Source organism: Fundidesulfovibrio magnetotacticus, from assembly GCF_013019105.1.
Classification (GTDB): domain Bacteria; phylum Desulfobacterota; class Desulfovibrionia; order Desulfovibrionales; family Desulfovibrionaceae; genus Fundidesulfovibrio; species Fundidesulfovibrio magnetotacticus.
In genome coordinates this window covers 114,732-201,291 of the sequence record NZ_BLTE01000007.1, presented here as the reverse complement: position 1 = coordinate 201,291, position 86,560 = coordinate 114,732, and the positions used below count along the sequence as shown (strand labels likewise).

The 86,560-nt window shown below is 69.6% G+C and carries 85 protein-coding genes and 1 tRNA gene (1 of these 86 running past the window's edge); 34 read left to right on the top strand and 52 right to left on the bottom strand.

Annotated elements, in window-relative coordinates:
• The first annotated feature begins 141 nt into the window (after positions 1–141).
• Complete coding sequence (locus NNJEOMEG_RS09480) at positions 142–2,502, top strand: transglycosylase SLT domain-containing protein (RefSeq protein WP_173083732.1); 2,361 nt, start codon at positions 142–144, stop codon at positions 2,500–2,502.
• Between the two features lie 45 nt (positions 2,503–2,547).
• Here the strand turns inward: NNJEOMEG_RS09480 and NNJEOMEG_RS09475 are convergent, their stop codons facing one another.
• Positions 2,548–3,069, bottom strand: coding sequence for a hypothetical protein (locus NNJEOMEG_RS09475; protein WP_173083730.1), 522 nt, complete (start codon positions 3,067–3,069; stop codon positions 2,548–2,550).
• Positions 3,070–3,180: 111 nt separating this feature from the next.
• Positions 3,181–4,329 (bottom strand): DNA polymerase IV, encoded by a 1,149-nt coding sequence (locus NNJEOMEG_RS09470; RefSeq protein ID WP_173083764.1) that lies wholly within the window; start codon positions 4,327–4,329, stop codon positions 3,181–3,183.
• 94 nt (positions 4,330–4,423) lie between these two features.
• On the opposite strand from NNJEOMEG_RS09470, the gene NNJEOMEG_RS09465 reads away from it, so the two are divergent.
• The 3 genes from NNJEOMEG_RS09465 to NNJEOMEG_RS09455 all read left to right on the top strand — a co-directional run bounded on the left by NNJEOMEG_RS09465 (position 4,424) and on the right by NNJEOMEG_RS09455 (position 6,588).
• Complete coding sequence (locus NNJEOMEG_RS09465; protein WP_173083728.1) at positions 4,424–5,290, top strand: NAD(P)-dependent oxidoreductase; 867 nt, start codon at positions 4,424–4,426, stop codon at positions 5,288–5,290.
• A gap of 191 nt (positions 5,291–5,481) precedes the next feature.
• Positions 5,482–5,991, top strand: a complete 510-nt coding sequence (locus NNJEOMEG_RS09460; protein WP_173083726.1) for a nitroreductase family protein — start codon at positions 5,482–5,484, stop codon at positions 5,989–5,991.
• A 24-nt stretch (positions 5,992–6,015) separates the two neighbouring features.
• Positions 6,016–6,588: a flavin reductase family protein gene (locus NNJEOMEG_RS09455; RefSeq protein WP_173083724.1), complete on the top strand. Its 573-nt coding sequence runs from the start codon at positions 6,016–6,018 to the stop codon at positions 6,586–6,588.
• A 130-nt stretch (positions 6,589–6,718) separates the two neighbouring features.
• Here the strand turns inward: NNJEOMEG_RS09455 and hgcB are convergent, their stop codons facing one another.
• Both hgcB and hgcA read right to left on the bottom strand, forming a co-directional pair.
• Complete coding sequence (gene hgcB / locus NNJEOMEG_RS09450) at positions 6,719–7,021, bottom strand: mercury methylation ferredoxin HgcB (RefSeq protein ID WP_173083722.1); 303 nt, start codon at positions 7,019–7,021, stop codon at positions 6,719–6,721.
• A gap of 165 nt (positions 7,022–7,186) precedes the next feature.
• On the bottom strand, positions 7,187–8,548 hold the full coding sequence (gene hgcA, locus NNJEOMEG_RS09445; RefSeq protein ID WP_173083720.1) for a mercury methylation corrinoid protein HgcA: 1,362 nt from the start codon (positions 8,546–8,548) through the stop codon (positions 7,187–7,189).
• A gap of 43 nt (positions 8,549–8,591) precedes the next feature.
• On the opposite strand from hgcA, the gene NNJEOMEG_RS09440 reads away from it, so the two are divergent.
• Positions 8,592–9,356, top strand: coding sequence for a hypothetical protein (locus NNJEOMEG_RS09440; RefSeq protein WP_173083718.1), 765 nt, complete (start codon positions 8,592–8,594; stop codon positions 9,354–9,356).
• Positions 9,357–9,411: 55 nt separating this feature from the next.
• Here NNJEOMEG_RS09440 and NNJEOMEG_RS09435 read toward each other — a convergent pair whose 3' ends face one another.
• A complete protein-coding gene (locus NNJEOMEG_RS09435; protein WP_173083716.1) occupies positions 9,412–10,659 on the bottom strand; it encodes a diguanylate cyclase in 1,248 nt (415 codons plus the stop codon).
• A gap of 325 nt (positions 10,660–10,984) precedes the next feature.
• A tRNA-His gene (locus NNJEOMEG_RS09430) sits at positions 10,985–11,060 on the bottom strand.
• Positions 11,061–11,211: 151 nt separating this feature from the next.
• Between NNJEOMEG_RS09430 and murA the strand changes: the two genes are divergently transcribed.
• The 3 genes from murA to NNJEOMEG_RS09415 all read left to right on the top strand — a co-directional run bounded on the left by murA (position 11,212) and on the right by NNJEOMEG_RS09415 (position 16,282).
• On the top strand, positions 11,212–12,471 hold the full coding sequence (gene murA / locus NNJEOMEG_RS09425) for a UDP-N-acetylglucosamine 1-carboxyvinyltransferase (protein WP_173083708.1): 1,260 nt from the start codon (positions 11,212–11,214) through the stop codon (positions 12,469–12,471).
• A 164-nt stretch (positions 12,472–12,635) separates the two neighbouring features.
• Positions 12,636–15,122 carry a ComEC/Rec2 family competence protein gene (locus NNJEOMEG_RS20975; protein ID WP_173083706.1) on the top strand — a complete coding sequence of 829 codons (2,487 nt, stop codon included), beginning with the start codon at positions 12,636–12,638 and terminating at the stop codon, positions 15,120–15,122.
• 143 nt (positions 15,123–15,265) lie between these two features.
• Positions 15,266–16,282, top strand: a complete 1,017-nt coding sequence (locus NNJEOMEG_RS09415; RefSeq protein ID WP_173083704.1) for an HD domain-containing phosphohydrolase — start codon at positions 15,266–15,268, stop codon at positions 16,280–16,282.
• A gap of 13 nt (positions 16,283–16,295) precedes the next feature.
• On the opposite strand, the gene NNJEOMEG_RS09410 is transcribed toward NNJEOMEG_RS09415, so the two are convergent.
• Entirely contained in the window at positions 16,296–17,750 is a 1,455-nt protein-coding gene (locus NNJEOMEG_RS09410; RefSeq protein ID WP_173083702.1) for a cation-efflux pump, read from the bottom strand.
• 132 nt (positions 17,751–17,882) lie between these two features.
• Here NNJEOMEG_RS09410 and NNJEOMEG_RS09405 point away from each other — a divergent pair, with 132 nt between their 5' ends.
• Positions 17,883–18,773 (top strand): AraC family transcriptional regulator, encoded by an 891-nt coding sequence (locus NNJEOMEG_RS09405; protein WP_173083700.1) that lies wholly within the window; start codon positions 17,883–17,885, stop codon positions 18,771–18,773.
• 215 nt (positions 18,774–18,988) lie between these two features.
• On the opposite strand, the gene NNJEOMEG_RS09400 is transcribed toward NNJEOMEG_RS09405, so the two are convergent.
• From NNJEOMEG_RS09400 to NNJEOMEG_RS09380, 5 genes are all read right to left on the bottom strand, one after another.
• Positions 18,989–19,711, bottom strand: coding sequence for an acyltransferase (locus NNJEOMEG_RS09400; RefSeq protein WP_173083698.1), 723 nt, complete (start codon positions 19,709–19,711; stop codon positions 18,989–18,991).
• Positions 19,712–19,925: 214 nt separating this feature from the next.
• Positions 19,926–20,321: a hypothetical protein gene (locus NNJEOMEG_RS09395; protein ID WP_173083696.1), complete on the bottom strand. Its 396-nt coding sequence runs from the start codon at positions 20,319–20,321 to the stop codon at positions 19,926–19,928.
• A 430-nt stretch (positions 20,322–20,751) separates the two neighbouring features.
• Positions 20,752–21,747, bottom strand: coding sequence for a tryptophan--tRNA ligase (gene trpS, locus NNJEOMEG_RS09390; RefSeq protein WP_173083694.1), 996 nt, complete (start codon positions 21,745–21,747; stop codon positions 20,752–20,754).
• Between the two features lie 9 nt (positions 21,748–21,756).
• On the bottom strand, positions 21,757–22,404 hold the full coding sequence (locus tag NNJEOMEG_RS09385; protein WP_173083692.1) for a site-2 protease family protein: 648 nt from the start codon (positions 22,402–22,404) through the stop codon (positions 21,757–21,759).
• A gap of 181 nt (positions 22,405–22,585) precedes the next feature.
• A complete protein-coding gene (locus NNJEOMEG_RS09380) occupies positions 22,586–22,963 on the bottom strand; it encodes a response regulator (protein WP_173083690.1) in 378 nt (125 codons plus the stop codon).
• 128 nt (positions 22,964–23,091) lie between these two features.
• On the opposite strand from NNJEOMEG_RS09380, the gene NNJEOMEG_RS09375 reads away from it, so the two are divergent.
• The 3 genes from NNJEOMEG_RS09375 to NNJEOMEG_RS09365 are packed head-to-tail and all read left to right on the top strand — an operon-like array spanning position 23,092 to position 24,846.
• A complete protein-coding gene (locus tag NNJEOMEG_RS09375) occupies positions 23,092–23,289 on the top strand; it encodes a hypothetical protein (protein ID WP_173083688.1) in 198 nt (65 codons plus the stop codon).
• A 4-nt stretch (positions 23,290–23,293) separates the two neighbouring features.
• Entirely contained in the window at positions 23,294–24,190 is an 897-nt protein-coding gene (locus NNJEOMEG_RS09370; RefSeq protein WP_173083686.1) for a PP-loop family protein, read from the top strand.
• A 2-nt stretch (positions 24,191–24,192) separates the two neighbouring features.
• A complete protein-coding gene (locus tag NNJEOMEG_RS09365) occupies positions 24,193–24,846 on the top strand; it encodes a hypothetical protein (protein WP_173083684.1) in 654 nt (217 codons plus the stop codon).
• 150 nt (positions 24,847–24,996) lie between these two features.
• Here NNJEOMEG_RS09365 and pgl read toward each other — a convergent pair whose 3' ends face one another.
• From pgl to NNJEOMEG_RS09330, 7 genes are all read right to left on the bottom strand, one after another.
• Positions 24,997–25,740, bottom strand: a complete 744-nt coding sequence (gene pgl, locus NNJEOMEG_RS09360; protein WP_173083682.1) for a 6-phosphogluconolactonase — start codon at positions 25,738–25,740, stop codon at positions 24,997–24,999.
• Positions 25,727–27,274, bottom strand: coding sequence for a glucose-6-phosphate dehydrogenase (zwf, locus tag NNJEOMEG_RS09355; RefSeq protein ID WP_235956910.1), 1,548 nt, complete (start codon positions 27,272–27,274; stop codon positions 25,727–25,729). The genes pgl and zwf overlap by 14 nt, the downstream gene beginning before the upstream one ends.
• A gap of 424 nt (positions 27,275–27,698) precedes the next feature.
• Positions 27,699–28,712, bottom strand: coding sequence for an endolytic transglycosylase MltG (mltG, locus tag NNJEOMEG_RS09350; RefSeq protein WP_173083680.1), 1,014 nt, complete (start codon positions 28,710–28,712; stop codon positions 27,699–27,701).
• Positions 28,709–29,167, bottom strand: coding sequence for a Holliday junction resolvase RuvX (gene ruvX / locus NNJEOMEG_RS09345; RefSeq protein WP_173083678.1), 459 nt, complete (start codon positions 29,165–29,167; stop codon positions 28,709–28,711). Before ruvX ends, mltG begins: the two co-directional genes overlap by 4 nt.
• 14 nt (positions 29,168–29,181) lie before the next feature.
• On the bottom strand, positions 29,182–32,757 hold the full coding sequence (locus tag NNJEOMEG_RS09340) for an FAD-binding and (Fe-S)-binding domain-containing protein (protein ID WP_173083676.1): 3,576 nt from the start codon (positions 32,755–32,757) through the stop codon (positions 29,182–29,184).
• 178 nt (positions 32,758–32,935) lie between these two features.
• Positions 32,936–33,247 (bottom strand): putative quinol monooxygenase, encoded by a 312-nt coding sequence (locus NNJEOMEG_RS09335; protein WP_173083674.1) that lies wholly within the window; start codon positions 33,245–33,247, stop codon positions 32,936–32,938.
• Entirely contained in the window at positions 33,244–34,149 is a 906-nt protein-coding gene (locus tag NNJEOMEG_RS09330) for a helix-turn-helix domain-containing protein (protein ID WP_173083672.1), read from the bottom strand. The genes NNJEOMEG_RS09335 and NNJEOMEG_RS09330 overlap by 4 nt, the downstream gene beginning before the upstream one ends.
• A gap of 319 nt (positions 34,150–34,468) precedes the next feature.
• Here NNJEOMEG_RS09330 and NNJEOMEG_RS09325 point away from each other — a divergent pair, with 319 nt between their 5' ends.
• Both NNJEOMEG_RS09325 and NNJEOMEG_RS09320 read left to right on the top strand, forming a co-directional pair.
• Complete coding sequence (locus NNJEOMEG_RS09325; protein WP_173083670.1) at positions 34,469–36,301, top strand: glycosyltransferase family 39 protein; 1,833 nt, start codon at positions 34,469–34,471, stop codon at positions 36,299–36,301.
• Between the two features lie 112 nt (positions 36,302–36,413).
• On the top strand, positions 36,414–36,596 hold the full coding sequence (locus NNJEOMEG_RS09320) for a hypothetical protein (protein ID WP_173083668.1): 183 nt from the start codon (positions 36,414–36,416) through the stop codon (positions 36,594–36,596).
• 337 nt (positions 36,597–36,933) lie between these two features.
• Here NNJEOMEG_RS09320 and NNJEOMEG_RS09315 read toward each other — a convergent pair whose 3' ends face one another.
• From NNJEOMEG_RS09315 to NNJEOMEG_RS09300, 4 genes are all read right to left on the bottom strand, one after another.
• The gene (locus NNJEOMEG_RS09315) at positions 36,934–37,563 is read right to left on the bottom strand and encodes a tetratricopeptide repeat protein (protein ID WP_173083666.1); all 630 of its coding nucleotides are present in this window, start codon (positions 37,561–37,563) and stop codon (positions 36,934–36,936) included.
• A gap of 5 nt (positions 37,564–37,568) precedes the next feature.
• Positions 37,569–37,952 carry a hypothetical protein gene (locus tag NNJEOMEG_RS09310; protein ID WP_173083664.1) on the bottom strand — a complete coding sequence of 128 codons (384 nt, stop codon included), beginning with the start codon at positions 37,950–37,952 and terminating at the stop codon, positions 37,569–37,571.
• A gap of 2 nt (positions 37,953–37,954) precedes the next feature.
• Positions 37,955–38,626, bottom strand: coding sequence for a YkgJ family cysteine cluster protein (locus NNJEOMEG_RS09305; RefSeq protein ID WP_235956909.1), 672 nt, complete (start codon positions 38,624–38,626; stop codon positions 37,955–37,957).
• A gap of 132 nt (positions 38,627–38,758) precedes the next feature.
• Entirely contained in the window at positions 38,759–38,947 is a 189-nt protein-coding gene (locus tag NNJEOMEG_RS09300; protein WP_173083662.1) for a ferredoxin, read from the bottom strand.
• A 314-nt stretch (positions 38,948–39,261) separates the two neighbouring features.
• Here NNJEOMEG_RS09300 and NNJEOMEG_RS09295 point away from each other — a divergent pair, with 314 nt between their 5' ends.
• Together NNJEOMEG_RS09295 and NNJEOMEG_RS09290 are read left to right on the top strand one after the other, a co-directional pair.
• Positions 39,262–40,212 (top strand): glycosyltransferase, encoded by a 951-nt coding sequence (locus tag NNJEOMEG_RS09295; protein ID WP_173083660.1) that lies wholly within the window; start codon positions 39,262–39,264, stop codon positions 40,210–40,212.
• Positions 40,213–40,423: 211 nt separating this feature from the next.
• Positions 40,424–40,621: a hypothetical protein gene (locus tag NNJEOMEG_RS09290; protein WP_173083658.1), complete on the top strand. Its 198-nt coding sequence runs from the start codon at positions 40,424–40,426 to the stop codon at positions 40,619–40,621.
• Positions 40,622–40,819: 198 nt separating this feature from the next.
• On the opposite strand, the gene NNJEOMEG_RS09285 is transcribed toward NNJEOMEG_RS09290, so the two are convergent.
• A complete protein-coding gene (locus tag NNJEOMEG_RS09285) occupies positions 40,820–41,761 on the bottom strand; it encodes a lytic murein transglycosylase (RefSeq protein ID WP_173083657.1) in 942 nt (313 codons plus the stop codon).
• Positions 41,762–41,862: 101 nt separating this feature from the next.
• Between NNJEOMEG_RS09285 and NNJEOMEG_RS09280 the strand changes: the two genes are divergently transcribed.
• Positions 41,863–42,372, top strand: coding sequence for a C40 family peptidase (locus NNJEOMEG_RS09280; RefSeq protein WP_235956908.1), 510 nt, complete (start codon positions 41,863–41,865; stop codon positions 42,370–42,372).
• Positions 42,373–42,422: 50 nt separating this feature from the next.
• On the opposite strand, the gene NNJEOMEG_RS09275 is transcribed toward NNJEOMEG_RS09280, so the two are convergent.
• The 6 genes from NNJEOMEG_RS09275 to NNJEOMEG_RS09250 form a co-directional block, all read right to left on the bottom strand.
• Positions 42,423–43,412, bottom strand: coding sequence for an SPOR domain-containing protein (locus NNJEOMEG_RS09275; RefSeq protein ID WP_173083655.1), 990 nt, complete (start codon positions 43,410–43,412; stop codon positions 42,423–42,425).
• Entirely contained in the window at positions 43,405–44,739 is a 1,335-nt protein-coding gene (locus NNJEOMEG_RS09270; protein ID WP_235956915.1) for an MFS transporter, read from the bottom strand. The genes NNJEOMEG_RS09275 and NNJEOMEG_RS09270 overlap by 8 nt, the downstream gene beginning before the upstream one ends.
• A gap of 47 nt (positions 44,740–44,786) precedes the next feature.
• Positions 44,787–45,506 (bottom strand): LexA family transcriptional regulator, encoded by a 720-nt coding sequence (locus NNJEOMEG_RS09265; RefSeq protein ID WP_173083651.1) that lies wholly within the window; start codon positions 45,504–45,506, stop codon positions 44,787–44,789.
• A 267-nt stretch (positions 45,507–45,773) separates the two neighbouring features.
• Positions 45,774–46,868, bottom strand: a complete 1,095-nt coding sequence (locus NNJEOMEG_RS09260) for an agmatine deiminase family protein (RefSeq protein WP_173083649.1) — start codon at positions 46,866–46,868, stop codon at positions 45,774–45,776.
• A gap of 188 nt (positions 46,869–47,056) precedes the next feature.
• Positions 47,057–47,953 carry a carbon-nitrogen hydrolase gene (locus tag NNJEOMEG_RS09255; protein WP_173083647.1) on the bottom strand — a complete coding sequence of 299 codons (897 nt, stop codon included), beginning with the start codon at positions 47,951–47,953 and terminating at the stop codon, positions 47,057–47,059.
• Between the two features lie 53 nt (positions 47,954–48,006).
• A complete protein-coding gene (locus NNJEOMEG_RS09250) occupies positions 48,007–48,633 on the bottom strand; it encodes a LysE family translocator (protein ID WP_173083645.1) in 627 nt (208 codons plus the stop codon).
• An 86-nt stretch (positions 48,634–48,719) separates the two neighbouring features.
• On the opposite strand from NNJEOMEG_RS09250, the gene NNJEOMEG_RS09245 reads away from it, so the two are divergent.
• Entirely contained in the window at positions 48,720–50,039 is a 1,320-nt protein-coding gene (locus NNJEOMEG_RS09245) for a mechanosensitive ion channel family protein (protein WP_173083643.1), read from the top strand.
• 159 nt (positions 50,040–50,198) lie between these two features.
• Here NNJEOMEG_RS09245 and NNJEOMEG_RS09240 read toward each other — a convergent pair whose 3' ends face one another.
• Together NNJEOMEG_RS09240 and NNJEOMEG_RS09235 are read right to left on the bottom strand one after the other, a co-directional pair.
• Positions 50,199–50,666, bottom strand: a complete 468-nt coding sequence (locus tag NNJEOMEG_RS09240) for a protein tyrosine phosphatase family protein (protein WP_173083640.1) — start codon at positions 50,664–50,666, stop codon at positions 50,199–50,201.
• A 97-nt stretch (positions 50,667–50,763) separates the two neighbouring features.
• The gene (locus NNJEOMEG_RS09235; RefSeq protein ID WP_173083638.1) at positions 50,764–51,255 is read right to left on the bottom strand and encodes a hypothetical protein; all 492 of its coding nucleotides are present in this window, start codon (positions 51,253–51,255) and stop codon (positions 50,764–50,766) included.
• Positions 51,256–51,275: 20 nt separating this feature from the next.
• Between NNJEOMEG_RS09235 and NNJEOMEG_RS09230 the strand changes: the two genes are divergently transcribed.
• Positions 51,276–52,310 carry a glucokinase gene (locus tag NNJEOMEG_RS09230; RefSeq protein WP_235956907.1) on the top strand — a complete coding sequence of 345 codons (1,035 nt, stop codon included), beginning with the start codon at positions 51,276–51,278 and terminating at the stop codon, positions 52,308–52,310.
• A 6-nt stretch (positions 52,311–52,316) separates the two neighbouring features.
• Here the strand turns inward: NNJEOMEG_RS09230 and NNJEOMEG_RS09225 are convergent, their stop codons facing one another.
• Positions 52,317–53,465, bottom strand: a complete 1,149-nt coding sequence (locus tag NNJEOMEG_RS09225; RefSeq protein ID WP_173083636.1) for a pyridoxal phosphate-dependent aminotransferase — start codon at positions 53,463–53,465, stop codon at positions 52,317–52,319.
• Between the two features lie 200 nt (positions 53,466–53,665).
• Between NNJEOMEG_RS09225 and NNJEOMEG_RS09220 the strand changes: the two genes are divergently transcribed.
• The 3 genes from NNJEOMEG_RS09220 to NNJEOMEG_RS09210 all read left to right on the top strand — a co-directional run bounded on the left by NNJEOMEG_RS09220 (position 53,666) and on the right by NNJEOMEG_RS09210 (position 57,681).
• Positions 53,666–55,084 carry a hypothetical protein gene (locus NNJEOMEG_RS09220; RefSeq protein ID WP_173083634.1) on the top strand — a complete coding sequence of 473 codons (1,419 nt, stop codon included), beginning with the start codon at positions 53,666–53,668 and terminating at the stop codon, positions 55,082–55,084.
• Between the two features lie 169 nt (positions 55,085–55,253).
• Positions 55,254–57,062, top strand: a complete 1,809-nt coding sequence (locus tag NNJEOMEG_RS09215) for a hypothetical protein (protein ID WP_173083632.1) — start codon at positions 55,254–55,256, stop codon at positions 57,060–57,062.
• A gap of 46 nt (positions 57,063–57,108) precedes the next feature.
• Entirely contained in the window at positions 57,109–57,681 is a 573-nt protein-coding gene (locus NNJEOMEG_RS09210) for a type I restriction endonuclease subunit R (protein WP_173083630.1), read from the top strand.
• 109 nt (positions 57,682–57,790) lie between these two features.
• Here the strand turns inward: NNJEOMEG_RS09210 and NNJEOMEG_RS09205 are convergent, their stop codons facing one another.
• On the bottom strand, positions 57,791–58,129 hold the full coding sequence (locus NNJEOMEG_RS09205; protein WP_173083628.1) for a P-II family nitrogen regulator: 339 nt from the start codon (positions 58,127–58,129) through the stop codon (positions 57,791–57,793).
• A gap of 15 nt (positions 58,130–58,144) precedes the next feature.
• Entirely contained in the window at positions 58,145–59,365 is a 1,221-nt protein-coding gene (locus NNJEOMEG_RS09200) for an ammonium transporter (protein WP_173083626.1), read from the bottom strand.
• 867 nt (positions 59,366–60,232) lie between these two features.
• On the opposite strand from NNJEOMEG_RS09200, the gene NNJEOMEG_RS09195 reads away from it, so the two are divergent.
• Complete coding sequence (locus tag NNJEOMEG_RS09195; protein ID WP_173083624.1) at positions 60,233–61,012, top strand: hypothetical protein; 780 nt, start codon at positions 60,233–60,235, stop codon at positions 61,010–61,012.
• Positions 61,013–61,132: 120 nt separating this feature from the next.
• Positions 61,133–61,633 (top strand): hypothetical protein, encoded by a 501-nt coding sequence (locus NNJEOMEG_RS09190; RefSeq protein ID WP_173083622.1) that lies wholly within the window; start codon positions 61,133–61,135, stop codon positions 61,631–61,633.
• Between the two features lie 247 nt (positions 61,634–61,880).
• Here NNJEOMEG_RS09190 and NNJEOMEG_RS09185 read toward each other — a convergent pair whose 3' ends face one another.
• Positions 61,881–62,180 carry a hypothetical protein gene (locus tag NNJEOMEG_RS09185; RefSeq protein WP_173083620.1) on the bottom strand — a complete coding sequence of 100 codons (300 nt, stop codon included), beginning with the start codon at positions 62,178–62,180 and terminating at the stop codon, positions 61,881–61,883.
• A gap of 310 nt (positions 62,181–62,490) precedes the next feature.
• On the opposite strand from NNJEOMEG_RS09185, the gene NNJEOMEG_RS09180 reads away from it, so the two are divergent.
• The gene (locus NNJEOMEG_RS09180; RefSeq protein ID WP_173083618.1) at positions 62,491–63,180 is read left to right on the top strand and encodes a nitroreductase family protein; all 690 of its coding nucleotides are present in this window, start codon (positions 62,491–62,493) and stop codon (positions 63,178–63,180) included.
• 210 nt (positions 63,181–63,390) lie between these two features.
• On the opposite strand, the gene NNJEOMEG_RS09175 is transcribed toward NNJEOMEG_RS09180, so the two are convergent.
• Positions 63,391–63,597, bottom strand: a complete 207-nt coding sequence (locus NNJEOMEG_RS09175; RefSeq protein ID WP_173083616.1) for a ferredoxin — start codon at positions 63,595–63,597, stop codon at positions 63,391–63,393.
• Between the two features lie 102 nt (positions 63,598–63,699).
• Between NNJEOMEG_RS09175 and NNJEOMEG_RS20335 the strand changes: the two genes are divergently transcribed.
• Together NNJEOMEG_RS20335 and NNJEOMEG_RS09165 are read left to right on the top strand one after the other, a co-directional pair.
• Positions 63,700–64,014 (top strand): zinc-ribbon domain-containing protein, encoded by a 315-nt coding sequence (locus NNJEOMEG_RS20335; RefSeq protein ID WP_217270497.1) that lies wholly within the window; start codon positions 63,700–63,702, stop codon positions 64,012–64,014.
• Positions 64,015–64,031: 17 nt separating this feature from the next.
• Positions 64,032–64,307, top strand: a complete 276-nt coding sequence (locus NNJEOMEG_RS09165) for a helix-turn-helix domain-containing protein (protein WP_217270499.1) — start codon at positions 64,032–64,034, stop codon at positions 64,305–64,307.
• A gap of 3 nt (positions 64,308–64,310) precedes the next feature.
• Here the strand turns inward: NNJEOMEG_RS09165 and NNJEOMEG_RS09160 are convergent, their stop codons facing one another.
• The 3 genes from NNJEOMEG_RS09160 to NNJEOMEG_RS09150 all read right to left on the bottom strand — a co-directional run bounded on the left by NNJEOMEG_RS09160 (position 64,311) and on the right by NNJEOMEG_RS09150 (position 66,936).
• On the bottom strand, positions 64,311–64,955 hold the full coding sequence (locus NNJEOMEG_RS09160) for an HAD family hydrolase (protein WP_173083614.1): 645 nt from the start codon (positions 64,953–64,955) through the stop codon (positions 64,311–64,313).
• A gap of 9 nt (positions 64,956–64,964) precedes the next feature.
• Positions 64,965–66,386 (bottom strand): pyruvate kinase, encoded by a 1,422-nt coding sequence (pyk, locus tag NNJEOMEG_RS09155; protein ID WP_173083611.1) that lies wholly within the window; start codon positions 66,384–66,386, stop codon positions 64,965–64,967.
• Positions 66,387–66,480: 94 nt separating this feature from the next.
• The gene (locus NNJEOMEG_RS09150) at positions 66,481–66,936 is read right to left on the bottom strand and encodes a hypothetical protein (protein ID WP_173083609.1); all 456 of its coding nucleotides are present in this window, start codon (positions 66,934–66,936) and stop codon (positions 66,481–66,483) included.
• A gap of 163 nt (positions 66,937–67,099) precedes the next feature.
• Here NNJEOMEG_RS09150 and NNJEOMEG_RS09145 point away from each other — a divergent pair, with 163 nt between their 5' ends.
• The 7 genes from NNJEOMEG_RS09145 to NNJEOMEG_RS09115 all read left to right on the top strand — a co-directional run bounded on the left by NNJEOMEG_RS09145 (position 67,100) and on the right by NNJEOMEG_RS09115 (position 74,788).
• The gene (locus NNJEOMEG_RS09145) at positions 67,100–67,792 is read left to right on the top strand and encodes a GntR family transcriptional regulator (protein WP_173083607.1); all 693 of its coding nucleotides are present in this window, start codon (positions 67,100–67,102) and stop codon (positions 67,790–67,792) included.
• Between the two features lie 65 nt (positions 67,793–67,857).
• The gene (locus NNJEOMEG_RS09140; protein ID WP_173083605.1) at positions 67,858–69,024 is read left to right on the top strand and encodes a pyridoxal-phosphate-dependent aminotransferase family protein; all 1,167 of its coding nucleotides are present in this window, start codon (positions 67,858–67,860) and stop codon (positions 69,022–69,024) included.
• A gap of 17 nt (positions 69,025–69,041) precedes the next feature.
• Complete coding sequence (locus tag NNJEOMEG_RS09135) at positions 69,042–69,350, top strand: DUF1844 domain-containing protein (protein WP_173083603.1); 309 nt, start codon at positions 69,042–69,044, stop codon at positions 69,348–69,350.
• Positions 69,351–69,460: 110 nt separating this feature from the next.
• On the top strand, positions 69,461–70,513 hold the full coding sequence (gene argC, locus NNJEOMEG_RS09130; RefSeq protein WP_173083601.1) for an N-acetyl-gamma-glutamyl-phosphate reductase: 1,053 nt from the start codon (positions 69,461–69,463) through the stop codon (positions 70,511–70,513).
• Between the two features lie 44 nt (positions 70,514–70,557).
• A complete protein-coding gene (locus NNJEOMEG_RS09125) occupies positions 70,558–71,865 on the top strand; it encodes an EAL and HDOD domain-containing protein (protein ID WP_173083599.1) in 1,308 nt (435 codons plus the stop codon).
• A 24-nt stretch (positions 71,866–71,889) separates the two neighbouring features.
• Positions 71,890–72,915, top strand: coding sequence for an SGNH/GDSL hydrolase family protein (locus NNJEOMEG_RS09120; protein ID WP_173083597.1), 1,026 nt, complete (start codon positions 71,890–71,892; stop codon positions 72,913–72,915).
• Positions 72,902–74,788, top strand: coding sequence for a hypothetical protein (locus tag NNJEOMEG_RS09115; RefSeq protein WP_173083595.1), 1,887 nt, complete (start codon positions 72,902–72,904; stop codon positions 74,786–74,788). The genes NNJEOMEG_RS09120 and NNJEOMEG_RS09115 overlap by 14 nt, the downstream gene beginning before the upstream one ends.
• A 94-nt stretch (positions 74,789–74,882) precedes the next feature.
• Here the strand turns inward: NNJEOMEG_RS09115 and NNJEOMEG_RS09110 are convergent, their stop codons facing one another.
• The 12 genes from NNJEOMEG_RS09110 to aroA all read right to left on the bottom strand — a co-directional run.
• Positions 74,883–76,187 carry a phenylacetate--CoA ligase family protein gene (locus NNJEOMEG_RS09110; RefSeq protein WP_173083593.1) on the bottom strand — a complete coding sequence of 435 codons (1,305 nt, stop codon included), beginning with the start codon at positions 76,185–76,187 and terminating at the stop codon, positions 74,883–74,885.
• A gap of 8 nt (positions 76,188–76,195) precedes the next feature.
• Entirely contained in the window at positions 76,196–77,062 is an 867-nt protein-coding gene (locus NNJEOMEG_RS09105) for an EamA family transporter (RefSeq protein ID WP_173083591.1), read from the bottom strand.
• A gap of 12 nt (positions 77,063–77,074) precedes the next feature.
• A complete protein-coding gene (gene trpA / locus NNJEOMEG_RS09100) occupies positions 77,075–77,854 on the bottom strand; it encodes a tryptophan synthase subunit alpha (RefSeq protein ID WP_173083589.1) in 780 nt (259 codons plus the stop codon).
• Between the two features lie 260 nt (positions 77,855–78,114).
• Positions 78,115–79,293 carry a tryptophan synthase subunit beta gene (gene trpB / locus NNJEOMEG_RS09095; RefSeq protein WP_173083587.1) on the bottom strand — a complete coding sequence of 393 codons (1,179 nt, stop codon included), beginning with the start codon at positions 79,291–79,293 and terminating at the stop codon, positions 78,115–78,117.
• 64 nt (positions 79,294–79,357) lie between these two features.
• The gene (locus NNJEOMEG_RS09090; protein ID WP_371865488.1) at positions 79,358–80,011 is read right to left on the bottom strand and encodes a phosphoribosylanthranilate isomerase; all 654 of its coding nucleotides are present in this window, start codon (positions 80,009–80,011) and stop codon (positions 79,358–79,360) included.
• 427 nt (positions 80,012–80,438) lie between these two features.
• Complete coding sequence (locus NNJEOMEG_RS09085) at positions 80,439–81,209, bottom strand: indole-3-glycerol-phosphate synthase (RefSeq protein WP_173083585.1); 771 nt, start codon at positions 81,207–81,209, stop codon at positions 80,439–80,441.
• Positions 81,202–82,200 (bottom strand): anthranilate phosphoribosyltransferase, encoded by a 999-nt coding sequence (gene trpD / locus NNJEOMEG_RS09080; protein WP_173083583.1) that lies wholly within the window; start codon positions 82,198–82,200, stop codon positions 81,202–81,204. The genes NNJEOMEG_RS09085 and trpD overlap by 8 nt, the downstream gene beginning before the upstream one ends.
• A gap of 32 nt (positions 82,201–82,232) precedes the next feature.
• Entirely contained in the window at positions 82,233–82,967 is a 735-nt protein-coding gene (locus NNJEOMEG_RS09075; RefSeq protein ID WP_173083581.1) for a hypothetical protein, read from the bottom strand.
• A 7-nt stretch (positions 82,968–82,974) separates the two neighbouring features.
• Positions 82,975–83,547 carry an anthranilate synthase component II gene (locus NNJEOMEG_RS09070; protein ID WP_173083579.1) on the bottom strand — a complete coding sequence of 191 codons (573 nt, stop codon included), beginning with the start codon at positions 83,545–83,547 and terminating at the stop codon, positions 82,975–82,977.
• A complete protein-coding gene (locus NNJEOMEG_RS09065; protein WP_173083577.1) occupies positions 83,528–84,940 on the bottom strand; it encodes an anthranilate synthase component I family protein in 1,413 nt (470 codons plus the stop codon). Before NNJEOMEG_RS09065 ends, NNJEOMEG_RS09070 begins: the two co-directional genes overlap by 20 nt.
• A complete protein-coding gene (locus NNJEOMEG_RS09060; RefSeq protein WP_235956906.1) occupies positions 84,937–85,872 on the bottom strand; it encodes a prephenate dehydrogenase/arogenate dehydrogenase family protein in 936 nt (311 codons plus the stop codon). The genes NNJEOMEG_RS09065 and NNJEOMEG_RS09060 overlap by 4 nt, the downstream gene beginning before the upstream one ends.
• Positions 85,869–86,560 carry the 3' portion of a 3-phosphoshikimate 1-carboxyvinyltransferase gene (gene aroA, locus NNJEOMEG_RS09055; protein ID WP_173083575.1) on the bottom strand. It continues 622 nt past the right edge of the window, so only the last 692 of its 1,314 coding nucleotides appear in the window; the start codon falls outside the window, past its right edge; its stop codon occupies positions 85,869–85,871. Before aroA ends, NNJEOMEG_RS09060 begins: the two co-directional genes overlap by 4 nt.

Sequence of the window (86,560 nt, the reverse complement as noted above, 5' to 3'; positions counted from 1 at the left end):
GAGCAGGGCGGCTCTGCCGCCCGTAAGCGGCTCCCGGAAACCCCGTCTTCGGGGTTTCCTCTGGGGAAGTAGCCCGGACGGTTCTCCGTCCGGGCCTTTTTCAGACTTTTCGCCGGGCGCGATACGGCCTAGGATCGGGCCATGAAACGATCGCTTTTCGCCCTGGCCCTGATGCTCCTGGTCTCGCTTCCGGCCTTGGCCCAGGACGTTCCCGGCGACGCCCCCCGGGACCTCCCGCTGCCCCGGCCCCTCGCGCCCAATGTGCCGGGCCTCAGGGACCGCCTTGCCGCGCTGGAGGCCAGGCCGCGCACCACGGAAAACGCGCTGGCCATGGGCGTGCTGCGCTTCCAGAACCGCCAGCACCAGGAGGCGCTCGCGCTGCTGGAGCCCCTGGCGTCCGGGCGCTCGCCACTGTCCTCCTGGGCCGCGCTCTTCGCGGGGGCCGCGCGCCTGCGTCTGAACGATCCCGCCGGGGCGCTCGCGCTTCTGGCCTCGGTGGACCCGGCCGACCCGGTCCTCGGGGACGAGGCTCTGCTGCTCTCCGCCTACTGCCAGGAGGCCCAGGGCTCGCCAGAGGCCCTGTCGCGCTACCGCCGCTTCCTGGACCTGGCGGAGCAGCCCCTGCGCGCCGTGGCCCTCTGGCGCGCAGGGGCGCTGGCCGGGGGCGCGGGAGACGCCCGCGCCGCAGGGGAGTTCTACCGCGAACTGTTCACCAGCCTGCCCTGGACCGTCTCGGCCGAGAAGGCCCTGCCCCAGGCCCAGGCCCTGTTCCGCGCCGGGCGAAGCCTCTTCGACCCCGATTCCGCTGAAGCCCTGCGCCAGCGCATCGAGACGCTCCTGGACCGTTCCCAGGCCGCCAAGGCCCAGCCGGTCATCGACCGCTACGCCGCCGCGCCCGGAGCCGATCCCTTCCGAGCCGCCTACCTGAAGGGCAAGGCCGCCTACGCAAGACGCGACACCGAGAAGGCCGTCCAGTACTTCGAGGACGCGGCCCGCTCGCCGGACGCCACCCTGGCCGCATGGGCGCTCTACCACCAGGGCCGGGCCCTCTGGCGCTTCTCCGGGCCAGAGGACGCCAGGGCCATGGAGGCGCTGCTGACCCGAGCCCTGGAGGCCTCGCGTTCCCTGCGGGACGGCGCCGATCTGGCCGAGGCCTCCCGCAGGCTGCTCCTGCTGCTGGCCGTGGAGCGCGGCCGCCTGGCCGAGGCCCTGCCCTTGGCCCGCGCCCTGGCCGACTCCGGCCCCGAGCCCACCGAGTCGCGCGAGCAGGCCGCGTGGCTCACGGGGCTTTTGCGCCACGCCCAGGGCGATCAGGCCGGGGCCCTGGGAGACTTCGCCGCCTTCCTGGAGCGCTTCCCCAATTCCGACTACGCGCCGGGGGCATGGTACTGGACGGGCCGCGCCCGCCTGGAGGCGCGCGACCCCGAGGGCGCGCGCCAGGCCCTGCGCCGGGTGCTCGCGCGCTGGCCCAACGGCTACTACGGCATGCTGGCCGCCCGGCGTCTGGCGGCCCTGGAGGCGGCCACGGGCGTGGGCGCTCCAGCCGGAGCCCCCGTAGCGGCCCCCCTGGGGGCAGGCCCTGCGTCAGGACCGATGTCCGACCCGGCGTCCGGCCCGGCGTCCGGCCCGGATTTTGTCGCGGCGACGTCTCCGGGCGTCGCCCCGGGCTCACTCCAGGCTGCCGCCCCGGCCCGGTCGTCCGAAGCGCCCGGCGCGCGGCCCGCGCCGCTCCAGGACGCCGGGGACCCTCCCGCCTGCCCGGACCCGGCCGCATCGGCCCCGCCTGGGGCTGCCCCTTTCCTGGAGCGGGCCGCCCTGCTGGAAGCGGCGCTCCTGCCGGAGTTGGCCGAGCGCGAGCTTGGGGCGCTGGTGCAGCTCCATCCCCAGGATCCGGTCTGCGTGCTGCGCTACGCGCGCCTGGCCGAGAGCCTGGGCAATCACGCCGCCGCCGTGCGCGTTGTGGGGCGCGCCTTCCGGTCCTGCCTGGCCCGGGGCTCGCGGGAGGCGCTGGCCCCGCTGCGGGAGCTGGTCTACCCCAGCCGCCACGGCGAGCAGATCGAACGCAACCTGACGGGCAGCGGCGTGGACCCGGACATCATCCGGGGGCTCATCCGCCAGGAGAGCTTCTTCGACCCCGACGCCGTGAGCGGAGCGGGCGCGGTGGGCCTTATGCAGCTTCTGCCCTCCACGGCCAAAAGCCAGGCCGAGAAGTACGGGGAGAAGGGCTTCAAGACCGAGAGCCTCAAGGACCCGGCCGTGAACATCCGTTTCGGGGTGCGCTACTTCCTGGAGCGCTACCGCGAGTACGGCGGCAGCCTGCCCCTGACCCTGGCGGGCTACAACGCCGGGCGCGTGAAGGTGGGCGTGTGGCGCGAATTCCTGGGCGGCCTGGACCAGGAGCTGTTCGTGGAGTTCATTCCCTACACCGAGACCCGCGACTACGTGAAAAGGATTCTGGGGAACCAGGCGATGTACGGGCTGTTGTATCCAGTAGCCCGTTGAGGCCCTTCCGTTCCAGTCCGGCCGGGAGGGGCGCGGAGGCCCGGTTCAGCCCAGGCCATGCCCCTCGGGCGCGTCGAACCGCCCCGGCCGCAGCAGGACCGCGCAGTGCCGGAGCATGAGCCATGCGCTCCAGGCCAGCAGCACGGCGCCGATGCCGAAGAGGAGCAGCTCCTCCTGGCTGGTGTCCACGATGGAGTTCGGCAGCTTCACCAAGGCCACGCACACTTCCATGAAGAGCCCCAGCAGCAGATAGCACAGTCCGTATTCGTGGCAGTGATGATCCACGGCGGCCTGGGTCTTGTCCTCGTGTTCGGGGTAGAGCCTGAAGATGTTCATGAAGGCGTGGCGCTCCTCGATGGCCACGCCGTAGCCGATGAGGATCACGCCCAGGTTCTCCACGATGTCTTCCATCTCCTTCGTGTTGTCCTGGGCGTTGAACAGGAGCGGGGCGAGTTCCTTGAGCGAGAGCACGCCGATGGCCACGAGCAGCACGTTGATGAGCACGATGCTGTAGCGGCTGGTCAGGGCCAGCAGCAGCCTCACGAGCAGGGGAGGGGACTGTTTCACGGCGGGAACTCCTGGGCGGCCGGGCGCGTGAGGCCCGGAATGACAGAAAGAATCCTCGCCGCAACGCTATACGATGCGCCCGGGCTTGTCACCACGCCTGCAGGGGTGCCCTCACTCCTCGAAGAGCCTTCCCCGCTTCACGGCGGCCTTGCCGTGCTTGTCGCGGATGGCGTCCACGGCGCGGTCGAGCCTGGAGGCCCGGACTTTCGCGCGGTCCTCCACCAGGGCAAGCTGTCTTGGCCCCCTGGCGAAGTTGGAGACGCCCACGCCGATCAGGCGCACGGCCTTGGCCAGGCGCTCCTGGTCCAGCAGGCGGCAGGCCGTGGCGAATATCTCCTCGTCGGTGTCGGTGGGCTCGGCCAGGGTGTGGCTGCGGGTGATCTGCTTGAAGTCGCTGAACTTTATCTTGAGCGTCACGGTGCGGCCTGCCAGCCCGTGTTTGCGCAGGTCGCGCCCCACGCGCTCGGACTGGCGCAGCAGCCAGCGTTTGAGGGCCTCGGGATCCGAGAGGTCCTTCTCGAAGGTGTTCTCCGCGCTGGAGGACTTGGGCTCGCTGTCGGTGACGATGTGCGTCGAGCCCCTCCCGCCGGCCCGGGCGTGCAGGGCCAGGCCCCACTCGCCCAGGCGCGCCTCCCAGAACTCGGCCGAATAGCGCAGCACGTCCCCGCAGGTCTTGACGCCCAGAGAGGCCAGGCGCGGCAGGGTCTTGCCTCCCACGCCGGGTATCTTCCCCACGGGCAGGTCTCGCAGGAAGGCCTCCACCTCGTGGGGCTCGATGATGGTCACGCCGCCGGGCTTGCGGTAGTCCGAGGCGATCTTGGCCAGGAACTTCACCGGCGCCACGCCCACCGAGCACGAGAGCCCGACAGCCTCGCGCACCCGCGCCTGGAGTTTGCGCGCCAGCTCCGCCGGGGGGCCGAAGAGCCGGTCGGCGCCGGTCACGTCCATGTAGGCCTCGTCCACGCTGGCCTGCTCCACCAGGGGGGAGAACTCGCCCAGCACGGCCATCACCTGGCGCGAAATCTCGGCATAGCGCCTCATGCGCCCGGCAACGAACACCCCCTGCGGGCAGAGCCTGCGCGCGTGGGCCACGGGCATGGCCGAGCGCACCCCGTAGGCCCGGGCCTCGTAGGACGCAGCAGACACCACCCCCCGGTCGCCCTTGCCCACGATCACGGGCAGGCCGCGCAGCGACGGGTCGTCCAGCTGCTCCACCGAGGCGAAGAAGGCGTCCATGTCCAGATGGAGGATGCGCGTCACGTTGTCCATTGACTTGCCGCCCGGAACGGATGGATAGGCTTGTGGTGCCCGCCTCGCGGGCGTCCGGGAAACCCATAGCCCAAGGACCAGACAAATGAAACTCGCCGTCGGATTCGCCGGGATGGGCATCATGGGCAAGGCCATGGCGCGCAACGCCGCCAAGGCCGGCCACCATGTGGCCGTGTACAACCGTTCGCCCCTGGCCTCGGGGGACGCCGAAGGCCTGGAGATTGCCGCCACCCCCCTGGAGCTGGCCCGATGCCGCGACGTGCTGGTGCTGATGCTCACCGGCCCCGGGGCCGTCGACGCCGTGCTCTGGGGTGAGAACGGCATGGGCCCGGCCCTGGGTCCGGGCAAGACCGTGGTGAACATGAGCACTGTCCCCCCGGCCTACTGCGCCTCCCTGGCCGGGAAGCTCGGGGCCGCCGGGGCCGTGTTCGTGGACGCGCCCGTCTCGGGCTCCAAGGTTCCGGCCCAGCAGGGCGCGCTGGTGATCCTGGCGGGCGGGCCGCGTGACGCCGTGGACGCCCTGGAGCCCCTGTTCATGTCCATGGGGAAGAAGGTGGTCTACTGCGGCGAGGCCCCCAAAGGGTCCATGATGAAGATGTCCGTGAACCTGCTCCTGGCCTCCATGATGGAGAGCCTTTGCGAAATGCTCGTGTTCGGGCGCGCGGGGGGGCTCACGGACGAGGCCATGCTCCAGGTGGCGCTGGGCGGTCCGCTGGCCTGCGACCTCTTCAAGGTCAAGGAGCAGATGCTCCTGCAGCGCAAGTTTCCGGCCCAGTTCCCGCTCAAGCACATGCACAAGGACCTGCGCTTCGTCACCGACACGGCCACCGACATGCGCTGCCCGGCCCCCAGCGCCTTCGCCAACCTCCAGATCTTCAACCAGGCCATGTCCAAGGGCCTGGGGGAGCTGGACTTCGCGGCGGTGATCGAGGCCCTCGAAGGAATGGTCTGATCCGGCCCCCGGCTGGGCCGCTAACATCCGGGACCGTTCTTGACGCCGCCCCCCCGCCGGTGCAGGGGAAAGGCGCGCCAGCGCGCCGAAGCAGGGCGGCTTTGCCGCCCGTTGGCGGCTCCCGCGAACCCCGTCTTCGGGATTCGCCGTAAAGCTGACAGAGGCGCGCCCGCGCGCCAAGGAGGTCCCTCATGGACGCCCTCGACTGCCTTTTCACCCGGCGCTCCATCCGCCAGTTCACCGCCGACCCGGTGGACCCCGAGGCCCTGAATACCGCCTTGGAGGCCGCCATGAGCGCCCCCAGCGCGGGCAACGCCCAGCCCTGGCACTTCGTGCTGGTGCGCGAGCGCGCCCTGCTGGACGCCGTGCCCGGCTTCCATCCCTACGCGGCCATGTCGCGCCAGGCCCAGGCGGGCGTGCTGGTCTGCGCCGATCCGGCGCTGGAGAAATATCCCGGCTACTGGCCCCTGGACTGCGCCGCCGCCGTTCAGAACCTGCTGCTGGCCCTGCACGCCCAGGGCCTGGGGGCCGTGTGGGTGGGCGTGTGGCCCGAGGCCGACAGGGTGGAGAACTTCCGCAAGCTTCTGGGCGTGCCCGCCCAGGTGATCCCCCACAGCTGGGTTCCCGTGGGCGTTCCCGGGCAGCCCGCGCATCGCGCCGACCGCTTCCGGCCCGAGCGCGTCCACGAAAACCGCTGGTAACCAGCCATCCAAGGAGTATCGGTCATGAAGACTTCCCTCGGGGCCAAGACCCTGGCCTCTCCCACCCCTGCCTGGGTGGTCTGCGCCTACGACCAGGCCGGAAAGGCCACCGGCGCCACCATCGCCTGGGGCGGCATCTGCTGCTCCAAGCCGCCGTGCCTGGCCATCTCGCTGCGCGCCGCCACCTACACCCACGGCTGCATCATGGCCCGCCGCGCCTTCACCGTGTGCATTCCGAGCCAGGACCAGGCCGCCGTGACCGACTACTTCGGCATGGCCTCGGGGCGCGACGCCGACAAGTTCGCGGTGGCGGGGCTCACGGCGGCCAAGAGCCAGCTGGTGGACGCCCCCTTCATCGAGGAGTTTCCGCTCGTGGTGGAGTGCCAGCTGGCCCACGTGCACGAGCTGGGCCTGCACACCCAGTTCGTGGGCGAGATCAAGGACGTGAAGGCCGATCCCGGCGTGGTGGGCCCCGAGGGGCGCATCAACCTGGAGAGCATGGGCACGGTGCTCTACGCCCCCGGCTCGCGGCAGTACTTCGGCCTGGGGCCGCTCCTGGGGCCCGGCTTCGCCCTTGGCGGGTCGTACATGAAATAGCGCGGACGCCCGGCCGGTCGCTCGTCCGGCCGGGCGAAGCGGTGACGCGGCGTCGCGTGCACGCAGCCCCTTCAGCGCCGCATGACGTGCGCATCACCCGGCACGAAGCCCGTGCGCCGGGCGTGCGGCGCTAGCAGCAGGTGGAGGAGCCGTCGCCCCCGCAGTCGCACGAGGGCGGGCCTCCTGTGATCCAGCCGTGGATGATGGCCCGGGCGCAGCCCACGCCCTGGCTCACCGTCAGGGCCCCCTCGGGGCAGTTGAGGGCGCAGGCCCCGCACTCCATGCAGGCCCCGGGGTCGGCCAGGCGCGCCTTGCCCGGGGCGTGGCCGAACACCGCATGGGGGCACACCTCGCGGCACGTGCCGCACCCCGTGCAGAGGGATTCGTCCAGCCGGAGCGTGGCCACGCCCTCGATGTAGCGCAGTGCGTTCATCGTCTCGCCTCCCTAACAGGCTGTTGAAAAAGTCGCTTCTTGCAGCCTGTTCAAAAAGCTCGCTGGCAAGGCGCAGGGAAAAAGCCAAGCCCGAAGCGTATTTCTCATACGTGAGGGTTTGGCTTTTCCCTGCAATGCAGCCAGCGAGAATTTTCCAACAGGCTGCTACCAGCCCAGGCCCCAGCGCCACAGGGCCAGGGCCGCCAGCAGCCCGGCGGCCTGGGCGGGGATGGCCCGGCGCATCTCGCGTTCCACGCCCGTGGGCGAGGTGTACGTGGACGAGCCCGTGAAGTGCATTCCCCACCAGCTGCCGCCCACCACGGCCCCCAGCCACGCCCCGGCCGCTCCCGCCGCCGGAAGCCCCGCCAGCAGCGCCGCCGCGCCCGCCAGGATTCCCGCCTCGGCCCCCTTCAGGCTGAAGGCGCGGCCCGGCAGCCGGGGCAGGAGCAGCGGCAGGAGCACGTTGCCCGCCAGAAATCCCAGAAGGAGCGACCCCATGCCCCAGCACAGGCCCGTGAAGGCCCGGGCAAAGGAGAACCAGCCGCTGCCCAGCCCCGCCAGGGCGAAGAACGCGACGGCCGCCCAGGCCAGGGTCTTGCGCTCGTTGGCGAACTCCACCAGCCCCACCTTCACGCGCTCGGCGGCCGGGAAGTCCACCCGCCGCATGGCGGGCGTGGCCTTCATCCCGGCGGCCAGGTAGGCGGGCGCGTCGGCCGCGCGCACCGGGCCGAAGAGCACCCGGAACCCGCTGCCGGCCTTCACCTCCCGGGCGTTCACCCCCGGCGCGCCCAGCTGCGGGACCACCACGCGGCGGTGGCGCACCACGCGCTCCAGGCCCACGGCCCCGATGCGCCGGACCAGTTCGCGCGTGCCGAACGTGCCCTTGCCCGCCGCGCACCACACGTTCACGCCCCGGGTGTCCAGCACCAGCAGCCAGGCGTCCAGGCCCGACAACTCGCGGCGCAGGGAGTCGAAGGTGAGCTTGTAATTGGCCGTGGCCAGCACGGGGCTCTCCGGCCCCGGCGAGCCCACGGCGTAGAGCCCCGGGGCCACGCGGTAATCCCCACGTCCCACGCCCAGGCGCACCAGGGCCGCGCCAAGGCGGTCGGGCCGTTCGAGGCGGGTCTTCACCACCGGTACGGGGCCGGCCGGGGTCTCCAGGAAACGCTCCACGAAATGCCAGCGCCGGTAGCCAGGGATCTCCGGCAAGGCGGGCGCGGCCGGGCCGCAGCAGGAAGACGCCCCCGAAGGGGCGCAGCACGAGGGGGCCGGATCGGGAGTGCAGCATGACGGAGCGCCCGCCCCCGGACCAGGCGCGGCCGACGGGTCGCAGCACGGCCGGGAGGGCGGCGCGCAGCATGATGAAGCACCCGCCTCGGGACCAGGCGCGGCCGATGGAGCGCAGCATGGTTGGGGCGCAGGGGTGCAGCACGAAGGGGAAAGGGGGGCTCCCTCTCCCGGGGGACGCCGGGGCGAAGCGCCCGTGTCCGACCGGCCGGGCGTTCCGGGAAGGATCAATTCTCGCATGGGGAGGTCTTGCCTCCGACGCCGCGTTTTTGCAAGATGACGCATGACCGACCAAAGCCCGGCCCAGCAGTCCCTGGACCTCCTGACCATCCCCGCCACCGGGTACGCCGCCTACTGGCTCTCCATGAAACGGCTGGTGGACAAACGCCGCACCCCGGACGCCCTGGCCCAGGAGCTCCAGTACGCGGCCGAGCCCTACACCCGGCTCCTGCTCCAGGCGGCCTCCTCCACCCTGGAGGAGGAACTCCTGCGCCGCATGGCCCATGCCAAGGGCCGGGCCCTCACGCGCGACTGGGGGCGCAAGCTCGTCCTGATCCGCCAGACCGCCAGCGCCGTGGCCGTGGCCGAAAACCCCGGCAAGACGCTCATCACCCTCGCCGGGGCCTTCGGAGCCCCCGTGGTGGACGAGACCCGCACCATGGAGCAGGCCCAGGGGCTGGTGGAGACCATGAAGGCGGGCAATCTCGACCTGGCCGTGTTTCCCGACGTCTCCCACGCCACCCGGCCCGACGAGCTGATCCTCAAGCTCCTCTTCTTCGCCCTCTGGGCCAGACGCCACGGCAAGACGGGACTGGCCGCCTTCCTGCCCGGCGCGGGGTTCCACTACCTCTCGGGCGCCCTGCGCCTGTGCATCGACGGTCTGGACGAACCCTTCATCCGCAGACGCCTGGACGCCCAGGCCCGCGAACTGCTCGCGGACGCCCGCCATAAGATGCGTCTGGGCCTGGAACTGGCCCTGGCCATCCGCGCCAAGCGCCCCTACGACGACGTGCTGGCCCTGGCGCGCTCGTTCCTGCTGGACCTGTGAGTCGGCGGGGCGAGGCTCCGCCTCCCGACGGGGCGTGAACCCGTTTCGGCGGCGCTCAGCCGACGGTGACCCGGTTGCGGCCCTCCGCCTTGGAGCGGTAGAGCAATTCGTCCGAGGCCTTGAGCAGTTCCTCGAAACCGGCCCCGGGCCCGACGGCGACCCCGACGCTCACGGAGCACGGGATCTCGCGTCCGCCGTGGAGCACGGGTTTGGCGGCCACTTCCCGCCTGAACGCATCAAAGATGTCGAACGCTTTCGCCGGGTCCATATTCACCGAGAGCACGCAGAATTCCTCGCCGCCGAACCGGGCCAGGATGTCGGTCTCCCTGAACCGCTCCTTGAGGACCGAGGCGAAGTGCCGGAGCACGGCGTCGCCCGCGTCGTGCCCGAACGTGTCGTTGACTCTCTTGAAGTGGTCCAGGTCCATCATTGCGGCGCTCAGGCGCAGGTGTCCCCGCCGCTGGCTGGCGAAGAGCTTTTTCCCCGTCTCGAAGAGGTGTTTGCGGTTGGCCAGGCCGGTGAGGAAATCCCTGTTGGCCATCTCGCGAATGTCCTCGAACATGTTGAGCATGTCCACGTTCTGGGCGACGCGGCAGTAGAACTCCTCGGCCTGGAAGGGTTTGTGGATGAAGTCGTTGGCCCCGCTCTTGAGAAACGACACGGAGGTGCTCATGTCCCCTTCGGCCGAGACGCCGATGATCGCGGCGTCCTCGAAGCCCAGGCGTTCCCGCAGGGCCGTGGTCAGTTCCGCGCCGTTCATGTCGGGCATGAAGTAGTCGATCACGGCCAGGCGGATGTCGGGCTCCTTCTCCAACAGCTTCAGCGCCTGCGCGCCTCCTCCGGCTTCGAACACCAGGTATCCGTGGGCGTCGAGCAGGCGTCGCGCCGCTGCCCGGGCCAGGGCGGAATCGTCCACGACAAGCGCCTTGAGGCCCTTGTTGCGCACGAGGCGCTTGAGCAGCCTCGCCACGTAGCGCAGGTTGTGCGCGCCTTCCTTGCGCACGTAGTCCACGATGCGCCTGGACCACACCTTGCCGCGCAGTTCCTCGGAAAGCTCCCCGGTGAAGACGATGGAGGGGATGGCGTGGGCGAGCACGAGGTCCACCACCTCCCCCTCCGGGGCATCGGGGAGGTTCAGGTCCAGCAGGGCGGCCACGAAGGGTCCAGAAGCCTCCTCCAGGGCGGCCTTGCACTCGGCGAGGGACTTGGCCCAGACGCAGCCGATGCCGGTCTCCTTTTCCACCAGACGGCGCAAAAGCGAACCGAAGGTTTTGCTGTCGTCCACGACGAGGATCGATGCCATGCAGGCCCTCCTTGAGGCGTTTGCTCCGGAACATTCCGGTGGATTGCGCCTGTCTGAACGAGCACACGGCACGCAGGCGCACTGCGGTGCAGCGCCCCACTCCATTATACATGCACCCGACGCCGCGTAAAGGGGTCTTCGAGGGAACGCGTTTTGCGTTTCATGCGATCGGTTGGCTGGCTTGACGCAAGGCGCGTAAGCATGACCAGTATGAATTACGAAGGGCAGGGGAGGAAGTTGAAGACGGCGAACGCCCAGGAGAACGGCAGGCTCCGCAACGCCAATAAAAATCCCGGAAGCCGAAGCTTCCGGGATGCGTGTGCGATGGGGTGGCTGATGGGACTTGAACCCACGGCCCTCAGGGCCACAACCTGATGCTCTGCCAACTGAGCTACAGCCACCGTCGGACGCAAGCAACTACATGGCCCGGCGCGCGCGGTCAAGCCCTTTTCGCGCCCGGCGTGCCGGATCACGCCTTGAGCCGCCGCCCGCTTCGGGTTAGGACGGGCCGACGCCCGGGGCCTCCGGCCGGGGCGCACCACGAGGCACACCATGGACAAGCTCATCATCGAAGGCGGCCTGCCCCTGCGCGGGACCGTGAGGATCTCCGGCTCCAAGAACGCGGCCCTGCCCATCCTGCTGGCCGCCCCCCTGCTGGATTCGCCCGTCACCTACCGCAACGTCCCCAATCTGCGCGACATCCACACCACCTTCAAGCTCCTGAAGATCCTCGGTCTCGAAACCGAGTTCGACCCGGCCTCCGCCACCGCCCGCGTGAGCCCGGCGGCAGCGCTCAACCCCGAGGCCCCCTACGACCTGGTGAAGACCATGCGCGCCTCCGTGCTCTGCCTGGGGCCGCTCCTGGCCCGCCTGGGCGAGGCCCGCGTGGCCCTGCCCGGCGGCTGCGCCATCGGGGCCAGGCCCGTGAACCTGCACCTCACCGCCCTGGAGAAGATGGGCGCGCGCTTCGACCTGGAGTCGGGCTACATCGCCGGCAAGACCAGCGGGCTGCGCGGGGCCAAGATCGTCTTCGACCAGGTGACCGTTGGCGGCACCGAGAACCTGATCATGGCCGCATGCCTCGCCCAGGGCGAGACCATCCTCGAAAACGCCGCGCGCGAGCCCGAAGTGGTGGACCTGGCCAACTTCCTCATCGCCTGCGGCGCGAAGATCACCGGCCACGGCACCCCCGTGGTGCGCATCGAGGGTGTCACCTCGCTTTCCGGGCCGGACTACCCCATCATGGGCGACCGCATCGAGGCGGGCACCTACCTGGTGGCCTCGGCCATCACCGGCGGCGACATCCTCCTGGAGAACTGCCCCTGCGAGGCCCTGGACGCCGTGTTCAGCAAGCTGCGCGAGATGGGCGTGGTGATCGACGAAACCCCGGGCGGACTGCGCGTGCGCCCCGGCGGCGAGCTGGCCTGCGCCGACGTGACCACACTGCCCTATCCCGGCTTCCCCACCGACATGCAGGCCCAGGTGATGGCCCTCATGTGCGTGGCCTCGGGCGCGGGCACCATCCGCGAGACCATCTTCGAGAACCGCTTCATGCACGTGCAGGAGCTGGTGCGCCTGGGCGCGCGCATCAAGGTGAGCGCCCAGAGCGCCTTCGTGCGCGGCGTGCCCAGGCTCACGGGAGCGCCCGTCATGGCCTCGGACCTGCGCGCCAGCGCCTCCCTGGTGCTGGCGGGCCTGGCCGCCCACGGAACCACCGAAGTGGCGCGCATCTACCACCTGGACCGGGGCTACGAAGCCATGGAAGTGAAGCTCCAGGGCCTGGGCGCGCGCGTGCGCCGGGCCAAGGAATAGATCCCCCGGCCCCATGTCCCCGCCCCGGGAACCGCGCGCGATCCCCTGGAGGCCCGAGCGCATGGGCGCTGCCGGATCGCGCGGCGTGACGCCCGGGTCCAACGGCCTCGCGGGTCTTGTCCGGCCTCGCGGCCTGGAGCAGGCCCCCGCGCGCGGGGCGTGCGGTGCGTGACGCCCCGGCCCCGGCGCGCCGCGCCGTCCCGGGGCTTCTCCCCTGGCAGGGGCTCCTGCTGGCCTGCGCCTGCGGGGCCTGGGCCGTGCAGGACCCGGCCTCCGGGGCGCTGGCGCTCCTGGCGACGGCGGCCTGCTTCCGCCTCGCCGGGCGCGCGCTCCCCGGTCCCGGCCTCATGCTCCTGGCCGCCCTGGCGGGCCTGGCCTACGCCTGGCTGCGCCTGCCCGCACCGCCAGACCTCCCCGACTGGATCGACCGGCGGCCCCACGGCGTGCTCCTGGCCCGCGTGGAGGCCGTCTCCGACCGCCCTGGCAACCGCCTGGAAATCCTCCTGGACGGGGTCTCGTTCCGATTCGACTCCGCGCGTCCCCTCCCGCCGGGCGTGCGGAGCGCGTCGGATTCCCAGACCGTTCCGGGCGCGGCCGTCGGGCCGACCCAGGCGGGCGAACCCCTGCCCGGCCGCATGGTCTGGACCTGGCAGGACCCCGCCTTCCGGCCCGTGCCGGGCAGCATGGTGCGCCTCGCCGCGCGGCCCCACGCCGTGGACGGTTTCGACAACCCCGGCGTGCAGGACTGGGCCTGGCGCTGGCGCGTGCGCGGCGTGTTCCTGCGCGTGTTCACCCAGGGCGGCAAGGCCGTGGAGCTGGTCCGGCAGGCCGACCCCTCAGCCCTGGAGGCCTGGCGCGGGCGGCTGCGCGAGGCCATCCTGAGGGGCGCGGGGGGCGATTCGGCCGGGGGCATGGTGCTGGGGCTCGTCACGGGCGACCGATCCGGCGTGGACCCGTCCGACCTGGACCGCGTGCGCCGCGCTTCCCTGGCCCACCTGCTGGCCGTCTCGGGCATGAACCTTGCGGCCGTGGCGGCCATGGGCTGGGCCCTGGCCTGGCTGGCGGGGGCGGCCTGGCCCGGGCTTCTCCTGCGCGTTCCCCGGCCCCGGCTGGCGGTGCTGCTTGGCGCGCCGCTGGTGGCGGGGTATCTCTGGCTGGGCCGCTTCGAGCCGTCCCTGGTGCGCGCGGCGCTCATGTTCGGGGCGTGGGGCTGGCTTCTGCTGCTGGGGCGCACGGGGGTGCTGCTGGACGGGCTGTTCTTCGCCCTGGCTGTCATGTTCGCGCTCGATCCGCTCTGCGTGTTCGACGTGGGGCTCCAGCTTTCGGCGGCGGCCGTGGCCGGGCTGGTGCTCCTGGCCCCCCTGGCCCTGCCCGTGGCGGACGCGCTGCGGGGCGGGGGGGCCTGGCGTCTGGCGGCCCTTGTCCTGCCGGGCTGGATCGCCGTGACGCTGGCGGCGCAGCTGGCCGTGCTGCCCATCCAGGCCTCGGTGTTCGGGGAGGCCGGGGCGCATCTCTATTTGAACCTGCTCTGGACCCCGGTGGTGGAGTGGGCGGCCCAGCCCCTGGCCTACCTGGGGGCGCTCTGCGCCACGTGGTGGCCGGCCATGGGCGACGCCCTGCTGCGCGCCTCGGCGGGGTTGTGCGCGCTGCTTTTCGAGAGCCTGCGCTTCATGGACGCCAGGGGCTGGCTGGCGGTGCATCCGGTGTACCGCCCGTGGTCCCCGGAGGCGCTGGGCTACTGGCTCCTGCTGGGCGGGCTGGCCTATGCGCGGCGCATGGGGGCGCGGCGCGCGGTGGCGTGGTGCGCGCTTTGCCTGTGCCTTCTGGGCGGCCCCTGGCTGTGGCGCGCCTGGGAGCAGAGCCGCGACGCCGTGTCGCTGACCATGCTCGACGTGGGCCAGGGCCAGGCCCTGGTGGTGGAGGCCCGGGGCGGGCGGCGCTGGCTGGTGGACGCGGGCGGCACGGCGTCGCCGTCGTTCGATCCCGGGCGCGCGGTGCTCTCGCCCGCGCTCACCTGGGGGCGCTTTCCGGCGCTGGAGGGCATCGCGCTCTCCCATCCCGACAAGGACCACACGGCCGGGGCGGCCTACCTGCTCTCCAACTACCGCGTGGGCTTCCTGGCGGGCAACGGCTTCTGGCCGGGGTCCTCGGATTTCGCGCGCGCCGTGGCCCAAAGCGGGCTCGAACCCCGCGCGTGGCGCGCCGGGGAGCGCATCGTCCTGGCCGAGGGCCTGGAGCTGGAGGTGCTCGGCCCCCCGGCGGGCACGGCGCTTACGGGAAACGACGCCTCACTGGTGCTGCGTCTGGTCTGGCGCGGCAGGGGCCTGGCGCTGCTCCCGGGCGACGCCGGGAGCGCGGTGCTGGAGGGGTTGGCGGCTTCGGGGCGCGATCTTTCGGCCGAGGTGCTCGTGGTGGCGCACCACGGCAGCCGCTCGGCCCTGGCGCCGGGGTTCTACGGGGCGGCGGGGGCGAAGTGGGGCTTGATAAGTTGCGGCCGGGGGAACGCCTTCGGGTTCCCGGCGGCGGAGGTGTCGCGTGCCTTGGGCGAAGCGGGGATGCGGGTTCTCGAGACGGCGCGCGAGGGAGCGGTCACGGCGCGCTGGGCCTCCGCGGAAGCCCCGGCGATTGTCCGGGGCGTGCGGGGTCGCTGACGCGCGCGGTCGTCGGCAGAGGGAAACCTCTTTCATGGGGGACGATTCTTGCGTATGGTGGATTAAGCCTTTTCCGGGGACCTACGCGGAGCCGGAACCTCGTGGGGGTGAGCGTGTCATTCGCGTCAATGCCGAGCATTCTGGTGGTCGACGATTCTCCCTCGCTCGTCCACTACCTGAAGACGGCCCTTTCGGCCGCGCGCTACCACGTCCACACGGCGTACAACGGCCGCGAGGCCGTGGAGGTGATCAAGTCCCGCCCCGTGGACGTGATCCTGTGCGACCTCCAGATGCCCGAGATGGACGGCAAGAAGCTGCGGCGCAAGCTCATGGCCCACGGCCGCTACAGCCGCATCCCCTTCGTGGCCATGAGCGCCCACGACACCGCCGAGAACTTCAACGCCATGCGCGAGCTTCAGGCCGCGGCGTTTCTCACCAAGCCCTTCAAGCCCGAGCAGCTGTTCATTGTGCTCTCCCGGCTCCAGGAGGAGGCCCGGCTCCAGGAGCTTTCCGAACGCAGGCTGGTGAGGCTGGAGAAGAACCTGCTGGTGCGCAGCATCGTGAGCCTGGCCCAGGCCCTGGACGCGCGCGACAACTGCACGCGCACCCACTCCGTGGCCGCCGCGCGCGTGGCCGTGAAGATCGCCGCGCGCATGGGCATCCCCAGGGCGGACATCAGGCAGCTCTTCATCGCGGGTAAGCTCCACGACATCGGCAAGATCGGCATCCCCGACGCCATCCTCCAGAAGCCCGCGCGGCTCACCGAGGAGGAATTCGCCGTCATCAAGACCCACCCCCAGGCCGGGGCGCGCATCCTCGCGCCCATCCCCAGCCTGCGCGAGGCCGCCGAGATCATCCACTGCCACCACGAGCGCCCCGACGGCAAAGGCTACCCCCGGGGCCTCTCGGGCGGGGAGATCCACTTCCTGGCGCACATCCTCTCCATCGCCGACGTCTTCGAGGCCCTCATGAGCGACCGGCCCTACCGCAGGGGCCTGCCCCTGGAGGAAACCCTGACCATCATGAGCGGCGGCCGCGGCACGCAGTTCCACGCCGAATGCTTCGACTCCTTCCTGATACTGGTGCGCGAGGGATGCTTCGCGGGCGTGGGCAAGGGGAGGGAGGGCGCGGCCGGGGCGACCTGCCCCGATCCGGCCTGACGCGGCAGCCGGCCTACGGCCCGGCGGCCGGATAGCCCTTCACGAACGCGCCCGGCTCGGGCTCCGCGTGGATCACCACGCGGCCCACGTCCTGCACGGCGGCGCGCACCATGTCCTCCATGCGCGCGGTCATGTCGTGGGCCTGGCCGATGGGGGTTGCCGGGTCCATGCGGCAGTGGAAGCTCACGGAATACTTGTCGCCCAGGCGCTGCACGGCCAGGCCGTGGCAGTCGGTGACGCCGTCCAGGCCCGCCATGAGCTCCTCCACCTTGCGGCGGATGGCCTCCTCGCGGCAGGGCTTCACGCGCTTCTCCAGCGCGGCGTCCGCCACGGGCTCGATGTGGCTGGTGATGCGCACGGGGTCGGGCAGGGCCGCGCGCACGGCGTTCTCGAAGTCCGTGACCATCTCGTGGGCCTTGGCCAGGGAGAGCCCGTCGGGCACCTCCACGTGCATCTCCATCTGCAGCCCGCCGGGAGAGCGCCAGATGCGCAGGCCGTGCACGCCCACGGCGTGGCGCGCGGCGAGCGAGCGCACGGCCTCGTGCAGGCCCTGCTCCTCGGCGGCGGCGGGCTTGAGGTGCACCACCACGTCGGCCCCGGGCAGGGTCTGCTTCACGGCCTCCTCGGCCCTGGCCCCGATGCGGTGGGCCTCCTCGAAGCTGTCCTGGCGGGCCACGTCCAGGGTAAGGTCCACGAAGGTCGACGGCCCCGAGAGCCGGGCGCGCACCTGGGGCACGCCGCGCACCCCGGGGATGTCTCGCAGGGCGGCGCGGATGTCCTCCACCAGGGCCTGGGAGCCGCCGTCCAGGAGCACGTCCACGGCCTCACGCCCGAGCTTCACGCTCACGCGCACCACGATGACGCACACGCCCAGGGCCGCCACGGCGTCGCCGCGCTCCAGGAAGGGCCTCCAGGCAGAGCCCTCCGGCAGTTGCCCGGCCAGCCACACCAGCCCAAGGCCCAGGAGCACCACGGCCGAGGACCACACGTCCGTGGCGAAGTGCAGGGCGTCGGCCTCCAGGGCCTGGCTTTTGTGCTTTTCGGCCATGCGCGCCAGCATCCGGGAGCGCGTGATGTCGATGACGATGGACACGGCCATCACCCCGAAGCTCCACCAGGTCACCTCCACCGCCTCGGGGTGGTAGAAGAGCCGTTCCACCGATTCCCGCACGATCCAGATGCACGTGACCAGCAGCAACAGCGTCTCCACCAGGGCCGAGAGGTTTTCGGCCTTGCCGTGGCCGTAGGGGTGGCGCTCGTCGGCGGGCAGGGAGGAGTAGCGCACGGCGAAGTAGGTGAGGGCGGCGGCCACCAGGTCCAGCCCTGAGTGGGCGGCCTCGGAGAGGATGCCCAGGGAGTTGGTGGAGAGCCCCACCACGATCTTCATGGCCGTGAGAAACACGGCGGCCGCCACGGAGGAGAGGGCGGCCGAGGCCTTTTCCCGGTCTGCGAGGTGCTTTTCGTCCATGCCGGACGCATAGCCCCTGACGGGGAGCATGGGAAGGCGTGATGATGATTTTCGCTCCCGATTTCACGGCGTCGTCGGGCGGGGCAAAAAAAGTCAGGCAGGCTCCGGACGGTCGTGCTAGGAGGCGTCCTCATGAACGCGACCCGCACCGGATACCGTCGCCGCCTGCTGGCGGTGCTCGCCCACATCCAGGAGCACCTGGACGAGGAGCTTACCCTGGGGGGGCTGGCCCGGGTCGCGGGGTTTTCGCCCTTCCATTTCCACCGCATCTTCCTGGGCATGACGGGCGAGACCATCGGGGCGCACATCCGCCGCCTGCGCCTGACCCGGGCGGCCATCCGCCTGGAGTTCTCCGGCATGAGCGTCACCGAGGCCGCCCTGGAGGCGGGCTACGAGGCCCCGGAGGCCTTCAGCCGGGCCTTCCGGACCCAGTACGGGGAGTCGCCCAGCGGCTTCCGCCGTCTGGCGCGCCGCCGCCGCCAGGAACATGTGGCCCGGCTCTTCCCCTTTCCGGAAGACTTCCTCAACTACCATCTCACGGGAGCCATCGACATGGACGTGACCATCGTGCGCAAAGAGCCTTTGCGCGTGGCCTATGCCCGCGCCACCGGACCCTACCGGCAGTCGGCCACGGAGGCCTGGAACAGACTCATGGCCCTGGCCGGGCCCAAGGGCCTCTTCCGACCCGGGGCGCGCTACCTGGGCGTGGGGCACGACGACCCCTCCTCCACCGCGCCGGAGCTGATCCGCTACGACGCCTGCGTCACCGTGGGGCCGGAGTTCCAGCCCGAGGGCGAGTTGGCCGTGATGGACCTGCCCGGCGGCGAGTACGCCGTGGTGCTCCACAAGGGGCCGTACGAGGAGGCGGAGAAGGTCTACATGTGGCTCTACGGCGTGTGGCTGCCGCAGTCCGGCCGCGAGCCCGCGCCGCGCCCCGGCTACGAGGAGTACCTGAACAGCCCCGAGACCACGCCCCCGGCGGAGCTGCTCACCGAGATCAACGTGCCCCTGGCGGACAGGTAGGCCAGGCCGAAACCCCGGGCGGGGCGAGGGCGTCCCGCCCGCCGACGGCGCGGGCTACGCGCTGAAGGTGAGCAACGGCTTCAAAGGCGCGGAACCCTACGAATTTCTCCTGGTGGAGGAGGGCGGGCGCTGGGTGGTCGACGACGCGCGCTACCGTGTGGGAGGGGCCGCACGGTGACTCTCAAGGGCCTGCTTCGCTAGAAGCACCCGGGGGCTCAGAACAGCCAGATGTGGTCCAGGGCCTCGCCCTCTTTGCCTTCGGTGCGCCGTTCCCGGAGCACCTTGGCCGGGCGTCCGGCCGCGACCATGTTGTCGGGCACGTCGTGGGTGACCAGGGCCCCGGCGGCCACGATGGCCTGACGACCCACGGTGACGCCGGGGAAGATCATGGCCCCGGAATAGACCTTGGCGTACTCCTGGATGACCACGGGCCTGTATTCGCGTTCGATGTGCGAGGATTCGCCGTGGGTGTGGGTGATGATGCGCACGTCCTCGGCCAGGGCCACGCCGTTGCCCAGGGTCACGCCGCCCTTGGTGTCCAGGAACGTGTTGCGGTTGATGAACACGTTGTCGCCCACCGAGAGCAGTCGGCCGAAGTTGAAGCGCACGTTCTCCTCGGCCATGAAGGCCGTTCCGCACGCGCCGAACAGTTTCCTGGCCACCATGCGCCGGAACGGTATGGAGAAGGGGACGATGAGCGACAAGGGCAGCCTGTCGAAATAATCCCAGAGAAAATGCAGGTGGCGCTGTCCCGGGGTCAGGGGGAACTCCTGGGCCTTGGGCAGTGTCTCGGCGTAGAGTTGCATGCGGGCCACGGAGTTGAGCTCCATGGGCGGGGCCTCCAGGATGCCCAGCACGTCCAGGACGGCCTCGGGGTCGTCGATGTTGTCCAGGGCCTCGGCGGCCTGCCGGAGCTTGGTGGTGAACCACTGGGGCATGGGCGCTCCTTGGTTGCGGCGGTGCGCGGCGCGGGGTGCATGGCGCGGTTGCGCGGGATGTCCATCCCGGGCAGGGGCCTGTGCCGGATTCAGGGAATATGCCGACGCGGCGGGCGAGGCGCAACCGGATTCCTGGCGGCGTGGACGTTTGGACCGGGCAAAACGAAAAAGCCGGGGCTGTCCCCGGCTTTCCTCGTCCGTGTCGGCGTGGCCGCTACCAGCCCATGCCGCGTCCCATGCCCATGCCGCCTCCGCAGCCGCCGCCACCGCAGCCGCCCGCGCCGCGACCGCCGTATCCGGGGCAGTTTCCGGGGCCGAAGCCCTGGTCCACGGCCTGGGCGCGCAGCTTCTCGCGCAGGGTGAAGATGTCCTTGGCCAGGGCAGCGGCGGCGGCCCGGTCAGGGTTCTGGCCCTGCATGAGGGCCTGGTATTCGGCCCGCTTGACGGCCAGTTCCTGCCTGGTGGCGGCGGTGTCGGCCAGGAATTTCTGGTGCGCGGCGGGGTCCTGCACGACCTGGGCCTGCTGCGGGGCGTTCTTGGCCGCCTGGGCGGGAAGCGCGACGAATGCGGCAAGCAGGCACAGACAGCAGATGGCGACGAATCTCTTCATGATGATCCTCCTTGTCCGGGTGGACGCCCGGGTCTGGGGGGGAATTAGCATCGACCGTGCCAGGGCGAAGCGCCACGCTAACCTACTGGAATGATATGTTGTCCCGGTGCGTCTTGCCGGGGTGCAACCCAGGATGTGCAAGTTGCTGCACGCCGCGCGCGCCGGGTTGCACGGCGTGCATTGCACAATCAAATCATACCGTTATGGTATTGCAGGCGTGTCGGGTGAATCCCGCGAAGCAATTGCCGGGGTCCGGGGGGAGGCTCGCCCCCCGGCGGGTGCAGGGCGGAGCCCTGCCGGGGCGCGGGGCGGAGCCCCGTTCTCGGGCAGCAGCCGAGCACCCGAGGCCGAAGTCCCCGCCCCCGCATGCAAAAAGCGCCCGGCACGTCTCGCGTGCCGGGCGCTTTCCGTCTCGTCTCGTCGCGCGCGTCTAGAAGTTGAAGTTCAGCTTCTCGCGCAGTTCGCCGATCACCTGTCGGGCGGCGGCGCGGGCGCGGTCGTTGCCGTCGCGCAGGATGTCCCAGGCCAGGTCGGGGTTGGCGTCGAAGGCCTTGCGGCGCTCCTGGAAGGGTTCCAGGAAGGCCGTGAGGTTGTCGCCCATGATCTTCTTGCATTCGCCGCAGCCGATGCTTGCCTCGCGGCAGGCCTTGGCGATCTCCAGGCATTTTTCCTGGGGCGTGAAGAGCAGGTGGTAGGGGTAGAGGTTGCACTCGTCGGGCTCGCCGGGGTCCTTGAGGCGCACGCGCTTGGTGCAGGTGAGCATGGGCTTGATCTTGGCGCGCACGCCGTCGAGATCCTCCCCCAGGGAGATGGCGTTGCCGTAGCTCTTGGACATCTTGCGTCCGTCCAGGCCGGGGAGCTTGGGGGCGCGGGTGAGCTTGGCCTCGGGTTCGGGGAAGAAGTCGCCCCAGAGGTGGTTGGCGCGCCGGGCGATCTCGCGGGTCAGCTCCAGGTGGGGCAGCTGGTCCTGGCCCACGGGCACCCACTTGGGCCGGTAGATGAGGATGTCCGAGGCCATGAGCACGGGGTAGCCCAGGAAGCCGAAGGTGGAGAGGTCCTTGGCCTCGTCGAGCTGGTCGCGCACGTCCTTGTAGGTGGGGTTGCGCTCCAGCCAGCTCACGGGGGTGATCATGGAGAGCAGGAGCGAGAGCTCGGCGTGCTCCTTCACCTCGGACTGCTGGAACATCACGCAGCGGGCGGGGTCGAGCCCGGCGGCCACCCAGTCCTGCACGAGGCCCGGCACGAAGCCCTTGATGCGCGTGGGGTCGGCGTATTCGGTGGTCAGGGCGTGCCAGTCGGCCACGAAGAAGAAGCACTGGTGGTCCTTGTGGAGTTCCACCCAGTTGTCGAGCACTCCGAAATAGTGCCCGAGGTGCAGGGGGCCGGTGGGGCGCATGCCCGAGACGATGCGGTTGTTGGCGGTCATGGCGTCTCGCTAGATCAGGAGGTTGTAGAGCGCGGCCGTCACGGGTCCGAGAAATCTTCCCAGCACGCCCGTGAGGGCCAGAAGGATCACGATGACGAAGCCCCAGCGCTCCAGCCGGGAAAGCTCATAGGCCCAGCGCCTGGGCAGCACGCCCATGAGCAGGTGCCCGCCGTCCAGGGGCGGGATGGGCAGCAGGTTGAACACGCCCAGGGCCAGGTTCACCTGGACGCTGGCCTTGGTCATGTACCACAAGGGCGCGAGGACGTAGGCCGCGAAGGGGCCGCCCGGGTCCAGGGAGGGTGCCAGGGCGCGCAGCGCGTCCAGGCCCAGGGCCGAGAGCGCGGCCAGGACGAAATTGGAGAGCGGCCCGGCGGCCGAGACCAGGGACATGCCCAGGCGGGGATTGCGGAAGTAGCGGCCGTCCACGGGCACGGGCTTGGCCCAGCCGATCATCTGGGTGAGCACGAAGGCCAGCAGGCCCAGCGGGTCCAGGTGCTTGAAGGGATTGAGCGAAAGCCGCCCGGCAAGGCGCGCGGTGGGGTCGCCCAGGAGGGCTGCCATGGCCCCGTGGGAAACCTCGTGCACCGTGACCGCCATGAGCATGGGGGGCGCGTAGATGGCCAGGTTCACCAGGAACCGGCTGAAGTCCTCGAACATGGATGGAACGCCGCCGTGGGATGATGGGGAGACGCCTGCCGCCGCCCCGGAACGATCGAGCGCCCCGGGCCGCAAGGCGGCTCGGGGCGCGAGTTGGCTAGCACGAAGCCCGGGCGAGGGCAAGCGGCCGGGACCCGGCGGTCATGCGGCCGCGGAGGCGGCCCGCCCGGAGGCCGGAAGCTCAGGCGGCCGGGGCGGCCTTGGCCAGGGCCAGGGTCACCTTGGACTTGAGCTCCGAGAGGTCCACGGACTTGACCACGTAGTAGTCGGCCGCGATGGACTTGAGGTCGTGCTGGAAGGAGTCGTAGGCGGTGGAGAGGATCACGGGGATGACCTGGTCCTTGCCTCGGATCTCCTGGAGCAGGTCCAGCCCGGAGCGGTTGGGGCCGAGCTTGATGTCGAGCACCACCACGGCGGGTTTCTCGCGCTCCAGCACGGCCAGGATGGGTTCCTCGCCGTCGGAAGTGGCGACCTCGTACCCATCGCTCTCCAGCTCTTCTTGATAGAGCATCCGGATGTGCTTCTCGTCGTCCACGACCAGGACCTTTTTCGAACTCATGGAAACCTCCGTGATGGCGCGCAGCGCGTCCACGGCACTAGCCTATGCTCAAAAACCCCGGCCGGGTCAACCGCTTTCCAGGCAGGCGGGCGCTTGCTCTCCGGGTCGGGTCGGGGTAGAGCGCGCCCATGGTCGACGTCATCATCGAAGCCACGGGCGAGCGGCACACGTTCCGCAGCCTGAACACCGTCCTGCAGCTGCTCGGGAAACTCGGGCTCAAATCAACCGAAGTGCTGGTCATCCGGGGGCGCGAACTGCTCACCCCGGACCGGGCCATAGGCCACGAGGGCGAGATCCGCATCCGCCACGTGGTCTCCAGGGGGTAGCGCCGTGAAGTGCAGACGCTGCAAGGCCCAGGCCCAGGTGGCCCTGCCCAGCCACCACACTGGATTCTGCGCCCCCTGCTTCGAGACCTACTTCCTGCGCCAGGTGGAGCGCGGCATCCACGAACACCGCCAGTTCACCCGGGAGGACTCCGTGCTCCTGGCCGTGTCGGGCGGCAAGGACTCCCTGGGCCTGCTCCTGGCCCTGAAGGAGCTGGGCTTCAAGGTGACGGCCCTGCACATCGACCTGGCCATCCCCGTCTCCTCCGAGAGCGCCAGGAGCACCGTGGAGGCCTACTGCGCCGCCCACGGCGTGGAGCTGCGCGTGATCGAGACGGCCAGGGACGGCCTGGCCATCCCGGACGTGAAGGCGCGCGTGAAGCGCCCCATCTGCTCTGTGTGCGGCAAGATCAAGCGTCACTGGTTCAACCGCTACGCCTACGAGCAGGGCTTCGACGTGCTGGCCACGGGCCACAACCTGGACGACGAGGTGGCCAGGCTCTTCGCCAACACCCTGCGCTGGGACCAGGCCTACTTGGCCGGGCAAGGCCCCGTGAACGAGGCCTCGGGCCGCTTCGTGCGCAAGGTGAAGCCCCTGTGCCGCCTGACGGAATACGAGACGGCCGTATGGTGCTTCCTCAAGGGCATCGAGCACGTGCTGGCCCCTTGCCCCTACTCGGGGGGCGCGAGCTTCACCGGCCACAAGCGCCTCCTGGCCGACCTGGAGGAGCGCAGCCCCGGCATGAAGATGCAGTTCTACGAGCACTTCCTGCGCTCGGGCCGCCCTGCCTTCAAGGCCCAGGCCCAGGACGCCCCGCCGCTCAACGCGTGCACGGGCTGCGGCTACCCCACGTCGCAGGACGTGTGCGGGGTGTGCCGCATCCGGGAGCGGCTGGAGGCCTGAGCATGGACGTGCGGGCCTGGATCGTGGAGCGCCGCCGCACGGCGCTTGCGCGCGCGCGTCTGGCCGGATGGGCGCTGCTGGCGATCCTCCTGGTGTGCGGGGCGTGGCTGGGCTGGCGCGAGGCCAGGCTGCCGCGCGCCCTGGACGCCGAGCTGGCCAGGGAGCGCACGGCGGCCCTGCGCACTCGCCTCAAGATGCTCACCCACGCGGCCTACACGGCCAAGGTGGCGCAAAACGGGCTTCTGGCCGACGTGATCGGCACGCGCGACGTGCTCACGCCCTGCATCGAAGCCGGAGACCTGCGCGGGCTGCCCCCGGACGCCCCCTGCCGGGCGCTCTGGGAGGCCTCCCTGGAGAAGGTCTGGGAGGCGGCCTACGGCCCCCACGCTCCGCTCATCCCCGAGAAGCTGCGGCGCGACCCGTGGGGATCGCCCTACCTGCTCAACACCGGCGAGATCCTTTGCGGGATGGTTGGCGACTGGTGCCCTCACGACGACATCGGCTCCCCGGGTCCCGACGGCGTGGCCAGCACCCCCGACGACGTGATCGTCTCGGCCCCCATGCACCTGGGGCCGGAGCGCGTGGAGGCCGCGAAGGCCGCGAAGGCTCGGGAAGAGGCCGACAAGGCCGCCTCCTCCGGCTCAGGCGAGCGGTAGCAGACCGTTGAAAAAGTCGATTTTTGCAGCCTGTTCAGAAAACTCGCTGGCAAGGCGCGGGGAAAAAGCCAAGCCCGAAGCGTATTTCCAATACGTGAGGGTTTGGCTTTTTCCCTGCAACGCAGCCAGCGAGGATTTATCAACAGGCTGCTAGCCCGCCAGCCAGCAGAGACTCCCCGACGCCGGGCGCACCCGCGAGGCGGGGCAGTCCGGGCGCTCTCCCGCCGCGATGGCCCGCGCCAGCGCCAGCTTGTCCGCCCCCGACACCAGGAAGAACACCTCGCGCGCCGCGTCCAGCACCGGCAGCGTGAGCGTGAGCCGCGCCACCGGGGGGCTGGCCACCGCGTAGCGCACCGGCAGCACCCAGCGCAGGCGCTCCCCCAGGGAGGCCTGCCCCGGGAAGAGCGAGGCCGTGTGGCCGTCGCCGCCCACGCCCAGGTGCACCGCGTCGAAGCGGGGGAAGCCAGCCACCAGCCCCCCCGCCGGGTGGCCGGACCCTTCCTTGCCGAAGAAAGCGCGCAGGGCCGCCTCGTGGGCCTGGGCCTGGGCCTCGGCGTCTTCCAGGGGGATGTCCGGGGAGGGCATGGGGTGGACGTTGCCGGGGGGCAGGGACACGCGGCCGATCAGGCGCTCCCGGGCCAGGCGCTGGTTGCTCTCGGGCGAGTCGGCGGGCACGAGGCGCTCGTCCGCCCAGAAGACGTGGGTCCTGTCCCAGTCCATGGGCTCCTGGGCCAGGAGCTCGAAGAAGCGCCCGGGCGTGGAGCCGCCCGAGAGGGCCAGGGTGAAGCGCCCCCGCTCCGCCACGGCCCTTGCCGCCGCCTCGGACACCAGGAGCGCGGCGGCCCTGGCGGCCGCCTCGGCGTCCGGGAAGGATCGCAGGTCAGGCGCGTACATTGCCGGTGAGGTCCTTGAGGTAGTTCAGGTGCACCATGCTGGCGTCGCGCGGACCCCAGCTGCCCGCCGGGTAGAGGAAGAGGTTCTTCTCCATCTCCACCTGCTGCTCGCACAGCTCCAGGATGGGGGTCAGGTAGGCCCAGGAGAGTTCCACGCCGTCCTGACGCCAGAAGAGCATGTGGTCGCCCAGCATGCAGTCCAGGATGACCTTCTCGTAGGAGTCCACGGGCGGCCCGGCGTAGCCTCCCTTGAAGTCGAAGCTCATGGAGGCCGTGCGCAGGCAGAAGCCCTCGCCGGACTGCTTGGCCTGGAGGCTCAGGTGGATGGTCTCGTTGGGGTAGACCTCCATGATCAGCCGGTTGGCCGAGACGTGCTCACCCACCACGTTGCGGTAGATGGAGTGGGGCACTTCCTTGAACTGAACCACCATGCGCGTGATCTTGCCGGCCAGGCGCTTGCCCGAGCAGATGTAGAAGGGCACGCCCTGCCAGCGCCAGTTGTCCACGTAGGCCTTGAGCATGGCGAAGGTGGGCGTGAGCGACGAGGGCGAGACGCCCGGCTCCTGGCGGTAGGCCGGGAGCGAGCCGTCGGCCGAGGGGCCGTACTGGCCCAGCACCAGATGGCCGAAGCCCTTCTCGGGATCGAAGGGGCGCAGGCTGCGGTAGAGCTTGGTCTTCTCGTCGAGCACCTCGCGCGCGCGAAACACCGAGGGCGGCTCCATGGCCGCCAGAGAAAGGAGCTGCATCATGTGATTCTGGAACATGTCGCGCAGCACCCCGGCTTCCTCGTAGTAGCCCGCGCGGTGCTCCACGCCCAGGGACTCGGCGGCGAGGATGGAGACGTAGTCCACGTAGTTGCGGTTCCACACCGGCTCGAACACGGCGTTGGCGAAGCGGAACAGCAGGACGTTCTGCACGGTCTCCTTGGCCAGGTAGTGGTCGATGCGGAAGATCTGGCCTTCCTGGAAGTGCTGGTGCATGGCCCGGTCGAGCTTGCGGGAGGATTCCAGGTCGCGCCCGAAGGGTTTTTCCACCACGATGCGCGTCCAGCCCTCGGGGGTGTCCTGCCCGGCGAGCCCTGCCTCCCCCAGGTTCACGGCCACGGCCTCGTAGAGCGTGGGGGGGATGGCCAGGTAGAACATGCGGTTGCCGGGCAGGCCCAGCTGGGCTTCGGCGTCGGCCAGGGCCTTGCCCAGGCCCCGGTAGCCCTCCAGGTCGGCGTAGTCCATGGAGTGATAGAAAAGCCTGCGGGCCAGTCCCTCCCAGTCCAGGCCGTCCAGATGTCCGGCGGCGGCAAGCCACTCGCGGGCCTTCTCGCGGAAGGCCTCGGTGGTCATGGGGGTGCGCGCCGCGCCCACGATGGCGAAATTGTCGGGCAGGTCGCCCGCGCGGTAGATGCGGGCCAGGGCCGGGATGAGCTTGCGGGAGGTGAGGTCGCCCGAGGCCCCGAAGATCACCACGGCGCAGGGCTGCGGCCGTTCGGGGAGCCTGCACTCCATCACGTCGGGGGAAACGCCGGGCTGGAAAGGGTTCACGCGGTTCTCCTTGCGCTGGGCGGCCTGTCGGCCAAACCGCCAGGTTTCTTGTTCGATGCGCCGGGGCGGCGGCCGCCGTCCGGCCTGACGGGAACTGCCAGGCCGCTCCGCACGGGGGCCCCCTGCGGGGAATCCTGACTCTCCATACGGAAATTTACGTCGCGATGCCAGTGGGAAGAAGCAGACGCCCGCAAGGGATCACACGCTTGGCCGTGTATCCCGCCGTAAATATTCCATGAGCCGTCAGTCTCAGGTGAGCCGTGCTATGCGACGGACATGCGCTCGCGAGCATGGCCCTGCCGAACGCGTGAGGCGCATGGCCGCATCCCCTGCACAGGAGGCGTCACGCAGCTTCTCCACTAAGGCGGGCCTGGGCCGGAACCCGTGCCGGGGGAGGGCGGAGCGGCGGTCCGGCCGCTGCGCCCTACTTGCCTTTTCTCAGCTGGTACCTGGCCACGGCGGCGTTGTGCTCGTCCAGGGTCTTCGAGAACTGGTGGGAGCCGTCGTTCTTGGCCACGAAGTAGAGGAAGTCCGTGGTTTCGGGGCTGGCGGCGGCCTTGAGGGCCTCCAGGCCCGGGTTGCAGATGGGGCCCGGCGGCAGCCCCGGGTGCTGGTAGGTGTTGTAGGGATTCCTGGGGTCGTCCAGGTGGACGCGCTTCAGATTGCCGTCGAACTTCTCGCCCAGGCCGTAGATGATGGTGGGGTCGGTCTGGAGGAGCATCTTCCTGTTCAGGCGGTTGGTGAAGACACCGGCGATGCGGGCGCGCTCGCTGCCCTGGCCGGTCTCCTTTTCCACGATGGAGGCCAGGATCACGGCCTCGTGCAGGGCCTTGCCCTGGGGCGGGTCCTGGGGCCAGACTTTGGCCGCGGCCTTGCGGAACTGGGCGAGCATGGCCTCCACCACCTGGCGGGCGTCGTTGCCGGGCTTGCGGGTGAAGCGATAGGTCTCGGGGAAGAGGTAGCCCTCGGCGGTGTCGGCGGGCACGCCGTAGCGGGCCAGGAGCTCCTTGTCGCGCGCGGCCTTGTCGAAGCTGGCCGCCGTGCCCAGGCCCGCCTGCTCGGCCAGCCGGGCGATCTGGACCATGGTGAGGCCCTCGGGCACGGAGAGCTTGTAGAGCACGGCCTGGCCGCTCGCCAGGAGGTCCAGCACCTTCTGGGGCGTGAGTCCCGTGGAGAGCAGGTATTCCCCGGCCTTGAGCTTGGAATCCTGCCCGGTGTAGCGGGCCAGGAGCTTGAAGGCCAGCGGGTCCGTGACCACGCCCTGCTTGTAGAGCTGCCCGGCGATCTGTTCGAAGCCGGAGCCGGGTTCGATGGTCACGGTCAGCTCGCGCCCCGGGGTCTCCGGGGGCACGGTGAGGAACTGGTGCGCCCGCCAGGCCACGTAGCCCGAGGCGGCCAGGACCAGGAGGACGAAGGCGGCCAGGACGCGCCGGATCATGGGGTGCTCCCGAAGGTGGCCGCCACGGCGCGGGCGGAGGCGGGGGCGGCCAGATAGGTTTCGAGGATCAGCGCGGCGGCCTGCCTGTCCAGCAGTTCCTTGACGCGGCCGGGCTTCACCCCGGCCTGGCGCAGGCGCTCCAGGGCCTCCTCGCTGGAGAGGGTTTCGTCCATAAGCTTCACGGGCAGGGCGGTGCGCCGGGCCAGGCTGGCGGCGAAGTTGGCGGCGCGGCGCGCCGAGAGGCTGTAGCGCCCTTCGGCCGGTTCGGGATAGCCCACCACGATTTCCTCCGCGCATTGCTCCGCGATCACGCGGGCCAGGGCGGCGAAGAGGGCGTCGCGCCCGCCCTGGTCCGGCCCGGGCAGGGTGTCCAGGGCGAAGGCCATGGCGCCCCCGGGGTCGGAGACGGCCAGGCCCACGCGCTTGAGGCCGTAGTCGATGCAGAGGGTCTTCATGTCAGCAGGCCGGGCTAGCCCCTGGCCGCGCCTCCCGGGTAGGCCACCACGCGCTTGCGTCCCTCCTGGCGGGCCTTGGCCAGGGCCTTGAGGAACCCCTTGCGCCATTTGGGGCCTTCCTGGGCCTGGACCAGGTATTCCAGCACGTGGAGCACGTGCTGCTTGCGGCCCATGCGCAACAGGCAGCGCTTCACGCCGATCTTGCAGGAGGGGCAGCCCACCAGGATGGGCTGGGTCTCGCTCTTGGCGTCGCCCAGGTCCTTGTGAAGCTGCTCCTGCTTGCGCAGGCGGATGCGGTTGAAGAGGTCCGGGCTGGTGATGGCCCCCAGGCCCGATTCGCCGCAGCAGCCGGGGGAGAGGTCCACGCGCGAGCCGGTCAGTTCGCCCAGGGCCTGGCGGTAGAGCTCCGGGGCCTTGGCCAGGGGCACGCCCGCCCACTCGGCGTGGCAGGCCGCGTGGTAGACCAGGCGCACGTCCAGGGGCCGGGCGCGCTCGTCGCGAGCGGGCAGGCGCTCCATGAGGTACTGGGCCACGTCGTAGTGGGGGATGCGGCTGCCGGCGATCACCTCGGTCTCGTAGCCGTCCAGGGATTCGCGGCAGGTGCCGCAGGCCGTGAGCACGGCCTGGGGCTTCACGCCCTCGTTGGCGGCCTTGACGAAGATCTCGCCCAGGGTCTCGATGTTGCGGGCGCGGTTCTTGCGGTAGGCGTCCTGGAAGCCCGAGGAGAGCAGCGGGTAGCCGCAGCACATGTGGCGCTCGGGGATCACGACGCTCACGCCCGCGCGCAGCATGAGGTGGATGGCGGCCAGGCCGATCTGACGCCAGAAGAGGGCCGCGCCGCAGCCGGGGAAGTAGAACACGGCCTCGCCGCTGGGGCGCTCGGGGATGAAGATGCCGCCTTTGGAGAGGTCCAGGGCGTCGGCCAGGTTCTTGAAGCCCGTAACCGGACCGGAGCCGTGGAGCATGGGCGAGGCGAAGCGCGAGCGCCACGGCCCGGGCAGCAGGCCCACCACGCGGTTGCCCAGGGCCTGGCCCCAGGCGGCGGCCTTGGCGGCGGCCGGAGCGCGCTCCTCGGGCTTCTCGGCCACGAAGTGCAGCACCTTGGATTTCACGGGGTGTCCGCCCGCGCCTTTTTCTTCAATGAAGGCGCGCATATCCAGCATGGCCCCGGCGGTCTTGATCTTCACGGGGCAGGCGGCGGTGCACTTGCCGCAGGTGGTGCAGCGCTCCGTCATCTTGCGCAGGCTCTCCAGGAGCTTGGCCGAGGGCCTGCCGTGGTGCACCTGGGAATAGTAGATGGCCTCGATGATGGAGCCCAGGCTGATGTTCTTGTTGCGCGGATGGTAGATGAGGCCGCGCTCCGGCTGGTACATGGGGCACACCTGCTTGCACTTGCCGCAGCGGGTGCAGACCTGGATGTCCGTGAGCAGCTTGATGAGCTTGTCCTTGTCGGGCAGCGCGGTCTTGCGGATGTCCTTGATGAGCCGGTTGAAGGAGAAGGTGTAGGGGTCGCAGTCGAGCTGGCGGGTCACCAGCTTGCCCGGGTTGAAGATGTTCCCGGGGTCCACCTGCTCCTTGTAGGCCTTGAGGGCCGTGATCTTGTCCTCGGGCAGGAAGGCGATCTTGGTGATGCCGATGCCGTGCTCGCCCGAGACGGCGCCGCCCAGCTCCATGACCTTGGCGAACACCTTGTCTGCGGCCTCGTGGGCCTGGGCGAGCATTTCGGGGTCGTTGGAGTTCACGGGCAGGTTCACGTGGCAGTTGCCGTCGCCCGCGTGCATGTGGCTGGCCACCTCCACGCGCCTGGCCAGCATGTCGGCGTGGATGGCCTCGATCTCGCCGTAGAGCTTGGGGTAGCGGGTCTTCAGGTCGGTGAAGAAGTAGTAGGCCTGGACCTCCAGCTCCTGGTCGTTGAGCTCGGCGGTGGTGCGCACGCCGCGCAGGATCTCGGCCGCGAACTGCATCTCCATGGAGACGAAGCCGTCGGAGTCCGGGAAGCCGGGCAGGCGGGTGACCTCCTGGAGGGCCTTGCGGTAGGCCCGGGCCAGGCAGGTGAGGTTCAGCTGCTCCAGGAAGTCCGAGAATTCGGGGATCACCTCCATGGGGATCACCACGTCCTCGTTGATCTTGAAGCCCGAGGTGCGCTTGGCGATGGCCGAGAGCTTGTGGCGGTCCTCCCAGAAGAGTTCGGCCTCTTTGTCGTCGCGGGCCACGAAGGCGTCCACGCCGTCGTGGCGCTGGGCGATGGTGACCACTTCGGCCACTTCGCGGTCCAGGGCCTCCAGGTCGTTGCCGTCGAGCTGGAGCACGAGCACGCTGATGGGGTCGCCCTCGTAGAGCTTGGACTTCTTCTGGTATTCGATGGCCCGCACGTATTTGGCGTTGAACTCCTCCAGGGCGGAGATCTTCACCAGGTCGCCGTCCTGGCGGATGCGGTCGCGCATGGCCACCACGGCCTGGATGGCGAGCATGGCGTTGTGCATGGAGCGCCCGAAGAACTCCAGGACGATCACCTTGGAATATTTGAGCTTGTCGTGGCAGATGAAGCAGGCTTCGGTGATGACGCCGTCCACGCCTTCCTTCTGCATGCCGGGCAGGCCGCCCAGGTACTTGTTGGACACGTCCTTGCCCAGGCCCGGTCCCCTGATCTCGCCGCCGTCGAGCTCCACGGCGTCGATGCGCTTCCCGGCCTCGTTCAGGATGTGGAACACGGCCTTCTCGTGGGGCAGTATCTTGTGGCGCGGGTGGTTCTCGCGCACCACTTCGATGAGCTGGCCCGAGGGCATGACCATCTTGTAGGAGAGCAGGTTGTCCAGGGTGGTGCCGTACTCGAAGGCGTAGGGGCCGCCCGCGTTCTCGGAGATGTTGCCGCCGATGGAGCTTGCGGCCTTGGAGGCCGGGTCCACGGTGAAGAGCATGCCCTTCTCGGAGGCGGCGCGGATGGCCTGGAGGGTGATGACGCCCGCCTGCACGCAGAGGGTCATGGTTTCGGGGTCTGCCGAGAGGATGCGCTTGAGCCGCGTGAGCGAGAGCACCACGGTGCGCCGCCTGGCGGGCACCGCGCCGCCCGTGCAGCCCGAGGCCCCGCCGCGCGGGATGAGGCTGAAGCCCATCTCGCCCGCCAGGCGCACGATGCGCTGCACGTCTTCCGTGCGCTCGGGGGCGAGCACCATCAGGGGCAGTTCCATGCGCAGGTCGGTGGCGTCGGTGGAGCATTCCACGAGGTTGTGGGGGCCGTCGAGGATGGCCTTGTCGTCCAGGAACTCGGAGACCTTGGCCTTGAGCTCGGCGCGGAAGGCCGTGTCCTTGTCGAAGCCCTCCCAGAAGGCGCGCACGGCGCGGGTGAGCTGGCTGAAGTACTCCGGCGTGAGCATGGTGGCGGACTGCGCCAGGCGCTTCTCCACGGATTCGCGCGCGTCGGAGGCGTCGATGAAGGGGTTGTAGCGCACCAGGAACAGCTCGCTGGCCAGGGCCACGGCGGTTTCCTGCACGTCTTCGGGCCAGCCCTTGAGCTCGGCTTCGGAGATGCCCAGCAGGCGCGGCACGAGGCGCTCGGCCGGTATCGATATATGGGGATTCTTCTCTGGCATGGAAGGGTACCTGCGGCGAGTGATGGGAAAGCAAGGTTCCATAGTACCGGCGCGGCCGGTTGGCAAGGCGTTTCGATGAGGGGAACGCGGGCGGGGCGGGAGGAGCGCCGGGACCGGCCCGCCCGTGGGGGCGGCCGGTCCGGCGAGGGAGCGGGGCGGGGCGGCCCGGAGGGGGCCTTCAGCCCTCGAAGGGGCGGGCGAAGCCGGCCACGAGGTCGAAAAAGGCAACTTCGGGCGGCCCGGCCAGCAGATCCGCGAAGCGGGCCTTGGCCTTCTGGAAGAAGGGCTCGGCCATGTGGGAGTCCAGGGCCGCCTGGTCGGCGAAGCGTTCGTAGAAGACGAAGCGCGGGGGCTGCTGGCGCGTGCGGTGGAGCATGTATTCCAGGGCGCCGGGCTCCCGGGCGGTCTCCCCGACCAGCCCCCGGAGGAGCGCTTCCAGTTCGTGTTCCTTGTCCTGGGCGGGCGTGAAGGCGGCGGTCATGAAGATCATCTCGAACCTCCTTTCTGGTGGATGACGGATGACCCGAGCATGACGTTGTCCGGCCTGCTGGGATAGTAGAAATGCGACATGTCGAGTCCCCCGCGCAGATAGTCCCCCGGGGGCATTCCGGCGAACTCCCGGAAGTCCTTGATGAAGTGGGACTGGTCGAAGTAGCCCCCGGCCAGGGCGGCGTCCAGGTCCAGGCCCCGGAAGCCCAGCGCGGCGGGCCGGGCGAGGCGTTGGAAGCGCGAAAGCCTGATGTGCCGCTTGGGGCCGACGCCCAGGGTCTCCTTGACCAGCCGCTGGAGATGACGCGCGGTGATGCCCAGCCGGGCGAGCAGGTCGTCCAGGCGCACGTCCGCGCTGTGGTAGTACATGCGGCGCACGGCCCACTCCACGTCGCGGCGTCCGGGCCTTCCAGCGTGCAGGGCGTCCAGGAGCCAGGCCTCCATCAGTCCGGCGCGTTCGGCGAAGGAGCGGGCCTCGGCCACGCGTTCGGCCAGGGTTTCCACGCCGGGGCCCAGCGCCTCGCGGGCGTCGGCCAGGGAGTCCGTGAGGAGAGCGGGCGGCAGGCGATGGAACCGCGCGAGCCCTCCGGCCCGGAAGCGCACGCAGACGAACCCCACGCTCCCCGCGAGGTCGATGCGGGCGGGCACGGAGCGCAGGGACATGATGTGGCAGCGCGGCACGGGGGCGGGTGGTTCGCCGCCCAGCCCGACCCGGAAGGGCGCGCCCAGGTGGAGGAACAGCTCGTCGCCGCTCCCCGGGAGCACCAGGGCGGGGGGCCAGGGGCCGTCCGCGCCCAGCTCCCAGGACCAGATCCTGTCCACGCAGGCGAAGAGCGCCCCGCCCGGAAAGGCGTGGCGCGCCGCGGGCCGGGCCGGGGCGGAGTGGGGCGTTCCTGGGGGCATGGCGTGGGCTATCCCGGTCCGATGGGGGAATGTCAAGGACCGCCTTCCCGTAGCGCCCGGAACAGGGCGCGAGCTTCCAGCCCGCGTGGATGGCGCGTTGGCTCCGACCCGGGCCTGCCCGTCACGGCGACCAGGCCCGGGTCGGTTTTCGGGTGGACTTTTTCCGGCATCTTTGCTGTCTTGCTCCCCTACGCCATCACCGGAAGGGACAATGCACGGGAAGCTCTCTCGGTTTGACGCGGTTTATCTGTTGATCCTGGTCGCAGGGGGGGGCCTCAGGTTCGCCGGGCTGGGCACTCAGTCCCAGTGGGTGGATGAGATGCTCTCGACCCTCAACGCCTCCCTGTCTCCGGGCTACATCCTGGACCTCTGCTGGAACATCGAGGTCCACCCGCCAGGCTACTACCTCTTCAAGCATTTCCAGCTGCAGCTGGGCGCGAGCGACGTCTGGCTGCGCCTGCCCTCGGCCCTGGCGGGCCTCCTCTGCCTGCCCCTGGCCTACCGCCTCGGCATGACCCTGGCAGAGGACAGACGCATGGGGCATCTGGCCATGGCCATGCTGGCCTTCAACCCCCTGCATGTCTGGGTCTCCCGGCAGACCAGGCCCTACGGGCTCATAGCCCTGGCGGCCATGGCCCTGACCCTGCACCTGGCGCGCTGGGCCAGGGGGCAGTCCCCGGTGTTCCGGGCCTCGGCCGTGGCCTGGAACGGGTTGTTCGCCTCGATGCACTTCACGGGCATCCTGTTCCTTGGGGCGCAGCTGGCCGCCCTGGCCCTGATGAGCCTGAACAGGCTCGCGCGCGCGGACTGGCGGGGCCTTGCGCGCTATGCGTTCTGGAGCCTCGCCTGCATCGCCCCGTCAGCCGTTTATTTCCTGCACGCCCGCTTCGTCCGGGCGGATCGCTGGATTTCCAACAAGCCGAGCGTCGCGGATTCCGCAGCCAAGGTCTATCCCGTGCTCAAGGATTATCTGTTCCTGGGCTACCAGGGCGTGGACGCCCTTTGGATGGCGCAGGGCGGCCTGGTCCTGGCGGGGGCTTTGCTGGCCCTGCGCGGCGGGCGGCGCGCCGCGATCATGTCGGCCTGCCTGGCGGGCGGGGTGTTCGCCCTGCTCATTCTGGGCGGCTACGCGGCGCACCTCACCTGTACGCACCTCTCCTTCTTGCTCCCTGCATCCACGGTCCTGGCGGCCTACGCCGCGCACCGCTTCCTGGAGCGCGCTGGCGCGGCCCGCGTGACCGCGGCCGTCCCGGTCGCGCTCTTGACGGCCTTCCTGGTCATGGATGCCCGCATCTTCTACTCCCCGGAGCGCAGCCCCGCCGACCTCTACGGCCCGGCCGACCGCTACCGGGCCATGGCCGGTTTCCTGGCGGGTCTCCAGGCTCCGGGCGTGGTTCCCGCCTTCGACGACCAGACCGACGCCTCGGCGGTCCTCTGGTACGGGGAGCGGCTCAACGGGGGCGGGCGCGTCCTCGGGGAACTCACGGAGCGCGATCCCGAAGCCCTGTTGTGTTATTTCGCCAAACCAACGAACTGGCGGGCAACAGACTGCTGCATTGTGCATAAGCAGTCCGGCCTGGACCTTCCTTTTTTGCACCAGGGCCGCGTGGGGAGCCTAGACCTCTACTTCCGCAAGTACCGGCGTGAGCCCGTGATCGTTTTGCGAGCGGGGGATGGCGCCGCATCAGTCACCGCCAACCCGGACAACGTGCTGGTGCGCGCCCTGGATTTCAGGGGTTTGAGCGTGATTCTGGAGGGAGCGGGCCTGGGGCCGAACGGCAAGACGTTCTATCTCTCTCCGTCCCAAGCCCTGATCCCCGGGGAGTGCGTGTTCCGCTTTGACAGCGAGGCGGCGGCCCCGGGTACGGCTCTGGCGGTGGAGGCGCGGGGCTCCCTGCTGCGGGAGGGCAATTCCATGGAGATGCTCTACCGGGTGGACTCCGGGGCGTGGCAGGTGCTGGGGAGCGCGCGGCATTTGGGCGAGCATCGTTTGGGCGGGCAAGTGCCCTTGCCCCTGGGGCGGCACGCGGTGGACGTGAAGGTGGTCCTGGTGTTCGGGGGGCGTTCGGCCTTCACCATGTACGAGCCCGCCACGCAGGCGCGATTCCACGGCGTGACGGCCTCGCTGGAGGTGGTCGGGGGCACGCCCTAGCCCGGATGCCTGTCAAGGGATGGACTTTTGTGCCGCTCTCTGGTCATTTTCCGCAGAGCACGACCCCAACCCGCAACGGCCCGCCCCGGCGGGCGGCGCAAGGAGCGCTTCCATGGCCCACGATGCCGACATTGCCCAGAAGCATCTGATCAAAGAAACCCGCGACAGCTACGAGTTCAACAAAATTTTCAACCGTCTCCAGGTGATGATGGACCAGATGCACGCTCTGGAGCAGTCCCTGAGCGAGATCAAGAAGGACGTGGAGTCCATCAAGGGCGCGATCGGAAGCAAGTAGCCCGACGGCGGGCCGCCCGGGGGAGTTCCGGGGCAGCCCGCGTCGCCCTTCCCGGGGAGGGTGCGGCGAGCCACCAGCAATGCGGCGATGGAGCGGGGCGGCCATGCCTCCCGGCAGTCGCGCGCGCCTCGCATCCGGGCCACGCCTCCGGGCGGTGGAGCGATCTCGTGCGCGGCAAAAGCTTTCCGCGCCTGCCATCCACGTGATCAAAGAAAAACTTCGCGGGATTCATCGGCGGCGCCGGTGAATCCCGCGAAGCATGGTGCGGGGTGTGGGAGCATCGCCCCGGCGGGCGCGGGGCAATGCCTAGCAGCGGCCCGGGGCGGAGCCCCGCAGGCTATCCGGCCAGCTTGGCCTCGATGTCCCTGACGAGGTTGGGGTGCACGTCGTAGTTGCACTCCTGGGCCTGGCGGATGCAGCTCATGGCCTGTTGGGCGTCGCCTTTCTCCAGGTAGGCCAGGGCCAGGTTGTTCCAGGCGGGGCCGAACTTGGGGTGGAGTTCCACGGCGCGCTTGCTCATCTCGATGGATTCGTCGGTCTGCCCGGCCATGTAGAGGGCGCTGCCCAGGGTGCCGAAGGCCTGCACGAACTGGGAGTCCAGCTTGACGGCCTTGCGCAGCGACTTGATGGCCTCGTCCACCTGGCCCATCTGGAGCAGGCAGAAGCCGATGTTGGCGTGGGGCACGGCGAAGCGGTGGCGGGCCTTCACGGCGGCCTGGTTGAAACGCAGGCAGCTATCGATGTCGCCGTCGTTCATGGCCAGGCCGCCCAGCTGGACGTAGCCTTCCGCCATGGCGGGGGAGCGTTCGATGGCTCGCAGGAAGCTGGTCTTGGCTTCCTCGAAGCGGCGCTTGTGCAGGTAGGCCACGCCCAGGTTGTAGTGGGAGGTGGCGCACTGGTCGTTCTTGGCCAGCTTGGTTTCGAGCTCTGCGATGTAGTCGTCGACGTTTTCGTGGGTCATGGCCATGGTGATCACCCAAGTCCTTTGGATTGCTTGAATTCCTCGATGCGCCCTTCCTCATCGAGGAGTTTGGCGTACCACTGGACGAAATCGAACATGCCTTTGAAGCGCAGCGATCCGTTGATGACGCCCACGCAGAGCTCCCACGCGCCCTGTGCGTAGTCGGTGGGGACAGGCGTGCCCACGGGGAGCGACTGCATGAACTCGCGCATGAGCTGCTGGGAGGTGCGCTTGGAGGTGTCGATGCGGATGTCGATGGGGTCGAAGGGCTTCTGGAAGGGGTCCCAGTTGTCGTAGCCCATCCTGTCGATGAACTTGCGCCGTTTGTCTGAGATGCGCTCGTAGATGGCCTTTTTCTGGGCCTCCTCCTCGGGGGTGAGGAACTTGGTGAACACGGCTAGTCCTCCTTCTTTGGGGCTCCCAGGCCGAAGAACTCGTCGTTGTAGTCGGTGAGCACGGCCATGGAGACGGGGACGAGCATGTCCTGGAGGTAGTCGAATCTGCCGCCCACGCGCTCCACGATTTCCCTGGAAAGCTCGAAGAGGCGCTCCTGGATGCGGGCGATGTTCACGGCGGGGTATTTGCCGCCGGGCTGGAAGCCGGACTTGCCGCACACGCGCAGCTTGCCGCCCACGTTGAGGGGCGCGCCGTAGAGGCGGCAGGTGACGGGGCGCACGTCGTAGAATTCGCAGCGCTCGTCCTGGGAGAGCAGGGCGCAGCGGATGCGCTCGGCGGCGAAGGACTCGACGATGCGCTCGTCGGGGACGCCCGCGCCGTGGGCCTTCCAGGCCTTGTGTTTGAGGCGGTAGTGCTCGCGGTCGGAGCGGTTGGCGGCCACGGTGATGCGGTAGCGCTCGTCACCCTTGGGGAAAAGTTCGTTGAAGCGCTTGTTGAGGTAGAGGGCCTCGACGAGGGTGACGTCGAAAGGGGCGTGGCAGCAGTCCGAACAGGACACTTCGCACCGCACCTGCTCGGGGCAGGCGGCCTTGACCTTCTGGAACACGGCGTCCACTTCGGCGCACAGAGCCTCGTAGCGCTCGAAGATGTCGGAAAAGTCGGCGTCGATCACGGGAACTCCTGGCCGCCGGGCGCGGCACGCTCGATTATGGTCACGATTTCCCGACCGGCAAGGGGGAAAGAACAGGCGGGAGCGGGCCTTTGTGGCCGCTCCCGCCTGTTGGAGACTCAATCGGGAAAGGGATTATTCTTCCTCGACGGTGATGGCGTCCTGGTCGCAGACTTCGACGCAGGATTCGCAGCCCAGGCACTCTTCCTCGTTGACCACGACGGACTTGCCGTCCTGCATTTCGTAGACTTCAACGGGGCAGACGTCCACGCATTCGCCGTCGCCGGTGCACTTTTCTTCGTCGACAGTGACCTTGTAGCCCATGCTCCTAACCTCCACTCTCTGGTTTGGTTTGTTTCGTGCTCGGAAAAGCCCGTTCCTGTTTGCAATGGACGGGCCCAAATGCCATGTAAAATCAAGAAGTTGGCCACCGAGGTCAAGCCGCGCGGGCCAGCTGTGAAAGCCTTAGCCTCGGACGTGATGGGCTGTCAAGCAGCCAGCCAGGGTCTGGAGCAAAAGGTTCTCCGGACCGCCGCGGTGAAAAAAAGTAGGAACGTGGGCTAAAGATCAGCCCTGTTGGTCCGATAAGAAATGCGGAGTCACCCTGAATAGAACCTGCGGCCAAGGAAGGCTGTGTCATGAGCAAGATCGTCCCCCTGCGGCCAGGCCGCGACCCCATACGCCCGGTGCTGATGCTGTTGACGTCGCACCGCCTCGACTGCCTCCTGCTCAGTATGCGCAGCCTGCAGCGCTTCACAAACCTCGGGCGGTTCAAGAAGATCTACATCGTGGCCAACGCCGTGGAGCCCGACCACGCGGCCATTCTCCACCGCTTCATGCACACCACCCCGGGCGTGGAGGTGATCCACTGCTCGCCGCGCGGGCTCGTGCCCGCCGTGAACGCCGTGCAGAACGAAATCCTCTCCAACCACCTGGACGACGTGGTGGTGAAGATGGATGAGGACGTGTTCGTGACGCCCCTCTGGCTGGAGCACCTGCTGGAGGCCTACCGGGCGCACCGCATGCGCGCCGACATCCCCATCGTGAGCGCCCTGGCCCCCGTGAGCCCTCCGGGACGCTTCGCCATGAACCGCTTCCTCAAGGCCGCCTACCCCGCCGAGCGCGCCATGTACGAGGGCGCGGTGGTGGAGGAGAACTGGGTGTACCACCGCTGGATGTGGGAGAAGGTGGTCCACGAGGACCTGGTGGGCGCGTGGCTCGCCAGCGGGCAGCCCCCCTACTTCTACCCGGACTTCGCCACCATCAACTGCGTTGTCTACGACCGCAGGCTCCTGGAGGCCGTGCTGCCGCTGCCCGTGCGCAAGGAAACCGACGCGCCCCTCTCCGACGAGGCGGCCATCAACCGGGTGCTGGCCGCCAACCACTGGCGCAACGCCGTGGTGAGCCGCGCCCTGGCGCACCACTACAGCTTCGCCAAGTGCGAGCAGTACCTGCGCTCCCACGTGCCCCTGGACTTCGTGTGGCAGCACCTCCAGGACCTGTGGCGCGCCGAGCAGGCCCGCCTGAAGGGCCTCACCCTTCGCCGCTACATCCCCGCCGGTCCCATGGCCGGAGCCTCCGCCAGCTGAACGTCCCCCTGGCCGACGCCCTGCGGGCGGCGGCCGGTGTCTTACCACGCCTCCGGGGTCGATGTCCCCCCCTCCGACGCCCGGTCCTGCCGGGCGGATTGTTTGCGGATGGCCGCCAGGGCGGGCGGCCCGGCGGCGGGGCGATTGTCTCGCGGGCGGGAAGCGTGCTAGGGGATGGGCAAGTCCCAAACCCGATCCGCACGGAGCCCCCATGACCAGCGACCGCCAGGAATGGACCTGTCCCAAGTGCAAGGCGTCCAACGATCCCGACTTCACCCATTGTCGCATGTGCGGCGAGCACAATCCAGCCGTGCCCAAGCCCGAGAAGAAGTGCGCCTCCTGCGGCTTCCTGGCGGGCAAGGAAACCTGCTGTCCCGTGTGCGGCAGCGACTACTTCCTCCAGCTCTAGATCCCGTTGCTCGCGGCCCGGCCCTTCCGGCCGGGCCGCCGGGCTCAGGGAGCACGCCCCGGGCGCATCGCTTGTCTTAGGAGGCGGGCGTCCGGCGTGGCCCCACGGCAAGGGGGCGGCTCTGGCGCGCCCGGGGGGGGACGGACGATTCCCGCCGGTCGCGCCCGCGCTTCGGGTCTGTCCGAAGGGCGTTGCCCGTCAGGGCGTGGGGCGGGCGGCCACGGGTGCGGCGGGGGGCTGGCGCAGCCTGTCGGCGATGGTCATCACGGCCAGCGAGTAGAGGTCGGAGTGGTTGTAGGCGTAGACCACGGTGCGCTGCTGGTCCCATGTGAGGCCCTGCTTCCAGCCGTGGCCCACCAGATAGTTGGCGATGCTGGGGATGGCGTCGGCGGGGTCGAAGAGGTCCACGCGGCCGTCGCCGTTGCCGTCCACGCCGAAGCGCAGGGCGTTGGTGGGCATGAACTGGCAGATGCCGATGGCCCCGTAGATGGAGCCGGGCACGGCGGACGGGCTCTGCCCCAGTGCGCGCGTGTAGAGGATGAGCGCCTTGAGCTCCTGGTAGGCCCACTGGGAGCGGTCCTTGGCGCTGGCGTCGGCGTAGGCGGCGCGCTCGGCGTTGCTCCCCACGGTCTTCAGGTAGGGGCGGATGGGCTCCAGCCCGTCGCTGGCCGCCATGGAGGCCAGCACCTGGAAGGCCTGGTCCTTGCCCAGGAAGGAGCCCAGCTTGGTTTCCACCAGCAGCAGCGCCAGGATCACCTCCCGGGGCACGCCGTAGGCAGCCTCGGCGCGGGAGAAAGCGTCCGCGTAGGTCCGGGAGTAGTCCCCGGCCCAGGCCAGGGTCCAGGGTTTGAGGTAGGCGGCGTAGTTGCTCTGCATGAGGGCCTTGCGGCCCGGAGGTGGCGCGGGGTCGAACTGCTTGCGCACCATGCGGTCCACTTTGTGGGCCATGATGGAGGGGTCGAAGGACATGCCCGGTGCGTCGAAGAGGGGGGCCAGTTCCGCGCGGGGCAGCCCGTCGGAGGCCAGGCGGTCCAGCAGGCGGTTCCAGGCCGGGTCCGCCGCGCGGGCCAGGGAGGGCAGGGCCAGGAGCGTCAGCAGGGCCAGGAGGGCCGGAAGGCGGAGCTTTGTGGAACATCGCATCCGCTGATTATTACCCAGCCCGCCTCCGCTGTCCACCATTACGCGACGCCGCGCCCGGGCCGGTTCACGCATTGACCCGGCGGCCGGGCGGAACTATCTCCATGCGCATGATCCGCGCGTCCGCGAGAGCCTTCGGCCCGGGGCTGACCCGCCGCCTGTGCGCGGCCTTCCTGGCGTTGTCCCTGCTCGCCGGTTGCGGGACAACCCTCCCCGTGACGCCCGAGCCTTTGCCGCCGCCCAAGGCCAGCGTGGTCGAAACGGCGCGCGGGCAACTGGGCGCGCCCTACCGCGCGGGAGGCGACTCCCCCCGCTCCGGCTTCGACTGCTCGGGCCTGGTGCAGTGGTGTTACGCCGTGCAGGGCCACAAACTGCCCCGGCGCACCGAGGACATGCTCAAGGTGGGCCGCCCCGTGGACAAGGCCGACCTCAAGCCCGGGGATCTGGTCTTCTTCAACGTCACCCGCAAACGCTGGGGACTGCACGTGGGCATCTACACCGGGCGCGGGCGCTTCATCCACAGCCCCACGCCGGGCGCGCACGTGCGCGAGGAGAGCCTCGCCGAACGCTACTGGGTGCGCACCTACATCGGCGCGCGTCGCGTTCAGCAATAACCGGCCGCCGCGCGGCCGTTTCCGGCGGGCGCTCGCGGGCCGGTGTTGCCTCAACGGCAGTCCAGCCCTCTTTCCAGGTCTCCCGCGCGCATGGGGCGCACGAGGGCGTCGCCGGTGAGGCGCGCCAGGGCCTCGCGTTCGGAGGCCGCCTCCTGGGCGCTTTCGCGCCATCCGGCTACCACCACCCAGAGCGTGCGGCCCCGGGAGGGCTCGGGCCGCACGCAGGCCTTGCGCCCGGATTCGCGCAGGAAGGAGGCCACCCAGAGGGCGCGGGCCTGCTCGGAGTAGCTGCCTGCGATGAGGGCATGGACCTGGCGGGAGGGGTCGCCCCCCATGGGCCGCTGCGCGGCGGGCGATTTGGGGGGGGAGGGCTGCCGCTGCGCGTCTTTGCCGGATTCAGGCCGTTGCGCGTCCTTGCCGGACTCTGTCCGCGGCAAGGCCTTCCCGTTCTCAGGCCGTTGCGCGGCGGGGGCCGCATCCGGCTTCTCCTGGCCGGGTTTCCCAGGCCTGGGCGCCGTGGCGGCTTTGGTCGCGCCGTCGCGTTCCTGACCGGATTTCGCGGGGCGTTTCCCCTCGGTCTTGGGGTCCGGCGCGGCCTGGGGCGGCGGCGCGGGCGCGGCCGTCACCTCGAATTCGGCCCGGGCCAGCTCCCGCCCCTCGCTGGAGACGCTGAGCCGCCAGCGCCCCGGCACGATCTCCCAGGGAAAGGCGAACTCCCAGGCGGCCTGGCCCGGCGCGCCGGGCACGGCCGGGATGATCCAGCGCGCGGGGGGGGCTTCGCCCGGGCGCGCGAGCTCGGCGTCCAGGAGCAGCGGGTCGCTCCCCGCAGGGGCGACGAACCCGAGGGTGAGCCGCGTGCCGGGCGCGGCGACCACGGGTTTGGGGGGGGAGTCCGGCGCGACCGTCTCCGGCGGGGAAGCTTGCGGTCCGGCGGGCCGGGGCGCGTCGGCGGCCAGCGCCGACTGGCACGGCGGGAAGGGGGCGGCCGGGAGGTGGATGGCCAGGGCCAGGGCCGCCAGCAGGAACGCCAGGCTACGCACGGGTGTCCGCCTCCGGGAGCCGCGCCAGCAGGACCAGCCCCACGGCGAAAAAGAGCGTGAGCGAGACGATGGCGGGCCGCGCCGACCCCGTGGCCTGGGCGATGGCCGCGAAGACCAGCGGCCCGAGCACCGCCGAAAGCTTTGAGAGCACCGAGAAGAATCCGTAATACACCGTGGGCTCCTCCCCGGGTGGCACCAGGCGGCTGAACACCGAGCGGGAAAGGGCCTGGGAGCCGCCCAGGGCCACACCCACGCCCAGGCCCAGGGCGAAATACTCCCCGGCCGTGGTCACGCCCCGGGCCAGGACGGCCACCGCCGACCAAGCCGCCAGGGCGGCCATGAGAGACTTCCGGGCTCCGATTCGTCCGGCCAGCCGGGCGAATCCCACGGCCCCCGCCAGGGCCACGCCCTGGATGGCCAGCAGCGTGACCAGGAGCGTGCCCTGGGGGAGCCCGATCTCCGCACGGCCGTAGATGGCCGCCATGGCGATCACGGTCTGCACGCCGTCATTGTAGAATAGATAGGCCAGCAGGAAACGCCCCAGGCCCGGAGTGCGCCGTGCGGCCGACGCGGCGCGCCAGGCCTCGCGGAAGCCCCCGGCGGCCAGCGCCGGAAGGCTCAGGCCCCGGCCGATACGGGCCTCGCCGGATGTCCGCGCCCCCTTCAGCCCGGATGCCGAAGCGTCTGCCGCTCCGTTCGCGTCGGCCCCGGGCAGCCCGGCCACGGCCGCGAGGCCCAGCGCCAGCCACCACGCCCCGCACAGGGCCATGCCCCACTGCACGGCGCGGGCCTCGTCCAGCCCCAGCGTTTCCCGCCCGGACACCAGGGCCAGGGCAAGCGCCAGCCCCAGGCCGCCGCCCGCGTAGCCGCAGGCGTAGCCCAGGCCCGAAACGCGGTCGCGCTCGCGCCCGGCGGACAGCTGGGGCAGGTAGGCGTCATAGAAGGCGTTGCCGGTGTTGTAGGCGGCCTGGGCCAGCACGAAGAGGCCCAGGGCGGGAAGCACGTCGCCCGGCCCCTGGGCGCTCACGGCCAGGGCAGCCGCGCCGCCCGCGGCGCACGCGGCCGCGAGAAAGACGCGGCGCAGCCCGGCGAGCCCGGCGGCGGCCCCGGCCACGGGGGCCAGCACGAACACCGTGAGGGCGCACAGGCTGGAGGCGTAGCCCCACAGGCTCACCGCGCCCACGCGGTGGCCCAGCACCTGCAGCCCCTCCGGGGCGATCACGGCGGCGAAATAAGCGGGCAGAAGCGCCGTGGCCACGCAGGTGGCGTAGGCGGAGGCGGCGAAATCGTAGAGGGCCCAGGCGGCCAGGGGCCGGGAGCGCGGCATGGGCAAGACCTATCCGCTTCGCGTCCCGAGGGCAAATGAAGGGATGATTACAAGACTTCCCGCCCCATCCAGATCACGCGGCCCAGCAGGCGCACGTTGGAGCCCTCGTGGAGGGTCACTTCCAGGGGCGGGTAGAACTGGCGGTTGTCGCTCACGAGCACGAGCTTGCCGGGCTTCTTGTCCAGGCGCTTGACCACGATCTCCTCGTCGATGCCCACGGCGTAGATCTTGCCCGTGTAGACCTCGGTCTGGGAAAGGTCGATGAGCACCACGTCCTCGTCGCGCAGGGTGGGCTCCATGGAGTCGCCCGAGACGCGCATGAGCCGCATCTGGCTGATCTGGCCCTTGCGCTTGAGCCAGGCGTGGCGGAAGGCGTAGTAGGAGTCGATGGCCTCCTCCACCACGAGGCTGCCGCCCCCGGCCGAGAGACGGGCGCGCACCTTGGGCACGTAGGAGAACTCCTCGGGATGCGCCCCCGGAGTCCCCGAGCCCAGCGCGGCAGGAGCGTCGCTGTTGCCGGCCACGTACATGGGGCCCATGCCCGACTCCAGCCACTGGGGGTTGAGCCCGTACTTGCGGCACAAGAAGAGGTACCAGTCCGCCGGGATGTGGGAGCGCTTCTTGGCGTCGGTGACGGCCTGGCGGCCGATTCCCAGCGCCCGGGCCAGCTCGGACTGCGAACGGATGCCCGTGGAGGCCATGATGCGCGACAGGACGGACTCGGCGGAAAAGCCTTTGACGATGGGCTGTGGAGTGGCTCGCTTCATGGTCGTGTCCCGCTGGCTGGATTTTCCGTTGCCATGCCCCAGGCGACGTCCCTTGTCAAGCGTTTCTGACCTGCGTTCCAGGACGTGTACAGAAGGGCAGGGCCGCCGGAAAGCCCGGTATCCCTGGGTTGGGGCGGACCGAACCGGGCGTTCGGCCTCCGGAGCAGGCGCGGGCTGCCGCTCCGGAGGGTCAAGATGGTTTGTTCTGCTTTACTTGTATGCGTCGCAGGCCACTTCGGGGATGATGTACGATAATAACTGGTCTTGCTATGACGTGTGTACGATATCCAGGGCCTTCCCGGCGGAGGGCTGTTCGTGCGTCAGGCAGTGCAGGGTTCCGAAACCCCAGACAAGATCGACCGCGTGGACGCCCGTGACGATGCGGTCGGGGAAGCATTCGGCCAGGATGCCCAGGGCGATGCGGTCCCGGGGGTCGTTGAAGGTGGGCACGAGCACCGTGCCGTTGGCGATGTAGAAGTTGGCGTAGCTGGCGGGCAGGCGCACGCCGTCGAAGAACAGGGGCTCGGGCATGGGCAGGTCGATCACCTGGAGCTTCCCTCCGCCGTGCAGGCGCACGCCCTCCAGACGCTCGCGGTTCTCCTCCAGGACGCGGTAGTTCTCGTCGGAGGGGTCCTTCTCGCGGCAGAGCACCACGGCGTCGGGGGCCACGAAGCGGCAGAGGTCGTCCACGTGGCCGTGGGTGTCGTCCCCGGCGATGCCCTTGCCCAGCCAGATCACCTGCTCGACGCCCAAAAATTCCCGGAAGGCGTCCTCGTAATCCCGGGCGGTGAGGCCGGGGTTGCGCACCTGGGTGATGGGGTCGAGGAAGCATTCCTCGGTGGTCAAGAGCGTCCCCCGTCCGTTGCCGTCGATGCCGCCGCCCTCCAGCACCAGGGGGCGGCCCTGGGCCGCGGCCCGCACCATGGGCATCTTGAGCGCGCGGGCCACGTGCTCGGGCGCTTCCGCGTCCAGGAGGTGGTCCGGGTACTTGGCCCAGCCGGTGAAGCCGAAGCGCACGGCCCGCACCCGGGGCGAGGCGCGGCGCAGGGTGAAGGCCGGGAGCATGTCCCGGCACCAGCCCCGGTCGGTGGGCACGTGGTGGAAGCGCACGCGTTCGAGGTCGGCCCCGGCCTTGCCCAGCACGCGCCGGGCCTTGTCCTCCCAGGCGGCGTCGTCCACCAGGAGGCGCACGGTCTCGAACTGGGCGATCCTGCGCACGATCTCCCCGAACACCCAGGGGATGGGATGGAACTTGCCCGGCCAGTCGCGCGGGTTCTTGGGCCAGGCCAGCCAGGTGGCGGCGTGGGGCTCCCACTCGGCGGGCAGGCGTGGGGCGTCGGTCTCGGGTGCGGGCGTGGTCATGGAAGAAGCCTCCGGCGGGCAAAGGGCTTCGCCCTCTGCACTCCCTTGTCGCTTCGCGTCCTTCACCGACGCCGCCGGTGCAGCCCGCGAAGCCCACTAAAGTTTTTTTGGGGAAGGGGGTCCGGGGGAAACCCCTTTTTGTTCACAAAAAGGGGTTTCCCCCGGTTCTCTTCTCTCCCCTCTCACTCTTACTCTTCGTCGATATACCGGCGCACGATGTCGCCGTAGGCGTCGATCCTGCGGTCGCGCAGGAAGGGCCAGTGGGTGCGGGTGGTGTCCACCTTTTGGGGGTCGATCTCGGCCAGGATGATCTCTTCGAGCACGGTGGAGGCTTCCGCGATGATGGTTCCCATGGGGCCGCAGACGAAGCTCGATCCCCAGAATTCCAGGCCGTCGCCGCCGGAGGGGGGGATTTCGTGGCCCACGCGGTTGACGCTGGCCACGTAGCAGCCGTTGGCGATGGCGTGGGAGCGCTGGATGGTCATCCAGGCCTCGCGCTGTTCCGTGCCGTACTGGGCCTTCTCGGAGGGGTGCCAGCCGATGGCGGTGGGGTAGAAGAGGATGTCCGCGCCGCGCAGTGCGGTGAGGCGCGCGGCCTCGGGGTACCACTGGTCCCAGCAGATGAGTGTTCCGATGGGGCCCACGGGGGTGTCGAAGCGTTTGAAGCCCAGGTCGCCGGGGGTGAAGTAGAACTTCTCGTAGAAGAGCGGGTCGTCGGGGATGTGCATCTTGCGGTAGACGCCGAGGAGGTTCCCGTCGGGCCCGGCCACGGCCAGGGAGTTGTGGTAGAGCCCGGAGGCGCGCCGCTCGAAGAGCGGGATGACCACGGTGGCCTTGGCGTCCTTGGCGGCCAGGGCCAGGGCCTGCGTGGTGGGGCCTGGGATGGGCTCGGCCAGGGCGAAGTGGGCGTGGTCTTCGGTCTGGCAGAAGTAGGGCGTGGCGAAGAGTTCGGGCAGGCAGACCAGGGACGCGCCCTGTTTGCCGGCCTCGCGCACGAGGTCGGCGGCCTTCTCGACGGAGGCCCGGGTCGTTTCGGCCGGGGCCATCTGGACCAGGGCCAGGGTGTAGGGCTTGTGAGCGTGCATGGCGGTGTCCTTAGTTGGGTCTTGAGGCGTGCGGTGTAGCGTGGGGCGCGCGGCTAGGCAAGGCCGAGGCGCGCCAGGCCGTCCCAGGCCAGTCGGGCGGCCACCAGGACGAGCAGCGCGCCCAGCACGCGCATGGTCCACACGTAGCCCGGCCCCGAGAGGAATCGGGCGAAGCGCCCCGAGAGCCAGGCCACGGCCAGGTTGGCGCCCAGGAGCAGGGCGTAGAACGCGCCCAGGAAGGCCGCGCAGGCCGCGCCGGAGGCCTGCCAGGCCGAGAGGGTGGTGGGCGCGCCCACGGTGGCCCAGAAGAGGATCATCTTGGGGTTGAGGATGTTGGTGGCCACGCCCTTGCGCCAGGAGCGGGCCGTGCCGGGGTCCACGTCCAGGCTTGCGGGGCCGCTGCGCAGCGCGCCCAGGCCGAAGCGCAGCACCACCAGCGCGCCCGCCAGGGACATGACGCCCATCACCCACGGCTGGCCCGAGAGGGCGTCCAGGGCAAGGATGCAGGCCAGCATCACGGGCAGGTCCGAGAACAGGGGGGCCATGCCCACCTTGGCCCCCTCACGGGGACCGTGGGTGATGGTCTGCAGGCAGATGAGCGCCTGGAGCGGACCGGGCGTGAGTCCGGCGGCCAGGCCCAGCGCCGCGCCAGCGGCAAGGAAAGCGAGGATGTCGTGCATGGGCGGTTTCATCCCGGAACGGGAGGTGTTAAAGACAGCACCGGACGCCGCTTGTCAAGGGCGCACCCGACGTGAAGGGAGAGGGCATGGACCAGACCACCGTGAAACCGCTGGCGTTCGGCTGGCGTGGCGTCCAGGGCTGGCTGAACGAGCACGTGCTCCACGAGAGCGGCCTTGTCCAGGCCCTGGTCTGTCTGGCGGCCCTGGCGCTCGGGATTTTCGCGGCGCGGGCGTTGGGGCGCATCCTGTCCTCCAAGGTGCAGGGTCGCGAGCAGTTGCGCCTGTGGGTGTCGCAGCGGCTGCCGGGCTTTCTGGCCCCGCTGGCGATGCTTTTGGCGCTGCGGGTGGTGCTGTCGGTCTCGGAGGCCTGGGGCTGGCCCTCCGTGGTCACGGGGATCGGGCTCAAGGTGGCCGAGGCGTGGCTGGTGATCCAGTTCTTCGCGTCGCTTCTGCTGCCGCACGGCTGGACGCGCCTGGTGACGGTGCTGGTGGTGGGCCTCTACGCCCTGGAAGGCGCGGGCGCGCTGGACCCGTTGGTGAACTACCTGGACGGCATGGCGCTCAGCTTCGACAACGAGCGTCTCTCGCTGCTGGAAGTGGTGAAGGCCATGATCCTTCTGGCCATCATGCTGCCGCTCATCAACAAACTCTGCGCCTTCCTGGAAGCGGCCCTGGAGCGTATGGCGGACGTGAAGCCCCGGGTGCGGGTGCTTGTGTCCAAGCTCACCAAGATCGGGCTCTACTCGGTGTCCATCATCTCGGCGCTGGATCTGGTGGGCATCAACGTGCACATGCTCACGGTGTTCAGCGGCGCGGCGGGCCTGGGCATCGGCTTCGGCCTGCAGAAGGTGGTCTCCAACCTGGTGAGCGGGGTGATCCTGCTGCTGGACAACTCCATCAAGCCCGGCGACGTGATCGAGGTGGGCGGCGTCTACGGCTGGGTGGACTCCATGAACGCGCGCTACGCCTCCATGGTCACGCGCGACGGCAAGGCCTTCCTGATCCCCAACGACGAGCTCGTCGCCAACAAGGTGGTCAACTGGTCCTACACGGGGTCCAGCGTGCGGGTGCGCATCCCCGTGGGGGTGGCCTACGCCACGGACCTCAAGCTTGCCTCGGAGCTGATGCTCAAGGCCTGCGAGGGCCAGGACCGCGTGCTCACCAACCCCAAGCCCATGGTGCTCCTGCGGGAGTTCGGGGACAACGCCGTGCTTCTGGAGCTGCGCATGTGGGTGGACCACCCGGAGCGCGGCCTGGCCAAGGTGTCCAGCGCGGTGCAGCTGGGCATCTGGGAGGCGTTCAAGGCACGCGGCGTGGAGTTCCCCTTCCCCCAGCGCGACCTGCATATGCACTCTCCCCTGCGCGTGGTGGTGGACCGCCCTCTCCCGGGGGAAGACCCGGACTGAGCGGGCGTCGGCCGGCACCTCGCGACGGACGCTGCCGCACGGCCAAGCGGGGCGGCACGGACGGGGCGGCACGGACGGGGCGGGGCGCACGGACGCGGAGGGCGTATCCCGTTGTCCGGCGTTGCATGACGCCAGGGCGCTTTGGGGCTGGGTGCGCGGTCAGGGCAGGAAGGGATCGCGGCCCCGCGAGGCGAGCACTTCCCGCGCCAGGGCCGACCACGCGGCGTCCGGCTCCCAGACTTCCAGCACGTCCTCGCGGGCCTTTTCGGGGTCGCGGCCCTCGTGCAGCACGCGGTAGAGCGCGCAAAACAGCGAGGCGCGCCAGTTCTTGGCGCAATGCACCAGGACGTGCCCCGCGCGCCGTGGCGCGAGCCAGGCCTCGAAGGCCTGGAAGTCGCCGGACGTGGGGGCGTCCCAGGGGACGGGAATCCAGGAGAAATCGAGCCCTTCGGCCCGGCAGAGGGCCGCCTCGCCGGGCAGGTGGCCGGTGGAGGCCTCGGTGGCCAGGTTCACCACGGCCCGGAAGCCGCGCGCCGCCAGCAGGGGGAAGTGCCCGGGCAGCGGCTGGCCCGCGCAGGCCAGCCGGTCGTCCAGGCGCACGAAGTTCAGGATGTCCGGGTCGGTCATGGGCCGGTCCTTTCCCCGGGGCCGTCGGCCGGTCGGGAAGGCGCTCCGGGCGGGGCGTCCGGCGTTTTCATGGGGAGGCTTCCGAGCGGGCCGGGGCTCACTTGCTTAGGGCGGCCAGTTTGTCCAGGTCCAGCCTGTTGGCGGCCTCCAGCACCAGGGCGGCGTCGGCGGAGCCCGTCATGTGCAGCGACACCGCGAAGCGCGGAGCCACCATGAGCACCAGGTCCACTTCCTTGTCGTTTGTCCGGGTGAAGAGCGAGCCCCTGTAGCCTTTCACGCCAGCGGGCTTCACGCTCTCCTCGGTGGTTTCCATCTCCACCTGGCTCACGGCGGCGAAGGCCGCGGCCATGGCCGGGCCGCCGTCGTACACGGCGATCTCCAGGCGCAGGTCGCCCTTGGAGAACTCCACCGAGGCCTCGCTGGCCTCCAGGGGCTGCTTCACCGTGGAGCCCGAGGGCGTTCCGGCCGTCCAGCCCGGCAGCGTCACGGCCACGATGGGGAGGAGCGACTTGAAGTGCACGGGTTCGGCCAGGGCCGCCCCGGCCAGGAAAAGGCAGAGGGCGAGGGCGGCGGGGAGGGATCTGCGCATGGGGCCTCCGGTTTGGGTTCGTGCGGACCATCCCAGAAAGCGGCGGCGAATTCAACCGTGCCCTTGCCCCGCACCGGGATTCGCTCTACGAGACGACCATGCACGGGCAGACCAACACATTTCTTGTCGCGGATATCGGGGGCACCAACGCCCGCTTCGCCCTGTTCGATGCCTCCGGGGAGGCCCTGGCGCTCGCGGCGCAGGTGACGCTCCCCACGCGGGGGCAGGAGGGCTTCGCGTCCCTGGCGGGACAGGCCGTGGAGGCCCTGGACGCGCGCGGCGCGGCCTCGGCCGTGCTGGCCGCGGCGGGGCCCGTGGTGCGGGGTCGCTTCTGCCGCGCGCCCAACATCCCCTACCTGCTGGACCTGGACGCCCTGCCGGAGGGGCTTTTGCCCGCGCGCGCGCTCATGGTCAACGATTTCGCGGCCCAGGCCCACGGCTGCCGCATCCTGGGCGAGGAGCGCTCCCTTGGGGTCCTGCCCGGGCGCATGGACCCCGGGCTGACCCAGGCCGTGCTGGGGCCCGGCACCGGGCTGGGCAAGGCGGCGCTGGTCCCGGACGGACGGGGCGGCTACGTGGTGTGCGCCTCCGAGGGCGGGCATGCCCTGTTCCCCTGCGACGCGGACGAGGAATGGCGCTTCCGGGCCTTCGTGCTGGAGCGTCTGGGCGAGCCGCACCTGCGCCGCGAGGCAGTGGTGTCGGGGCCTGGCCTGGCGCTGCTCCACCAATTCCTGACCGGGGAGGCTCTCCCCGTGCACGAGGCCGCCGCCCGGATGACCCCGGAGAGCCCGGTGACTCGGTGGTTCGCGCGCTTCCTGGGCCGCGCCTGCCGCGACTACGTGCTGGAGACGGCGGCGCGCGGCGGGCTCTTCGTGTCTGGCGGCGTGGCGGCGCGCAACCCGCTTCTGCTGGAGCACCCGGCCTTCCGCGAGGAGTTCCTGGCGAGCCCCACCATGGCGGAGCTGCTGGCCGGAGTGGCGGTGCGCCTGGTCACGGATCAGGCCGTGGGCCTGTGGGGCGCTGCGGCCCTGGCGCGGGGGCTGGCAGCCGCCTGATTCCGCCTAGCCCCTCGCCTCCAGGTAGCGCCCCAGGCGGGAGAGCCCTTCCTCGATGTTCTCCACCGAGTTGGCGTAGGAGAAGCGCAGGTAGCCCTCGGCGCCGGGACCGAAGTCCACGCCCGGGGTCACGCCCACCAGGGCCTTCTCCAGGATGTCCCGGGCCAGGCGCAGGCTGTCGGGGTCGATGTGCCTCGCGTCCACCAGCACGTAGAACGCGCCCTTGGGCTCCACCCGGGCCTTGAGCCCGAGCCTCGCCAGTCCGTCGATGAGCACCCGCCTGCGCCGTCCGTACTCCTCCACCATGCGGGCCACCTCGACCCCGCAGTCGTTCAATGCCGAGATGCCCGCCCACTGCGCCACGCTGCCCGCGCTGATGAAGAAGTTCTGCTGCAGTCGCTGCATGGCCGGAATGTAGCGCCGGGCCGCGATCACCCAGCCCAGCCGCCAGCCCGTCATGGCCCAGAGCTTGGAGAAGCCGTTGAGGACGAAGCAGTCGTCCGTGAACTCCAGGGCCGAGCGGGCCTGTTCCCCGTCGTAGGTGAGGCCGTGGTAGATTTCGTCGGAGACCACCATGGCCCCCATGCGGCACATGGCCTCCAGGTGTCCGGCGGGGATGAGGGTCCCCGTGGGGTTGGAGGGGGAGTTGAGCACTACGGCGCGGGCCGGTGTCTGGGCCAGGGCCTGCTCCAGCGCCGCCGGGGTGAACTGGAAGCCGTCCTCGGGGCGGGTGGGCACGCGCCTGGGCCTGCCCCCGGCGTAGGTGATGAAGTTGGGGTAGCAGGCGTAGTGCGGGTCCGTGAGCAGGACCTCCTCGCCCTGGTGGACGAGCGCGGAGAACGTGAGGAGCATGGCCGGAGACGTGCCCGAGGTGACCACGATGCGCTCGGGGCTTACCTCCACGCCGTGGGCTCGCCGGTAGTGCCCGGCGATGGCCTCGCGCAGGGCGGGCAGGCCCAGGGAGTGGGTGTAGTGGGTCTTGCCGTCGCGGATGGCCTTGACGGCGGCCTCCTTGACCGGCTCGGGGGTGTCGAAGTCGGGCTCGCCGATCTGGAGGTGGATCACGTGCTTGCCCTGGCGCTCCAGGGCGCAGGCGCGCTCCAGGATGTCCATGACGATGAAGGAGGATATCTGATCGCAGGCTGGGTTCGGCATGGGATGCTCCTTGGGAATCGGGCACATACGCGCGGAGCAGGAAAGGGGTCAAGCGGGTCTGCCTGGAAAATGCTTGCGCTGATTTTCCGTGGTGTATATCGACTGCATGGAATGTGTATCGATATGGTTGGTTTTATCAAGAACAATTGGCAGGAAGTGGTGTAATGTAATCGATTAAACGATTGTAGGCGGGAGGGAATATGGCGAAATTCCAAAGGAATTGCGACGTGCGCCTGGTCTGTTGCGCGCTGGTCCTGTTGGCGAGCGCGTGGGGCTGCGCCCGTAAGAACCACGGCGCGGTGACCTATGTGGAGGACAAGGCCTGGAGCGCCAGGGCGACCGCCCTGAGCCCCGGGCGCAACGCCACGCTGGTCGCCGTCGGGACGACGGCGGAGCTGGAGGCCGGCGCGTTCGTGATCCCGGACAGGGACACGGTGGCCATCTTCCTGCGCAAGGCCTTCGTCTACGGATTCCCCGAAATGAGCCTGAACAAACGCTCCAAACGCGGGGAGATCGCGGTGGTGGCCCGCATCCTCGAACTCGGCTCCGGCGGCGACGTGGACTACACCGAGACCGCGCCTGAGTCCGGCCGTCTGGTCTACTACAGTGACGACGTGGCCCAGGGCCAGGTGCTCAACCTCAGGAACGTGCCCGTGCGCCTGCCAAGGCTCTACACGGGCAACCCCCTGCTGCTCCAGGCCTACGTCTTCGAGCTCGACGGCACGCCCCCCTGGCTCAAGCCCCTGCTGCACGGCGCGACCACCCTCGGGGCCGCCGCCGCGCCAGAGGCCGCCGTGGGCCTCAAGCTCCTGGACACCCTGGGGGCCGCGCTCATCAAGGACCGTCACGACGACGTGATCTTCAGCTTCACCATGGCCTTCATGCCCGTGGGCGTGGACGCCCGGCACGACATGCCCGTGCTCAAGGCCGGACGCTTCGCCCTGGTCCGCGACGAGCACCGCGACCCGCGAAGCATGCTCGACCGCAACCTGGGCTTCGACGCCCACGGAGACCTCTACCGCTGCCCTCCCGGATCCGGCGAATCCTGCGACGCGGTCACGACCCCCAAAAGCGCCAACTCCTTCCACGACGACACCTATCTGGTGTTCGACGTGGTGAAGGGTCTCAAGGCCGCCCCGGACGCCTTCCAGGAGACCACTTTCGGCCAATACCTCGACAAACTGCGCAAGACCTACGTCCAGCGATCCGCCTACTTCAGCAGCCTGATCGACTCCATGACCGGCCAGATCGATTCCGCGCGGCGCGTGGAACGGGCCAGGAACGAGATCAACTCCCTCACCGTCACGCCGCTGGATCAAGTCGCCGCTCGCACCGCCTGGACGGACGACCTCCTGGGCATCCTCTCCGGGCTGGCGGGTGAAGAAACCGCATGCAGGAAGGCCGCGGCGGAGGCAGCCAAGGCCGATCCCGCCAAGGCCGCGGCCAACCCAGCCCCCTGCCTGGCCACGGACGCCCTCGCGGAGCTGTCCCAGGCCTTGAACCGCCACCTCGCGGCCATGGGGAAGACGATCCGGGTGACGCCCGCGAGTTTCTCGTCCGAGACGCAGATGGCGACGCTGCGCAGCCAGCTCATCCCCACGGACCGGAAGACGCCATGACGACAGGCCCCGCCCCCGGCCCAAGGCCGGGGGCGGAACCCGAGCCGACCGCTCCGGCGGCATTGAGCGAACGATGGACCCCGCCCGGCCCGCAAGGCCCGGGCGAACGCCGTGAACCGGCCGCCATGCGCGGATACGGGCGGGTGGCCAAACCTCGGAGGTCGATTCCATGGGCAACGGCGGCGCGACAAACGCGGCAGGCGCAGGTGTTTTCGAACTGGGGCTTTGCATGGCCGGGGCCATCTCGGCCGGGGCGTATACGGCGGGGGTGGTGGATTTCCTGCTGGAGGCGCTCAACGAATGGCACGAGGTCAAAGCGGCCTACGTGACCAACCCCGACGAGCCGGACCCGGAGAAGTGGAACTGGCGGCCCGATGCGCCGGAGCAGGTGCTCATGCACTCGGTGCGCCTCAAGGCGCTCACGGGGGCCTCGGCGGGCGGGCTCACGGCCGCCGTGGTGGCGGCCTCCCTCATGGACCAGTTCGCCCCCGTGCGCCGGGCCTCTCCTGGAGACACAGCCCCCACCGGCAACATGCTCTATGACTGCTGGGTGCTCGGCCCCGACATCCTCTACTTCCTCGACACCAAGGACCTTTCCGGCGGCCTCGTGCGTTCCGCCCTGGACTGCACGTGGCTCACGGGGTTCATCCGCGACAACCTGACGCCCCGCAAGGGCGCGCGGCGCAGGCCCTACCTGGCCGACCCCCTGCACCTGTTCCTGGCCGTGTCCAACATGCGCGGCGTGCCCTACACGGTGAAATTCGCCGGAGGGAGGGTCGAAGGGCACGAAATGATGCTCCACGCCGACTACCTCCAGTTCGTCCTGGGCGAGAGCCGCCCCGACCCGGACTCCGCGCTGGGCGAAAACTGGCTGCGACTGGACCCCAAGGAACCCCGCGACTGGACCTGGGACGCCTTCCGCACCGCCGCCCAGGCGACCAGCGCCATCCCCCTGGTGCTGCGCTACCAGACCTACGCCCGCGAATACGCGGACTACACTGTCAGAAAGTGGGACATGGTCAGCAGCCAGCGCTACGATCCCGTGGGAAAGGTGAAGTACTTCGAAAAGAAGGAGGATCAACTCATCCCCCACTGGGACCGGCTGGGCTGGAACACGGCCCCCGGCTACAAGTACAAGACGCTCCTCGTGGACGGCGGGCTCATGAACAACGAGCCCTTCGAACTGGCGCGGCGTTGCGTGGCCGGGCCGGACAAGTTCAATCCCCGCGATCCCCGGGAGGTCCGGCGAGCCGTGCTGATGGTGGACCCCTTCCCCGTGGTGGGCGGCGACGCCAACGACGACATCGATGCCTACGAGAACAAGGAGATCCACTGGTTGGCGGGCAAGGTGATCACGGCGGTCAAGATGCAGGCCCGCTTCAAACCCGAGGAACTGCAGCTGGCCATGGACTGCGACGTCTACAGCCGCTTCCTCGTGGCCCCTTCGCGCGTAGGCCCCCACGCCGACGAGGCCCCCATCGCCTGCGGCAGCCTGGGCGGTTTCGGGGGCTTCCTGTCGCTCAAGTTCCGTCAGCACGACTTCATGCTGGGCAGGCGCAACTGCCAGCGCTTCCTGGAACAGCACTTCTGCATCCCCCTGGGAGAGGCCCGGGTAAACCCCCTCTTTGCCGCCAATCATAAGCATTTGGAAAACTTCGTGGTCCATCGAGAGGCGAAAGGCGGCGGTACGGAGGCCGTGATCCCCATCCTGCCGGTGCTCGGCCGCGCCCAGGAGAGGGCCGAGATGGATGGCTTCGCCTGGGAGACCCTGGCCTACGAGCGCGACAAAATGCCCGAACTTCTGGACAAGGCGCGCGCACGCCTCAAGGCCCTGGCCGAGTTGTACGTCTCCAGGGCGCCTATGCCGGGCATCGGGCGCTGGGCCGTGAAGTGGCTGTTGGAGAAGAAGGTGTACGACAAGGTGGTCGCCTACGGCGAAGAGGTCCTGAGGAAAAAGCTGGGCGACTGCGGCTTGTAGGTTCGGCCCGGCGGCGCTACCATGTCCGCTCCAAGGAGGGCGGCGCATGCACGAGGAATCGCTGGGCACGGTGATCCGTGACTACCTTACGGGCGAGGAACTGGAGGAAACCTCCTACGAGGAGTTCCGCCAGGCCCTCGCCCGTCTGCTGGTGGAGGAACGGGGCTACCCCCGGGGACGGCTGGAGGCCAAGATCGGGGTCTGCTTCCCCGTGGACGGGAAGGACTACACCCGCATGGTGGACCTCCTGGCCAGCGGGGCAGGGGGCGAGCCCCTGCTCTTGGTGATCTTCTGCTCGGGCGAGCCCGGCTCCTACCTGCGCGAGGCCCTGGCCGCCGCGCGCCTGCACGCGCCGCCCGCGCCCCTGGCCCTGGTCACGGACACTCGCAGCGCAGTGCTGGCCGCCGCGGCCTCGGGCGAGGTGCTGGGCTCGGGCATGGCCGCCGTGCCCCGCTACGACGACCTGGAGACCCTGGCCCGGGCGCACCCCGTCGCGGCCGTGGCCGAGGACCGCCTGGAGCGCGAGCGGCGCATCCTCTACGCCTATTCCGAGATGCTCTCCGGCGGCTGCTGCCAGGGGGCCTGCCGCCCCAAGGCCCGCCCCGGCGGCAGGGGCTGACCCCGGCGGAACGCAGGGCAGAGCCGCCCGCCGCGCGGGGCGGGGGCGCCAAAAAAAGGCCGGACGCCCAGGGGCATCCGGCCTTCGCATTCGGGGAGGGGGGGGCGCTCTAGACGGCGTCGGGTCCGGTCTCGCCGGTGCGGATGCGCACCACCTCGACCACGGGCATCACGAAGATTTTGCCGTCGCCAACCTGCCCGGTCTGTGCGGCCTTGCGGGCGGCCTCCACCACTTTCGCGGCCATGGCGTCGTCCACGATGGTCTCGATCTTGACCTTGGGCACGAAGTCCACCTGGTATTCCGCGCCCCGGTAGATTTCCTTGTGGCCGCGCTGGCGTCCGAAGCCCTTGACCTCGGAGGCGGTCATGCCCGTGACGCCGATCTCGGTGAGGGCCTGCTTCACGTCCTCGAGCTTGTGGGGGCGGGTGATGATCTCTATGCGCTTCATGCCCGTGTACCTCGCTTATTCGTTGTAGGCGGCTTCGTTGTGCTCGGCCACGTCCATGCCCAGGCCCTCGGCCTCGGGCTGCATGCGCAGGCCCAGGAAGGCGTCCACGGCCTTGAGCAGGGCGAAGCTCACCACGAAGGCATAGCCTCCCACGACCAGGATGCCAAGGCCCTGCACGCCAAGTTGCGCCGCATTGCCGAAAAAGAGGCCGTCGGCCCCGGCGGGGTTCACGGCCTTGCTGGCGAAGAGCCCGGCCATGAGCGTGCCGATCAGCCCGCCCAGGCCGTGGATGCCCACCACGTCCAGGGAGTCGTCGAAGCGCAGGCGCGCCTTGAGCACCACGGCGAAGTAGCAGCACAGCCCGGCGATGAGCCCGATGAGCACGGCGTGGTTGGGCCCCACGAACCCGGCCGCCGGGGTGATGGTGGCCAGGCCCGCCACCGCGCCCGAGGCCGCTCCCAGGGTGGTGGGCTTGCCCTGGTAGAGCCATTCCACGGCCACCCACATGGCCATGCCCGCCATGCCGCCCAGGTGGGTCGAGACGAAGGCCGTGCCCGCCAGGGCGTCGGCCGCCAGGGCCGAGCCGCCGTTGAAGCCGAACCAGCCGAACCAGAGCAGGCCCGTGCCAAGGAGCGTCATGGGCAGGTTGTGGGGGAAGAACTGCCTGCGCCCGTGGTCCTGGCGCGCGCCGATCACCATCACGGAGGCCAGGGCCGCCGCGCCGCAGGTGAGGTGCACCACCAGGCCGCCGGCGAAGTCCAGCACGCCCATCTCCTTGAGGAAGCCGCCCTGGCCCCACACCCAGTGGCACACCGGGTTGTACACCAGCACGGCCCAGGCCACGCTGAACACGGCGAAGGGCGCGAAGCGCACGCGCTCCGCGAAGGCCCCGGTGATCAGCGCCGGGGTGATCACCGCGAACATGCACTGGTAGATCATGAACACCGAGTGGGGGATGGTGGGGGCGTACTCCGAGGGGGCCGCGCCCACTCCCGCAAGGCCCGCCCAGGCGAGGCTGCCGGTCACGCCCGCCACGTCGGGGCCGAAGCTCATGGAATAGCCCAGGTAGACCCACTCGATGGAGATGAGCGAGATCATCATGAAGCTCTGCATGATGGTGCCCAGCACGTTCTTGCGCCGGACCATGCCGCCGTAGAAAAGGGCCAGCCCCGGCGTCATGAGGAGCACCAGGGCCGCGCTGACGAGGATGAACGCGGTGTCGCCCGCCTGGATCATGGAAACGCCTCCCGAGTCTGTCGGCAGGGCCGGAAGGGCCGCACGCGCGCCGGAAAACGCGCCCGATGCGCGGTCTCCGCCCTTCTTTTCCGCCTGGACGCCCGGAAAGTGCGCTCCAGAGGGGCCATGGTCCGTGGATTGCCGTGGAATCAGCGGTTTGCAGGATGACAAATTTGTTGCCGCAAGAATCCGCAGGCGCGTTCTTAACAATATTGTATGTAGCTCGCAAGGGGTCGCCCGGATGTTCTTTTCAAAAATGAACATTCGTGACGAAAATGAAGGGTTTCCACGGCGCAAAATGTCGAGCGGGGTGGCTGCCGGGCGTGTGGGTCGGGATGGTGATTCCCGACCAGAACGAGACAGTAGGCCGATTCGCTGGATATTGGGAATTTGCGGCGCTTCGAGCTGTGCGGGGCTCGGCCCCGCACCCCGCTGGACCCGCAGGGGGATTCGCGGCTTTGCGCGAATTCCCGCGCGACAGGCGGCGCAGGCGTTAAGGCCTTGCCAGCCGGGGGCATATTCCCGTCCGCCCTGCCGCCCCTATCCGCCATCCCCCCACCAGCTCTAATTGGAACCCTCATCCCGCCGTTTGTCCGCCCGTGGGTATGACCATGGTAGCGAAAACTATTTTGAGAAAGTTACCAGCATAGCGCAATGCGTGATGAAATTTGTTTTTGCTTGCATAGAATACCCCAAAACAAATAGGAGGTGTCTATGTCATTGTTCAAACCTTTTGGGAGTAGTCTTCTGGGTTCGACCCAGCCGGAGGGCTGGAATGAGCCCGGCGGGCTCCTGTCGCCGGGTAGATCGTTGTTGGGCGGAACGGATTTCACGGCCCTTGGCGGCGGGGCGAGGCTGGCCGCTCCAGTGACGCGGGCGGCAACGCCGCAGCCTGCCTGGTCCGACGGGCGAGCGGAGGCTCCTGACCAGGAGGACGACATCGCCCGGCCCCTGGAAGAGTTCCCCCACGGCAGGCCGCCGCTCACGCAGGATCAGACGGTGCGGGCCTACGCCCGCATGATGGGCGTGCATCCCTCGGAGGTCGATCCCGAGAAGATGCAACTCAAGCACGACATCCGCTTCGAGCCCGTCCAGCGCCGCGAGCGCGGGATGTACGGAGGCGACGCCGAGCCCGGCCCCTTCAACGAGCCCTACGACCCGAACTCCGACGCCGTTCGCGGCGGCAAGTGGAAACGCCTGGACCCGGACCTGGCCGGACGGATCCGGGAGCGCATCCAGGGCACGCGCTTCGAGGGGATGCCCCTGGACAGGCAGAAAATCCACGACTCGGAAAAGCCCTGGTACATGCCGGGGTCTGCACGGGGGATGGCCCTAGAGAACCACATCTACATCGATCCGAGCGGGTTCGAGGGGAATAAGTTCGATCCTCTTAGAAGGCAGGAGGACTTCGACGTCCTGCTTGAGGAGGTCATCCATTCGGGCCAGTACCAGTCCGGCATGACCCGCGCCGGGTACCTCTGGGACATCGCCCGCCGGGGCGGATACAAGCACAGCACGTATGAGCATGAAGCCTGGGACATTGCCTATCCTGGTTGGCCGGAGCGGATTGGATACAAAGAACCGGAAAAGTCCTCCGGCGAGGCGAGCGGCCTGCGGCCGTCGTCGGACGAGGGTTACAACAGGTAGTTTGGTCGATAGGAAGCCCGATGGCGGTGGATCACGCCGCCTTCGGGCGTTTCCGGGAAATGATGCGAGGACGGGTCTTTACTGGCGAAGACGTTCACCCTCTGCATGAGGAAGTGCGAAGTGGCAAACAATTGGTCGCAACTTATGGCGGTTTCAGCTGTTGTATGTATCGGTTTGTCGTCGTGTATTTTTTATCCCAATCCAAGCATGGATAAGAGATGCAAAGAATTTCAATCGTATTTAAATTTTGCTACGGCAAAATCTCAGCTTAGAGGTGAAAAGGCACCGATAGCCATCTATTACGAGGCGTATATGTGTGGTACGTTGTATGATCATCACGCGCCACCTTCCTTGGAATACTTTCTCTCGAAGCCGCAGGAAACCGTTGAGGTTCTCAAGTGGAAGATTCCTCAGGTGCGCGACGACAAGGAAATCCTAATCGTTTCCCGCGTCCTCTGGGACATTCATAAGTCCGGAGGGGTGAACGTGTCCTGCGACAAGGAGTTGCTGGACTCCTGGCATGCGGTGCTCGTCAGGATGAGGTCTTCCTGGCTGGCAGACAAGTCCTGGTCGTGCTACCAGGCCACGCTGGCCGCCCCCGGCCCGCCTTGCGGGCAGTGACGGATGCGGGCAGCCGCGCCCTACTGCGCTGTGTCCGGTGAAGCCCGCGAAACGGTGAAGGGAGTGCGGAGGGCGATAGCCCATTGCCCGGCGGAGGCATATTCCCCGACCGCCCCACCTCCCTCAATCGTGAAGCACCCGCCGGGTCCAACAGATGAAACGCCCGCCGACCGTCCTTGATGGGGACCGGCGGCGGGCGCGAAAAGCAACAGGCAGGCGTCGTCACCTGCCCGGGATTCGGGGCGGGCTAATGGAAACGCTCGCCCCGCACGACATCGGGTGCGGGGCGCAACTCTTCCGGGTCATGGTTGAGCACGGCGAGCATCTCATGGATCTTGTCCTCGTCCACCTGCTCGCACATGGAGAGGAACCGGTTGAGGTCGATGTCGGCGTAGACGAGGAACTCGTCCGCGCCCTCCTTGCGCAGCACGCCCACGCGGCGCGTCTCCTCGTCATAGGCGTAGCGGTCGCCGAGGATCTCTACGGCGTAGCCCTTGAGCATGGCTCTCAGCACCGTCAGGGCGTTGAATGTATGGTTGGTGAACATTGCGGCTTCCTTATAATGTAGACTGAAAAGGTCTTGATTGTTCTCATGAGGTAGGTCCGACCGGGCGCGCGTCAAGTCTCTGGTCCCGCTTGCCGGGGCGTTCGAGGACGGGAAAGGCGGCCTGGTCCCGAGCGCGCCCAGGCGCGGAAAGTCCGAAAACCCTTCGAGACGCGATGCGATTGCCCCTTGCCATCCACCACGCGTTGACGCAGGGAGGATCGATCGGCCCGGTCCGCTCCTGCCGGAAAGGCGGCGCGCCGGGCGTGCGCAACGTCAACGCGGGGCCGGGCGGCCCCTTGAGGAGTACGGCATGAAAAGACGCGGCTTCATCGCGGCGGCGGGAACCCTGGCCCTGGGCCTGGGGGCGGCTCCGGCCCTGGCCCAGCAGGGGGGCGCGGCCCTGCCCGCCCCGGCCCTGGCCCAGCAGGGGGGCGCGGCCCTGCCCGCCCCGGCCCTTCCCGGCGGCAAGACTCTGGAGGCGGCCCTGCGCGCCCGCCAGAGCGTGCGCGAATACGCGGACAAGGACATCGCCCCGGACATCCTGGCCGGGATTCTCTGGGCCGCCTGCGGCGTGAACCGCCCGGACTCGGGCAGGCGCACCGCGCCAAGCGCCCACAACCGCCAGGAGGTCTCGGTGTGGGCGGCCAAGGCCGACGGCCTCTTCCTGTACGACCCCAAGGCCAACGCCCTGGTCCGCAAGGCCGGCGGGGACCTGCGCGCTCTCACGGGCACGCAGTCCTTCGCGGCCAAGGCGCCGCTGAACCTTGTCTACGTGGCCGACGTGGAGAAGGCGGCGGGCAAAACGGACGAGGAGAAGCTGAACTACGCCTGGGCCGACACCGGCTTCGTGAGCCAGAACGTCTACCTCTACTGCGCGGCCATGGGCCTGGGCACGGTGGTGCGCGCCAGTGTGGACCGCGAGGCGCTGGCCAAGGCCATGGGCCTGGGCGCGACCCAGCGGGTGATCATGGCCCAGAGCGTGGGATGGCCCAAGGGGTAGACGGGCACGGCAAGGCGGCCGGGACGACGCCTCGCGCCCGGTCCGGCCGTTGCGGCCGTGGACGGGCAGGGTCCGACGCCTCGCCCCCGGTCCGGCCGTTGCGTGCCGTCCGAGCGGCCGTTGGCGGCCGTAGGCGGGCAGGTCCAGGAGTGACGGCCTTCCGCCAGGGCGAGGGTGGGGCGGGGAGGGCGGCCCTTCGGCCGCGCGGGGTCACTCCTCGTCGGTGGTGATGCAGTCGTTGGGGCAGTAGGCGATGGCCTGGCGGACTTCGTTCTCCGGGCCTTCGTCGGCCTTGAGGAAGGGGCGCTCCACGCTCTGGTCCATGCCGAAGAGGTCCGGCGCGACCTCGGCGCAGGCCCCGCAGCCGTGGCAGGGCACGAGGTCCAGGTAGACTGGGATCAGGGGCTTGTCGCTCATGGGGGCTCGCTTTGCGGTTGCCCGCCCATCGGGCGGGGGCTATGACGGGCTGACCGGCGAGGAGTAAGACCCGTCGCAACCCCTGTCAACGCGCGGCCATCCATGATCTGCAACAAATGCGGCCGGGAAAACCCCGACGAGGCCCTCGCCTGCCAGGCGTGCGGGCACAAGCTCCAGTCCGGCCGCGCCCCCGGCGGGCCGGGCGCGCGTGGCCTGGAGCCGCTTCCCCTGCTCACCGGACGAGACCCCCTGGACGCGCGCCGCGCCGCCCGCCTGCGCGAGGCCTGGGCCGTGGCCCTGGCCGTGGCCCTGGGCTGGCTGGGCTTCTCCCTGGCGGAGATGGTCTGGCCGGTCTTGGCCCTGGGCGCGCTGGCCGCCGCCTGGGCCCTGCTGCGCGGCATCGGCTGGAGGGATTGAATGCGGGGAGTGCACCAGTGAACGCTTTGGACGCCCCCTCAACCGTCAGGCCCGACGAGGCAGTCCTGATCCTTCACGAGGTGGTTGGGCTGCACGCTGTGCAGGGTCTGAGTCTGGTCCGCGCCTGGCGCGAACACCTGGGCCTGACCCAGGAGGAAGTGGCCCGGCGCATGGATGTCTCCCGCCCTGCCTATGCCCAGATGGAAGCTCCCGGCGTGCGGCCCCGAGTGGCCACTCTCTGGAAGATTGCCAAGGCGCTGGGCGTGGAGTGGGAGCAGCTGCGCGAAGAGTAGGCGTCAAAAGAAACGCAGTAACTCCTCCGGCCTGTCGATGAAGAGCCTGCCGCCCTCGGCCTCCAGGGTGTGCCGCTCGCGGAACCCCCAGGTGGCCCCCACGGGGGTCATGCCCGCGTTCAGGGCGCAGCGCACGTCCATGGGCGAGTCGCCCAGGAAGAGGCAGTCCGCCGGGGCCACCCCCAGCGCCGAGGCCACGTGGAGCGCCCCGGCCGGGTCGGGCTTGCGCGGGAAGCGCTCCGTCTCGCCCAGCACCGCGCCCCAGGTCCAGGCCCCGAAGTAGTCGCACACGGTGGTCTGGCAGAAGGGGTCGGGCTTGTTGGAGACCACGGCCATGGGCACGCCCCGGGCCGTCAGCGCGTCCAGGAGCTCCGGGATGCCTGGGTAGGGCCGGGTCTTGCCCGCCAGACGCGCTTCGTACTCCCCGCGCATGACGGACAGGGCGCGGCCGAACTCCTCGTCGCCCGCGCCCGGGGGCAGGGCGCGGCGCACGAGCATGGCCACGCCGTCGCCCACGAACTGCTTGTAGCGCTCCACGGGGTGCGTGGGGTGGCCCAGTGCGGCCAGGGTGGCGTTGCCTGCGTCGGCCAGATCCTCCAGGGTGTCCAGGAGGGTCCCGTCCAGGTCGAAGAGCACGGCGCGGGGCATGGGTCCTCTCTATTTGTGGTAGAGCTTGATCTGGTTGGTGAAACGCGTGGTCTGGCCCGGGGTGGGCTGACCGGCGGTGATCACCACGGAGTCGCCGGGGGCGAAGTCGGGCGATTCGGCCACGAAGCGCTCGGCGCGTTTCATGTGGGTCTCGTCGGTCTTGTCCACCAGGCGCGGCTGCACGCCCCAGACGAAGTTCATGTGGTGGATCACGCGCGGGTCCAGGGTGAGGGCGTAGATGGGCAGCTCGGGGCGGCGCGAGGAGATCAGCCGGGCGGTGGTTCCCGCCAGGGAGTGGCTCACCAGGGCCTTGGACTCGGCGTTGTCGGCCAGGATGCAGGCGGAGTAGGCTAGGTACTTGGCCGGGTTCTTCTCCTTCTTGGGGGCGTAGGGCCCCTGGATGCGCTCCAGGTAGTACTTCACCGCGTTGTCGGAGATTTCGCGCATGTAGGCCACGGCTTCAACGGGGAAGTCGCCCACGGCGGTCTCCTCGGAGAGCATCACGCAGTCGGCCCCGTCCAGGATGGCGTTGGCCACGTCGGTGGACTCGGCCCGGGTGGGGATGGGGTTCTTCACCATGGAGAGCAGCATCTGCGTGGCCACGATGGCGGGCTTCTGGGCGTGGCGGCAGGCGCGGATGATGCGCTTCTGGATGATGGGCAGCTCGGAGATGGGGCACTCGGTGCCCAGGTCGCCCCGGGCCACCATCACCACGTCGGTGACGGCCAGGATCTCCTCCAGGTTGTCCACGGCGTTCTGGCGCTCTAGCTTGGCCACCACGGGAACCCAGGTGTCGTGGCGCTTGATCTCGTCCTTGATGTGGCGGATGTCGCCCGCGTTCTGCACGAAGGAGATGGCCACGGCGTCCAGGCCGATGTCCAGGCCCTCGTGGAGGTCCTTGATGTCCTTCGCGGTGAGGGCGGGCAGGGCGTGGTGCTTGCCGGGGAAGGCGATGCCCTTGCGCGAGGAGAGCACCCCGGCGTTGTGGGCGACCATCTCGTAGAGCCGGTCCTGCTTGAGGGTGCGGGTCACGTCGAACTGGAGCATGCCGTCGGAGAGGTTCACGGGCATGCCGGGCTGGAGCCCGGCCAGGAGCCCGGGCACGTCCAGGGGCACGAAGGCGCGTTCGTCTTCGCCGGGGTCCTCCTCGGGCAGGCCCAGGAGCAGCGTCTCGCCCTTGCCCACCTGGCGCGGGGCGTTCTTGATCTCGCCGATGCGGGTCTTGGGGCCGCAGAGGTCGCCCAGCGCGGTGAGGGGCTTGCCCAGCTCGGACTCCACGTCGCGGATGATGCGCACGACGGGCTCGAAGTCCGCGGCCACGGAGTGGGAGAAGTTGAGCCGGAAGATGCGCGCCCCGGCCAGGGCCAGGGCCTTGATGCGCTCGCGGGAGAGGGAGGCCGGTCCCAGGGTGGCGATGATCTTGGTGGTCATGGCTGTGCTCCGGTAAGGGTTCAAGGGTGGCTATACCGGAAGCCCTGGCGCTTGTGTACCGAAAAGAGCGCGCGCCGCCCCAGACGGTTTCGCCTCAGCGCAGCACGGAGTGACGCCCGGCCCCGCGCCCGGCGGCGCCCGGAGGGGCCACGCTCCAGGCGCAGGCCGGTCCGGCCAGGCCGGGGGAGGGCTGGCGCGCCGCGCCGGGGCGCAGCCAGGGGGCCTCGGGCGGAGCGGTCCCTTCGTCCTCGATGAGCCTCGACCAGCCCCCGGGCAGAAGGCTCGCCTCGCCGGAATCGAGCACCAGCAGCGCCAGGTCGGCCTCGCGCGGGGTGCTGCCGGTGAACCAGTAGGCTGGAGCGCCCTCGCGCAGGGTCACGCGGACCTTGCGCACGCAAAAGCCCGGCAAGGCCCGGCGCATGGCCAGGCGCACCCGGACGGGCACGTCGCTCAGGCGCAGGCAGTGGGCGTCGGTGGCCAGCGACTGGCGGGCCGAGAGCGAGAGCATGAAGAAGCCGAGGATCAGGCAGAGGTAGAGGGAAGGGTCCATGAGCGTCTCCGGGGGCGTCGGGTCCGGTGCGGCCGGCCACGTGGAGAAGGTGCGCCTCGGTAGGGCGCTTGTCAATGCAAAGTTGCATTCTTATGTGTATACAATCTGGACACGGGCCAGCGTCCGGTGTATGCTCCCGGCTCGAACCTAGGAGGAAGAGCCCATGAAACGCCCGGGACAGACCAGCGAAGGCGTGGCCGCCGAGATCAGGCGGCGCATACTCCAATGGGACTACCCGCCCGAACACCCCCTGGGCGAGGAGGCCCTCGCCGCCGGATTCGGCGTGAGCCGAAGCCCCGTGCGCGAGGCCCTGCGCATGCTGGAGGCCGACGGCTACGTGCGTCGCGTGCCCAACCGTGGCTACTTCGTGCGCCAGGTGCGCCCCTCCGAGGTGGCCGACCTCTACGAGGTGCGCCTGGCCCTGGAGATTTTCGCCCTGGAGAAGCTGGCCCGCATGCCCGCGCTTCACGCCGAGGTGGAGCGCCTGGGGCGGGTTTGGGACGGTCCGCCCCCTAAGGACGGGGACGCCCAGGCAATCGCCCGGCGCGACGAGGCCTTCCACGAGTCGCTGGCGGCGCTGGCGGGCAACGAGAAGCTCCTGGAGGCCCTGCGCCGCGTGGACGAGCGGCTCTTCGTGTTCCGGGTCATGGGTTTCGAGCGGGCCATGGAGCAGGACACCCTGGACGCCAGCTACGCCATCCACCGCGACCTGGTGCGGGCCATCCTCTCGGGGGACGCGGCCGCCATCCGCGCCCAGCTGGAGCGCAACATCCGCCACGGACGCGCCAACGTGGAGCAGGCCATGGGCCGCGCCCTCACCCGGGCCTACGGCGCGCGAGGGGCCGCCCATCCCTGAAACCCGGGGCGGGGGGGGATGCGGGCCGCGCCGGTTTGGTGTAAAGGACCCGCAGCGAGGATTCCATGCTCAACAAGACCCGCCTGCTCACCCCCGGCCCCACGCCGCTTCCCGAGGAAGTGCGCCTGGCCATGGCCCGGGACATGCTCCACCACCGCAAGCCCGCCTTCCTCCCCGTGATGGAAGACGTGCGCGCGGGCCTCAAATACCTTTTCCAGACCAGCCAGGAGGTCATCCCCCTGGCGTGCTCCGGCACCGGGGCCATGGCCGCGGCCGTCACCAACCTCTTCACGCCGGGCGAAAAGCTTCTGTGCGTGGAAGGCGGCAAGTTCGGCGAGCGCTGGGGCGAAATCTGCGAGATGCACGGGCAGATCCCCGTGCGCCTGCCCGTGGAATGGGGACGGGCCGTGGACCCCGCCGACGTGGCCCGCGCCCTGGACGCCGACCCGTCCATCCGAGGCGTGCTGGTGCAGGCCTCGGAGACCTCCACGGGCGTGTTGCACCCCATCGGGGAACTGGGCCGCGTCACGGCCGGGCGCGAGGCCCTGCTGGTGGCCGACGGCATCTCGGCCGTGGGCATCTCGCCCTGCCCCATGGACGCCTGGGGCGTGGACTGCCTGCTCACGGGCTCCCAGAAGGGGCTCATGCTCCCGCCGGGCCTGGCCTTCATCGCCTGCTCGGAGAAGGGCTGGGCCAAGTGCGCCCAGGTGCGGCCCTCCAACTTCTATTTCCAGCTCCAGGGCGAACACGCCAAGATCAAGGCCAACCAGACCATGTTCACCTCCCCGGTGGGGCTGCTGATCGGGCTGCGCGAGTCGCTGCGCCTCTTCCGGGAGTTCGGCCTGGAACGCCTCCACGCCAAGCAGTGGGCCTTGACCATGATGGCCCGCGCCGGAGCAAGCGCCATGGGCCTGGAGCTGCTGGCCCCCGAGAACTTCACCTGGGGGCTCACGTCCATCCGCATGCCCCTGGGCGTGAGCGCCTCCGAGGTGGCCAAACGCGCCTCGGCCGACCACGGCGTGGTGCTGGCCACGGGCCAGGGCCACATGAAGGACCGGGTGGTGCGCCTGGGCCACATGGGCCACGTGGACTTCGGCGACGTGCTGGCCGGACTGGCCGCCCTGCGCCAGGCCTTCACCGGAGCGGGCGGCTACATCGGCTGCCCCGACGCCCTGGAACAGGCCATGGACGCCTACGGCGAGGCCCTTCGCCAGGGCCCCCCCGCCAACTGAAACGAGGACCGACCATCATGAACCAGGACAAGACGTGCGATTCCTGCCCCGAGGGGCATGCCGACTACGCGGGCATGTGCCTGCCCCAGGTGGACTTCACCACCTTCATGATCTCCCTGGCCTCGGCGGCCATGGTGCACCTGGGCGAAATGCCCGAGCCCGAGTCCGGGCGCATGGCCGCGAGCCTGCCCCTGGCCAAGCACTCCATCGACACGCTGGCCATGCTCGAGGAAAAGACGCGCGGCAACTTAAGCGACGCCGAGGCACGGCAACTGGCCGACGTGCTGGGCCACCTGCGCATGCTCTACGTGCGACGCAACGCCTGATCCGCACCGGCTACGGTCTTTGAAACGGCCCGCCCGGCGGGTCGTCGCGCCGCACTGAACGGTCAACAGGGCGTGGCGCTTCGGCGCGCGCCCGCAGCGAGGAGAATGCGATGTCTCGGATACCCGTGGGGCTCGTTGGCGTCACCGGCTACACCGGCATGGAACTGGCGCGGCTTCTGGCCTTCCACCCGCGCCTCGATCTCGTGCGCGCCACCTCGCGCACCGACAAGGGCAAGCCCCTCCAGGAAATCTACCCCTTCGTGCGCAGTACGAAGCTCGACGGGCTCGTCCTCACCGAGCCCGACCCCCAGGACCTGGCGCGGGCCTGCGAGCTGGTTTTCCTGGCCGTGCCCCACGGCGCGGCCATGGACACGGCGGCGGAGCTCCTGGCCCAGGGCCTCAAGGTTGTGGACCTCTCTGCCGACTTCCGCCTGCGCGACCCCGGCGTCTACGCCCAGTGGTACGGCCTGGAGCACCGCCATCCCGGGCTCATCGGTGACGCGGTCTACGGCCTGCCCGAGCGCTACGCCCCGGACATCGCCAAGGCCCGGCTCATCGCCAACCCCGGATGCTACCCCACCTCGGTGATCCTGGGCCTGTGGCCCGCCCTGGAGGCGGGCATCGTGGAGCCCGCGGGCATCGTCTGCGACTCCAAGTCCGGCACGTCCGGGGCCGGTCGCAAGGCGGGCGTGGCCACGCTCTTCTGCGAAATCCACGACACCTTCCGGGCCTATGGCCTGGGCACGCACCGCCACACCCCCGAGATCGAACAGGAGCTGGGCTTCCTGGCCGGGCAGGACATGACCGTCTCCTTCAACCCGCACATCCTGCCCATCGACCGGGGCATTCACTCCACCATCTACACGCGGCTCAAGGGCGCCATCACCCAGGAGGGCGCCGCGAAGCTCTACGCCGAACACTACGCCGGGCATCCCTGGGTGCGCGTGCTGCCCCCGGGCAAACTCCCCGAGACGCGCCATGTGCGCGGCACGATGTACTGCGACATCGGCGTGGTGGTGGACCCGCGCACCGGGCGGCTCATCGTCTGCTCGGTGATCGACAACCTCTGCCGGGGCGCGTCTGGCCAGGCCCTGGCCTGCGCCAACCTCATGCTCGGCCTGGACGTGGACGAGGGCCTGCGGCTGGCCCCCCTCATGCCCTGACGGAGTTGTTGACTTCACGACGGAATCAGGCTCAAAAAGCGAACATGACAGGCCAGCGCCACGACACTTCGCGCACGAGCGGCGGCGACGAAGACCTTCTGGAAAACGTCTTCGTCGCCAGACAGCCCATTTTCGACCGGAACATGAAGGTCTGGGGCTACGAACTGCTCTACCGCCACGGCGCGGAGGCGGGGCAGGCCATGTTCGTGGACGGCGACCACGCGACCTCCAAGGTCATCGCCGACGGGGTGACGCTGGGGCGCACCGGGCTCGAACCCCACGAAAAGACGCTGGTCAACTTCCCCATGAACCTCATCCTGGATGGTTTCGGCTTCGCGCTGCCCCCGGAAAGCTGCGTGATCGAGATCCTGGAGACCGTGGAGCCCACGCCAGAGGTGCTGGAGGCCCTGCGAAGGCTCAAGCGCGCGGGCTACACCCTGGCCCTGGACGACTTCGTGGGCCAGCCGCAGCACGCCCCGTTCCTGGAACTGGCCGACATCATCAAGGTGGACGTGCTGGCCCTGCCCGAGGCCCAACTGCCCGGCCTGGCCGCGCGCCTGGGCGGGGGCAGGCGGATGCTCCTGGCCGAAAAGGTGGAGGACGCGCGCACCCATCAGAAAACCCTGGAGTTGGGCTTCTCCTTCTTCCAGGGCTATTTCTTCCGGAAACCCGAGATCGTGAGGGGGCGAAAGCTCTCCAGCTCGGAGATGAGCAAGGTGAAGCTCCTCAAGGAGCTGGCCGACGAAGACTTCGACCCCGGCGTGGTCAGCAAGATCATCGAGGGCGACATCTCCCTCTCCTACCGCCTGCTGCGCTACATCAACTCGGCGGCCTTCGGGCGGCGCGAGAGCATCGAGTCCATCCGCCAGGCCATCATGATCCTCGGGCAGCGCAACCTGGCCAAGTGGCTCCAGGCCGTGCTCATGTCCGACCTCAACCCCACGGCCAAGGGCAAGGAGCTGGTGTTCCTCTCCGTGCGCCGCGCCAAGTTCCTGGAGCTGGTGGGGCGCATGCTCGCCGATCCGCCCGCTCGGCCCGACGCCCTCTTCGTCCTGGGTCTGTTCTCCCTGCTGGACGCCCTGCTGGGGCAACCCATGGATGAACTGCTCAAGGACCTGCCCCTGCCCCCCGCCCTGGCCGACGCCCTGCGCGGCGGCGACAACCAGGCCCGGGAACTGCTCACCCTGGCCAAGGACCTGGAATCCGCCGACTGGCAGGCGGCCCGCCAGGTACTGGACGGGCTGCACATGCCCGGACCCACCGCCTCGGCCCTGCACGCCGACGCCCTGCGCTTCGCGGGCGACCTGGTTCGAGACATCCGGCACGACCCGCCGTCCGCCCGAAAAGCCTGAACCCGAACCCGGACCGACCGAACCATGGCCCTGACCATCGTCTGCGCCCTCGCATTCCTTTGCCTGCACGCCGCCGTGCTGGCAGGCCCCCTGAAGCGGCGCATGCCCCGGCTGCGCGGGGCCATCCTCTCCGTGCTCCTGGTGGCCGACTCGCTCCTGGCGGGCGTGCTGGCCATGGAGGTCTATTTCCGCGCCGTGCACGACCAGTCCGACGGCTTCGCCCTCACCTGGGCGGGCAAGGCCTGGATGGCCAGGCACTGGAAGCCCGTCAACTCCCTGGGATACCGCGACGCCGAAGTAACGCCCCCCGCGCCCGGGCAGCGATCCGTGGCCTTCCTGGGCGACTCCTTCGTGGCCGGACACGGCGTGGAGCGCCCAGAGGACCGCTTCACCGACGTGGCCGCGCGCGCCCTGGGGCCTGGCTGGAAGGTCTACAACCTGGCCAGAAACGGCTGGGACTCCGTGGACGAGGCCAAGGGCCTGCGCGCCTTCCCCGTGGCCCCCGAAGCCGTGGTGCTGGTCTACTACCTCAACGACATCTTCAACGCCGCCGCCAAGGCGGACTATCCCCTCACCTTCTCCGTGAACCTTCCGCGCGGCTTCACCAAGACCCTCACCGAGAACTCCGCGCTCTTCGATTTCGTCTACTGGCGCTTCGCGCGCGGCGGCAACCTCGCGGGCGGGGCCAGCACCTTCTGGGATTCCCTCAAGGGGGCCTATGCCGATCCCAAGGTCTGGGGAGCGCACGCCGCCGAACTGGCCGACCTGGCCCAGGCCGTGCGCGAGCGCGGGGCAAAACCCCTGGCCGTGGTCTTCCCCATGCTCCAGGCCGTGGACGCGAGCGCGCCCCTCACGGCCAAGGTGGCCGAGCAACTCACGGCCCTTGGCTTCGAGACCGTGGACCTGGCCCCCGTGCTGCGCGGAAGGCCCGTCCCGGGGCTGGTGGTCAACGCCCTGGACGCCCACCCGAGCCTCGCCCTGCACCGCGAGGTGGGCGAGATGCTGGCGGCAAAGCTCAAGGCGGTCCAGGAGGGGCATGGCGACCGGTAACGGCCCCACGGGTCCCGAGGGGGCCGCGCGGGCGCCCATGCGGGAGGGCGCGCCCGGCGTCGCGGATGCGCCCGCCACGTCCGGCCTGTCCCGTCCCGGCGGCGCTTCCGGCGTGACGGGGGCCCGTGCCTGCGCGCCTCCGGCCCCCGGGGGAAAGGGCGGGCTCTTCCCAGTGCTCTGCGTGGTGCTCGCCCTGGCCTGCCTGCACGTCTTCTTCTACCGGCAGTTCAACCTCACCGGCGACGAGGTGCGCTACGCGGCCTATGGGCTGGGCCTGATCAAGGGCGAAGGGTTCCACGCCTCGGACGCCTCCTGGCAGGAGATGCTGCGCCGCGCGGACATGGGCGACGACCCGGGCGCGCGGAGCCCGGCCCGGCCCGGCCTGGCGCTGATCCATTCGGTGGTCTATCCGCTGCTGGGGGCCGTGCCCTTGTGGCTGGGGGGGCTGGACGGCGCGCGCTGGTTCTCCTTCCTGGTGGGCGCGGCGGGGCTCTTCGTCCTCCATGCGGCCCTGCGCGCGCGCTTCGGACCCGGACCGAGCCTGGCGGGCCTGGCGGCCGTGGCCTTTTCGGCCCCTCTGGCCTTCTACATGCGCCTGTTCTTCTCGGAGATCCTGCTCTTCACGCTGAACGCGTTGCTGGTGTGGGCCCTGACAACCGGGGCGCACCGCGAGCGGCGCAACGCCCTGCCCCTGGTGGTGTTCTGCTGCCTGCTGCCCTTCGTGCACCTGAAGCTGGCCCTGGTGGCCGTCGCCGGGTGCCTGACGGTGTTCTTCCAGTGCCTTCGGCGGGGGTGGGGCTCGCGGCTCCTGGCCCTGCTGGTCCTGACGGCGGCCGGGATGTGCGCGCTCTATTTCGTCTACAACCAGATGCTCTTCGGGCGCGCCGTGGGCGGGGCCAGCCCGGCCTTCGCCACGAGCCTCTGGATCGTGCCCAACCGCATCCTGGTGAACCTCCTGGACCACCACCACGGCCTGCTGCCCAACGCGCCCCACATGCTCCTGGCCCTGGCGGGCTTCGCCCTGGCGCTCGCGCGCGGCGAGCGGCCCTTCGGGCTTCTTGGCGCGTTCTTCGGGGCCTACTTCTTCACCATTCTCTGGGCCAACGGCGCGGAGGCCTATGCCTGCCGCCCGTGGGTGGCGGCCTGTCCCTTCCTGGCCTTCGGCTTCGCCTACTGGGCCCAGTGGGCGGGGGAGGCCAACCGCCTCTGGGCTTTGCCGCTACTCGCGCTCTCCATGGCCCTCTTCTGCCTGGGGCTGCGCACCCCCAGCCTGTTCCTGGACGGGCGCATGCACTCCACGGCCCTGGACGCCCTGTTCCGGGACGTGCCCTGGCTCAACCTGGCCTACTTCCTGCCCTGGGACTTCCGCGACCTCTCCGACACCCTGGACAACGCCCCCATGGCCTTTGCCGTGCCGGTGTTCGCTGTGGTCTGCTGCTTCGCGGCCGGGCAGATGCTCCTGGCGGGGCGTCGCGCGCCGCGCGCCGGGGCGGCGCTCCAGGCCCTGGCCCTGGCGACGGCGCTCGTCTTCGCCGTGGTGGAGGAGGTCCCCGACGTGGCCGTCACCCACGTCTTCGACCCCGCCACGGGCCACCACCACAACTTCTCCCTGGCCCGGCCTTCCTCCTACGCCTTCGTGCGCTTCGAGAACCCCCCCGCCGTGATGAAGGAATACGGGGCGCTGCTCCTGGCCTCGCGCACGGCCGACGGCTGGGTTTACGCCAGCCGCAAGGCCTCGGTGTACGTGGCCGCCAACACGTTCGCCCGCGTGGGCGCGGTCTCCGTGGCCGAGGAGCCCGATCCCCAGGGCCGGGTCTGGTCCGACACGGTGCGAGCAGCCCGGGTCTACCGGCGCGTGCTTTCGCTGCCCTGAGACGGCCCAGGCCGATCGACCGGAACGCCGAAGGCCGCCCGGAGGCGGCCTTGACTTGACGACATCCCTCAAAGATGCGTGCGCGCGTGCGCGTCTAGCCCTGTTCGGAGACCTCGCGGTCGTCCACCACGCGTCTGGTCTTGGCGAAGCTGCGCGGCAGCTCGCCCTGGCCCATCACCTCCACCCAGGCGCGCACGAGCACCTGCTTGCGCAACTCCTCGCTCACGGCCTCGGAGAGGTTCTGGTCCATGGCGGGGTCCGCGCCGGGGCGGCGCTCCACCTGGAGCACCATCTGGTCCTTTCCGGCCTTGCGGAAGAGATGGATGCGGAACTCGCTGCCCACCTCGGGGAAGTGCTCCAGCACCGAGGCGATCTGGCCGGGGTAGATGTTCACGCCCCGGAAGATGATCATGTCGTCGGAGCGGCCGAGGATCTTGTCGTGCCGGGGGGTTTTCACGCCGCAGGGGCACTCGCCGGGGATGAGCCGCGTGAGGTCGCGCGTGCGGTAGCGGATGAGCGGCGCGGCCTCCTTGCGCAGCGTGGTCACCACCATCTCGCCCACCTCGCCCGGGGCCACGGGCGCGAGCGTCTCGGGATCGAGGATTTCCAGGATGTAGAGGTCCGCCCAGTAGTGCACGCCCTGGTGGGCGGCGCACTCCAGGCCCGTGCCCGGGCCGTAGAGTTCGGTCATGCCCACGATGTCGAAGGAGTCTTCCAGGCCCAGCATGTCCTGGAAGCGCTCGCGCATCTTGGGGCTGTGGGTCTCGGCTCCGAACACGGCCTTCTTCAGCCGGATCTTGTCCTTGAGTCGGCGCTTCGTGACCTCCTCGGCCATGAGCAGGGCCATGGAGGCCGTGGAGCAGAGCACCGTGGAGCCCATGTCCTCCAGGAGCTGGAGGTGGATTTCCATGTTGCCCGGCCCGACGGGCACGGCCATGGCCCCGAAGTGCTCGCAGCCCAGTTGGAAGCCGGCCCCGGCGGTCCACAGGCCGTAGCCCACGGCGATCTGCACGCGGTCCAGGGTGGTGAGCCCGGCCAGTTCGTAGCAGCGGGCGAACATGAGCTTCCAGGTGTCGATGTCGGCCTGGGTGTAGGCCAGCACCTTGCGCTTGCCCGTGGTGCCGGACGAGGCGTGGATGCGCGCCACGCGCTCCTCGGGCACGGAGAGCAGGGGCAGGGGGTAGCCCTGGCGCAGGTCTTCCACGGAGGTCAGGGGCAGGCGGGCCAGGTCCTCCAGGGAGAGCTTCTGGCCCGGCGCCCAGCCCGCGCCCGCGAGCTTCTCGCGGTAGGCGGGAGAGCCCCGGTAGGCGTGCTCGACGGTCCAGTTGAGCCCGGCCGCCTGGACGGAGGCCAGTTCGTCCTCGGAGAGGGAGGGAAGGAAACGGTGCTCTTGCGACATGGCGATACCTACCCCAAAAACGCGATGAGAAAAACCCCCACCACCATGAGCGCCGCCCCAGCCAGCCGCTCGCGCACGTTGCCCTCGCGCAGCACCAGCCAGCCCAGGAGCACCGCGAACACCGCGCTCATGCGCTTCACCGAGATCACGTAGGGCACGATGGCCATGGTCAGGGCCTGCATCTGGCACCAGCAGGTCACGGCTTCAAGGAATCCCGCTGCCGCCAGCTCCGCGGGACGGGCGCGCACCTGGCCGAAGCCCCGGCTGCTCAGGCGCCAGACCATGGGCGTCAGCCACGCCGTGGTGACCCCGAACGCGCACAGGATCCAGAACATGGGCGAGGCGTTGCGCAGCCCCACCTTGTCGATGTTGGCCGACACCGACCACAAGAACGCCACCAGGAGCATCAGCCGCGCGCCCTTGTCGCGCATCAGCGCCCGGAAGGGCTCCAGGGGGCTGCCCCGCCGGGCCTTGGCCAGGTTCAGCACGTAGGAGCCCCCCACGATGCACGCGATGCCCACGATTCCCGCCGGGTCCGGAAACTCGCCCAGGATCAGCGGCGAGGTGATCAGCAGAAAGAGCGGCGTGGCCGTGAGCATGGGCGCGGCCAGCGACAGGTCCGAGGACTCCAGCGCCTTCACGTAGAGATAGAGCGTCAGCGCCGCCAGCGGCCCCATCACCCCGATGGCAGTCCAGAATCCGGGCCGCAGCGTGGGCATCGGTTCGGCCAGCACGGGCACGGTCAGAAAGAGCGTGGTGCCCAGGCAGTAGGCCCACGTGACCGCCACCGGCTCCACGCCCTTCACGCTGCGCTTGAGGTAGAGATCCTTCAACGCCTGGCACAGCGCCGCCACGAGCATGAGCACGATCCACATGGGGATGGGCCTTTATCCCAGAGAGGCCCCCTCCCGCCAGTCCTTCATGAAGCCTGCGCCGTCGCCGCCCTCGCGCAGGCGCTTGATGAGCGCCGAGCCCACCACCGCCGCGTCGATCAGGTCCCCGAACGGGGCCACCTGCGCGGGCCGCGAGATGCCGAAGCCCAGCGCGACGGGCACGCTGAAGGCGGGGCGAACCTGGGCCAGCTTGGCCAGCACCTCCTCGGGCAGGCTCTCGCGCACGCCCGTGGTGCCCAGAACCGAGACGAAATACACGAAGCCCCGCGCCACCCTGGCGTACTCCGCCAGGCGCTCCGGCGGGGTGTTCAGCCCCACCAGGCAGATGCACTCCGTGCCCGTGCCCGCCAGGGCCGCGCGCAGGGGACCGGATTCCTCCAGCGGCAGGTCCGGCACGATGAGCCCGCCCACCCCGGCGGCCGCGCAGTCGCGTCCCAGGCGTTCCAGGCCGTACTGCAGGAAGGGGTTGTAGTAACCCATGAGCACGATCCCGGCCCGGAACGCGCCCTTGCGACGCCCCAGCTCCGCGAGGATCCACTCCAGGGTGACGCCGTGCTCCAGGCACTCCAGGCTGGCCGCCTCCACCACCGGGCCGTCGGCCACGGGGTCGGAGAAGGGCACGCCGATCTCGATGACGTCGGCCCCGCCCGCGTCCAGGGCCGACACTTCGGCCCAGAACCGCTCACGGTCCGGGAAACCGGCGGGAAGATAGGGAATCACGGCCTTGCGGCCCGACGCGTTGGCGGAACGGATGCGTTCGGTGAGTATGGACATGATGAAGATGCCTCCGGCGGCCAGAGAGGAAACTTTTTGAAAAAAGTTTTCTCTCTGGACTCTCTTTCAAAAACTTTCAACGAGCTTCGCGGGATTCACCGGGAATCGCCGCGCTACCTGTTCGCGTTGAGGAGGGAAGTCACAATCTGAGGCGAATCCGGTTCCGTGCCTGTCCTCCCGTAGCTCGCGGCCGACGATCGTCTTCTGATCGGTCGGCGGACGCGAGTTGCGGGAGGACAGGCGCGGAACCCGCCACCGGGCTATCCCTTGAGATTCTTCTCGAACTCCTCGATGATCCCCATGTCCTTGTCGCCCCGGCCCGACAGGCAGACCAGCACGTCGCTCTTCTTGGGGATGCTCCGCACGTTCTCCAGCGCCCAGGCCACGGCGTGGGAGCTCTCCAGGGCCGGGATGATTCCCTCCTCGCGGCAGAGCGTCCGGAAGGCGTTGTAGGCCTGGGAGTCGTTCACCGTGGCGTAGCGCGCCCGGCCCGAGGCCTGGAGGCCCGCGTGCTCCGGCCCAACGCCCGGATAGTCCAGCCCCGGCGCGATGGAGTGCGAGGGCTCGATCTGGCCGTCCTTCGTCTGCAGCAACATGCTCATGGCCCCGTGCAGCACGCCCGGCGTGCCCAGGTTCAGCGGCGCGGAGTGGTGGCAGCCCGGCTCGCCCGTGCCCGCCGCCTCCACGCCGATGAGCTGCACCTCGCCGTGCGGCACGAACTCGTGGAAGGCCCCGATGGCGTTGGAGCCGCCGCCCACGCAGGCCACCACGTAGTCTGGCAGCTTCCCGGCCTTGCGCAGCATCTGCTCCTTGGCCTCGCGCCCGATCACCGACTGGAACTCGCGCACCAGCGTGGGGAACGGGTGCGGACCCGCTGCCGTGCCGAAGCAGTAGTGCGTGGTGCGCTGCTCCGCGATCCACATGCGCAGCGCCGCGTTGATGGCGTCCTTCAACGTGCGCGTGCCCGACTCGATGGGCACGATGCGCGCGCCTAGAAGCCCCATGCGCTTGACGTTGTGCGACTGGCGCGAAACGTCCTCCGCTCCCATGTACACCACGCATTCCAGGCCCAGCATGGCCGCCGCCGTGGCCGTTGCCACGCCGTGCATGCCCGCGCCCGTCTCGGCCAGCAGCACCTGTTTGCCCATGTGGCGGCACAACAGACCCTGGCCCAGCGCGTTGTTGATCTTGTGCGCGCCGGTGTGGTTCAGATCCTCGCGCTTGAGCCAGAGGTTGAAGCCCAGCCGCTTCGAGAGGTTGGGACAGCGGTACAGGGCCGAAGGCCTGCCCACGTAGTCCTCCAGCAGGGCCTTGAACTCCGCCTGGAAAGCCTCGCTGGGCACGATGGTGTTCATGGCCTCTTCGATTTCCAGAAGCGGCGGCATGAGAAGTTCGGGCACGAACATGCCCCCGAATTGTCCGAAATAGCCTTTCTGCATGATGGATGCCTCCGGCGGCCAGAGAGGAAACTTTTTGAAAAAAGTTTCCTCTCTGGACTCTCCTTCAAAAACTTTTAATTATATTGAGCGTTTTCTTCGTCATGTCCAGGTTCTTCACCCCCGGCGCGTCCTCCACGCCGGAGTTGAGGTCCAGCCCGGCGGGAGAAGCCTCCCGCACGGCCCGGGCCGCGTTGGCTGGGGAAAGCCCCCCGGCCAGGAGCCAGGGACGCGGGGCGTGAAGCCCCGCCAACCCCGCGAAATCAAGCGATGTCCCGTGCCCGCCGCCCGACGTGCCCGCGTCCAGGAGCATCAGCGCGCACGCCCCGGCGAAACGCGCCATCTCGGCCTCCAGGCTCGCCCGCACACGCGCCGCGTCGGCATCCAGACCCGCCTCGGCCAGCGCCCGGGCGTGACGCTCGGGCCAGAACACCCGGACCACTCGGTCCGGTCCCACGGCCTCGCAGAACCGCTCGTCCTGGCCGCCGTGCAGTTGCGCCAGGTCCAGCCCCGCCGCGTCCATGATCCGGCGCACCTCCGCCGCGTCCTGCTCCACGAACACCCCAACGCGCTTCGCCCGGCCACGGGGAATCGACGCCACATGCTCCGGCGTGACGCGGCGGGGACTCTTGGCCGCGAAGATGAAGCCCAGGAAGTCCACGCCCAAAGAGTCGAGCGCCGCCACCTGGGCAGACAGCGTCATGCCGCAGACCTTCACCAGCACGGCGAGGCTCCTGGACGGGGCTCCGCCCCAGGCCCCGGCAGGGCGCTGCCCCGCACCCGCCAGGGCGCTGCCCTGGACCCGCCAGGGGGGTGACCCCCCTGGACCCGCAATTGCTTCGCGGGCTTCACCGGGTAGGGTGTCGTCGGACGGGCGCCTGCAGCGTACACCCGCCGGGAACGCGCCTCAAAGCAGGCGCTTATCCCGGCGGACTGCCATCGCCGCAAGCGGCGATGAACAAGGAATTTGTCTTCAGAAATCCCAAGAGGATTCTTGCTCACAATCACCTGGCGCGAAGCGCCACGGCCCCCCCCGGGCGAAGAGCGGCGCAGCCGCCCGTCCGACGACGCCGTACCCGGTGAAGCCCGCGAAGCGGAGCGGGAGTCCAGAGGGCGTAGCCCTTTGGCCGCCGGAGGCTTCTTCCCCGTCATCCCGTCCTCCGCGTCAGCGCCTTGAGCGCCGCGCCCGGGTCGGCCCCGCACATCAACGAAGTGCCCACGAGCACGGCGTCGAACCCGGCCTGTACCATGCGGTCCAGGTCTTCGGGGGTGGCGATGCCGCTGGCGGCGATCCAGAGCTGTCCTTCGGGCTTGAGTTTTCCCAGGCGTTCGGCGCGTGCGAGGTCGGTGGTCAGGGTGTCCAGGTCGCGGCTGTTCACCTGTACGATGTCGGGGTCCAGGGCCTGTGCTTTTTCCAGGTCGGCCTCGTCGAACACTTCCACCACGGCGGGCAGGTCGAAGGCCATGCCCAGGGCGAGCATTTCGCGCAGCTCTTCCTGTTCGCACATGCGCGCGATGAGCAGGAAGGCCGAGGCCGGGGTGGCGGCGGTCTGGATCACCTGGACGGGGTGCAGGATGAAGTCCTTGCGCAGCATGGGCAGCCCGGCGGGGGCCATGCGCGCGAGGAAGTCCAGGCTGCCCTTGAAGTGGTCCTCCTCGGTGAGCACGGAGAGCGCGGCGGCCCCGGCGACGCGGTAGGCCTGGGCGGCCTGTTCGGGGCCGAGGGCCAGGTTGATGTCGCCTTTGGAGGGCGAGGCGCGCTTGTATTCGGCGATCACCGCGCCGGGTCCCACGTCCCAGAGGGCGCGCAGGAAGTCCGGGCGTTCGCCCTCGAAGGGGGGGGGCATGCTGCCTTCGTCCTCCAGGGCGAGGAGACGTTCGATCTCGGCGGCCTTGGCCTGGCGGAAGCGTTCAAGCATTGATCTTTCCTTCCCAGAAGGCGGCGGCCTTGCCCTGGTCGATGGCGGCGCGGGCCTTGGCCACGGCGTCCTTGAGGGTGAGGCCGTCTTCGAGCAGGTGCAGGCAGCAGCCCAGGTTGAGGGCGAGCATGTCCTTCATGGCTTCGGGGCCGTGGCCCTGGAGCAGTTCGAGGAGCACGGCCACGGCTTCGTCCTTGTTGGCCACGGCCACCTCGGAGAGCTTGTGGCGGGGGATGCCGAGGGTTTCGGGGTCGAGGGTTTCGCGGCGCGTCCAGCCGTCGCGGATCCAGACCACTTCGGCGGGTCCGAAGGGCGAGATTTCGTCGAAGCCGCCCGCGCCGTGCACCACGGCGGCGCGCTGGATGCCCGAGAGGGCCAGGGCCTCGGCGATGAGGGGCACGAAGGAGGCGGTGGGCACGCCCAGGAGCTGGTGGGTGGGGCGCGCGGGGTTCAGAAGCGGCCCCATGAGGTTGAAGAGCGTGCGCGCACCCAGTTCCTTGCGGATGGGCATGATGCGCTTGAAGGCCGGGTGGTAGCTGGGGGCGAAGAGGAAGGCGAAGTTCTGGGCGTCGAGCTGCGCGGGCACGGCCTCGGGCTCCACGGTGAGGGTGAGCCCGAGCGATTCCACCACGTCGGCCGAGCCGCAGGTGGAGGAGACGCTGCGGTTGCCGTGTTTGACCACCTTGTGGCCCAGGGCGGCCAGGTAAAGGGCGGTGGCGGTGGAGCAGTTGAAGGAGCAGGTGTTGTCGCCGCCGGTGCCGCAGGTGTCGATGCGCGGCCCGGCGAGGCCGGGCACGAGGCGCGCCTCTTCGAGGGCGGCCTTGACGCCGCAGGCGATCTCCAGGCCGGTCTCGCCCTTGGTCTTGAGGCCCATGAGGAACGCGCCCACGCAGGAGGCGGGCATCTCGCCCGAGTACATGGCGCGGAAGGACTTGAGGGCCTCTTCTTCTGTGAGGTTCTTGCCGAGGGCCAGGTGTTCGAGAACTTCCATGGATGGGCTCCTTGTTGGCGGGGCGTGCGGCGTCAGCGCCGGGTTCCCGGAAGGTTGAAGAGCGTCGAGCGGATCAGGCGGTCGGAGAGGCCTTGGCCGGTCACGATGGTCTGTGTCAGCTCGAACTGCCAGGGTTCGGAGAGGGGCGAGACGTAGACGGCGTCCATCAGTGCGGCGGGCTCCACGGGGATGTGCAGGCCCAGGCCGTCCAGGAGCCTCGGGTTCTCGTCGCCTTGTTCGTTGATGTAGATCAGCCGGAATTCGCGTTCGTGCTCGAAGGGTTTGCGCTTGAGCAGGGCGAAGTCGAAGAGGTCGGCGATGCGGCAGTCGTCCTTGATCATGTCCTTGTAGAGGACCTTGCCGGCGGTGAGGTCATGGGCGGCCAGCTGGGCGAGCATGCGCCCGAAGGTGGTGCGGATGGCGATGGAGTGGCCCTGGCCGCCGAAGAGCTTCCACATGGCCTCGGACTCGTACTCGTTGATGTGCCAGGAGTTGAGGAACACCTTGGGCCGGGCGGAGTTGATGTAGCGCTCGTGGGCGGCCAGGAGGTCCAACTCCTCGGGGGGCAGGGCGATGGCCGTGCAGGGGGAGCGCATCTCGGGCGGCACAAGGCACTCGAAGGGGTCCGAGAGCTTGTCGGAGCGCCGGAAGTAGAGGCGCTTGAGCAGCAGAAAGTCGAGAAACTTCTCGAAGGAGAGATACTTCCACAGGGTGGTCTCGTGGCCGAGCACGTCCTGCGGGGAGAGATGGCGGATCTGGAGGGGCATGGCGCGCCTACGCGATCTTCTCCGGGAAGTTCTTGAGCATGCGCATGCCCTCGGGCGTCAGCACGCTCTCGGGGTGGAACTGCACGCCCACCCAGGGGCGGTCCTTCCAGCGCAGGCCCATCACCTCGTTCTCGTCGGTCCAGGCGGTGATTTCCAGCTTCTCCGGGGCCTTGTGGGCCAGCACCAGGAGCGAGTGGTACCGGCAGACCTCCATGGGGTTGGACACGCCCTCGAAGAGCCCGCTCTCGCGGTGCGTCACCTGGCTCGTCTTGCCGTGCATGATCCTGTCGGCGACGACCACGGGAGCCCCTGCGTAATGCCCGAGTATCTGATGCCCCAGGCACACGCCCAAAAGCGGCGTCTTCTTGGGCAGGTGGTCCAGGAACTCCACGCACAGCCCCGCGTTCTCCGGGCGGCTCGGGCCGGGCGAGATGCAGCACAGCTCCACCTTGCCGGAATCGGCCAGCTCCAGGATCGACGGGTCGTCGTTCTTTTTCACCACCGGGTCCAGCCCCAGCTGCTGGAAATACTGCACCAGGTTGAAGGTGAACGAGTCGAAGTTATCTATGAGTAAAAACATCGCCTTCCTCCTCCCCGGCCAGCACTTCCGCCAGCACGCGGGCCTTGTTGTGGACCTCCTGCCATTCCTTCGCGGGGTCCGAATCGTAGACCAGGCCCGCGCCCGTCTGCCAGTGCACCATGCCGTCGCGGAACCACATGGTGCGGATGAGGATGCCCGTGTCCAGGTCCACGCGGTCCGGGTCCAGGCCCAGCCAGCCGATGGCCCCGGCGTAGGGCCCGCGCGGGATGGTCTCGGTGTCGGCGATGATCTCCATGGCGCGCACCTTGGGCGCGCCCGACACCGTGCCCGCGGGGAACACCGAGCCGATCACGTCCAGGGCGTCCAGGCCGTCCTTGAGCCTGGCCGTCACGTAGCTGGTCAGGTGCAGCACGTGGGAGAACTTCTCCACCTGCATGAATTTCTCCACCCGCACGGTGCCGGGTTTGGCGATGCGTCCCAGGTCGTTTCGGCCCAGGTCCACCAGCATCACGTGTTCGGCGCGTTCCTTGGGGTCGGCCAACAGGTCCTGGGCCAGGAGGTCGTCCTGGGCCTCGTCGGCCCCGCGCGGGCGCGTGCCCGCGATGGGCGCGGTGGTGAGCGCGCCGTCCACGCAGCGCACCAGGAACTCCGGCGAGGAGCCCACCAGGGTGATGCGCGGCAGGCGCACGAAGAACATGTAGGGCGAGGGGTTCACCTGGCGCAGCCTGCGGTACACCGCGAAGGGGTCGCCTGAGAAGGGCGCGTGGAAGCGGTTGGAGAGCACCACCTGGATGCACTCGCCCTGGCGGATCAGCTCCTTGGCCTTCTCCACCCCGGCCAGGAAGGCCTGCTCGCCCGGATGGTGCAAGACGCCCCCCATCTCGGGCTTCTCGGAGGAGCGCAGCACCGCCGAGGCGTCCAGCTTGGGGCGCATGCCCCCGCCCAGGGAGAGCAGACAGCAGCGGTGGCGCAGGTGGTCGAAGAGCACCACGTGCCCGGGCAGCACCAGGGTGACCTCCATGTCCTTTTCGGGGATCACCTTGGAGAGCTTGGGCTCGAAGAGGGCGGCCGAGGCGTAGCCGAAGTAGCCGTAGAGCCCCCGGGTGATGGCGGGCAGGTCCGCGAAGCCCTCGGGCGGCGAAACGCGGATGCGCTTCATCAGCTCGCGCACGCCCTCCAGGAAGGGGCGGCCGGTGAGCTCTTCCAGGGGCTTCAGGCGGTCGTCGCGGGTGGTGACCACCAGATTGCCGTCCTGGCAGTTGGCCGAGAGGCGGAAATCCCAGGCCAGGATCGAATAACGGCCCAGGCGTCCGTCCACCTCGGCGGACTCGAACAGAATGCCCGGACGGTCCCCCACCAGCCCCAGATAGAGGCTGATGGGCGTCTGCACGTCGGCGGGCAGCCACTTGGCTTCCTGAATGAACTCGATCATGGCGTGTCGTCCTTGTTGGAGCGTGTGGGGGCCGGGGGAGTCTCCCCGGCCGCTCTGTCGGGCGCTGGTGCGCTGTCGCGGGAGAATCCTTCGGCGGCCGAAGGGGCGAGCCCCTTTGGCATCCCGTGTTTGGGGGCCGGTTCGTCGTCGCGGTTGCAGGTTGGGGCGGGGGCGGGCTGTCTCCACCAGGACCTGGCGCGCTCCACCAGGAGCTCCAGGTCGCCGCCCGCGGCCACGTTGAGGTAGTTGCGGAAGCTGCGCACGGCCTCCAGGCTGTGGGGGTTGGCCTCGAAGATCAGACGGAAGAGTTCGGCGTCTTCCAGGATGAGCTTGCGCGAGGCCTCCAGGCGGCGGGTGAAGGAGGGCGTCAGGAAACGCTCGAAGCCCTCGTGGGCGCTCTGGGCCGCCAGGTAGGCCACGGTGGAGACGAAGTTGAGCCCCTGCACGTAGGCCATGGCCCGGTCGTGCTCGTGGGCGGTGGTGCGGAAGGGGGCGAAACCCAGGCGCGCGAGCAGCTCCTCCACCTGGAGACAGGCCGCCTCGCCCCGGCCCGGGCACACGGCCACGCGGGGGGCCTCGCCCTCGGGCGGCACGGGGCCGAACAGCGGGTGCGTGCCCACCACGGGGCCCGGGTGCAGGGCGAGCATTTCTTCGAGGGGCCTCACCTTCACCGAGCAGATGTCCGCCACCGCGCATCCCTTGGGGATCAGCGGGGCCAGGGCGCGCAGCGCCTCCGTGACGGCCTGGGCGGGCACGCACAGGAGCACCAGGTCGGCCCTGGGGAGGGCGCGCGCGGCCTGGTCCATGTCCAGGGGGGCGTCCAGCTCGAAGCAGGCCAGGCCCTCGCGGCGGCAGCGCGCCGTGAAGAGGCGGCCCATCTTGCCGGAAGCGCCCACCACGGCAAGGGTGGCGATGGCGGAAGGCTTGCTCACCGCACGAGCCTCCACTGGTCCCAGAAGCCGGGGAAGCTCTTGGCCACGCAGGCGGGCTTGTCCAGGCGCACGTCCACCCCCGCCAGTTCCAGGAGCGAGAGGCTCATGGCCATGCGGTGGTCGCCGTAGGTGGAGAAGGTGACGGGGCGCTCCTTCTCCAGGGGCGCGGGCGTGACGGTTAGCCCGTCCGCGAAGGTGGCGGTGACGCCGCCCGCGCGGGCGATCTCGGCGGCGCAGGCCTCCAGGCGGTCGGACTCCTTGATGCGCAGGTGGGCCACGTTGCGGATGGTGGTGGGGCCTTGCGCCTGGGCGGCCACGGCGCAGACCGTGGGCACCAGGTCCGGGCAGTGGCCCATGTCCACCTCCACGCCGCGCAGGCCCTGGCCGGAAACGGTGACGCCCGCGTCGTCCCACTCCACGTTCGCGCCCATGGCCTGGAGGATGTCCAGGATGGCGCGGTCGCCCTGGAGGGAGTCGCGCCGCAGACCGGTGACGCGCACGGGCCTTGGCCCGGCGGCCCCGGCGGCCAGGAAGTAGGAGGCGTTGGACCAGTCGCCCTCCACGGTGTAGGAGCGGGCGCGGTAGGGCGTGGGCCGCGCGCGGAAGCGGATGCCGCCGGGGACCACCTCGCGCACCTCGGTAAAGGGCGTGGGGACCCAGGCCCCGTCCTGGAGCAGTTCCACGTCCA

Excerpts from the sequence above, each read along its gene's own strand:
- NNJEOMEG_RS09480 (WP_173083732.1), top strand. The coding sequence starts at position 142 with ATGAAACGATCGCTTTTCGCCCTGGCCCTGATGCTCCTGGTCTCGCTT.
- NNJEOMEG_RS09465 (WP_173083728.1), top strand. The coding sequence starts at position 4,424 with ATGAAACTCGCCGTCGGATTCGCCGGGATGGGCATCATGGGCAAGGCC.
- NNJEOMEG_RS09460 (WP_173083726.1), top strand. The coding sequence starts at position 5,482 with ATGGACGCCCTCGACTGCCTTTTCACCCGGCGCTCCATCCGCCAGTTC.
- NNJEOMEG_RS09455 (WP_173083724.1), top strand. The coding sequence starts at position 6,016 with ATGAAGACTTCCCTCGGGGCCAAGACCCTGGCCTCTCCCACCCCTGCC.
- hgcB (WP_173083722.1), bottom strand. The coding sequence starts at position 7,021 with ATGAACGCACTGCGCTACATCGAGGGCGTGGCCACGCTCCGGCTGGAC.
- hgcA (WP_173083720.1), bottom strand. The coding sequence starts at position 8,548 with ATGCGAGAATTGATCCTTCCCGGAACGCCCGGCCGGTCGGACACGGGC.
- NNJEOMEG_RS09440 (WP_173083718.1), top strand. The coding sequence starts at position 8,592 with ATGACCGACCAAAGCCCGGCCCAGCAGTCCCTGGACCTCCTGACCATC.
- NNJEOMEG_RS09435 (WP_173083716.1), bottom strand. The coding sequence starts at position 10,659 with ATGGCATCGATCCTCGTCGTGGACGACAGCAAAACCTTCGGTTCGCTT.
- murA (WP_173083708.1), top strand. The coding sequence starts at position 11,212 with ATGGACAAGCTCATCATCGAAGGCGGCCTGCCCCTGCGCGGGACCGTG.
- NNJEOMEG_RS09410 (WP_173083702.1), bottom strand. The coding sequence starts at position 17,750 with ATGGACGAAAAGCACCTCGCAGACCGGGAAAAGGCCTCGGCCGCCCTC.
- NNJEOMEG_RS09405 (WP_173083700.1), top strand. The coding sequence starts at position 17,883 with ATGAACGCGACCCGCACCGGATACCGTCGCCGCCTGCTGGCGGTGCTC.
- NNJEOMEG_RS09400 (WP_173083698.1), bottom strand. The coding sequence starts at position 19,711 with ATGCCCCAGTGGTTCACCACCAAGCTCCGGCAGGCCGCCGAGGCCCTG.
- NNJEOMEG_RS09395 (WP_173083696.1), bottom strand. The coding sequence starts at position 20,321 with ATGAAGAGATTCGTCGCCATCTGCTGTCTGTGCCTGCTTGCCGCATTC.
- trpS (WP_173083694.1), bottom strand. The coding sequence starts at position 21,747 with ATGACCGCCAACAACCGCATCGTCTCGGGCATGCGCCCCACCGGCCCC.
- NNJEOMEG_RS09385 (WP_173083692.1), bottom strand. The coding sequence starts at position 22,404 with ATGTTCGAGGACTTCAGCCGGTTCCTGGTGAACCTGGCCATCTACGCG.
- NNJEOMEG_RS09380 (WP_173083690.1), bottom strand. The coding sequence starts at position 22,963 with ATGAGTTCGAAAAAGGTCCTGGTCGTGGACGACGAGAAGCACATCCGG.
- NNJEOMEG_RS09375 (WP_173083688.1), top strand. The coding sequence starts at position 23,092 with ATGGTCGACGTCATCATCGAAGCCACGGGCGAGCGGCACACGTTCCGC.
- NNJEOMEG_RS09365 (WP_173083684.1), top strand. The coding sequence starts at position 24,193 with ATGGACGTGCGGGCCTGGATCGTGGAGCGCCGCCGCACGGCGCTTGCG.
- pgl (WP_173083682.1), bottom strand. The coding sequence starts at position 25,740 with ATGTACGCGCCTGACCTGCGATCCTTCCCGGACGCCGAGGCGGCCGCC.
- mltG (WP_173083680.1), bottom strand. The coding sequence starts at position 28,712 with ATGATCCGGCGCGTCCTGGCCGCCTTCGTCCTCCTGGTCCTGGCCGCC.
- ruvX (WP_173083678.1), bottom strand. The coding sequence starts at position 29,167 with ATGAAGACCCTCTGCATCGACTACGGCCTCAAGCGCGTGGGCCTGGCC.
- NNJEOMEG_RS09340 (WP_173083676.1), bottom strand. The coding sequence starts at position 32,757 with ATGCCAGAGAAGAATCCCCATATATCGATACCGGCCGAGCGCCTCGTG.
- NNJEOMEG_RS09335 (WP_173083674.1), bottom strand. The coding sequence starts at position 33,247 with ATGATCTTCATGACCGCCGCCTTCACGCCCGCCCAGGACAAGGAACAC.
- NNJEOMEG_RS09330 (WP_173083672.1), bottom strand. The coding sequence starts at position 34,149 with ATGCCCCCAGGAACGCCCCACTCCGCCCCGGCCCGGCCCGCGGCGCGC.
- NNJEOMEG_RS09325 (WP_173083670.1), top strand. The coding sequence starts at position 34,469 with ATGCTCTCGACCCTCAACGCCTCCCTGTCTCCGGGCTACATCCTGGAC.
- NNJEOMEG_RS09320 (WP_173083668.1), top strand. The coding sequence starts at position 36,414 with ATGGCCCACGATGCCGACATTGCCCAGAAGCATCTGATCAAAGAAACC.
- NNJEOMEG_RS09315 (WP_173083666.1), bottom strand. The coding sequence starts at position 37,563 with ATGGCCATGACCCACGAAAACGTCGACGACTACATCGCAGAGCTCGAA.
- NNJEOMEG_RS09300 (WP_173083662.1), bottom strand. The coding sequence starts at position 38,947 with ATGGGCTACAAGGTCACTGTCGACGAAGAAAAGTGCACCGGCGACGGC.
- NNJEOMEG_RS09295 (WP_173083660.1), top strand. The coding sequence starts at position 39,262 with ATGAGCAAGATCGTCCCCCTGCGGCCAGGCCGCGACCCCATACGCCCG.
- NNJEOMEG_RS09290 (WP_173083658.1), top strand. The coding sequence starts at position 40,424 with ATGACCAGCGACCGCCAGGAATGGACCTGTCCCAAGTGCAAGGCGTCC.
- NNJEOMEG_RS09285 (WP_173083657.1), bottom strand. The coding sequence starts at position 41,761 with ATGCGATGTTCCACAAAGCTCCGCCTTCCGGCCCTCCTGGCCCTGCTG.
- NNJEOMEG_RS09280 (WP_235956908.1), top strand. The coding sequence starts at position 41,863 with ATGCGCATGATCCGCGCGTCCGCGAGAGCCTTCGGCCCGGGGCTGACC.
- NNJEOMEG_RS09270 (WP_235956915.1), bottom strand. The coding sequence starts at position 44,739 with ATGCCGCGCTCCCGGCCCCTGGCCGCCTGGGCCCTCTACGATTTCGCC.
- NNJEOMEG_RS09265 (WP_173083651.1), bottom strand. The coding sequence starts at position 45,506 with ATGAAGCGAGCCACTCCACAGCCCATCGTCAAAGGCTTTTCCGCCGAG.
- NNJEOMEG_RS09260 (WP_173083649.1), bottom strand. The coding sequence starts at position 46,868 with ATGACCACGCCCGCACCCGAGACCGACGCCCCACGCCTGCCCGCCGAG.
- NNJEOMEG_RS09255 (WP_173083647.1), bottom strand. The coding sequence starts at position 47,953 with ATGCACGCTCACAAGCCCTACACCCTGGCCCTGGTCCAGATGGCCCCG.
- NNJEOMEG_RS09250 (WP_173083645.1), bottom strand. The coding sequence starts at position 48,633 with ATGCACGACATCCTCGCTTTCCTTGCCGCTGGCGCGGCGCTGGGCCTG.
- NNJEOMEG_RS09245 (WP_173083643.1), top strand. The coding sequence starts at position 48,720 with ATGGACCAGACCACCGTGAAACCGCTGGCGTTCGGCTGGCGTGGCGTC.
- NNJEOMEG_RS09240 (WP_173083640.1), bottom strand. The coding sequence starts at position 50,666 with ATGACCGACCCGGACATCCTGAACTTCGTGCGCCTGGACGACCGGCTG.
- NNJEOMEG_RS09235 (WP_173083638.1), bottom strand. The coding sequence starts at position 51,255 with ATGCGCAGATCCCTCCCCGCCGCCCTCGCCCTCTGCCTTTTCCTGGCC.
- NNJEOMEG_RS09225 (WP_173083636.1), bottom strand. The coding sequence starts at position 53,465 with ATGCCGAACCCAGCCTGCGATCAGATATCCTCCTTCATCGTCATGGAC.
- NNJEOMEG_RS09220 (WP_173083634.1), top strand. The coding sequence starts at position 53,666 with ATGGCGAAATTCCAAAGGAATTGCGACGTGCGCCTGGTCTGTTGCGCG.
- NNJEOMEG_RS09215 (WP_173083632.1), top strand. The coding sequence starts at position 55,254 with ATGGGCAACGGCGGCGCGACAAACGCGGCAGGCGCAGGTGTTTTCGAA.
- NNJEOMEG_RS09210 (WP_173083630.1), top strand. The coding sequence starts at position 57,109 with ATGCACGAGGAATCGCTGGGCACGGTGATCCGTGACTACCTTACGGGC.
- NNJEOMEG_RS09205 (WP_173083628.1), bottom strand. The coding sequence starts at position 58,129 with ATGAAGCGCATAGAGATCATCACCCGCCCCCACAAGCTCGAGGACGTG.
- NNJEOMEG_RS09200 (WP_173083626.1), bottom strand. The coding sequence starts at position 59,365 with ATGATCCAGGCGGGCGACACCGCGTTCATCCTCGTCAGCGCGGCCCTG.
- NNJEOMEG_RS09185 (WP_173083620.1), bottom strand. The coding sequence starts at position 62,180 with ATGTTCACCAACCATACATTCAACGCCCTGACGGTGCTGAGAGCCATG.
- NNJEOMEG_RS09180 (WP_173083618.1), top strand. The coding sequence starts at position 62,491 with ATGAAAAGACGCGGCTTCATCGCGGCGGCGGGAACCCTGGCCCTGGGC.
- NNJEOMEG_RS09175 (WP_173083616.1), bottom strand. The coding sequence starts at position 63,597 with ATGAGCGACAAGCCCCTGATCCCAGTCTACCTGGACCTCGTGCCCTGC.
- NNJEOMEG_RS20335 (WP_217270497.1), top strand. The coding sequence starts at position 63,700 with ATGATCTGCAACAAATGCGGCCGGGAAAACCCCGACGAGGCCCTCGCC.
- NNJEOMEG_RS09160 (WP_173083614.1), bottom strand. The coding sequence starts at position 64,955 with ATGCCCCGCGCCGTGCTCTTCGACCTGGACGGGACCCTCCTGGACACC.
- pyk (WP_173083611.1), bottom strand. The coding sequence starts at position 66,386 with ATGACCACCAAGATCATCGCCACCCTGGGACCGGCCTCCCTCTCCCGC.
- NNJEOMEG_RS09150 (WP_173083609.1), bottom strand. The coding sequence starts at position 66,936 with ATGGACCCTTCCCTCTACCTCTGCCTGATCCTCGGCTTCTTCATGCTC.
- NNJEOMEG_RS09145 (WP_173083607.1), top strand. The coding sequence starts at position 67,100 with ATGAAACGCCCGGGACAGACCAGCGAAGGCGTGGCCGCCGAGATCAGG.
- NNJEOMEG_RS09140 (WP_173083605.1), top strand. The coding sequence starts at position 67,858 with ATGCTCAACAAGACCCGCCTGCTCACCCCCGGCCCCACGCCGCTTCCC.
- NNJEOMEG_RS09135 (WP_173083603.1), top strand. The coding sequence starts at position 69,042 with ATGAACCAGGACAAGACGTGCGATTCCTGCCCCGAGGGGCATGCCGAC.
- argC (WP_173083601.1), top strand. The coding sequence starts at position 69,461 with ATGTCTCGGATACCCGTGGGGCTCGTTGGCGTCACCGGCTACACCGGC.
- NNJEOMEG_RS09125 (WP_173083599.1), top strand. The coding sequence starts at position 70,558 with ATGACAGGCCAGCGCCACGACACTTCGCGCACGAGCGGCGGCGACGAA.
- NNJEOMEG_RS09120 (WP_173083597.1), top strand. The coding sequence starts at position 71,890 with ATGGCCCTGACCATCGTCTGCGCCCTCGCATTCCTTTGCCTGCACGCC.
- NNJEOMEG_RS09115 (WP_173083595.1), top strand. The coding sequence starts at position 72,902 with ATGGCGACCGGTAACGGCCCCACGGGTCCCGAGGGGGCCGCGCGGGCG.
- NNJEOMEG_RS09110 (WP_173083593.1), bottom strand. The coding sequence starts at position 76,187 with ATGTCGCAAGAGCACCGTTTCCTTCCCTCCCTCTCCGAGGACGAACTG.
- NNJEOMEG_RS09105 (WP_173083591.1), bottom strand. The coding sequence starts at position 77,062 with ATGTGGATCGTGCTCATGCTCGTGGCGGCGCTGTGCCAGGCGTTGAAG.
- trpA (WP_173083589.1), bottom strand. The coding sequence starts at position 77,854 with ATGTCCATACTCACCGAACGCATCCGTTCCGCCAACGCGTCGGGCCGC.
- trpB (WP_173083587.1), bottom strand. The coding sequence starts at position 79,293 with ATGCAGAAAGGCTATTTCGGACAATTCGGGGGCATGTTCGTGCCCGAA.
- NNJEOMEG_RS09085 (WP_173083585.1), bottom strand. The coding sequence starts at position 81,209 with ATGCTTGAACGCTTCCGCCAGGCCAAGGCCGCCGAGATCGAACGTCTC.
- trpD (WP_173083583.1), bottom strand. The coding sequence starts at position 82,200 with ATGGAAGTTCTCGAACACCTGGCCCTCGGCAAGAACCTCACAGAAGAA.
- NNJEOMEG_RS09075 (WP_173083581.1), bottom strand. The coding sequence starts at position 82,967 with ATGCCCCTCCAGATCCGCCATCTCTCCCCGCAGGACGTGCTCGGCCAC.
- NNJEOMEG_RS09070 (WP_173083579.1), bottom strand. The coding sequence starts at position 83,547 with ATGTTTTTACTCATAGATAACTTCGACTCGTTCACCTTCAACCTGGTG.
- NNJEOMEG_RS09065 (WP_173083577.1), bottom strand. The coding sequence starts at position 84,940 with ATGATCGAGTTCATTCAGGAAGCCAAGTGGCTGCCCGCCGACGTGCAG.